Genomic DNA, 113,911 nt, shown 5'->3' on the forward strand with positions numbered 1-113,911 from the left:
CAGCCCCGGCTGCTCCTCTTCCACCACCTTGGCCAGCAGCTTGGCCGCGGCCAGCGACTCGACGCGCTCCTCGGTCTCGACATGAATCGCCCGGTCGGCGCCCAGCGCCAGCGCCGTGCGCAGCTGCTCCTGGGCGGCCTTGGGGCCGACGGTCACGGCAACCACCTCGCTGGCCACGCCTTTCTCCTTCAGCCGCACCGCCTCTTCCACGGCGATCTCGCAGAAGGGGTTCATGGCCATCTTGACGTTGGTGAGGTCGACGTCGGAGTGGTCCGCCTTGACGCGGATCTTGACGTTGTAGTCGATGACGCGTTTGACCGCGACGAGTACTTTCATGGTGTCCTCGCTTGGTTCGATGGGTGAACCGTCTGGTTTTGGACTCGCTGACGCCCGGCACCTTCAAGGAAGGTCAACGACTCCTTAGAATCTATTGGTATTCCTTTATGCGTTTCATGCAAGCGTTTGATAGGCGTCAAACCAAAAAACCTTGCCAATGTGCCACAGGCCGGCTGGTGGCAACAATCCCCTGATAGGGCAAGTCATCCTACATTGCCATCGTAGGGGTGTCCTGAGTCGTTTATTATGCCTATCATGGAGAATATCGAGAAGCAAACGACCGTTTTATTTTCTTTCGACGTTGGTGGCAGCAATTCCGACGCCGAAGCCGAGGGAGGAGCGAGTGGATGTCTGAGCAAGTAGAACGCGATTCGATGGACTTCGACGTGGTGATCGTTGGCGCCGGCCCCTCGGGGCTGTCGGCAGCCTGCCGCCTGATGCAACAGGCCAATGAGGCGGGCCAGGAGCTGACGGTATGCGTGGTGGAAAAGGGTTCCGAGGTGGGTGCCCATATCCTCTCCGGGGCCGTCTTCGAGCCTCGCGCGCTGGCCGAGCTGTTCCCTGACTGGGAAGAGCGTGGCGCCCCGCTGACTACCCCGGCGACCCGCGACGAGGTCTACCTGCTCAAGGACGCCCAGAAGGCCCAGAAGCTGCCCAACGCCCTGGTGCCGAAGAGCATGCACAATACCGGCGGCGACCTCACCCGCTACGTGATCAGCGCCGGCAACCTGTGCCGCTGGCTGGCCGAACAGGCCGAGGGGCTCGGCGTCGAGGTGTTCCCCGGCTTCGCCGCCCAGGAAGTGATTCACGACGAGGACGGCACCGTGCGCGGCATCCTCATCGGCGACATGGGCGTGGCCGCCGACGGCACGCCCAAGGACAGCTACATGCCGGGCATGGAGCTGCGCGCCAAGTACACCCTGTTCGCCGAGGGCGCCCGCGGCCACTTGGGCAAGGGGCTGATCTCGCGCTTCAAGCTCGACGCGGGCAAGGATCCCCAGCACTACGGCATCGGCCTCAAGGAGCTGTGGGACATTCCGGCCGAGAAGCACGAGCCGGGCCTGGTCCTGCACGGTTCGGGCTGGCCGCTGACCAAGGACACCCATGGCGGCTGGTTCCTCTACCACGCCGAAAACCATCAGGTGGTGGTCGGCCTGATCATGGACCTCTCCTATAAGAACCCTTGGCTCTCGCCCTTCGACGAGTTCCAGCGCATGAAGCACCACCCGGTGCTGGCCAAGCACCTCGAAGGTGGCAAGCGCGTGGCCTACGGGGCACGCGCCATCACCAAGGGCGGCCTCAACTGCCTGCCGAAGATGACCTTCCCCGGCGGGCTGCTGATCGGCTGCGATGCCGGCACGCTCAACTTCGCCAAGATCAAGGGCCTGCATACCGCCATGAAGTCGGGCCTGGTAGCCGCCGAAACGGTATTCGAGGCGCTTGCCGGCGGTGACGAGGGAGGGCAGGAGCTGACCGCCTTCAGCGCGAAGTGGGAGGCGAGCTGGGCCTACGCCGAACTCAAGGAGACCGCCAGCTTCGGCCCGGCGCTTCACAAGTACGGCACCGTGGGCGGCGGGGCCTACAACTTCGTCAACCAGTTGCTCGGCGGCAAGCTGCCCAACCTGCACGACACCACGCCGGACCACGCCGCTCTCGAGCCGGCCGACAAGTTCGAGAAGATCGACTACCCCAAGCCCGACGGCAAGCTCTCCTTCGACAAGCTCTCCTCGGTATTCCTGTCGAACACCAACCACGAGGAGGATCAGCCGAGCCATCTGCAGCTGTTGGATCCCGAGCTCCCCATCCGCGAGAACCTGCCCAAGTACGCCGAGCCGGCCCAGCGCTACTGCCCGGCCGGGGTCTACGAAGTGGTCGAGGACGACGACGGCAAGCCGCGCTTCCAGGTCAACTTCCAGAATTGCGTGCACTGCAAGACCTGCGACATCAAGGATCCGGCGCAGAACATCAGGTGGGTGGCACCGGAAGGCGGCGGCGGACCCAACTACCCGAACATGTAACGGCCCGGAGCGGACCCCAGAACGACAAGGGGCGTGCCACTGGCACGCCCCTTGTCGTTCCCGCAGAAGCGGTCAGGCCAGTGCCTTCACCAAGGCGTCGACCACGCGCTCCTGCTGCTCGGCCTCGAGATAGGGATGCATCGGCAGGCTGAGGATCTCCTGGCACACTGCCGCGGTGACCGGCAACCGACAGCCGGGATCGGCGACCGCAGGCTGATGGCTGAGCGGTAGCGGGTAGTGCACGGCAGTAGGCACACCGGCATCGGACAGGCGGGCCTGCACCTCCTCGCGGCGTGGCACGCGAATGCTGTACTGGGCATAGACGCTGGTATTGCCGGGAACGATGCGAGGCGTGTTGGCGAAGCCCGCTTCGCCCAGTAGCCGGTCATAACGCTCGGCCACCTGTTGGCGCAACGCCACCTCTTCGTTGAACAGCGAGAGCTTGGCCAACAGGATAGCCGCTTGCAGCGTATCCAGCCGGCTATTCATGCCGACTCGGATGTGGTGATAACGGCTCGCCTCGCCGTGGCGCGCCACCAGGCGAACCGCCTCGGCCAGGGTAGCGTCGTCGGTGAACAGCGCACCGCCGTCGCCATAGGCACCTAGCGGCTTGCTGGGGAAGAAGCTGGTGCAGGCAATGCGCGACAGGCTACAGGAACGGCGCCCATGCCGCGTGGCACCGAAGCTCTGGGCGGCATCCTCCACCACGGCCAGGTCGTGCTCGTGCGCCAGTGCATCGATCGCCTCCATGTCGGCGCACTGGCCGAACATCGACACCGGCATGATGGCACGGGTGCGCGGCGTGACGGCCGCCTCGACCCGAGCGGGATCGAGCAGGTAGGTATGCGGGTCGATATCGGCATAGACCGGCCTGGCACCGGCAAGCACCACGCTTTCGGCACTGGCAATGAAAGTAAAGCCAGGCACGATGACTTCGTCACCCGGACCGATATCGAGCGCCATCAGCGCGATCTGCAGTGCGTCGGTGCCATTGGCGCAGCCGATGCAGTGGGTAACGCCCACGTAGTCGGCCAAGCGACGCTCCAGTTCAGCCACCTCGGGCCCCATCACGTAGCGACCGTGCCTCAGCACGGTCTGGATGGCGGCGTCCAACTGTGGCTTGATCCGGGCCTGCTGGGCGGCAAGGTCGATGAAATGCATGCGCCTGCTCCGCTCAGCCACGCCCGGCCACCGCAACCGGGCGCGTCGGCGCAAGCCTGGTCAGCTGAGGGTGAGCCTGGCCTTCGCGCGGCGCCTCCGGGGTCGCCAGGCCCAGTTGATAGACCGTATCGAGGCAGTGTCGCACGGTCTCGATACCGAAGCCCCGGCCGGCGAGGATCTCGCGATAGCTGACGGTATGCAGGTCGGTGAAGCCGCTGGAGAACTCGAACTCCTCGCCGTCGCAGGTGATGCTGCGATAGGTGGAGTGCTGGCTACGTACGCGCTCGGGCAGGTCGTCGGCGTCAATGGAGAGGAACCAGCGCACCCGCGCCTTTTCGTACTCGAGATAGCCGGCGGCCTTGTGCTCGTCGTGGTAGTGCAGCACCTGCTCCTTCAGCTCACCGAAAATCACGTGCAGCATGTCGAAGAAATGTATGCCGATTTCCGCCATCACGCCGAACGACTTGCGCGGATCGCCCTTCCAACTGGCCAGGTACCAGGGGCCGCGCGCGGTGATATAGGTCAGTTCGACGTCGTACTGGCCGTCGCACTGCTCGGCCAGTACCTTGTCGCGCAGCTCGTGAATGGCCGGATGGTGGCGAAGTTGCATGATGCTGTAGACACGACGCCCGGTCTCCTTCTCGACCGAGCGCAACTCTTCGAGCTGGGCCGGCGTCGACACCAGCGGTTTCTCGCAGATCACGTCGCAACCCAAGTGCAGGCCGGCGGTGATATGGGCGCTATGCAAATGGTTGGGAGAGCACACTACCCAGTAGTCGATCGCCCTCTTCTTCTGTCGCCTGAGCCGCCAGGCGTGCTCCATGAAATATTCGAATTCGGTGAAGAAGGCGCAGTCGGTCGAAATGGAGTCGATGATGCCCACCGAATCGTTGATGTCGTAGGCCGCCACCAAGGTGTGGCCCGTGTCCCTGATGGCCTGCATATGACGCGGTGCGATGTACCCCGCTGCTCCGATGAGCGCAAAATTCATGTTGTTGACCCCTCAATTCCCTTTATGACATTTCCATGAAGCCCCGCGGCTGACGGTACAAGTCGTCCGCTGGGCGATTCAAGTCAGGCGCGCGCCACTGGCCGCGATGGATCGCGAATCCATTCGCTCCACGAGCCCGGATAGAGCCGGGGCAGGGGCCGGCCGGCGATGGCATAGGCCAGTATATTGTGGCAGGCGGTCACGCCGGAGCCACAGTAGGCCACGATGGCTTCGCCACGAGGGAGTTCGGCGTCCAGCGTCTCGGGTGCCTTGAAACGCCCTGCTTCGGTCAGGTTGGCGGCACTTGGCCGGCACACCGCACCGGGGATGTGCCCGGCCACGGGATCGATGGGCTCGGCCTCGCCGCGAAAGCGCTCCTCGCTACGGGCATCGACCTTGAGTTCCCGCCCGGAGAAGACCTGATCGGCATCCAAGCGTGCGCTGCCGTCGAACGCCGGCCGCCATTGGCTGGGCTCGGGCAGCGGCTCCCCTCCCAACACAAGCTCGCCGCCCTCTTCCTGCCAGGCACTCAGCCCGCCGTCGAGTACGCGAACGTCGGGGTGTCCCGCCCATACGGCCAGCATCCACCAGGCCCGCGCCGCAGCCAGTTGGCCACCCATATCGTCGAGCACCACGACAGGAACGGTGGGCGAGATGCCAAGCCGCTGCAGCGTGGCGACAAAAGCATGGGGGGACGGCAACGGGTGGCGGCCGCCTTCGCCGGGTTCTGCCGCCAGGTCGCGATCGAGGTCGAGATGTTGACTGGTGGGGATATGCCCGGCTTTCCATAGCCGGTGACCGGCGGCGCTATCACCCAGTCGCGCACGGCAATCGAGAACTCTCGGTGGATTTTGCCCCTTCAGCGATTCAGCCAGCTCTTCGGCGGTGATCAGCACGTGCTTCATGCGCGTTCTCCTTGGGCAGGTTTTGTCGGCGCCCCCTCGTTGACGAGCAACTCGATGGGAGCCCGGCAGGCCAGAAGGCGACGCCGGCCGGCCTGCTTGAAGTTTACCTCGATCACCGGGTCCGCGGGGTCCCCCTCCACCACCACGACCTCACCTTCACCGAACACCGCATGGCGCAGCCACTGTCCTGGGCGATATGACTGCGTTGCATAGCGTGCTCCCGGTTCAGCAACCGCATGCGCGCGTTGCACCAGTCTTACTCCATCATGGCCCACTGCAGCCAGGTAGCGCGAGACCAGCTCAGGCGAAGCCACCGCCAGGGAAGCATTGTCCTCCATCGGGTCCGACAGTCGAGCCGCGACTTGGCGGCAATCCTCCCATGCCGTCTCGGCAAGGAAACGGCTGGGACGATGATCGCCGCCGTCATGCAGCAACAACAAGCGCTCGCGTGCGCGGGTCACGGCGACGTAGAACAGCCGTCGTTCTTCTTCCAGGCGTTCGGGCGACAGCGGGTTATCGCGGCTGTAGTGGGGGAAGTCCTCTTCGTTGGTACCCGCGACCACCACCAGCGGCCACTCAAGCCCCTTGGCGCCATGCACGGTGGTGATCAACAGTCCATCGGCATGGTTCTCGACGGGGCGTTCGAGAAGCTCGATGAAGGCGTCAATGTGGCGTGTCTCGCCGGCCTGTTCGACGAGTACGTCGAGCAGGCGCACATCCTCTTCACCTTTCTCCCGGCGTGCAGCGGCTCGCTTGAGCACCTTTTCGGCGTCCAGTGTGTCGACGATGTGCGTCAGCAGCCGAGCCGGCGACCAATCGCCGAGCCGGGGCAGCTCGCACAGTAGCGCCCAGCGCCGCTTGAGGTTGCGGCGCTGCATGGGCTTGAGGCCGGCCAGCAAGGGATCGTCCCGCTCGGGATAGCGCTGCGTCTGTGCCAGGCGCTGGGCCAGGGCGACGAGACGCTCACGGGCGACGAATGGCGTTGGCTGCTCGAGCAGACGCAGGAGGTGACCCGGATCGTGCAGCAGGGCTGGGGTTCGCGCCAGGCGCAGGTAGCCGGCCAGGGCCTGCACCAGCGGCAGGCGGAAAACGAAGCGATCCTCGCGCGAGAGGCGAAACGGGATGCCGGCCTGCAGCAGCTGCAGCTGTACGGGTACCGACAGCGCCCAACTGCGCACCAGCAGGCAGGCCTCGCTCAGTGCCCTGCCGCCCTGCTGCCAGAGGTCCAGGGTCGCCAGCAGCGGCGCCCTGCCCGGCTCGACGGCCAGTTCGGTATGTGGATTGCCAGGTGCCGCCAGGCACAATTGATCGGGCCGCCGCTGGTTGGCGGCAATGGCATGGTTGGCCAGCAGTGCCAGCGAATGTCCGTGACGGAAGGTGGTCGAGAGCGGATAGTCGGTTGCCGTGCCGAAGGTGGCCGTGAAGTGCTCGCGCATGGTATCGGGATGGGCCCCGCGCCACTCGTAGATGCACTGGTTGGCATCCCCCACCGCCATCACGTCGGCGTCGCGTCCGGCGAGCAGCGCCAGCAACCGTAGCTGGGCCTGATTGATGTCCTGGTACTCGTCGACGATCGCCTGGTCGAGATAGCCCTGGACCCGCCGGACCAGGCCGACATCCGCCTCCAGCGCACGCAGGGGCCGATAGAGCAGGTCGGAATAAGTCATCAGGCCATGCTCGGCGAGCAGCGCCTCGAGCCGTTCGAAGGCCTCGGCAAAGTGCTCGCTGCCTTCGCCGTAATCGAGCCGCTCCAGGAGCGTGGCCGCTGGCAACATCTCGGCCTTTACCAGGCCGCAGAAGTGCGCCAGCGCCTCCAGTGTGTCAGCCTCCAATGCCATTTCGCGCCGGTCGTCGTCCTCCAGCACCTCGAAGGTCGCCTGGCGTAGCAGCCGTTCCACCTGCCAGTCGGCGGCAATCAGCCGGCGCGGCGTCAGCACCCCCCAGCGAGTCAGGCTTGCGGTCAGGCGATGTCCCAGCGAGTGGAAGGTGCGCACGTCCGGCAGACGTTGGCCGACATGCGCCATCTCGACGAGTCGGCGCTGGAAGTCCTCACGCGCCGAGCGGTTGAACATCAATACCAGGATCCGGTTCGCCGGGACTCCCCGCTCGAGCAGATGCAGCACCCGGGCGACCAAGGTGGTGGTCTTGCCGGCGCCAGCCACGGCGGCCACCCGTGCATGGCCGGCACCATGCTCGACGACGGCACGCTGTTCTTCGGTCAGCCTCACGAAGCCTCGGCCGGCAGCTCGCCCAGGGGCTGCCATACGCCGGCGCTGGTCAGGCCGAGTTCGATCCCCCCGTTCTTTCCCTGGCGCTGTTCGGCGCACTCCACCAGGCGGTAGAAGACATTGCGCCCCAGGCGGGCAGCGAGACCGAAGCGAACCGGTACCTCGGGCACCTGGACGCCATCCGGAGTGGCACTCAGCGTCAGCCGGCGCCTGTCATCCAGCCGCAGGCGATCGCCGGCATGAGTGGTCAGCCACCAGTCGCCGGCGGCTTCGTCGTATTCGGCTTCGACTACGACGAAGGGGCGGTCGACCACACGGATGCGCTGCTTCTCCACCGGAGTGACCAGGTAGTAATGTCCGTCGTGTTCACGTCGCAGCAGCGTCGAGAGCAGCCTGACCAGGCGGGGGCGTGTCATTTCACTGCCTTCGTGGAACCAGCGGCCATCGGCGGCGATTTCCAACTCCATCTCCCCGGCCTGGGTCGGCTGCCAGCGGTCGACAGGGGGAATGGCGCCGTCGGCGTCGACATGGTTGAGCAGTGGGTCCAGGTTCATGCTTGTCCCTTCGACATGAAATTCTCTCTCTGGCTACACCAGGCCGGCCCGGGCCAGGACCTCGCGGGTCTCGTCAGACACTTCCGGGGCGGCACCGCGAAACAGCCGGTAAAAATTTGCCGTGGTTTGCATGGCGACCTCGTCGACGCTGATGCCGCGCTCGCGAGCGATGCACTGGGCCACTTCCACCACCCAGGCCGGCTCATTGGGCTTGCCTCGGTGCGGCACCGGCGCCAGGTAGGGGCTGTCGGTCTCGATCAACAGCCGGTCGAGAGGCACGCGGCGCGCCACCTCGCGCAGGCTCTCGGCATTACGAAAAGTGACGATGCCGGAAAGCGATATGTAGAAGCCGTGACGAACCGCCTCCCGCGCCATCTCGAGGTCCTCGGTGAAACAGTGCAACACACCGCCGATGGCCGGGTCGCTGTGCTCGCGAATCAGCGCCAGGGTGTCCTCGCGCGCGTCGCGAGTATGCACGATCACCGGCAACTCGAGTTCGGTGGCGGCGACCAACTGGCGCCGGAAGCGCTCGCGCTGCACCTCCCGCGACGGCACGCGTTCGGGCGTCTTGTCGAGATAATGATAGTCCAGCCCGCACTCGCCGATGGCCACGGCACCGAAGCGCTCCGCCGTTTCCCTGATGGTCTCGAGGTCGGGTTCGCGCTCTAGCAGGTGCAGCGGGTGCACGCCGGCGGTGATCGCTACGTCATCGTGCTCGCGGGCGATCCCAGCCAGAGCCGGTACGTCGTCGAGGGTCACGGCGATGGCCAGGAACTGGCGTACATCGCGGGCACGGGCCGCCTCCAGGGCGGCGGTGAGACTGCCGTCGTGGGTAGCGGGATCGAGGCGGTCGAGGTGGCAATGCGAATCGACAAACATGCAGGGTGAAACTCGTCAGGTGTATGGTGCGGAACGCAGTGCTTTCCGCTCACAGGGTATAGGTCGGGGCACCCTTGTCCAGTTGGCCGGCCAGCAAGGTTTCGATGCGGTCTCTCACGGCATGGTCCTCGGGGCTGAAGTGGATACCGATACCCGGCACCCGCCGCCCCGCCACGCCATCGGGCGAGACCCAGACGACCTGGCCGGTCACCGGTACCCGCTCGTTCTCACCGGGCAGGGTCAGCAGCAGGTAGACCTCCTGGCCCAGTTCATAACGCTCGCGGGTGGGTACGAAGATGCCGCCCCGCTCCAGCAAGGGCATATAGGCGGAGAGCAGCGTCTGCTCGTCCTGGATCGTCAGCGACAGGGCCTTCTGCGGTGCCATGAGTTACCTCCCTTGCACCCTGCCTCAGGAACGCAGCAGGGTCGACCAGCGTACCAGCCAGGCCTCGAGGACCAACTGGGGATTCGGATTGCCTCCCGCGGCCAGCAAGCGGCGCTGCTCCCGCGCAAAATCCAGCAGCCGGAACCAGTCCTGCACCCGGGCGTTCTTGACCGCCTGACGATAGAGCGGCAGCAGGTCAGGGTTGCGTACCTCCGCAGTCTCCCCCGACAGGCCCAGGCGAATGAGATCCTCGAGCCAGGCAATACCGTACCACAGGATCGCCTCCAGGGACTGGCGGTCGAGGCGGGCCGCCTCCGCTACCGGCTCGGCGCCACGCACCAGGGCATCGAAGGTTTCATGCAGCTGTTTGCGCAGCGCCCTGGATTCGGGGCTGGCCAGCTCGGCCGCCAACAGCGGCAGGCCGCCCGAGACCTGATACCAGAACTCGGCCTCCTCACGGCCGCCCAGTTGCTTCGCCAGCCACTCCTGGCTCTGCTCAGGCTGCGGCAACGGTAGGCTCCAGTGCTGACAACGCGAACGAATGGTGGCCAGCATGCGCGACGGCACGTCCGCCAACAGCACGAACTGGGTGCGCTCCCCCGGCTCCTCCAGGCTCTTGAGCAGCGCATTGGCGGCGGCCACGTTCATCGCCTCCGCCGGAGACAACACGATCACGCGATGGCCGCCCTGCTGAGCGGTCTGGGCGACGAAGGCATTGACCTCGCGAATGGGATCGATACGAATCTGCCGCTTGCCTTCTTCCGGCGATACACGCAGCAGGTCGGGATGATAGCCGGACGCCAGCATGCGACAGCCGTGGCACTGGCCGCAAGCCACCTCGTCCGGAGAGGAGCACAGCAGGTGGCCGACCATAGCGTCGGCAAAGCGCTGCTTGCCGACGCCATGTGCCCCCGAGAGCAGCAGCGCATGAGGCAGACGAGCGCCACGGCGCAGCGCCAGGAACTGACGCCACAGCGGCTCCTGCCACGGCAGCGGAGTCGGCAGGGAGGGCTCGCTCACAGCCATGTCCCGACCCGCTCTTCCAGACACGCCGAAAGGCGCGCCTGTACGGTTTCCAAGGGGGCGTCGGCATCAATGACCGCCACCCGCCGGGGTGCCGCGCTGGCCCGCGCCAGGTAGGCCCGCCGCACGGCCTCGAAGAAGGTCGCGTGCTCCTGCTCGAAGCGATCGCGGGCATCACCGCTGGCTGCCAGGCGGCCCTGCAGGCGCCGCTGAGCCGCTTCCACCGGCATGTCGAACAGCAGCGTCAAGTCGGGCTCGAGCCCCTGCTGCACGAAGCGCTCCAGCTCGGCGATACGGCTTGCACCAATGCCACGCCCGCCGCCCTGGTAGGCGAAGGTGGCATCGGTGAAGCGGTCGCAGAGTACCCAGGCACCTCGCTCTAGCGCTGGGCGAATACGCTGCGCCAGGTGCTGGGCGCGAGCGGCGAACACCAGCAATAGCTCGGCATCGGCATCGAGCGGCTCGTCGGCCTGTGGCGAAAGCAGCAATTCACGGATGGCTTCGGCCCGTGGCGTGCCGCCCGGCTCCCGGGTGCGCACTACCTCGACACCGCGCGCCGCCAGCCATTGGGCCACCCACTCCAGGTTGGTCGACTTGCCGACCCCCTCCCCGCCTTCCAGGGTGATAAAGCGTCCACGCTGTTGCATCGGGGCTCCTGTCAGTCTGGCCGCTCAGCGGTTGCGGATGTAGCGGTTCACGGCATTGTTGTGTTCGCGCAGCGTACGCGAGAAGTGGTGCGTGCCGTCACCCCGCGAGACGAAGTATAGGGTCTCGCCAGGCAGCGGATCGACGGCAGCCTCGAGCGAGGCACGCCCCGGCATGGCGATGGGCGTCGGCGGCATGCCGGCAATCACGTAGGTGTTGTACGGCGTGGCTTCCTGCAGGTCGGCACGGGTGATGCGTCCCGTATAGCGCTCGCCCATGCCGTAGATCACGGTAGGGTCGGTCTGCAGGCGCATGCCGCGCTCCATGCGTCGCTTGAAGACACCGGCGATCTCGCGACGCTCCTCGGGGGCGCCGGTCTCACGCTCGATCAGCGAGGCCATGATCAACGCCTCATAGGGCGTCTCGATGGGCAGGTCGTCGCTGCGCGCCTCCCACACCTCGTCCAGCACCTGCTCCATGCGCGTAAGCGCCTGGCGCAGGATATCGACGTCGCTCATGCCCTTGTGGTAGCGATAGGTGTCGGGGAAGAACCAGCCTTCGGGGTAACGTCCCTCACGCTCCAGCAGCGCCATGACCTCCTCGTCGCTGAGCTCCGCAGTACGGTTCTCGAGCTTGGGTGCGGCGTCTAGACGGGCGCGCATCTGGCGGAAGGTCCAGCCTTCGGGAATGGTCAGCGGGTAGGTGACGACCCGGTCGCTGCCGAGCAGTTCGATCAGCTCGCGCCCGCTCATGCCCGGCTCGAGCATGTACTCGCCCGTACGCAGCTGCGGAATCGCCTCCGGTTCGATCCGCGTCAGCAGACGAAACGCCCATTCGTCCACGATCACGCCGCGGGCCGCCAGGTCCGCCACTACCCGGTTGTAGCCCGCCCCGCGCGGTACTTCGTAGAGCGTCTCCTCCTCCACCGCAATGGGAGCCTCGAGTCGGCTCTCCCAATAGCGATAGCCGGCGAAGGCCGCTACCGCTGCCACGATGACCAGCACCACCAGAAACTTCACCAAACGCAGCATGCGCCTTCCTCGTTGCCCACTCTTCATTGCCCACTATATGCAGTCCGCGAAACCAGCCCGGCAAAGTCGTCTCGCCAAACTCGGTCCACGCGACTCAGTTTCCGAATTCGGTCGGATAACCCAGCAGCTCATGAGCCTCGTGTTGCAGACGGCGGTGGAGAGCGCCCAGGGTCCAACGCCGCTGCAAGATGCCATCGGCGGCATCAAGGCGCACGATGGGCCAGAGACCCTGGATCGAGTTGCCGAGCCACACGGCCTCGGCGTCGACCAGTACCTCCGGCCCCATAGTGACTTCCATGATCGGCAGGCGTTCCATCAGGGCCGCTCGCAGGGTACCGGCCACACCGCAGCCGTCGAGTCGCGGCGTTTCCAGCCGCCCCTGACGCTGCCAGAACAGGTTCATGCAAGTGGCTTCGATCAGGCTCCCCTGGCTGTCACAGAGCAGCCCTTCGGCCACCTTGGGGTCGTCCCATTCACTGCGAGCCAGCACGTTCTCGAGGCGATTGAGGTGCTTGAGCCCGGCAAGCAGGGGCTGGATGCCCAGCCGCAACTCGCAATGGCGCACCCGCACGCCCGCCTCCCAGCGCCGCGCCTGTGGCATGAAGTCGGAGAGCTGCCACAGCAGCCGCGGCTCGGCCGCCAGCGGGGGAAGATAGCCACGACCGCCGCTACCGCGGGTCAGCACCAGCTTGAGCACCTTGAGACCCGCCCCTCCCAGGGCCGGCAGCCCATCGAGCTCGGCACTGGCCGGCATGGGGATCCCCAATACCCGGCAACCCCTGGCCAGCCGGGCCATGTGCTGCGGCCACAGCAGGGGTGCGCCATCGCGCACCAGCACGGTCTCGAACAATCCGTCGCCATAGGCCAGGCCGCGGTCGTCGACCGGAACCTGCGTGTGATCCAACGGCCAGGTCATGTCACACGCTCGCGACATCCCGGCTCAGCGCAGCCGGGAGAACACCAGGGTACCGTTGGTGCCGCCGAAGCCGAATGAATTGGACAGCGCCACGTCGATCTTCATCTCACGCGCGGTATGCGGCACGTAGTCCAGGTCGCACCCCTCCTGGGGGTTGTCCAGGTTGATCGTCGGCGGCGCCACCTGGTCACGGATCGCCAGGATGCAGAACACCGCCTCGACCGCGCCGGCAGCACCCAGCAGGTGACCGATCATCGACTTGGTGGAACTCACGGCCACGCCATTGGCAGCCTCGCCCATCACCTTCCTGACGGCCCGGCTCTCGGCCAGGTCACCCGCCGGGGTCGAGGTGCCATGGGCGTTGATGTAGTGTACCGCCGTGGGGTCGAGCCTGGCATCGCGAATGGCGTTGCGCATGGACAGCGCTGCGCCACTGCCATCCTCGGGTGGTGCGGTCATGTGATAGGCGTCGTCGCTCATGCCGAAACCGGTCAGCTCGGCGTAGATCCGCGCCCCACGCGCCTTGGCGTGCTCGTACTCCTCGAGCACCAGGATACCCGCGCCGTCCGACAGCACGAAGCCGTCGCGGTCGCGATCCCAGGGGCGACTGGCCGCCTGCGGGTCGTCGTTGCGGGTCGACAGCGCACGGGCTGCGGAGAACCCGCCCAGCCCCAGCGGCGTGGTGGCCATCTCGGCGCCGCCGCAGATCATCACGTCGGCATCGCCGTAGGCGATGGTACGTGCGCTGTAGCCGATGTTGTGGGTACCGGTGGTACAGGCGGTGGTGATGGCGATGTTGGGCCCCCGGAAGCCATGCTGGATGGCCAGGTTGCCGGAAATCATGTTGATGATCGAGCCGGGCACGAAGAACGGCGAAATGCGGCGCGCCCCCCCTTTCTGGAGTGCGTTGTGGTTGTGCTCGATCATCGGCAGCCCGCCGATGCCGGAACCGATGGCGACACCGATACGCTCGGCATTTTCCTCATTGCACTCGAGACCGGCATCCTTGATGGCCTGGGCTCCCGCTGCCACGCCGTACTGGATGAACAGGTCCATCTTGCGCGCATCTTTCGGGTTCAGGTACGGGCTGATATCGAAGTGCTTGACCGAACCGCCGAAGCGAGTGTTGAAGCCGGTGGCATCGAAATGTTCGATGGGAGCGATGCCGCTCTTGCCGGCCAGGATGTTCTCCCAGCTCTCCTCGACCGTGTTGCCCACCGGCGTGACCAGCCCCAGTCCGGTCACCACAACTCTACGAGCCATCAGAAATCCTCCAGACAACCTTGATGACACGACCCCTCTCCCGGGCCGTCATTGCGCGCATTATACCGGACATACTCCTCGCTTGGGCAGCCACGGCCTCGACACAAAGCAAAAAGCCGCCCTGGGACACAGGACGGCTTTTCCAGGGCCCTCACACGGAGCCCTTCACCTCAGCAAGCGGTGACGACCGCGCCCTTACTGATGGGCGTTGACGTAATCGATGGCTTCCTGAACGGTGGTGATCTTCTCGGCTTCTTCATCGGGAATTTCGGTATCGAATTCCTCTTCGAGCGCCATGACCAGCTCGACGGTATCCAGGGAATCAGCGCCAAGGTCCTCGGTGAAGGAGGAGCTGTTCTGGATATCCTCTTCCTTGACATTCAGGCGCTCGGCCACAACCTTCTTCACGCGCTCTTCGATGGTGCTCATTATACGTACTCCAGTCGTTCAAGTTAGCCGTTCGGATGACCAGCCGTTTGGTCCGCAAACTCAAGCTGCGGGGTAGTTTATAGACGCCCCCCCGTCGGCGCAACCGCCGACCCGCGGAGGCTTCAACGCATGTTCATGCCGCCGTTGACCTGCAGCGTCTCGCCGGTGATGTAGCCAGCGCTTTCGCTCGCCAGGAAACCGACGGCAGCCGCGATCTCCCCGGGCTCGCCAAGGCGCGCCAGCGGAATCTGGGTCAGCAGCGCCTGGTGCTGTTCCTCGGGTAGCGCACGCGTCATGTCGGTGGCGATGAAGCCCGGCGCCACGGCGTTGACGGTGATTGCCCTGGATGCCACCTCACGCGCCAGGGCGCGGGTAAAGCCTTCCATGCCCGCCTTGGCGGCAGCATAGTTGGTCTGGCCGAGATTGCCCATGGTCGCCACTACCGAACTGATACTGACGATACGGCCGAAGCGGGCCTTGGTCATGCCGCGCAGGCACGCCTTGGTGACGCGATAGACCGACTTGAGATTGGTGTCGAGCACCGAATCCCACTCGTCTTCCTTCATGCGCATCAGCAAATTGTCGCGCGTGATGCCGGCGTTGTTGATCAGGATGGTGGGCGCACCGAACTCCTCGGTGATGGCCTTGATCAGAGCATCGACACTGGCCTGGTCGGTCACGTCGAGTGCCCTGCCGGCGCCCTCGATGCCGTTGGCGCGCAGGTCTTCGTCGATCCTGGCGGCTCCCGACTCCGTCGTGGCGGTTCCGATCACTACGCGCCCCTGGCGGCCAAGCTCATGGGCAATGGCCTGGCCGATGCCGCGACTGGCGCCGGTCACCAGGGCGATTCTGCGTTCGCTGGACATAACCTGTTCCCGCTCCGAATGCTGTTTGGTCCTGGGGCTCGATGCCCCTACTTGTACGGGCTGGCCGTGCCTTACAAGCCGGCCGCCTCACGCGCCAGGCCAAGCGCCGCATCGAGGCTGTCGGGGTCGTTGACCGCCAGCCCCTTGCTGCCCTTGGCAATACGCTTGCCGAGGCCGGTCAGCACCTTACCCGGCCCACATTCGATGAAGACCGTGGCACCTGCCGCCTCCATCGCCTCGACACAGGACGTCCAGCGCACCGGTTGGTAGAGCTGCTCGATCAGGCGCGTGCGCAGGGTTTCGACATCGGCATGCGCCTGGGCATCGACGTTCTGATAAACGGTATAGCGCGGCGGACGCATGTCGAGATCGGCCATGGCGGCCTTGAGCCGCTCGGCGGCCGGCTGCATCAGGGCACAATGCGAAGGCACGGAAACCGGCAGCGGCATGGCGCGCTTGGCACCCGCTTCCTGGCACAGGGCAATGGCGCGCTCCACGGCGGCCTTGTCGCCCGCGATCACTACCTGCCCCGGGGCATTGTAGTTCACCGCCGCCACCACCTCATTCTGGGCCGCCTCGGCACAGGCCGTTTCAACGGTAGCATCCTCGAGCCCCAGAATGGCCGCCATGGCGCCCTGACCGACCGGAACCGCCTCCTGCATCGCCTCGCCACGCAGGCGCACCAGACGAACACCATCGGCGAAGCCCATGACGCCGGCACACACCATGGCGCTGTATTCGCCCAAGCTGTGTCCCGCCATGGCCCCGGGACGCGGCCCCTCCAGCTCCTGCCAAACCCGCCAGATGGCCACGCTGGCGGTCAACAGCGCCGGCTGGGTACGGGCAGTTGCGTTGAGAGCCTCGTCGGGCCCCTCCTGGACCACTTTCCACAGGTCGTAGCCCAACGCATCGGCGGCCTCCTCGAAGGTCGTCCGCACGACGCTGTAGCGTTCCGCCAGCTCCCGCAGCATGCCCACCTGCTGGGAGCCTTGCCCGGGGAAGACGAGGGCAAGGGGTTGAGTCATGTCGTTCACCATTACTCTTGTTGAGTGCTGTCACGCCGGACATCAAGCTCCACGGCGAGTCGCTCCGGCAAGCCGTGGCTGACCTCCTGCACGGCCCGCAACACAGCATAGGAAAAGCCAGTGGCATCGGCACTGCCATGGCTCTTGATCACGATGCCATCGAGCCCCAGCAAGCTGGCGCCATTGTAGCGCACCGGATCGAGTTCGTTCTTCAAGCGGCGCAGTGCCGGCCTTGCCAGCATGCCGACCAGGCGGCTGCTCCAGTGCGACTCGAAGGTCATCTGGACCCGCTCGATCAGCATCCGCGCCAAACCTTCACTGGCCTTGAGCACCGCATTGCCGACGAATCCATCGCACACCACCACATCCGCAGAGCCGGCGAAGATGCCGTCCCCCTCAATGAAGCCGATGTAGTTCAGCGAGCCAAGCGCCCCCAGCAGCGCATCCGCCTGGCGCACCGCCTCACTGCCCTTGGTGCCCTCGCTGCCCACATTGAGCAGCCCCACCCTGGGGGCGGCGAGCCCGTCCACGTGGCGTGCCATGACCTCACCCATGCGGGCGAAGTCCACCAGCCGCTCAGCGGCGACATCGACATTGGCACCCAGGTCGAGCAAGTAGCAGCGCCCGTCGCCACGGGTAGGGATGGCAGTACAGATGGCCGGGCGTGGAATGTCCGCCACGGTGCCTAGTGCACGCCTTGCCAGGGCCATCAGGGCACCGGTATTGCCGGCACTGACACCTGCCGCGGCATCGCGGTTGGCCACGTGGGCAAGCATCAGCGCCATGCTCGTATCGCCGCCACGCCTGAGCGCGTCGGAGGGTCGCTGGTTCTGGCGAATCAGGCTCGGCGCATGATGGACGGACAGATGCGAACCGGCCGCGGCGAGATGCCGCGGCAGGTTCTCGAGCTCGACTGACAACTGGTCACCCGGACCGAACAGGTCGATCGCCAGCCCCGGCCAAGCCTGGACGGCGGCGGCCGCGCCATGGACGGCGGCACCAGGGCCGGCGTCTCCGCCCATCGCATCGATGGCAATCCGCACGTTCAGGTGCCGACGGTCATCGGACGGTCATCGACAGTGGGTCGACTCAGGCGTCGACCACCTTGCGGCCACGGTAGAAACCGTCCGGGGAGACGTGATGGCGCAGGTGAGTGGTACCGGTTTCCTTGTCCTGGGACAGGGTCGGTGCGCTCAGGGCGTCGTGGCTGCGACGCATGCCGCGCTTGGAACGAGTCTTACGGTTCTGTTGAACTGCCATGGGTGTCACTCCGAAGTGAGACGATAAACAATCAGGATTTGCCCTTGAGGTGACGCAGCACCTCGAAAGGGCTAGCGGGAGCCGGCTCGTTCGTTTCGGCCTCCTCACCGCTGCTCAGCTGGTCGCGCGAGACACGGCAATGTGCCTCGTCGTGGTAAACCACCTGGGGCAGACTGAGGATCAGTTCATCCTCGACTACATCCAGCAGGTTCAGCTGTTCGTTTTCCACCAGCACCGGCTCGTGGGTGCTCGGCAGCTCTGCCGCCAGCGCATCGCTCGAGACCATACCCAGCAGGAACTCGCTCTCGACATGCTGCGCCATGGGCTCGAGGCAGCGCCGGCAAGGCAGCTGCAGCTCGGCTTCGAGGCGACCGCGAATCTCGCGGCGGCCCTGGGCATCGATACCGAAATCGAGCCATACCTGGCAGTCGCCTGTCTGCGCGCCCACCTGCTCGGCCAGACGCTCGAACTGGTCGAGCGCCATCAGGCCGGAGAGGCTTTCGGCACGGGCGGCGAGCCGATAGGGCTCGACCCTGTTGGGAAGTCGTGAGGTCAACATAGGCGCGCAATGATAGGCACTCCCCCTGCCTCTGTCAAAGACGCCCTCTCAACAAGTTACAATGCCCGCCTGACCGACCTCTGCGAAAGCCCGACCCAACTGCTGCAGGAGCACACCATGCCTCGACTCGTTCTCGCGTCCGGTTCACGCTGGCGCCGCCAGCTTCTCGACCGGCTGGGGCTGCCCTACGCCTGGGCCAGCCCCGACATCGACGAGACACCCCGCCCCGGCGAGGCGCCCGAAACGCTGGTGCACCGGCTGGCATTGGCCAAGGCCAGCCGCGTGGCCGAGGAGCACCCCGACCATCTGGTGATCGGCTCCGACCAGGTCGCCGTGTTCGACGGCGAGATTCTGGGCAAGCCGGGAGACACCGCCACGGCATGCGCCCAGCTCGCACGCTTCTCCGGCCGCCAGGTGACCTTTCTCACCGGACTGGCACTGATCGATACCCGCCATGCGCGCCATTGGGTCTGCCACGAGCGATACGACGTACGCTTTCGTCGGCTCAGCGATGACGAGATCGCCCGCTACGTGGAGCGCGAGCAGCCGCTGGACAGCGCCGGCAGCTTTCGCATGGAGGGGCTCGGCATCGCCCTGTTCGAACGACTCGAGGGCGACGACCCCAACACCTTGATCGGCCTGCCGTTGATTCGGCTGTGTGCGCTGCTGCGTGAAGCGGGCCTCGACCCGCTGGGCGATCAAGGCAATTGATAGCGGACCGGCGAACGGCTGGACGGCACCCCCATCCATTCGGCGGCAACCCGGCCGAACTGGCGACTCAACCGCTCAAAGGGGTCCAGCCGAGGTGTGTAGTCGTGCAACCGCACTTCGCCGAACAGCTCGCGACTCAGGGCATCGAGACTGCTGATCCCATCGATCAGCCCCAGCTCCAGGGCTTGCTGGCCGCTCCAGATCAGGCCGGTGAAGAGCCGTTCATCATCGGCCAGGCGATCGCCGCGCCCCTGACGTACGGCATCAATGAACTGGCCATGGGTGGTATCCATCACCGTCTGCCAGAATTCGCGCTCTTCCGGCGCCACCGGCGAGAAAGGATCCAGGAAGCCCTTGTTCTCACCGCTGACGTAGATACGCCGCTCGATGCCGAGACGATCGATCGCCTCCTCGAAGCCGAAGCTGGCGAAGATGACACCGATCGAACCCACCAGGCTCGCCGGCGCTGCAACGATCTCGTCGGCCGCCGCGGCCATGTAGTAGGCACCGCTGGCACCCACGTCCTCGATGACCGCGATGATGGGCTTGTCGCCCTCCTCACGCAGGCGCAGGATCTCGTGATAGACGCGCTGGGACTGCACCGGGCTCCCCCCGGGACTGTCGATGTGCAGCACCACGGCGGCGGTATTGGCCGCCTCCCAGGCACGGTTCAACCCTTCGATGATGCGCTCGGCGCTGGCCGGCGACTCGCTGTCGATCACGCCATGCACCGTGACCACGCCCAGGTGCTGGCGCTCCGGCTCACGGGAGGTGTCACCGAACAGGCCATAGAAGGTAGCGGCCAGCGAGGCCAGGATCAGTGCAGCGAAGAAAAAGCGGAAGAACAGCTTCCAGCGCCGCGAGCGACGCTGTTCGACCAGTACCCCGCCGATCCAGCGATCGAGCATCTCCTGCTGTGCCAGGCGCTGGCGCTCGCGCAGCGTTTCGGCGCTCTCCGCCGGCGGGGCAGGCTTCTCGCTCTTCGCCTGCCGCAGCTCGCTCGCCTGCTCGGGGGTCAGCTCCGGCCCCTCGGTCCAGCGGTCTTCACGCTTGTCGCGATCTTCTCGCTTATCATCGCTCATCAGGTCGTCTTCCTTTCGCCTCTATCGGTTCAGCCAGTCGAACAGCTCGGTTACCGCCTGGGCAGTATAGACAGGACGGCTCGCCGCCAGCCGCTCGGGGGCATGCACGCCCCAGGTCACGGCGACCCGATCCATGCCCAGGGCGCGCGCCATCTCCAGGTCGTACTCGGTATCGCCCACCATGACGGCCTCTTCGACCGGCACGTCCAGCTCGACCAGCAACTCCTCGAGCATCTGCGGATGCGGCTTGGAGCGGGTCTCGTCGGCGGTACGGCTGGCATGGAACCAGTCACCACTGCCGCTCTCGCGGAAGACCCTATCGAGCCCGCGCCGGCTCTTGCCGGTGGCCACGGCCAGGCGCCGCTCCGGTTGCTCGCGCAGCGTGGCAACGCCCGCCTCGACGCCGGCAAAGAAGGCCATCGGCGTGCTGTCGCCCTCGACGAAATGGTGCGCATAGCGGCTGCGCAGCAGCTCGTAGCGCTCGGCGTCGATGCCCGGACACAGACGGTCGATGGCCTCGGGTAACCCCAGGCCGATGATGTCGCGCACCGCGGCATCCTCGAGATGCCCCCAACCGGCATCGCGTGCCGCCGCCTGCATACAGGCGACGATACGCGCGGCGGAATCCATCAGGGTGCCATCCCAGTCGAAGATCACCAGTCGATAGCGCATAGCGGCTCCGGTCGAAATTCGGTGTCAGGTCGCGCCTCAGCGGCTCTCACGGGCACGCGCCAACACGGCCTCGAGTTCATCGGGAAGCGGTGCGCGGATCTGTACCGGGCGCCCGCTGCTCGGCTCGGGGAAGGTCAGCGACTCGGCATGCAGGAACAGACGCGACAGGCCCAGGTGGCGTGCCAACGACATCCCTTCCCGCGAGCCGTACTTGTCGTCACCGAGCAGGGAGTAGCCGGCATGGGCGGCATGCACGCGGATCTGGTGGGTACGCCCGGTCACCGGCTCGGCCTCGATCAGCGTGGCCTTGGGGAACGTCTCGCGTACGGCGAAGCGGGTTCTAGCCACCTTGCCGGCGGCATCCACGCGCACGCGGCGCTCGCCGTTGCCGGCGTCATAACGATCGAGGCGGGCGCTGACGAATTCACGCCGCGCCGGCCAGCGGCCGGCCACCAGCGCCAGGTAGCGCTTGTCCATCTTATGCCCCTTGAGCGCCTCGTTGAGCGCCAGCAGCGCCGGGCGCGACTTGGCCAGCAACAGGCAACCCGAGGTATCGCGATCGAGGCGATGGACGAGTTCGAGGAAGTCGAGGTCCTCGCGCACCTGGCGCAGCGCCTCGATGAGGCCGATCTTGACGCCGCTGCCGCCATGCACGGGAAGACCGGCAGGCTTGTTGAGCACCAGCCAGCCCGGCCCCTCCACCAGCACGCTGCCGGCCAGCAGGTTGCGCAACCCTTCGCTGACCTGCTTGACCGCCTCGCGCGGGGCCAGCTTGAGCGGCGGGATCCGCACCATGTCGCCCACCTGCAAGCGATAGTCGGCTTTCACCCGCTTCTTGTTCACGCGCACCTCGCCCTTGCGCACGATGCGGTAGACCAGCGTTCGCGGCACGCCTTTCAGGCGCGTTATCAGGAAGTTGTCGACCCGCTGGCCCGACTGGCCCTCACCCACTTCCACCCACTGTACGTCGCGCCCCTCGGCCATGACACTCCTGCTGAAAATCCGTTGTGAGGCCGCATTCTAACGCACTCGGCGACGCGCTGCGCCAATTGCTGCCGATTGCCAATACTGCTATATTGCCAGCTCGCTCGGATGGATCCCTTCGGTCCCATGGCGCCTGCACGACAGACACGCAGGCCGGAGCGACGAAATCGGGCAGCGACGACCCCTACAATGGGTCCCGACGCCAACGAGTGATAGACGCAAGAAAGTTGACAAGTAGTGACGCCACGCCCGGACCCGACTCGCGACAGTGACAAGCGAGCGGTGGCCACGGGAATCGTTCCACATCGTGCCGGTGGCCGGCGTTGGCGAATCGATGAATGCCAGGTGTCTGGCGGTGACAGCAGGGCCGGATGGGAGAAGCCCCACCGAGACATGTCCTGCCTCCGCCACGTACTCAACATGATCATGTCGTGCTGGTCCCGTTTCGGTTCCGGCACGATCGGGCGCCACTGCGCATCCGCGACATGCGCTGAGCACAAGCACGCAGCACCCAGAGGTTCGCCTTCTTCGAAGCCTACCGGCGCGTCCAGTTTGCGAGACAACATGAAACGGATGCTCATCAATGCGACCCAGCCCGAAGAGCTGCGCGTCGCGCTGGTAGATGGACAACGCCTGTATGACCTGGACATCGAATCGGGTGCCAGGGAACAAAAGAAAGCCAATATCTATCGCGGCAAGATCACCCGCGTCGAGCCCTCCCTCGAAGCCGCCTTCGTCGACTTCGGGGCCGATCGTCATGGTTTTCTTCCCCTCAAGGAAATTTCCCGCGAATACTTCCTGAAGGATTCTTCGGGGCGCCCCAGCATCAAGGAGGTGCTCAAGGAGGGCCAGGAAGTCATCGTCCAGGTCGACAAGGAGGAGCGCGGCAACAAGGGGGCGGCGCTGACCACCTTCATCAGCCTGGCCGGCCGCTTCCTCGTGCTGATGCCCAACAACCCGCGTGCCGGCGGCATCTCGCGGCGCATCGAGGGCGACGAGCGCACCCAGCTCAAGGAAGCCATGGGCCAGCTCACCGTACCGGAGAAGATGGGCGTGATCGTGCGCACCGCCGGTATCGGCCGCAGCAGCGAGGAACTCCAGTGGGACCTCAACTACCTGGTCCAGGTATGGGAGTCGATCACCGAGGAGGCCGGCAAGCGCCCAGCGCCGTTCCTGATCTATCGCGAATCCGACGTCATCATTCGCGCCATGCGCGACTATCTGCGGCAGGATATCGGTGAGGTCCTCATCGATGACCCGACGGTGCATGAGCGCGCCCTGGCCTTCATTCGCCAGGTCATGCCTTCGTACCAGCAGAAGATCAAGCTCTACGCCGATGAAGTCCCGCTGTTCTCGCGCTTCCAGATCGAATCCCAGATCGAGACCGCCTACGAGCGCGAAGTGAAGCTGCCTTCCGGTGGTTCCATCGTCATCGACCACACCGAGGCACTGGTCTCCATCGACATCAACTCGGCGCGCGCCACCCGTGGCAGCGACATCGAGGAGACGGCGCTGCAGACCAACCTCGAGGCGGCCGACGAGATCGCCCGCCAGCTGCGCCTGCGCGACATCGGCGGCCTGGTGGTGATCGACTTCATCGACATGAGCCCGGCGCGCAACCAGCGCGAAGTCGAGAACCGCATGCGCGACGCGCTCAAGCTCGATCGTGCAAGGGTACAGATCGGCCGCATCTCGCGTTTCGGCCTGATGGAAATGTCGCGCCAGCGTTTGCGCCCGTCGCTGGGCGAGACCAGCGGTGTGGTCTGCCCGCGTTGCAACGGCCAGGGCACCATCCGTGACGTGCGCTCGCTGTCGCTCTCGATCATGCGCCTGATCGAGGAAGAGGCGATGAAGGAGCGCAGCGCCCAGATCCGCGCCATCCTGCCGGTACCGGTGGCGACCTACCTGCTCAACGAGAAGCGTGCGGTACTGGCCGACATCGAGAAGCGCCAGGACGTGCGCGTGCTGGTGCTGCCCAACCCCGATATGGATACGCCGCACTACGACGTGCAGCGCCTGCGTGACGACCATATCGAAGAGGAAGGCGACCAGGACAAGTCCAGCTTCGAACTCTCGGTACATACCGAGATCGGCAAGGAGCCGGACACCAGCATCGCCAAACCGGTTGCCCGCACGGAGGCGGCCGTGAAGACGGTGATCCATAACGAGCCGGCGCCTGCCTCCCTGCAACAGGAACCGGCCCCGCAAGCGCCTGCCCCTCGGGCCACTACTCCTGCTCCTGCAGCTCCAGCAGCCCCCGCCGCCGGCGTGCTCGGTCGCCTGTTGAAAGGCGTCAGCAAGTTGCTCGGCGGTACCGAGAGCGATACGGCCACGCCGGCGGAACCCCGCAAGCCTGCCACTCCCCCGCCGGCCCGCGGCGGCGAGGATGAGCGTGGCGAGCGCAACGGCCGACAGCGGCGTCGTTCGCGCGGCGACTCCCAGGACGACGGTCGCAGCCAGCGCGGCCAGGCACGCCAGCAGGAGAGTGCTCGCAGTGACTCCCGCCAGGAGGCGCGCCAGGACAGCACAGCTGGCCGCAGTGAGGGACGCAATGAAGGACGCGGTGGACGCGGTCGCGGCCAGCCACGTGCCGACAAGCCCCAGACCACCGAAGAAGGCCGTCAGGCCAAGCCACGCAGCCGTGACGAGACCCCTCGCCGCCAGAAGGCCGAGCCTCAGGAAAAGCCCGTCGAGCAGAAGGCCGAACCGGCCGGAGCCGATGATGGCAAGCCCAAGCGTACGCGTAACAACCCGCGCAACCGCTCGCGCCAGCACGCCATCAATCCGCAGGCCGAAGCCGAGCAGAAGCGCCTGCAGGCCGAAGCACCCGAGCAGGTAGAAGCAGGTTCGGAGCAGCCCAAGGCGGATGCGCCCAAGCCGACGGAGAAGCCTGCCGAGCAGCCCAAGGCGGAGGCACCCAAGCCGACAGAGAAGCCTGCTGAGCCGACCAAGGCCGAGCAGCCCAAGGCGGATACACCCAAGCCGACGGAGAAGCCTGCCGAGCCGGTGAAGCCCGAGCAGCCCAAGGCGGATACACCCAAGCCGACGGAGAAGCCAGTCGAGGCCGAGGCGAAAGCCGAACAGCCCAAGGCGGAGGCACCCAAGCCGACAGAGAAGCCAGTCGAGGCCGAGGCGAAAGCCGAACAGCCCAAGGCGGAGGCACCCAAGCCGGCGGAGAAGCCAGTCGAGCCGGAGAAGGCAGAACAGCCCAAAGCGGAGGCACCCAAGCCGGCGGAGAAGCCAGTCGAGGCCGAGCAGGCGACAGCCGAACAGCCCAAGGCGGAGGCACCCAAGCCGGCTGAGAAGCCAGTCGAGGCCGAGCAGGTGACAGCCGAACAGCCCAAGGCGGAGGCACCCAAGCCGGCTGAGAAGCCAGTCGAGGCCGAGGCGAAAGCCGAACAGCCCAAGGCGGAGGCACCCAAGCCGGCGGAGAAGCCAGTCGAGGCCGAGCAGGCGAAAGCCGAACAGCCCAAGGCGGAGGCACCCAAGCCGGCGGAGAAGCCAGTCGAGGCCGAGGCGAAAGCCGAACAGCCCAAGGCACCCGATTCGGCGGAAAAACCTGCCGCCGAGGAGACGCCTGCAGCCGCACGTCGACGTCGCCGCGCGCACAATGACCCGCGAGAGATCCGTCGACGCGAGCAGGAAGCGCACAAAGGCAACCAGGGCTGACAAGCCCCTGCCGTCAACGAATGGCCCGCGCACTGCGCGGGCCATTTTCGTTAATGGAACAGGCGTTGACGGTGCGGCTTCGCTTGCGATAGATCAAGCCAACCTGGGTTCGCGCTCCAATACTACGCCGAAGCGTGCCTGAACCTGCGCGACCACGCGATCGGCAAAGGCCAGCAACTCTGCCGCGCTGCCTCCCCCAAAGTGAACCAGTACCAAAGCCTGGCGGTCGTGCACGCCGAAATGGCCCGATCGCCACCCCTTGAGCCCACAGCGGTCGATCAGCCAGCCGGCTGCCAGCTTGACACGCCCATCCGTCAGTTCGAAATACGGCATAGCGGGCCATGACGACAGCATTTCTTCAGCCTGCTTCCGCTCGACGATGGGATTCTTGAAGAAGCTGCCGGCATTGCCAAGCTCTGCCGGGTCAGGCAGCTTCTCGCGACGAATGGCGCATACCGCCTCGGCCACCTCGAGTGGGCTCGGGCGCGGCCCGACCCGCTGGGCCAGGTCGCCATACGCCAGGCGCGGGGAAGCCACCCGAGACAGACGCAAGGTCAAGCCGGTAATGACCACCCTGCCCTCCAGCTCTCCCTTGAAGATGCTGTCACGATAGCCGAAGGCACACTCTTCGGGAGTGAGTACGGCGCTGCGGCCATCCTCCACGAACAGCACCTGGACCGCCTCGAGCACTTCGCCCAGCTCGACGCCATAGGCACCGACGTTCTGGATCGGTGCGGCACCACACAAGCCCGGTATCAGCGCCAGGTTCTCCGTGCCCCACAGCCCACGGCCGGCCAGGGCCATGACCAGCGAATGCCATTCGACCCCCGCCCCGACGTGTACCAACACGCCGCTACCCTGCCGTTCCAGCCACCAATGACGCAGCATCGGCTGAAGCACCAGCCCCGGCAGATACTCGGGCAGAATCAGGTTACTGCCACCGCCCAGCACGGTCAGTGGCCAGTTCTGCTCGGCCGTCAGACACAGCAACCGGCGCAGCGACCCAATGGTGGCTGGTGCGGCGAAACGCTCGGCACGACAGGGCAATCCCAAGGTATTGGCCGGGCTCAGATCATGATCGGCCAGAATGGAATCGCTCAATGCCGCTGCCCCTCGAGCCGCCGGGAAATATCCTCGACCAGGCCACGGGAAGCGGACTCGATCAGGTCCAGCACCTCCTCGAAGCCCCGCTCCCCGCCGTAGTAGGGATCGGGCACCGGGCGGTCGACATGACCGGCAAAATCGAGGAAAAGACTAATGTGGGCTCGGCAGCCATCAGGGCACTGCTGCCGCAGAGCCGCCAGGTTGTCGTGATCCATGGCCAGGAGATAATCGAAGCGCTGGAAATCCTCGGCCGCCAGTTGGCGTGCACGCAGCCCGCTCAGGTCGATGCCGCGCCGGCGGGCGGCCGCCGCGGAGCGCGGGTCGGGTGACTTGCCCACGTGCCAGTCGCCGATACCGCACGAGTCGACCTCCACACGATGCGTCAACCCTGCCGACTCGAGCTCCCGACGAAACACACCTTCGGCGGTGGGCGAACGGCAGATGTTACCGAGACAGACGAATAGAACGCGCATCGGCACTCCTTATGTATTCGCGGTCAGCAAGGCCCTGACACGCTCCAGGTCCTCGAGCGTGTCGACACCGGCCGGATTGGGCTCGGCGGCCAGCGCCACCTGGATCGCATGGCCGTGGTGCAGCGCCCGGAGCTGCTCCAGCTGCTCCAGTTGTTCCAGCGCCGAGGGACTCCAGTCGCGATACTCGGCCAGAAAAGCGGCACGATAGGCGTAGAGTCCGATATGGCGGAGCCAGGCATCGGTCTCGAGCCGCTCGGGGCGCGCAGCGAACGACTCGCGATCCCATGGGATGGGAGCCCGAGAGAAATATAACGCACGCCCCGAGAGAGCCCGCACCACCTTGACCACGTTGGGATTGAATAGCGTCTCGACGTCGGCGATCGGCTCGGCAAGGGTAGCGATGGAGGCGCCCGGGTCATCATGCAACCGCATGGCAACCTGGTCGATCAGGCGCGGCGGGATCAGCGGTTCGTCACCCTGGACGTTGACCAGCACGGCATCGTCGGCGAGCCCCAGATGATCGGCGACCTCGCTCAGCCGGTCGGTACCGGTGGGATGGTCGGCCCGAGTCATCACCACCTCGGCGCCCAGCGGCAACAGGGCATCGCGTATGCGGGCATCGTCGGTGGCCACCACCACGCGACTGGCTGCGCTCTCGCTGGCACGGCGCCAGACATGGGTCACCATGGGCTCGCCGGCAATGTCGAGCAAGGGCTTGCCCGGCAGGCGCGAGGAGCCGAAGCGTGCCGGAATCACTGCAATGAAGGCGTTGTCCTGCCTCATCACGCCTCCCCGGTGCGACCGGGAGAAGGCGGTAGCTTCTCGTCGACCTCCATCCGCCGCGCCTCCTCGGGCAACATGACCGGAATACCGTCGCGCACCGGATAGGCCAGGCCGTCATAGTGGCACAGCAGCTCCTGGGCCTCGCGGTCGTACTTGAGTTTGCCCTTGCACAGCGGGCAGACCAGCATGGCCAGCAGTTCCTTGTCCATCGTTTCACCTCTATCGTCTACGAATTCCGTCCACGAGTTGCATGCTCTCACCCATTCGACCCTACGGTTATCGCAGCCCTGCCAGCCGCCTGTCCAGCCAGGCCACGAAGTCCGCCGGCGGCGCGGCTTCGACCTCGAGCACCCAACCCTGCTCCAGGGTCATGGCGTCGCACTTCTCGGCATCTTTGGCCGTCATCACTACCGGCAGACCATCGTCGAAGGTCAGGTCCTGCAGCGTGAAGCGATGATGATCGGCAAAGGCATGCGGCTTGGCCTCTACGCCCAGCGCCGCCAGGGTGTCGAAGAAGCGCCCGGGATTGCCGATGCCCGCCACGGCATGCACCGCCCCCCGGAAAGGCGCCGGCTCCAGAGGCCACGCCATGCCATCCGCCAACGAACGCCAGCGCGACGGAGCCAGGTGAAAGGTCCAGGCTCCGGCGGGAGGCGCAAAGGCCGGCGCTCCGTTGATCAACACCGCATCCACTTCGGCCAGGCGCGTCAGCGGCTCGCGCAGGGGCCCTGCCGGCAGGCAATGCCCGTTGCCGAAGCCACGACGGCCGTCCACCACCACCAGCTCGAGGTCACGCCCCAGCGCCAGGTGTTGCAGGCCATCGTCACTGAGCAGGATGTCGCAGCCCAGTTCGAGCAGCGCCCGGGCCCCGCGCGGGCGGTCGGGGTCGACCACCACCGGCAGGCCGGTCTGGCGCGCCAGCATACGCGGCTCGTCGCCGCTCTGGGCGATGGGCGTCTGGGTCGTGACATGTAAAGGATAGCCTGCGCCCTGCCCCGCCTCGCCCCCATAGCCCCGCGACACGATGCCCGGCCGCCAGCCATGCTCGGTCAGGTAGCGCGCCAGCCAGGCCACCAGGGGCGACTTGCCCGTGCCGCCCAGGGTCACGTTGCCGACCACGATCACCGGCACTTCGGCTCGCCATACCTTGCGCCGCCCATCACGATAGGCCGCAGCACGACGCGCCATCGCCCAGCGATACACCGCCTCGAGCGGCCGCAGCGTCCCGAGCCAGGCGGCATCACCATAGGCCGCCTGCAGCCAGCGCTCGCCCAGGCCATGGTTCATGACACCGAGACTTCCTGGAACTGCAGCCGGTGCAGCGCGGCATAGGCGCCGTCACGCGCCAGCAGTTCGGCATGGTTGCCCTGCTCGACGATCTGGCCCTGCTCCATCACCAGGATGCGGTCGGCACGCTCGATGGTGGAGAGCCGATGGGCGATGACCAGCGTGGTACGCCCGCGGCAGACCACCTCGAGCGCTTGCTGGATATAGCGTTCCGACTCGCTGTCCAGCGCCGATGTGGCCTCGTCGAGCACCAACAGGGGCGAGTCCTTGAAGATCGCCCGGGCAATGGCGAGGCGCTGGCGCTGCCCGCCGGAGAGCATCACGCCGTTGTCGCCGACGATGGTGTCGTAGCCGTCAGGCAGCCGCTCGATGAATTCATGGGCATAGGCCGCCTTCGCCGCCGCCTCGATGCTGCTGGGCTCGGCTTGAGGTACGCCATAGGCGATATTGTCGGCCACGCTGGCGTTGAACAGGGTGACCTGCTGCGACACCAGCGCAATCTGGCGGCGCAACGGCGCCAGGCGGTATTCGTCGATGGGCACGTCGTCGATCAGCACCTGGCCGGCGGTGGGACGATAGAAACGTGGCAACAACCCGGCCAGGGTCGACTTGCCGCTTCCGGAGCGCCCCACGATGGCAATCATCTCGCCCGGCTCGATGACGACGTTGATGTCCTTGAGGACCTCGGGCTGATCGTCGCTGTAGCGGAAGCGTACCCCGCGCAGCTCGACCCGGCCCTTGAGGCGCTCGGGCTCGCGGGTTCCCTCATCGGGCTCGAGCGGTACTTGCATCAGGCCGAACAGTTCATCGGCGGCGGCGATGCCCTTCTGGATCTCGCTGTTGATCTCGGTGAGCTGACGCACCGGCTTGGCCATCAGCGAGGCGGCGGTGATGAAGGCGACGAACTCGCCGGGGGTCATGTCGGCCAATAGCGCCGGCGACATCGCCAGCCACACCAATACGGCCAGCGACACCGCGATCATGAGCTGGATCACCGGCGTGCTGATCGCCTTGGTCAGGGCTTCCTTCATCTTCTGCTGGCGGTTGTAGTCGCTGGCCCGGGCAAAGCGCGCCTTCTCATACGCCTCGGCACCATGGGTGCGCACCACGCGATACCCCGTGATGGCCTCGGAGGCCACGTGGGTCACATCGCCCATCGAGTCCTGGATACGCTGGGAAATGCGACGGAAACGCTTGCTGGCATAGCTCACCACCCCGCCGATCAGCGGTGTCACCGCCAGGAACAGCAGGGTCAGCATCCAGTTAGTCCACAGCAGGTAGGCCAGCAGGCCGATCACGAACAACCCTTCCCGCAGCAGGATGGTGATGGCGTTGGTCGCCGCCCCGGTGACCTGCTCCACGTGGTAGGTGACCCGCGAGATCAAATGCCCGCTGGAGTGGGCATCGAAGAAGCGCCCCGGCAGATGCAGCATGTGATTGAACACGTTGCAGCGCAGGGCATGCACCACGTTGCGCGCCACGTTGCTCATGAAGTAAGTGCCGAGGAAGGTACCCAATCCCCGGGCGGCGAACATGAACACCACGAACAGCGGCAGAAAAAGACGAAAGGTGGCATCCGGGTCCTGAATGCCATCGATCAGCCGCTTCATCATCTCGGCCAGGGCCGTGCTGGAAGCCGCATAGATCGCGTAGCCGACGATCGCCAGGGAAAAGGAGATCCAGTGGGGCTTCACGTAAGCCAGCAGCTGCTTGTAGAGGGTCCAGCCCGAGTGTTGGGTCCGGTCTTGAGTCACGGTGTCTCCGCTTGCGTGGAAGTAGCCTGTGTTTCCCGCGTGGCGATGCGAACTTGGCGAATGCCAAGCATTCCCGCCTGGTCGAGCGCCCGCACCACGTCGGCATGCATCGCCCGGGCATCGGCCTCGACCACCATTCCGTGCAGCCTGGCCTGGTCGGCCTCCGCGGCGAGCGCCTCGCCAAGCTCAGCGGCGGAGAGTTCACGCTCGCCCAGCCGGTAGTGCCCCTGTTCGGTCACCACCAGCGTGACCGGCGAAATCTCGAGTTCAACCCCGGCAGCACTCTCGGGAAGCGTGAGTTCGAGCGCCTGACGGGTTTCGAAGGTGGTCGATACCATGAAGAAAATCAGCAGCAGGAAGACCACGTCGATGAGCGGCGTGAGGTTGACCTCCACCGGGTCGCGACGACGACGCGTAAACCTCACGAGCCGCGGGTCTCCGTGCTTGGAAGCTCGCCCTCGTGCTGTTCCTGGAAACCCACCTCTCCACGGTAGTGGGCGAGAAACTCGACCACCTGTCCGGCCTGCTCCTCCATACGCACGGTAATCTCCTCGACCCGGCGCAGGAAATAGCGATGAAACATCAGCGCCGGAATCGCCACGGTGAGGCCCGCCGCGGTGGTGACCAGGGCACGTGAGATACCGCCGGCCAGTTCCGCGGTGCGCCCGGCACCATCGGCGGAAACGATCACCGCGAACACCTCGATCATGCCCACGACAGTGCCCAGTAGCCCGATCAATGGGGTGATGGCGGCAATGGTGCCCAGGGGGCTCAGGAAGCGCTCCATGTCGTGGATGACGGCCGTCGCCGCCTCCTGTAGCCGCGCCCTGACCTGTTCGTGCCCCAGCCGCGCATTGCGCAGCCCGGCAGCCAGAACACCGCCCAGCGGCGAATGGCTCTCCAGCCAGTAGAGGTTGACCTGGCCGCGCGCCACCAGTGAGCAGACCTCCTGACCCAGGCCATACGGCGCGATACGCTTGGCACGCAGGGTCCAGAGGCGCTCGATGATGATCACCGTCGCCAGCAGTGAACATCCCAGCAGCGGGATCATCAGCCAGCCACCGGCAATGAGCGCATCCATCATGTCCATCGGTTTCCCCTTTCACGCAACGACCGCCGCGATCAATGGCGCGATTCTACCGCATGGCACCTGCCTTCGACACCGCCGCGACGCCAGGGCATGCCACGCACAGCACGCGGCGAGACCTCCTCCTCGCGGCCGAGCCAGAAGGTCACGGCGCCATCCAGGGCGGTGCTCCACTGGCAGCTCCCGGCACGCCGAAAGCGTCGCACCACTTCGTCGTGGGGGTGGCCGAAGGCGCCATGACGTGCAGCGCTATAGATCACGTGCCGCGGTGTTACCCACTGCACCAGCTGCGGCCCCGAGCTGGTGCGGCTGCCGTGGTGCCCCGCCACCAGCAGGGTCACCGGAAGCGTGACGTCCAACAGGAATTGACGCTCGATCTCTCTCCCGACATCACCGGTGATCAGCAAGCGATCGCTGCCAGCCGTCACTTCCAGCACGCAAGAGCGATCGTTGCTGGCAAGAGGCTCCGTCTCCTCGGGCGGCCAGAGCACCCGATAGGACACCCCATCCCGCTGCCAGGCCTGCCCTCGCAAGCAGGTCTCGAAAGGCACGCCGATCGACTCGCCGGGCGGTGCCAGGAACCTCCCCACCGTATGCTGCTCGGCCAGGACGGCAACACCACCGGCATGATCGAGATCGTCGTGGCTGACCATCACATCGTCGAAATGCTGACCCGACGACCACAGCGAACTCAGTGGAGCAAAACCCGATGCGAAGCGGGGCCCGGTATCGTAGAGCAGGCGATAGTTGGCGCTGCGCAGCTCGATCAGCTGGCCCTGGCCGACGTCCTGGACCCTTACCCGCAGAGCGCCTGGCTCGGGCACCGACGCCGTCAGTCCCAGCATGGCCGGCACCAGCAGCAGCGAGGCCCCCAGGCGCAGCGCCCTGGCCAGGCCGGGAAGTACCCACACCAACGCCACGAGACCAAGCATCAGCGCCAGCGGCTGGACCTGCTCGGGGGAAGGCCACCACAGCGGCAAGCGCTCCACGGCCAGCTCGAGCAGCCCTACCAGAAATCGTGCAGTACGTTCGAACAGCCACCAACACAAGCTGCCGAGGTAAGGCATGGGCGCGAATAGCCAGCCCAGCAAGCCGAGCGGCACCAGCAGGAGACTCACCAGCGGCACCGCCACCAGGTTGACCAGCGGCGCCGCCGGGGCCAGTCGGGCGAACGCCAGTAGCACGGCAGCGGCCATCAGCGGAGCCAGCAGTAGCTGCGTGCGCACCAGCCCCCAGCCCCAGCCGGACACGCCCCGCGGTCGCGGTCGCCCCTGCCAGATCAGGATCAGCAGCGCCGCGGCCAGGAACGACAGCCACAGCCCGGGGCGCCAGGCCGACAGCGGGTCGAGCACTACCACCAGGCCCAAGGCCAGCCACCACGCCTGCCATGGGCCAGGCGCGTGCCGCCCGCTGGCCACCCACAGCCCCACCAGGGTCATGATCATGGCACGCATGGCCGGCGGCTGCAGCCCCGCCAGCCAGGCATAGCCGACGGCCGCGGCGCCAGCCAGCCACCACGGCCAGATTGCCATTCGCCATCGGCGCGGCACGGCCAGCCGGGCCAGGCCGCGCGCCACCAACAACGTGAAGGTTGCCACCAACCCCACATGCAGGCCGGAAATCACTACCAGATGGGTCGTACCGCTGGCATTGAGCAGATCCCAGTCGTCACGCTCGAGCCGTTCCCCCGCCCCCAGGGTCAGGGCGGCCAGCCAGCGCAGGGTTGGCGGGGAAAGCGCCTGTTCGTCGAGGTAGTCAAGCGCTCGTTGTCGCAACGACGTCGGCGCCGCCGCCAGCCGCTCGGCGGCAGGCTCGCTGCGTACATAGCCGGTGGCCTGGATACCCTCGCGCCATAGCCAGGCGCCGTAGTCGAAGGTAGCGGGATTGGCGAAACCCGCCGGCGGCCTCAGCCGCACGGTCATGGCCCAACGCTCTCCCGATCGCATCTCGGGCGCCTGGTAGAAGCTGAGCCGCACTCGACGCAAGGTATCGCACGGCAGCCTGCCGGTATCCAATGGCCGGCATGCATCGACCCGCACCATCAAGCGGCTGAGGCGCTCTTCATCCTCGACGGACTCGATGCGCCCCTCCAGAGCAAGATCGGCTCGCAATAGCCCATCGGGCAGTACGGCGCCCTTGGCCAGCATGACCTGGGTCGCCGTAGCGGCAACCACAACCCCCAACCCGACGACGCGCCAATGACCGCGACCGAGCCATAGCAACAGGCACAACGCCCAGGCTTCGAACAGCCCTGGCGGTGCCCAGTGCCCCAACACCACGCCAATCAGTGCCGCCAGCGCCAGCGGCAACGCCATGCCCAGTCGCACTCCCTCGCCCCTTTCCTTCCCACCCCGGCTCCGGCTCATTCCGTTGGGGCATATTCCGCACCCAGCATGGCGGCCCGCCACCCATACATGGATAATACCCGGGTCCCGAAGCAGCGAGCCAATCCGACATGCCGCGCCGATTCCTGCAGCGCTACATGCCCAATCCCGAAACGCTCAGGCGTCAGCGTTCGCTGCGCTTCATGAGTCGTATGATCGGCGACCCCGGGCTGTGGGCGCTCTCCCGGCGCACCGTGGCCAACGCCTTTTCGGTGGGCCTGTTCAGCGCCATGCTGCCGATCCCTTTCCAGATGGTGGTCGCCGCCTTCGGCGCCTGGATCCTGCGCTGCAACCTGCCGCTCTCCGTAGGCCTGGTGTGGATCACCAACCCCCTGACCATGCCGCTGATCTTCTATGGCAACTACCGTATCGGTGCCTGGCTGATGGATACCCCGGCGCGGGAGGCGCCCGCCCGCATCTCGACCCGCTGGATCGCCGAACGCATGGCCGACATCCTGCCTGCCCTGGCACTGGGTTCAGTAGTGACGGCTATCGTACTGGCCATCGTGGGCAACCTGCTGGTGCGCCTGGTGTGGCGCTGGCACATCTCGCGCAGCTGGAAGCAGCGTGCCACGAAGCGCCGGCTGCGCCGGCTCGAGATGGAGGATTGAGCCCCCGCTGAAGCGAGGGCTCGGAAGGAGACTCAAATCGACCTGGCTCAATGCTGCTCGGCCAGACGCCCTCCATCGAGCTTCATCACCCGATCCTGATGAGCGGCAAGCGAGAGATCATGGGTCACCACCACGAATGCACATTCCGTGGTACGCGCCAGCTCATCCATCAGTGCCAGGATGCTGGCCGCGGTACTCTGATCCAGGTTGCCGGTGGGCTCGTCCATCAGCACCAGGCTAGGGTCGGTGACCAATGCCCGGGCGATGGCCACGCGCTGGCGCTCGCCACCCGAGAGCTCGCCCGGCTTGTGGTCGGCCCGGTGCTCGATGCCCACCTTGACCAGCAATTCGCGAGCCCGCGCCTCGGCGACCTTCTTGCGCTGGCCGCGAATGATCAGCGGCAGCGCAGCGTTCTCCAGGGCAGTGAATTCAGCCAACAGGTGATGGAACTGATAGACGAAGCCGATGTGGCGATTGCGAAAGCGCCCCAGCGCCGCCTCGCCCAAGTCGAGCAAGGATTCGCCTGCGATCGCCACCTCGCCACGCGTGGGGCGATCCAACCCACCCAGAAGATTGAGCAGCGTGGTCTTGCCCGACCCTGAGCTACCCACTACGGCAACCCGCTCGCCGGCACACACCTCGAGCGACAGACCGTCGAGCACGGTAACGTCCTGGGGGCCCTCGCGGTAGATCCGGGTCAGGTCGCGGCAGGCCAGCATCACCTTGCCACTGGCCGTGCGTTGTACGAGATTTTCCTTGTTCACGATGGCTGAATCACTCATAGCGCAGTACCTCCGCGGGCTGCACACGCGAGGCGCGCCAGGCTGGATAGAGGGTGGACAGGAAAGTCAGGCCAAAAGCGGCGGCAACGATGTCGCGCACGTCGGCCCAGTGCAGGCGTGACGGCAGGTCGCTGATGAAATAGACGCCAGCATCGAGGAACTGGATACCGAGCGCCGACTCCACCCAGCCGATGAGATCGGAGACGGTCAGCGCCAGCAGGATGCCGAGCCCCACGCCGATGGCGATGCCGATCACCCCGATTGCCATTCCCTGCACCACGAAGATGCCCATGATCGAGCGTGGCGTGGCGCCAATGGTGCGCAGGATGGCGATATCTGCATGCTTGTCGGTCACCACCATGACCAGGGTCGAGACGATGTTGAAGGCCGCCACGGCGATGATCACCGTGAGCAGCAGCGCAATCATGCGCTTCTCCATCTGGATCGCCTGGAACAGGTTGCCGTGGGAGAAGGTCCAGTCGATACCACGATAGCCAGTACCCAGCTCGTTGACGATGGCCCGGGTCTCACTACCGGCGACGAACAGGTCATCCAGTTCCAGGCGCAGCCCTCCCACGGCATCACCCAGGCGCGCCAGGGTCTGCATGTCCTCGAGGTTGGCGTAGGCCAGGTTGGCATCGAGATCGGCGCCGACGCTGAAGATGCCACTCACCGTGAAGCGCTTGAGGCGTGGGAAGACGCCGGCTGGGGTAATCGACGCCTCAGGCACCAGCAGCGTGACACGATCCCCCACGCCCACGCCCAGATGGCGCGCCAGCAACGACCCCAACACGATGTTCCACTCACCCGGCTGCAGGTCGTCGAGGCTGCCCTGGCGCATGTGGCGGCCGATGATCGAGACGCGATCCTCCCACTCGGGATGGATGCCGTTGACCATGGCGCCCTCGTTGCGCCCGCTCACCGAGAACATGCCCTGCTGCTGCACATAGGGCGCGGCGCCGATTACCCGCTCGCGCTGCATCAGCTGCTCGGCCAAGGCTTCCCACTCGACCAGGCCGCTGCGCGCCTCGATCTTTGTGTGCGGCACCATGCCGAGAATACGGGTGCGCAGCTCGTGATCGAAACCGTTCATCACCGAGAGCACCAGGATCAGCACCGCCACGCCCAGCATCAGGCCCAGCATGGAGGTAAGGGATATGAAGGAAATGAAGTGGTTGCGGCGCTTGGCGCGCACATAGCGCAACCCGATCAGCAGTGGCAGGCGGTCGAGCATCATCGCGTTCCTTGTCAGAGGGGGCCATGGTACGGTTTTTTGCGCTGCGCTGCATCGGGTGCGTGCGGATTGCCCAATGCTTGCAACATTGCCGGCGCACGCCTACATTGCGCCGACTCGGTATCCGGCACCGTCTTAAGACGCGACTCAAGAGGCTTCGTTCATGGCCAATCGCCTACTCCCCGAATGGCATCCCCAGGATGCCGTCCAGCTCACCTGGCCCACCCCCACCAGCGACTGGGCACCAATGCTCGAACGCATCGAGGCCACCATGGAAGCCATGGTGGTCGCCATCACGCGCTATCAGCACGTGTTGATTGCGGTGCCCGACGCTGCCACTCGCGCTCACCTTGCCCAGCGCTTCGCCAACCTGGGGGTTACCGTCTCGCGTCTGCATCTGATCGTGGCCGGGGCCGACGATACCTGGGCCCGCGACCATGGCCCCATCGCCATCGAGCGCGACGGCAGGCCCGTGCTGCTCGACTATGTCTTCACCGGCTGGGGCGGCAAGTTCGAAGCCGGACGCGACAACCGGCTGACCCGATGCCTGGCCGAGGCCGGCGTCTACGACTGCCCGGTCGAGAGCAGGAACATCATTCTCGAAGGCGGCGCCATCGACACCGACGGCGCAGGCACCCTGCTCACCACCGAAGCCTGCCTGCTCAACCCCAACCGCAATCCTGAACTGGACCGTGCCGCAGTGGAAGCGCTGCTGAAGGCCGATTTCGGCGTCGAGCGGGTACTGTGGCTGGCCAATGGCCACCTGGAAGGCGACGACACCGACAGCCACGTGGATACCCTGGCACGCTTCTGCGATCCGCAGACCATCGCCTACGTGCGCTGCGACGATGAAACCGACCCGCACTACCCGGCCCTGGCCGCCATGGAAGCCGAACTCGAGGCGCTGCGCCGCGCCGATGGCCAGCCCTATCGCCTGGTGCCGCTGCCCTGGCCGCAGCCCTGCTTCGACCCTGTGGATGGCCACCGCCTGCCGGCCACTTACGCCAACTTCCTGATAGTGAACTCGGCGGTATTGGTGCCTGTCTATGGCGATGCCGCCGACAGCCGGGCGCTGGCCGCCCTGGCCGAGGCCTTTCCAGGCCGCGACATCGTGCCGATCGACTGCCTGAGCGTGATCCGCCAGCACGGCAGCCTGCACTGCCTGACCATGCAGCTCCCCCGGGGCAGCCTGAACGTCGCTACACAGCAAGGAGAAACCTCATGACCCGCACTCTCAAGGTCGGCCTGGTCCAACAGCCCGCCTGGCCCGACAAGAGCCGCAGCCTGGCCGAGAGCGAGGCCGGCGTACGCGAGCTGGCGGCTGCCGGTGCCGAACTGGTGCTGCTCCAGGAGCTGCATGCCACCCATTATTTCTGCCAATACGAGGCGACCGAGCTGTTCGACCTGGCCGAGCCGCTGGACGGCCCCACCGGCCAGCGCCTCGCCGCGCTGGCGGCCGAACTCGGCATCGTGCTGGTGGGCTCGCTGTTCGAGCGCCGCGCCCCGGGGCTCTACCACAACACCGCCATCGTCTATGATCGCGACCGCGGCCAGGTGGGCGTCTACCGCAAGATGCACATTCCCGACGACCCGGGCTTCTACGAGAAGTTCTACTTCGCCCCGGGCGACCAGGACGACAGCCGCAAGCAGGGCTTCCAGCCCATCGACACCTCGGTGGGTCGGCTGGGGCTATTGGTGTGCTGGGATCAGTGGTACCCGGAAGCGGCGCGCCTGATGGCACTGGCCGGAGCCGAAGTGCTGCTCTACCCCACCGCCATCGGCTGGAGCCCCTCCGACGATGCCGCCGAGAAGGCGCGCCAGAAGGAGGCCTGGACGCTGATCCAGCGCAGTCATGCGGTGGCCAACGGGCTGCCGGTAATCGTGGCCAATCGCGTCGGCCACGAGCCGGATCATTCAGGCGTCGGCGAAGGTATCGACTTCTGGGGCGGTAGCTTCGTCGCCGGCCCCCAGGGCGAGCTGCTGGCCCATGGCGGCACCAAGGCCGAGCGTTTGCTGGTGACCCTCGACATGAGCCGCGGCGAGGACGTACGGCGCATCTGGCCCTACCTCCGCGATCGTCGCATCGACGCCTATGGCGACCTGACCCGGCGGTATAGAGACTGACGCATCGCGGGTAGTGGCCGGGGAGAGGCATGCGAGCGATTTAGCCAGAGCGCCGATGCAAACGAGCCGGGCAGCGGCGATCGACAGGGATGTCGATCGAGGGGAAGCAAGAGGGACCTTGTTCTTCCCCGACGCGTCGCCCGGCTCGTGAAGCATTGGGGTTTCGGTCTGGCGCAAGCGAGCCATGCCCGCACGGCCCACGGCTAGCCGGTTTCCGCGGCCGTTCCGGACTCACGTTCCGAGCAAGATAGCTAGAAGCTCAGGCCTCCGGCGCCTTCCAGAAGTCGCGAATCGAGGCGATGCCCTGGGCGCCCACGGCACGGGCGTGGTTGGCATCGAAGCGGGTCATGCCACCCAGCGCGAACACCGGCATGGCGGCGCGCTCCACCAGTTGCTGGAAATCGTGCCAGCCCATCGGTGCCACCTCGGGATGCGACGGGGTGGTGCGCAGCGGTGACAGGGTGACGAAGTCGCAGCCGATGCGGGCCGCCTGGTCGAGCTGCTTGCGATCGTGGGTCGATGCCGCCAGCCATTTGTTTTCAGCGATGGGTCGGCGCTCGAGACTCATCAGTCGCTCGCTGGTGAGGTGGACACCGTCGGCATCGACCTTCTCCAGCAAGGCGGGATCGCCATTGAGCAACAGCCGCGCGCCGTGCTGGCGGCAGAGACCCAGTGCCCTCTCGGCGCGCGCCAGGTAGACGGCCTCATCGAGCGACTTGGCGCGCAGCTGCACCAGCCGCACGCGATCTTCCACCAGCGCCCGCTCGAGGCAGGCGTCGAACACTTCCTCGTCGGCCTCTTCTTCGGTGATCAGATATTCGGTCGGCAGCATCACGGCCTGCAGGATCGGCAGGTTGGCCGCCGGGAACGGGTAGTTGACCAGCTCGTCGAGTGGCACCCAGCGTACCGCCTGCCCTTCACGCCCGAACGGTTCGCCGCTAAATTCATGCACCTGCCAGACATCGAGCAGAATATGCTTGTCGGGATACTCGTGGTGCACGCGGATCAGCGGCTGAGCGCGCCTGATCTCCACCCCGAGTTCCTCGTGGAGTTCACGTTTGAGACCTTCCAATCCAGTCTCGTAGGGCGCCAGCTTGCCCCCCGGGAACTCCCACAGGCCACCGTGATCGACATTCGAGGGGCGACGGGCAATCAGAGCCTTCTGGCCATCGCTACTGATGATCGCGGCAGCCGCCACGTGCACCCTTCTCTTCACCATTACGTTCATTGACTCCTACCCGCTTGTCCCACGCCGTCATGAGCGGCGCAGGGGTGATGTTCTTGCGTCGCGGCCCTATCGAGCCGCGATAGTCTAGCTGCGATAATCGGCGTTGATGCTGACGTAATCGTGGGACAGGTCCGACGTCCATACCGTGGCGCTCTCCTCGCCTCGCCCCAGCGCGATACGGATGGTGATCTCCTCTTCGCGCATCACTCGGCTACCCTGCTCCTCGGTATAGCCGGCGGCCCGGCCACCGCTCTCCACCAGCCTCACGTCGCCCAGGTCGATGACCACTCGTTCGACATCGAAATCACTCACCGGGGCGCGCCCCACCGCTGCCAGGATGCGCCCCCAGTTGGCGTCGGAGGCGAACAGTGCCGTCTTGACCAGCGGTGAATGTGCCACGGTAAAGGCGACTTCCAACGCCTCCTCGCGGCTCGCTGCCTCCAACACCTGCAGCGTGACGAACTTGGTGGCGCCCTCGCCATCACGAATGATCGCCTGTGCCAACTCGGTCATGACCCGCTGCAGGCCGTTGCGGAACACGGCGATTTGATCGTCGCTGGCCACCTCGGCGCCACGCCCGGTGGCAATCAGCATGCAAGCGTCGTTGGTCGAGGTGTCGCCATCCACGGTGATGCAGTTGAACGAGCGATCCACCGTCTCACGCAGCAGCGAGTCGAGCAGAGGCTGTGCGATGGCAGCATCGGTTGCCACGAAGGCGAGCATGGTAGCCATGTTGGGCTTGATCATGCCCGAGCCCTTGCTGATACCGTTGATGGTCACCGTTCGTTCGCCCATCTCCAGGGTCACGCTGGCTCCCTTGGCACGGGTATCGGTGGTCAGAATGCCCTCGCCGGCCTGCTGCCACGCCTCGCCGTCCGCCCCCAGCGACTCCAGCGCCGTCGGCAGGCCAGCCAACAGTCGCTCCATGGGCAGCGGCTCACCGATGACACCGGTGGAGAATGGCAGCACGCTGTCTTCCGCCACCCCGGTGAGCCTGGCGAGTTCCGCACAGGTCGCCCTGGCGTCACGCAGGCCGATCTCACCGGTACCGGCATTGGCATTGCCGGTATTGATCACCAGCAGGCGAGCGCCCTCGCCACGCGCCTGGCAGGCGGCCAGATTCTCCTTGGCCACCGTAACGGGCGCGGCACAGAAGGCATTGCGGGTGAAACTGCCCGCCACCCGGGCACCTTCGGGAATCTCTATCACCACCAGGTCGCGCCGCCCGGGCTTCTTGATGCCAGCCATGGCGGTACCCAGGCGCAGCCCCTCGATAACCGGCATGGCCGGAAAACGCGTCTCACCCACTGCCATGGAATATTCACTCCTCAAACGTTAGGGCGACCAAAGTGCCGAGCGGACCCGGCATTCCAATCAGCTCAGCTGGCCACAGCACTGCTTGTACTTCTTTCCCGACCCACACGGGCAAGGGTCGTTACGCCCCACCTTGGGCCCTTCGCGACGAACCGGACGAGCGTCCGCTGCCGGCGCCGCAGTGGACATCGGCTCCCCTTCCCCATCGAGTTCAGGGGCATCATGGCGGCTGGCAGCTGCCGACTTCTCGCGCTCCAGCGCCTCGCGGCGTTGACGCTCGAGCTCGTCGACTTCCTCGGGCCGGCGCACCTGCACGTGGCTGGTGATCCGGGTGATGTCGGCCTTGATGTTGGTCAGCAGGGTCTGGAACAGTTCGAAGGACTCGCGCTTGTACTCCTGCTTGGGGTTCTTCTGAGCATAGCCGCGAAGGTGGATGCCACGGCGCAAGTGGTCCATCGACTGCAGGTGTTCCTTCCAGCGCGTGTCGAGCACCTGCAGCATGATCTGCTTCTCGAAGCGGCGCATCAGCTCGGCACCCGCCGTGTCGATCTTCTCCTGGTAGATCTTGCGATGCATCTCGTGCAGGCGCTCGCGCAGTTGCTCCTCGTGGAACCGCTCGTCCGCCTCGGACCACTCGACCACCGGGGCGTCGAGGTTGAACTCGGTCTTGAGGTGCTCCTGCAAGCCGACCAGGTCCCACTGTTCCGGCAGGCTCTGCGGCGGCACGAACTCACTGACGGCGAGGTCGAGCACTTCGTCGCGAATCCCCAGCACGTTTTCGGAGACATCCTCAGCGGCCAGGATCTCGTTGCGCTGCTCGTAGATCACACGACGCTGGTCGTTGGCCACGTCGTCATATTCGAGCAGTTGCTTACGGATGTCGAAGTTGCGGCTCTCGACCTTCTTCTGCGCGCGCTCCACGGCATTGGTGACCATCTTGTGCTCGATGGCCTCGCCGCGCTCGAGCCCCAGCGCCTTCATCATGCGCTGCACGCGGTCGGAGCCGAACAGGCGCATCAGGCTGTCTTCCATGGAGAGGAAGAAGCGCGTCGAGCCGGGATCACCCTGGCGGCCGGCACGACCGCGAAGCTGGTTGTCGATACGGCGGGATTCATGGCGTTCGGAGCCGATCACGTGCAGGCCACCGGCCTCCAGCACCGCGTCGTGACGCACCCGCCACTCCTCGCGCAGTTTCTCGATCTGCTCCGCAGTGGGATTCTCCAGCTTGGCCGCCTCGGCCTCCCAATTGCCACCCAGCACGATGTCGGTACCACGGCCGGCCATGTTGGTAGCGATAGTGACGGCGCCGGGACGCCCGGCCTGGGCAATGATCTCGGCCTCGCTCTGGTGCTGCTTGGCGTTGAGCACGTTGAAACTGAGCCCAGCCTGCTTCATCAGCCCCGCCAGGTATTCGGAGGTTTCGATGGACGCGGTACCCACCAACACCGGGCGCCCGGCCTCGGTCTCGGCCTTGACGTCGTTGATGATGGCCTCGAACTTCTCCTCCGCCGTGAGGTAGACGAGGTCGTTGAGGTCACGGCGAACCAGCGGACGGTTGGTAGGGATGACCACCACGTCCAGGCCGTAGATCTGACGGAACTCGAAGGCCTCGGTATCGGCGGTGCCGGTCATACCTGCCAGTTTGTCGTAGAGGCGGAAGTAGTTCTGGAAAGTGGTTGATGCCAGCGTCTGGCTCTCGCGCTGCACCGGCACGCCCTCCTTGGCCTCCACCGCCTGGTGCAAGCCCTCGGACCAGCGCCGCCCCGGCATGGTACGGCCGGTATGCTCGTCGACGATCACCACCTGGTTGTTGGCAACGATGTAGTCGACGTCACGGTGGTAGAGGTGGCGTGCACGCAGTGCCGAGTGCATGTGGTGGAGCAAGTTGAGGTTCTGGGCAGCGTAGAGCGAATCGTCCTCGCCCAGCAGCCCTTCGGCGCGCATCAGTTCCTCGACCTTGTTGTGGCCGGCCTCGGTGATCTCGACCTGCTTGTGCTTTTCCTCGAGCAGGAAATCGCCATTGACCGGGGCGTCGTCATCCTCGGAGACCTCGCCCTTCTCCAGGTGAGCCGCCAGGCGGTCCACCACCTTGTAGAGCTCGGTGTTCTCATCCACGGCGCCGGAGATGATCAGCGGCGTACGCGCCTCGTCGATCAGGATCGAGTCCACCTCGTCGACGATGGCGAAGCTAAGGCCACGCTGGACCTTGTCCTCCAGCGAGAAAGCCATGTTGTCGCGCAGGTAGTCGAAGCCGTACTCGTTGTTGGTGCCGTAGGTGATGTCGCAGGTGTAGGCGGCTCGCTTCTCTTCGGCGGTCTGGCCGGCATAGATGGTGCCCACGGTGAGCCCCAGGAATTCGTACAGCGGGCGCATCCACTCGGCGTCGCGCCGCGCCAGGTAGTCGTTCACCGTCACCACATGAACGCCGTTGCCCGGCAAGGCATTGAGATAGACCGCAAGAGTCGCCACCAGGGTCTTGCCCTCGCCGGTCTTCATCTCGGCGATGCGCCCGCGGTGCAGGGTCATGCCCCCGACCATCTGCACGTCGAAGTGGCGCATGCCCATGACACGCTTGCTGGCCTCGCGCACCGTAGCGAAGGCCTCTGGCAGCAGTGTATCGAGGCTCTCGCCAGCTTTCAGGCGCTCGCGGAACTCCTCGGTACGCGCCTGGAGCGCGGCGTCGTCGAGCGCTTCGAACTGCGGTTCCAGCGCATTGATCTGCACCACTTGGCGCTGCATGCGCTTGACTTCACGGTCGTTCTTGGAGCCAACGACCTTGCGTAACAATGAATTGATCATGAAATGTCCGTTTCTGCGTATCGCGGTCAGCCGGCACTAAGCAAGGCTGGCAGGAGGCCAGCCGTCACCGGCAGCATTCGAGGGTAACGAGTGAGCGATACGCGTGCGGCGGGCCACGGCGAGTCTGCACGTCATGGGCGGCAACCCAGCGGCGTTGCGGCGCCGGGCGCGGTGGAGCGGTGTGCCGCGCCGGGCACGTCGGCCGGCGAGGCGGCCAATGGGGCAGGGCACGCCGGCGGGCCACGTAGCGACAACGGGCACGCATCAGGGTTGGGGCGAGGATGCAGGTCTGCACCACTCGCTCGGCCAGGCGTAGCGTCTCCGCCTGGGTCAAGCCGGCGGGCAACAGGCAGCTCACCAACAGCCCTGCCAGCCACCAGCGCGATCGCTGTCGACAGCGCATCACCGCAGCCGATGGGCTGGCGGCGCTACGATCCTGTGGCTGGGCGGCGGTCATGCTGTCGATGGTCTCCGAGCGTGCTAGGCTTGGCGTGTTGGTACGGACGAGAACAAGCCCATGAGTATAAAGGTTAAGCGCTCACGAGCACAGCCCATGTCTCGCCTGCTGGGCGGCAAGGGAGAACTGGCGCCGCTGATGCGCACGGCAAGGCTGATCGCACAGGCTCAACAGCACCTGCGCGATCACCTGCCGGAAGAGGTGCGCGAGCATCTCTTCGTCGGCGGTTTTCGCGCCGGCAAGCTGACCCTGCTCACCGACCGTGCCGTGTGGCTGACCTGGCTGCGCTATGAGCAGCCGCGGCTACTCGAACTGCTTCACCGTCTGCCCGAATTCGCCGCGGTCACCGGCTTCAGCCTCAAGGTACGCCCCGTGCGCCCGCTCAAGGTACCGCTGCGCCAGGTACGAACGCTACCGGCACCGGCCGCCGACGAGATCTCCGCCTGCGCTGCCGACGTCGACGACCCGCGGCTCAAGCGCGCCCTGGAGCGGCTTGCCTCGCATGCCGAACGAGGCAAGGAATAGCTCGCCATGCCTAGCCCCTATACCAATCGCCGGGGAACGGTGTAATCCCAGGTATGCGAAAAGACACGCTGCTCGCCTTCGTAGGCGTCCAGGGTGGCGTGGACCAGAAAGTTATCCCGATCAGAGCGTTGTACCGTGCGGGTCACGGTGCTCACCTGCCAATCGCCGCGCCGTAGTTTTCGCTCCCAGTACGTCTCGCCACGGATCGAGTCGAAATCGTCGTCCCGCGAGCTGTAGCGTTCGATGGCCCGCGTGGTCACCTCCAGGTTGCTATCCTCCAGCCTGACCGTGCCATTGTCGTTCACGACTTCCAGCGTCGAGACGTCTTCTGCCAGATCGCGGTGCACGTACCAGTTGTGGTGTTCCGGCTCGATCAGCGTCGCCGTAATCGTTGGCGCCACCTCGGGTTCATCAAAAGGCGTCAACTGCTCGTCAGCCTCGCGTGGTTGGCGAAGCGGCAGATAGAGCGTGCAATCGTTCGGATAAATGCTCAGGCGAACATGCTCGGGTGGTGGCCAGGCAAGCGGCCAGTATGAAGTCGACAGCGAGAGCCGCAGTCGATGCCCTCGAGGGAAGACCTGGGCCACGTCGTTGAGCTGCACCCGGACTCGATAGCGCCTACCTGGCACCAGCGGCGAGGGAGACGCATGGCCGTTGCGGTGTGTCAGGTTCAACAATCCATAAGTGACGCGAGTCGCTTTGTCGTCGGGCGCAACATCGGAGAGCCGCACCGCCACCATGGCGACAGGGCGATCGGCGGCGAACTCGAGGTCGAGCTCGACGGCTCCCATGATCTCGATCGTCTCTTCCAGTGGCAGCGAATCGAAGGTCAGGGCACCGCCATCCTCCTCGCGCTGGTCATGCGCGAGGTCGGGGCCGGCCGCGTAGGAGCACCACTTGCCGGCGAAAAGCCCGCAGGTAAGAGGCGATTGCACCGACATCGGCCGCGCTGCGGGCTCCCGCTGGCCATCCAGACACAGCCGCCCTTCCGCCAATGGCAAGCCCCTTTCGACGACATTGGGCGAAGGCCAACTCGGCTCGGCCACCCAACGCCCCGGACGATGGCCGTAGCTCGTGGTCGGGGGCATGCTGTCCTGCATCCACACTCGAATGGCAGGATCCTGCTCGACACCGGTAGCCTCCCCCTTGAGCCAGCGGCCCCACCAGCGCAGGCACTCCTGCAGGAAACCGATGGCCGGCCCAGGTTCGCCTAGATGAGGGTACTTGTGGCTCCAAGGTCCGATCAGGCCCTTGCACAGGTGAGGTAGATGGCGTACGAGACGCTTCACCGCATTCGAGTAGCCGTCGGCCCAGCCACTGGCTGCGAGTATGGGCACTTCGACGCGAGAGAAGTCCTCGCAGATCGAACCGTGTTGCCAGTAATCGTCGCGATGGGGGTGCTCGAGCCACTTGGCAAGCCACAGCCCGCTACCCTCCAGGCGCTGGTGCCACATGCGTCGCCACTGTTGCCCTACGATCTGCGGATCGGGCGGCAGGGAATTGTAGGCGAACATGGTGGATGCCCAGGAGAGGTTGTCACCCAGCAGACAGCCGCCCATGTAGTGCACGTCATCGCTGTAGCGGTCATCTGTGGAACAGACGCTGACCACTGCCTTGAGTTCGGGAGGGCGGCGCGCAGCAAGCTGCAGGCCATTAAACCCGCCCCAGGAAATGCCGATCATACCGACATTGCCATCGCACCAGGGTTGCTCGGCTATCCAGTGCAGCACGGCCTCGCCGTCCTCCAGCTCCCGCTCCAGGTACTCGTCCTCGAGCACACCCTCGGAATCGCCGCTACCGCGCAGGTCGACACGCAGCGAGGCATAGCCATGTCCGGCAAAATAATGGTGGTGCATGGCGTCGCGTCGGGCGGAGCCATCGCGCAACCGATAAGGAATGTATTCGAGAATGGCGGGAACGGGCTGCTCCCGGGCCGACTCGGGTAACCAAAGACGCCCATTGAGGCGCACGCCATCCGGCATCGGAATCCACACAGAATCCCGGCGCTCCACTCGATGAGGAAAATCGCTGACGACTCTCATATCGACTCTTCCTGCTGGCATTGGCTCTAACCGGCAGCTTCGATCGGCATTCACGCTCCGGCGGAAAGCGGTTCGATCTCGAAGGGCAGCATGTCGCGACAGCGCTCGATGCGTGACACCAGGTCCTCGTGCGATTCACCCCCGATGAAGAGCACGCCTAGCTCAAAGGAGAAAGAGTCCTGATTTTGGAGGTCCGCGAGACGCATGCCCTCCTCCACGTTGAGTTCCACCTTGGCGCCGGGAAAGGTAGCTTCTACCCTGGCGATCTCGTCCCGCGTCGGGATGCGGTGCACCATGCCATCCTCGAATATACGCAACATCTGCTTGGCGGCCACCGGGTAGCGTCCCTGGCGCTTGGGCATGCGCGGCTCGATGCCAAGCGCGGTGTCGACCATGACCTGGAAATGCGGCGTGCCGTCGACCAATCCATAGATGGCGGCATGCGAACGAGAAAGGCGAGGATTGACCTCCAGCACCCAGATGCGGCCACTCTTCTCCTCATAGTAGAACTCGATGTTGAAGGGGCCATTGTCGAAAACTATATGGCGCATGAAACGGCGCGCATACTCCGCCATGCGCTTCTGGACCGCCTCGGGTAGTCGCGAGGGATACTCGTAGCGCAGCAGTACCGAGCGGTGTTTCTCGTCGCGCACGCTGTCGATCATGCCGCTACCGGTCAACTGGACCTCGCCATTCTGAACGTAGCCTTCCAGCGTGCATTGCTGCCCAGCCGAAATGATCGACTCGGCTATACAGTGGTGGCCGGTGACGGCAGCCACCTCCTCGGGAAGGTCGGCATGGGCGCAGACATCGTCGAACGGCTTGCCGAAGCGACCGATTCCGCGGCGAATTCTAGGTAGGGTCTCGCGTAGCTGCTCTTTAGATTCAATGAGGAAGCCGAGGTGTGAGGAGTGCGCCTTGATCGGCTTGATCCAGAAAGGGAAGTCGATCTCGAGCTTGTCAGGCGCGCTGTCGTCGAACGGATCGATGGCCTGGAAGGACGGTACGCACTCCGACATGATTCGACGCTGCTCGACACGACTCCAGTACTTGTGCTCACAGGTCAGCACGGCTTCGAGACTGGGCCCTGGCAACCCGAGCCTGCTGCGCAGTACCGGGACAAGCGCGCTGGTCGGAAAATCCCAGTAGCCGACGATGGCATCGACCTTGCCGGAGAACTCCTCCAGCTCCTTCAGCGCATCCGATACCAGGCGATCGAAGGGGTATTCCTCTGCGTGTACGACCTCTTGTAGCGACAGCAGTCCGTGGAACTCATAGTCCTGTGCCCGATTCAGCTTCGACAGCAGATAACGGCCCAGATCATCGTAGCCGATGACGAAGATGTTCCAGCTCATTTCGCCTCCTTGCCGTCATGTCTTCTGTAGCTGATAGGTGATGCCATCCACCTCGACTTCCTTGATATCGCCAAAGGAGACGGTGACACCGTTGATGTCGCCGGGCGCTCCCTCGTTTTCCAGCAGTGTCGTTTCGGGGACGACCTTCACGCCCGTGGCACCCACATGCTGTACACGCGCCGAGAAGCGCTTGCCTTCGTGTTCGATCACCAAGCGCTCGCCGAACATGCAGCGCCCCACCTGAGCCAGCAGCTCCGCTTCGTCTACCTGCTTGACGGTCATGGCCTCCTCCCTGAACTGGAACCGGTACGTTCCGGCGAAGCATGAGCTTCCCGGTTTCCCTTCACTGTAGGAGATCACCGCCGGCTACGACATCCCCCACCACGGCTGGAGAGAAGCCATCCTCCAGCGCTATGCTAACGAGCAACACTGTCCCTTCACCGACATGCGGGAAATCCATGGCGCTCAGCAAGACCCAGTCCAGTTTCTATCGTCGTCTCTATCTCGCCCACCTGATCGAATGCGGCATCGCCAGCGTACCAGCGATCGTCGCGGCCACCGGCATGCCCCGGCGTACCGCCCAGGACACGCTCAAGGCGCTCGAGGAACTGGACGTATGCTGCGAGTTCCGCCCCGTCCCAGGCGAGCGTCACAATAACGGGCGATATGAAATACTCGACTGGGGACCCATAAACCGGACGTGGGTCGCACAGCACGCCGAGCATCTCCGTTGCGCACTGGATTATCCTGAGCCGACATGATGCGGCGTGGCTGGGCCCTGCGGTTATTGGCAGCACTGGCGCCCTTGCTGGCCGGCTGCGCCGGCCCGGTGCTGCAAACGCCGGGGCCTATCGACAGCGTGCCCCAGTTAACGGCTTACCAGGTCATTGCCGACGACGGCTATCGCCTGCCACTGCGTCACTGGCCCGCCACTGACGGCACCGAGGTCGTGGTATTGGCAGTACACGGCTTCAATGACCATGCCGGCAGCTTCGAGATCGTGGCCCAGGCCCTTACCGAACACGGCATCGAGGTCTACGCCCATGACCAGCGCGGCTTCGGCACCACCAACCAGCGTCGGCTATGGCCCGGCCACGAGCGGCTGCGTGACGACGTCATCCTGCTCACCGGGCTGCTGCGCGAGCGTCACCCCGACACTCCGCTCTATCTCATCGGCAAGAGCATGGGTGCCGCAGTGGCCCTACTCGCCATGACCGCCGACGAACCGCCTCCGGTGGACGGTAGCGTGCTGATATCCCCCGCGGTGTGGGGCAAACAGACAATGCCCTGGTATCAGCGGCTCGGGCTGTGGCTCGGCGTACGCCTGATGCCCCAGGCCACCTTCTCGGTACGCACCACCCGTCGACTTGGGATCGAGCCGACCGACGATCCAGAGATCAAGCGCCAACTGGCCAGCGATCCCTTGATCCTGCGCAGCGCCCGGATCGACACCCTGGATGGCCTGACCCGTGCCATGGGGCTGGCGCTCGAGGCTGCAGAAGAGCTTTCCCCGCCCGCCCTGGTGCTCTACGGCGACGAGGATCAGGTCATTCCCAAGGAAGCCTACTGCACCCTGCTGGAGCGCCTGCCGGACGACGAGGCCATCCGCCTGGCGTTCTACCCCGACGGCTATCACATGCTCACCCGCTACAGCCAGCGCGAGCGCACCGAGCAGGATCTGGTGGCCTGGCTACGCGACCCTACCGCCGAGTTACCCTCCGGTTTCGAGATGGCACGCGAGATTCCGCTGGCAAGACACTGCGATCGATGACTCGAGCGATTGCCCGAGGCTGTGCAACCGGTATGGCTGAAATAAAAAACGGCGGGCAATGCCCGCCGCAAGACACCGATCAGTCGCCCTGATCGAGAGAGAGATGCCTGGTGCGCTCAGATTTCGAAACCGAGGCCGAACTCCTCCGGCGACAGCGCCATCAGCGGCTCGGCGCCGGCCTGAACGCACTGCGCATGGGCCAGGGTACGCGGCAGCAGGCGCTGGAAGTAGAAGCGCGCCGTCTTGACCTTGGCCTCGTAGAAGGTCGCTTCGTCACTGCCTGCCGCCAGCGCTTGCTGGGCCTGCTTGGCTGCCTTGGCGAAAAGATAGGCGAGCGTCACATAGCCGGAGTACATCAGGTAGTCCACGCTGGCCGCCCCCACTTCCTCACGGTCGTTCATCGCCTTCATGCCGATGCCCATGGTCAGCTCACCCCACTCGGCGTTGAGCTTGGCCAGCGGTGCGACGAACTCGGCAAGCTCGGCGTTACCCTCCTCGGCCTTGCAGAACTTATGAATTTCCTTGGTGAAGACCTTGAGGCTCTCGCCCTGGCTCATCAATACTTTGCGGCCCAGCAGGTCGAGGGCCTGGATGCCAGTGGTACCTTCATAGAGGCGCGTGATGCGGGAGTCGCGCACAAGCTGCTCCATGCCCCACTCCTGGATGAAGCCATGCCCACCGAAGACCTGCACGCCCTCGTTGGTGGCTTCGAAGCCTACCTCGGTGAGGAACGCCTTGACGATCGGGGTCAGCAGGCTCAGCAGGGTCTCGGCATGCTCACGCTCGGCGGCGTCCTGGCCATGCTCGACGATATCGAGCATCTGCGCGGTGTAGAGCACCAGCATCCGACCGCCCTCGGCAAAGGCCTTCTGGGTCAGCAGCATGCGCCGCACGTCGGGATGCACGATGATCGGGTCGGCCGGCTTCTCGGGCGCCTGGGGGCCGGAAAGGGCACGCATCTGCAGACGGTCGCGGGCATAGGCCAGCGCGTTCTGGAAGCTCGCCTCGGTCAGCCCCAGGCCCTGGATGCCTACGCCCAGGCGCGCGGCGTTCATCATGGTGAACATGCAGGCCAGCCCCTTGTTGGGCGGGCCAACGAGGTAACCGCGGGCAGCATCGAAGTTCATCACGCAGGTGGCATTGCCGTGGATACCCATCTTGTGCTCGAGGGAACCGCAGGCCACGCCGTTGCGCTCGCCGGGGTTTCCTTCGGCGTCGGGCAGGAACTTGGGCACCACGAACAGCGAGATGCCCTTGGAGCCTTCCGGCGCGTCCGGCAGCTTGGCCAGCACCAGATGAACGATGTTCTCGGCCAGATCGTGCTCGCCGGCCGAGATGAAGATCTTGGTGCCGGTGATCTCATAGGCGCCGTCGACGGTGGGCACCGCACGGGTCTTGATCAGGCCCAGGTCGGTGCCGCAGTGCGGTTCGGTCAGGCACATGGTGCCGGTCCACACGCCTTCAACCAGCTTGGTGAGATAGGTGGCCTGCTGCTCCTCGGTGCCATGGTGGCGCAGGGCATCGGCAGCGCCATGGGACAGGCCGGGATACATCCCCCAGGCCAGGTTGGTAGAGCAGATCATCTCGTTGAGCGCCATGGCCAGCGAATGGGGCAGCCCCTGCCCGCCGTGAACCGGATCGGCGGCGAGGCTCGGCCAGCCGCCCTCGACGAACTGCTGGTAGGCCTCCCTGAAGCCCTTGGGCGCCTTCACTTCGCCGCCTTCCAGCAGGCACCCCTCCTGATCGCCGCTCTGGTTGAGCGGCAGCAGCACCTCGCGAGCGAAGCGGGCGCCCTCCTCGAGGATGGCGGCCACCACGTCGGGCGTGGCCTCTTCACCGCCCGGCAGGCGGGCGTAGTGAGCGGGATAGTCCAGCATCTCGTCCATCACGAAGCGAAGGTCGCGCAGGGGGGCCTGATAGTCGGGCATCTCTACTCTCCACAGAAGGTCGCCATTAAGGGTCGCCTGAAGTCGGGCGCGAGAAAGCAGCGACAGCCGCTTTCAAACATGTGTTTGAAACTAGCTCGCTGAAGGCTTGGAGTCAAGCGCCCGTTTTAATTCTTGTGTGGCTTAGCTCGTTACGCCGTCGACCCTACCGGGCTAGCCATCAAGTGCGGTCAGAGAGGGCTGGGTTAACGGCGGCGCACCATCAAGCAGCAAGCAAGTAACAGGCAAACAAAATAATGGCGCGCCAGCAAAAAGGGCGAATTCACCTGTGCGTACGGGAGCACGCGTACGTTAGCGGACGCAGCCTAGGGCATGGCCTCCTGCAGTCTCTCCCGCAACGTCTCCAGGCGCGCCTTGAGTTCGACGAGTTCCGCAGGTGGCTGGCCGCTGGCCATGACTACACAGTCAGGTATCTCCTGGGCCTGCGCCTGCAGCGCCCTGCCCCGCTCGGTGAGAAACAGCTCGACGACACGTTCGTCACGACGGCTGCGCACCCGCCGAAGCAGGCCATCGGCCTCCAGGCGCTTGAATACGGGAGTCAGCGAGCCGGTATCGGTCATCAGGCGCCGGCTGATGGCACCGGCACTCTGACCATCCTCCTGCCACAGGGCGAGCAGCACCAGGTATTGGGGATAGGTGAGGCCAAGCCCCTTGAGCAGGGGCTTGTAGAACTTGGTCATCAGCAGCGACGTCGTGTAGAGCGTAAAGCAGAGCTGGTTGTCGAGCTGAAGGTCGGAGCCGGTCTCCTGGCTGGCCATGCGGATGCTCCCCTGTGCTGTCGTGCGTCTCGTTGAGCGCCCTACGCTAGCGTGCCAGCCAGTACCCTGCCAAGTGCCGCCCACCAACGCTCACTGCATGCGAATGCCACCGTCCAGGCGAATCACCTCGCCGTTGAGCATGGCATTGGTGATGATCTGCTCGGCCAGGCGGGCAAACTCGTCGGGATGGCCCAACCGCTTGGGGAACGGCACTGATGCCGCCAGGGCCTTGGCCGCCTCGTCGGGAATCTCGCTCATCATCGGCGTCTGGAACACGCCGGGCGCTATCGCCATCACGCGAATGCCGTGCCGCGACAGCTCACGCGCCGCCGGCAGGCTCATGCCCACCACGCCGGCCTTGGAGGCGCTGTAGGCGCACTGGCCCACCTGGCCGTCGAAGGCGGCGATGGAGGCAGTATTGACGATCACCCCGCGCTCGCCATCTTCGCTCGGCACATTCTTTGCCATGGCGGCGGCAGCCAGCCGCATCACGTTGAAGGTGCCGACCAGGTTGATCTGCACGGTGCGCGCATAGGCATCGAGATCGGCGGGATTGCCTTCGCGGTCGACCAGCTTGGCCACGCTGACCACCCCGGCACAGTGCACCACGCCGGCCAGGCCGCCTTCACCGCCCAGCGCTACGGCAGCATCCACCGCCGCCTGCATGTCAGCGGCCGAAGTCACGTCGCCACGCACCGCACGGGCAGCCTCGCCGAGCTTTTCGGCATGGATCTCGACGGCCTCGCTGAGGTCGCATAGCACCACCCGGCCGCCGCCGGCGACCAGGCGCTCGGCGGTGGCCGCCCCCAGTCCGGAGGCGGCACCGGTGATCAGAAAGGTACGGTCCTTCACTTGCATTCAAGGTTCTCCCGGTTCATTTCGCTTCCGCCTTCTCGGCGGCATCGGCGCGCAGCTTGAAGCGCTGGATCTTGCCGCTGGGTGTCTTGGGCAGGGTGTCGACGAACTCGATCACCCGTGGGAAGGCATGGGTGGAAAGACGCTCGCGCACGCGCTGGCGGATCTCCTCGGCCAGCTCGTCGCTCGCTTCGAAGCCGTCCCGCAGCACGACATAGGACTTGATGATCTCGCCGCGGATCTCGTCAGGCTGGCCCACCGCCGCGGACTCCGCCACCGCCGGATGGGTCATGACGGTATTTTCCACGTCGGTGGGCCCAACGCGGTAACCGGCGGTGGTGATGATGTCGTCATCGCGGCCGGCGAACTGGAAGGTGCCGTCCTCGTTGCGAATCACCACGTCACCCGTCAGGTAGTAACCCTTGGCGAAGGGGTGCTTTTCCTGCCAGGTGTAGCCGGCGAAGAAGTGGGCCGGCGAACGTTCGATGTCCACCGCCAGCACGCCCGGCTCGCCCGGCGGCAGCTCGTTGTACTCAGCGTCGAGGATGGCCAGGCGGTAGCCAGGCATGGGCACGCCCATGGCCCCGATGTGCTTGGGGTGCTCCAGCGCATGATGGTTGCAGCAGGTCATGCCGGTCTCGGTCTGACCGTAGTGATCCATCACTGGGCAGCCCAGCGAACGCTCGACCCAGGTCACCACCTCGGTATTGAGCGGTTCGCCGGCGGAGCTGGCCACGCGCAGTTCGAGGCTATCGTGTGCGGTATCGAACAGCCCCGAAGCCTTCATGAGACGATAAGCAGTGGGTGCAGCAGCGAAGTTGGTGATGCGATGCCGCTGCATGAACGCCAGCGCCCCTTCCGCGCTGAAGCCCGCCTCGCAGAAATGCGTGGTCACACCCAGCAGCAGCGGCCCGGCGATGGCGTAGTAGAGACCATAGGCCCAACCGGGGTCAGCCATGTTCCAGAAGCGGTCGCTCTCGCGCAGGTCGATGGCCAGCTCCATGTAAAGCGCGAAGGCCGGCATGCCGGAGAGCGGCACCGCCACGCCTTTGGGCTTGCCCACGGTGCCGGAGGTGAACATCTGCAGGAAGGGCGCCTCCGGCGAGAGCCGCGGCGGATTGGCCTCGATGGGTGAATGCGCCAGTGCCTCGCTCCAGTCGAGATCGGCATCGCGCCCTTCGCTCGCCCCACCCACCGCCAGTACCGGCGGACATTGGGAGAGGCCGTCGAACTTGAAGCGGTTGGCGTGATCGGTGATCACCAGCTTGGTGTCGGCACGGCCCAGGCGGTAGTCGACGGCGTCGGGGCCGAAGGCGGTGAACAAAGGCTGATAGACCGCACCGATACGCCAGGTGGCAAGCACCGCCACCAGCAGCTCGGGTGAGCGCGGCAGCATGCAGGCGATGCGATCGCCGACACCGAGCCCGCGCTCGGCGAACCAGCCGGCAAGCCTGGCACTCTCGGCCTCTAGCTCGGCATAGGTGAGCCGGTTGACGTTACCCTGGGTATCTTCGTGAATCAGCGCCAGCACCTCGCCACGGCCGGCGCGCAAGTGGCGGCCACAGCAGGACTCGAAGGCGTTGAACTTGCCGTCGTCATGATCATCGAGCCGGGCAATGACTTCATCGATGGAGAAAGCCTGGTAATAGGCGGAGTACTCAGGAAGGGGTTGCGTGCTCATTGACTGCCCTCTCGTGCCGGATTGTGCTTGTTGTTGAAGCGCCGCCTCGGCTCTGGCGCACACCGAGGCTGGTTCGCGATCAGTTCGAATCTCTTTTGCATAGATGCCGTTGACGTAAGCGTCAACCTAGCAAGCGCTTGGTACAAGCTAGAAGCAAAGCCGGGGCGGGGCAACCCCTGAGGCTACACTCCTGGGCTATACCTTGGTCGACTACCCAGGCAGGGAGTGGGTTGAAGGGGCGATCATGGCAACCAGCTCGTGGGCCAGGTCCTCTGGTTTGCGCGGCCCCTCGGGATCGTACCAGCGCACCGTCCAGTTCAGCGCGCCCATGACAAAGCGCGAGACGAGAAAGCGATCGCCATGGATGAGGCCGGCTGCCAGGGCCTCGTCGATGACCCGTTCCCACAGCTCCTCGTAAGCGTCGCGCAGATGGCTCAGGTGATCCCGCGCTGCCGCATCCAGCCGCCGCCACTCGTAGAGGGCGACGACATGCGCATTGCGGTCGGTCAGCAGTGTTTCCAGGTGTGCCCTGGCCATGGCATGCAGGCGTTCGCTGGCCGAATCGCCGCAATCTTCCAGGGCCTGGCGAGCCAACGTCAGGGCATTCTGGGTGCCCTCCTCGATGACCGCCGCGAGAATTTCCTGCTTGTCGCGAAAATGATGGAACAGGCTGCCGGACTTGATGCCCATCTCCTGGGCGAGCATGCGCACCGTCGTGCGGTCGAACCCTTCCTGGACGAACAATTGGGCGGCCAGGCGGGTCAATTCCTTGCGGCGTGGGGACTCGTTAACGACATTCATCGGGTTTACACTAGCGCTTGCTTGGTTGATCTTGAGAAAACCACAGCGGCGCAGACAGGTCAACGCGATATAGCGTCGAGAAATTGTCGAGCGAGCGCTGAGAATGCCGCGAGAGACGGCTGCAAGGTATCGAACCGGCTCTCGACAACGACAAACATATCGTATGAATCATCAGGAGACCGCCACCATGAGCAGCCCCAACGATATCGTCTTTCTTTCTGCCGCGCGTACGCCCATGGGCGGCATGCTCGGTAGCCTGGCAAGCCGCACGGCCCCTGAGCTGGCCGCCACCGCCATTCGTGCCGCTATCGAGCGTGCCGGTATCGAGGCCAGTGCCATTGATGAAGGCATCATGGGCTGCGTGCTGCCGGGCGGTGTCAAGCAGGGCCCGGCCCGACAGGCGATGCGCCAGGCCGGCATTCCCGACGGCATCGGCGCCACCACCATCAACAAGCTGTGTGGTTCGGGCATGAAGGCCGCCATGCTGGCCCACGACCTGATCCGTGCCGGCAGCGGCGAGGTGATCCTGGCCGGCGGCATGGAGTCGATGTCCAACGCCCCCCACGTGCTGACCAAGGCGCGCACCGGCTATCGCCTGGGCCATGGCGAGCTGAAGGATCACATGTTCCTCGACGGCCTCGAGGACGCCGAGACCGGCAAGCTGATGGGGGTGTTCGCCCAGGATATCGCCAGCGAACGCGGCTATTCGCGCGAGCGCCTGGATGACTTCGCCATCGCCTCGCTGGAGCGTGCCATGGAGGCCACCAATGCCGGTCACCTGGCGGCCGAAATGGCCCCGGTCACCGTCACCAGCCGCCAGGGCGAAAGCGTGGTCGAGCACGACGAACAGCCGTTCCAGGCCAAGCTCGACAAGATCCGCCAGTTGCGCCCCGCCTTCGCCAAGGATGGGACCATCACCGCGGCCAACTCCAGCTCGATCTCCGACGGTGCCTCGGCACTGATCCTGGCCAGCCAGGCGGCCGCCGACAGGCTCGGCGCCAAGCCGCTGGCCCGCATGCTGGGACACAGCACCCACTCCCAGCACCCCAGCGAGTTCACCATCGCCCCCGTCGGGGCCATCGACAAGCTGTTGAAGAAGCTCGACTGGAGCGTGAGCGACGTCGACCTGTTCGAGATCAACGAAGCCTTCGCCGTGGTCACCCTGCTGGCCATGGACGGGCTCGACATTCCCCACGACAAGGTCAACGTCTTCGGCGGCGCCTGCGCCCAGGGGCATCCGATCGGCTCCACCGGCTCGCGCATCATCGCGACCCTGATCCACGCCTTGCGCACCAAGGGCGGCAAGCGCGGCATCGCCAGCCTGTGCATTGGCGGCGGCGAGGCCACTGCGGTGGCCATCGAGCTTGTGGATTAGAAACCGATCGCCTGAGCGAGTCACTCCCTGCACGACGCCCGCTTCGGCAACGAAGCGGGCGTTTTCATGAGCGGGGAATGGCAAGCCGATCGAGACGCAGCCTTTCACGCCCATCGAACAAGCGGCGGCTGCCCGCCGCCACCGCGGCCAGGGTGCCGAAGCCGGTACCCAGCGTGATCGCGAACATGATCAGGACCTGGTACTTCACCGCCAGGCCAGGCGCGGTGCCGGCGAGGATCTGGCCGGTCATCATTCCCGGCAGGCTGACCACCCCGGCGGCGGCCATGGCATTGATCATCGGCATCAAGCCGCTGCGCATCGCCTCACGGCGGATGTCGCCGATCGCCACCTGCCACGGCTCGCCGAGCATCAGACGATTCTCGATCACGCCACGCTGACGCCAGGCAGTATCGGTCAGCCGATCCAGCGCCAGGGCCACGCCGGTCATGGTGTTGCCGAGCAGCATGCCCAGCAGCGGAATGGCGTACTGGGGGCGATACCACGGTTCGGGGCCGATGATCACCGTCAGCGTCAGCACGGCGACGGTGAACGAGGAGAGAAACATCGACAGCGTGCCGATGCCGAAGGCCCAGCCGCCCAGCAGCCGGCGCTTCTGCCGCGCCATCACCTCGCGCCCGGCAATCAGCAGCATGACCAGCGCCATCAGCACGACCCACACCAATCTCTCGGCGGCGAACAGCGCCTCCAGTACCAGGCCAACCAGCGCCAACTGAATGACGGTACGCAGCGCGGCAACCAGCAGGCTGCGGCTCATGCCCAGCCGCATGGCGGCGGTGCAGCCGGCAAGGGCCACGACCATCGTTGCCGCCAGTGCCAACTGCCACCAGGAGAGTTCGATCACGCCCATGCGACCTCCGTCTCTTCCAACCGCCCGCTCACGATCCGCCAATGGCGGCTGGCCACCCGGGCGATCTGCCTCCGGTCATGGGCGACCCACAGCGTCGGCCAGCCTCGCGAACGAATGCGCGCCGTCAGCCAGGCTTCAAGCCGCTCGCTAGTCGCGTCATCCAGGTTGGCGGTCGGTTCATCGAGCAGCAGCACGCGGGGTTCGCGGCTCACGGCCCGCAGTAGCCCCAGGCGCTGCTTCTCACCCGTGGAGAGCCGCCCTATCTGCCAGGCCGGAGCCTCGGGTTCCAGCCCCAGAGCCTCCAGTTCCGCTGCTTCCGGCGCCTGGGCGAAGTGCTCACCCACCGTCTCCGCCCACCAGTGGCTCTCTGCCGGCACCAGCATTACCTGGCGACGCCAAGCGTGGCCCGGAGTCTGCGCCTGGGCCTGCTCGCCCAACCAGACCTCGCCTTCGTGGGGCTCGAGATCGGCCACGGCACGCAGCAGCCGGCTCTTGCCGGAACCACTGGCACCGGAAAGGCAGCAGATTTCGCCGGGCCCGACGGAGAAGCTGACCTCGGCAAGATCGCCTACGGCAACCCGGTCGAGTCGCAGATACTCGCGAGACAAGGGCTCCTCCCTGCTGCGTGGAAAAGACGCTACAGTGGCGCGAACCCGTCAGGTTGGCAAGCACCTGGCCGGCTAATAGCCAGTGTTTCGACGGCGGCCGCTCCGATTGAGGATATATGGAAATCCATATACAGTAGTTCAACTGCTCCAGCTTCGTTCCCGGCAGGACCCGCTTTCTGGTGTTTTCTCTCTTCTCCTTCGGTACAGCATAATGACTGCACATCAGGACACCCAGGCACCCAGCTCCACCGAGGACATGGGCCTGTTCGGACGTTATCTCTCGGTGTGGGTGGCACTAGCCATCGTGGCCGGCGTGCTCCTCGGCCAGTTCGCACCGGCCGTACCCGAGACGCTGTCGCGCTTCGAGTATGCCCAGGTATCGATACCGGTGGCGATCCTGATCTGGGCGATGATCTTCCCGATGATGGCGCAGATCGATTTCGCCGCCGTGCTCGGCGTACGCCGCCAGCCCAAGGGCTTGATCATCACCACCACGGTGAACTGGCTGATCAAGCCCTTCACCATGTTCGCCATCGCCTGGTTCTTCCTGATGGTGCTGTTTCGCCCCCTCATTCCCGAACCGCTGGCAAGCCAGTACCTGGCCGGCGCCATCCTGCTCGGTGCCGCGCCATGCACCGCCATGGTCTTCGTATGGAGCACCCTGACCCGAGGGGATGCCGCCTACACCCTGGTGCAGGTTTCGCTCAACGACTTGATCATGCTGTTCGCCTTTGCCCCCATCGTCGTGCTCCTGCTTGGCATCTCCAACATCCAGGTGCCCTGGGATACCGTGGCGCTGTCGGTTTTCCTGTACATCGTCATTCCGCTCAGCGCCGGCTATCTGACCCGGCGCACCCTGATCGCCCGCCGCGGCATCGAGTGGTACGACAATGTCTTCATGAAGAAGGTGGGGCCGATCACGCCCATCGGCCTGATCATCACCCTGGTGCTGCTGTTCGCCTTCCAGGGGGATGTGATCATCGCCAATCCACTGCATATCGTGCTGATCGCCATCCCGCTGATCGTGCAGACATTCCTGATCTTCTCCATCGCCTACGGCTGGGCCAAGGCCTGGAAGGTGCCGCACAACGTGGCCGCCCCCGGCGCCATGATCGGCGCCAGCAACTTCTTCGAGCTGGCGGTAGCCGTGGCCATCGCGCTGTTCGGCCTGCAATCCGGCGCCGCACTGGCTACCGTGGTGGGCGTGCTGGTGGAGGTGCCACTGATGCTCGCCCTGGTACGCATCGCCAACAATACCCGTCACCACTTCCCGGCTTCCAGCGAGACCAGGGGCTGAATCATGGCTATTGAACGCAGGAGCAACTAGCCGAAGCGCCCACTTGCCTTGTCGCCCCCCCGGGGCGACGATCAGGCAATGAATGACAATACCTTCTGGCAGCGCCATCCGCTGGCCATCATCGTGCTGGCCCAGCTCTGCGGCACGTCACTCTGGTTCAGCGTCAATGGCGTTGGCCTGTCGCTTGCGCATGATCTCGGTTTCTCCGAGGTCGACCTGGGGCGGCTGACACTCGCCGTTCAGGCAGGCTTCATCAGCGGTACCCTGTTCATCGCCACCACCGGCCTGGCCGACCGCTTCCGTGCCAGCCGCATCTTCGCGGCCTCGTGTCTGCTGGGGGCGCTGGTCAATGCCGGCTTCATACTGACCGCGGCTCACTTTCCCCTGGCGGTGCTGCTGCGCTTCGTCACCGGGCTGTGCCTGGCAGGCATCTATCCACTGGGAATGAAGCTGGTGATCGGCTGGACGCCCAGGCATACCGGGGCCGCGCTCTCCTGGCTGGTGGGCATGCTGACCCTGGGCACCGCCCTGCCGCACCTGTTGCGCGGGAGCACCCTGGGCATGCCATGGGAATGGCCGCTGCTTGGTGCCTCGCTGCTGGCCCTGCTGGGTGGCGCCATGGTCCACGCCCTGGGCGACGGCCCCCACCTGCCGCCGCCGGCTGGCAGGGTCCGCCTGAGCGAAGGCCTGGCAGCCCTGGGAGAGGGGCGGTTTCGTGCCGTGGCCGGCGGCTATTTCGGCCACTGCTGGGAACTCTACGCCTTCTGGATGCTGACGCCCTTCCTGGTGCATCGCGAGATAGAGCGGCTCTTGGCTTCCTCCGACCTGGTGGCCTGGCTCTCGTTCAGCATCATCGCGCTGGGGCTGGTGGGCTGTGTCGGCGGTGGCCTGGTGAGCCGGCGCCTGGGTAGCCTGTGGGTGGCCCGCTGGGCGCTGACGGCTTCCGGCGCAATTTGCCTGGCCTACCCGCTGCTGACCTGGGCATCACCTGGCTTCCTGCTGGTGCTGCTGTTCCTGTGGGGCCTCACGGTGATTGCCGATTCGCCCCAGTTCTCTGCCCTGGCTGCTGCCACGGCACCGCGTGAGCGCGTCGGCTCGACCCTGGCGGTGATGAACGCGGTGGGCTTCGCCCTGACCATCCCCGCCATTTGGCTGACGACATCACTGTGGGCCATGCAGGGCACCTGGGTGCTGTGGTGGCTACTGCCGGGGCCGATCCTCGGCTTGTGGGCACTGCGCAGGCTAGCCGACCCCGCCAGCCCGACGCCCGCACCGCTGCGCCAGGAATGAGCGGCTATGCCGGCTCGAGCTCCCGTTCGATCCGGCACGGCCCGGCAGCCTGCGGTTCTTCTACCATGCGCCACTCCTCACCAACGCCCAATGGCACGCGCAACAGCTCGACTCCCGCCTGATCGACCCGGTCAGCGGTTAGCACGAAGCGCTTGGCTTGCTCCTGCATGAGCAACGACTGCGATTCAAGCTCCCTGGCACCGTCCGCGGCCTGCTCCACCAGCAGGCTGCTTTCGCGCGTGGCCCCCTCGATCTGTCCCATGGCCCGGTTCACCTCCTCGATGCCGAGCCGCTGCTCGCCGGAAGCATGCACGACCTGTTCCATCAACTTGTCGACCCGTTCGATGGCCTCGATGATGCCGCGGGTGTGTTCGGCAGCCCGCACCGAGAGAGAATTGCCTTCAGCCACGCTCGCCTGGGAGTCCTGTATCCGCTGTCGAATGTCCCGTGCTGCATCGGCGCTGCGCGACGCCAGGGTGCGGACCTCATTGGCCACCACCGCAAAGCCCCTGCCCTGCTCGCCGGCACGCGCCGCCTCCACGGAGGCATTGAGGGCCAGGATATTGGTCTGGAAGGCGATCGACTCGATGACGCCCACGATACTGGCGATCTCGTCGGATCGGCCGTGGATCTCGTTCATCGTGGCGACGAAACGCGTGATGACCGCCTCCCCCTCCCGGGCACGCTGCGCCGCTGCAACGGCGGACTCGCCCACCTGCCGGGCGCTGTCAGCGTTACTGGCCACGGTGGCCGTCAGTTGCTCCAGGCTGGCAGCGGTCTGCTCGAGCGACATGGCTTGCTGGCGGGTCTGTGCCGCCAGCGCCTGGTTGTGCACGGCCATCTCGCGGCTGCCGGTGTGGACGTTGTCGCTGCCGCTACGCAAAAAGCCCACGGTCTCGATGAGCGAGCGCTGCATGGTGGCGAGTTCGGCATACAGCTGGCCGATCTCGTTGCGCCCCCGCGCTTCGATCGGAGCGGCCAGATCGCCCCTGGCAATGCGCTGGAAGTGCTCGACGATGCGACGCAACGGCCGAATGACGTTGACCGTGACGCCCCAGATGACCCCCGCCACGATCATGCCGGCAATGAGCAGCGCCGCCAGGATGGCCCAGGTCATCCAGTCCGCCAGGCGCTCGAAACGCAGCGACAAGGCTTCGCCCTGAGCGGTCGAATCGGCAAGGAAGGCATCGGCCGCCTCGATGAATTCCTGACTACTGTCGTTGACGCGGGACTGCCCGGATCGGTAGCCGGCATGATCGCTATCTTCGAGCAGTAGCATCTGCAGCTTCAGGTTGCTGTTCACCAAGGATTGGTAACGGCCTGCAAGCGCCTCGATATCCCCCTGACGCTGCTCGGTCATGGGGATGTCGAGAAACGCCTGGAAGGCAAGCTCGGCCTCGGCAAGTTTATTCTTGGCACGCTCCATTACCGGCCCCGGCAGCTCGAAGGCCGGCGCACGCATCAGCTCGGCGGCACGATCCATCTCGAGCCGCGCCTGAAGCAGGTGGGTATAGGTGCGATTCAGCGCGCCGGCCTGTTCCACGTTGAGCCGATTGAGCGTGCCGAAGGCATCACGGCTCATGTGATTGGAGATCAGACCCAGCCCGCCGGCTCCCAGAATCAGCACGCTGAATGCCACCAGTACCAGCGACCAACTGAGCCGCACCGTCATGTCCTGGAATCGATTCATACGCCCCCCGCGCATTGGTTATCATTCGACACGGCCACAGCAGACCGCCCCGCGGGGTACATTAGTAACAGGGGAAAATGACAGTTCGGGGAAGGCGGGTGGCAAAGGATGCCACGGAAGCATCAGCAGAGCGCGGCACGTCGCTCCGGGCGGTTGCCCATGCCTTGCAGGCGCGCCTGCAGGGTATCCAGGCGAGAGGCCTCGCCCGCCTCGGCGGCTCCGAGCGCGGCCAGCACCCAGGGTGCCACATCTCCTGCCAGGCGATAATAGACCCACTGCCCATCGCGGCGATCCTGCAACAGCCCGCATTCACGCAGTTGGGCCAGGTGCCGCGACACCTTGGGTTGGGATTGCTCGAGGGCATGGGTCATCTCGCACACACAGAGCTCTCCTTCGCGCAGGATGAGCAAGGTCACGAGAAGACGAGTCTCGTCACCGAGACACTTGAAGAACCGGGTCGGGGTCAGGGAGGGCAAGCCATCTCTCGCAGTCGTTGAGCCTGCCCCCATCTTACCGCAGTACGGCCGGCTTGACTCAGCCGTAGCGTCCGGTGATGTAGTCCTCGGCCTTCTTGGTGGCCGGGTTGGAGAACATCGTCTTGGTGTCGTTGTATTCGATGATCTCGCCGAGGTGGAAGAAGGCGGTGTAGTCTGCCACCCGCGCCGCCTGCTGCATGTTGTGGGTCACCGTGACGATGGTGAACTGCTTCTTCAGCTTGTCCATCAGGTCTTCGATGGTGGCAGTGGAGATGGGGTCGAGTGCCGAGGTCGGCTCGTCCATCAGGATCACGTCGGGCTGCACGGCGATGGCCCGTGCGATGCACAGGCGCTGCTGCTGGCCGCCCGACAGCGAGGTGCCCGGCTGGTGCAGCTTGTCCTTGACCTCCTCCCACAGCCCGGCATCGCGCAGGGCGCGCTCGACCAGCTCGTCCTGCTCGGCCTTGCGACCCACCAGGTCATGCATGCGCGGCGCGTAGGCGATGTTCTCGTAAATCGACTTGGGGAAGGGGTTGGGCTTCTGGAACACCATGCCCACACGGCGCCTGAGCGCCACTTCGTCCATCTTTCGCGCATTGACGTCACGACCGTCCATCTCGACCAGCCCCTCGACACGCACGCCGGGAATCAGGTCGTTCATGCGATTGAGGCAGCGCAGGAAGGTCGACTTGCCACATCCCGAGGGTCCGATCAACGCGGTAACGTTCTTCTGGTACAGGTCGATGCTGAGGTTCTTCAACGCCTGTGCGTCGCCATACCAGAGACTGAGGTCACGCACGCGTATGCTCAATTCGTGGTTGGCATCAGGGTTACGTGTCACCGGCTGGCCGGTCTGGGGTCGAGACATGGGGGGACTACTCCGCTCGGAAACTTGGATATTCATCGATTCGTGACCTCCCTTGGCCTACCAGCGGCGCTCGAACTTCTTGCGCAGGATGACCGCACTGGCATTGAGGAAAATTAGGATAGACAGCAGCACCAGGATGCCGCCCGCGGTCTTTTCGACGAAAGCGCGCTCCGGTTCTCCGGCCCAGGTGAAGATCTGCGCAGGCAACACGGTGGCAGCCTGGGTGAACGAGGCCGAAACGTCGGGGATGAAGGCGACCATACCGACGATGATCAGCGGTGCCGTTTCACCCATGGCCTGGGCCAGGCCAATGATCGAGCCGGTCATGATGCCGGGCATCGCCAGCGGCAGCACGTGGTCGCGCACCACTTGCCAGCGCGAGCAGCCGACGCCAAACGCGGCATGGCGGATCGAATCGGGAACGCTGCGCAGCGCCGTACGCGTGGCAATGATGATGACCGGCAGGGTCATCAGCGCCAGCGTCATGCCGCCCACCAGCGGCGACGAGCGGGGCACGCCGAAAAAGCTGATGAAGATCGCCAGGCCCAGCAGGCCGAACAGAATCGAGGGAATGGCCGCCAGGTTATTGATATTGATCTCGATGAACTGGGTCAGTCGGTTATCAGGCGCGAACTCCTCGAGATAGATCGCGGTCATCACACCGATCGGAAAGGCAATGGCGAGGGTTACCAACATGGTCATCACCGTCCCCACCGCGGCGGAGAGGATACCCGCGCTTTCGGCCATCTTGGAGTCACCGCGCGAGAAGAAGGTGGTGTTGAAGCGCAGCTCCAGGCGACCGGCCTCGACCAGTTGGTCGACTTCCGCCCGCTCGTTTTCCCTCAGCTTGCTGGCGTGCCCCTTGAGGTACTGGTCGACCTGGCTGTTAGCCAGCACCCAGCGGGTCTCGCTGGTCCCCAGCAAATCCGGATCGTTGCGCAGCATGCCGGGAATGAGACGCTCGAAGGTACGGCTCACCAGCCTGGCCACTTCCGGGTCCATGGCGGCTCGTCCCATGCGGGTCGCATCCTCGTTGTACTCCAGCTCGACCTGGATATAGGCCTGCTGGAAGGCCGGCAGCCCCTTGCTCAGCATGTCGGCGAAGAACAGCACCAGGAACAGGCCGGCCAGCCCCAGCGCACTCATGGAGATCCACTTCAACCGCGCCGAACGGCGGTGCCGCTTCTTCAGCTGGGCGCTGATGACGTCGAAGGATTGGCTCATCAGGTCGTTTCCTCGGCGTTACAGGTTGTTGACGCGATACTTGGCGCGGAAGCGACGAATCATCAGCACCGACACCAGGTTAAGGCTCAGGGTGACGGCAAACAGCACCAGCCCCAGGGCGAAGGCGGACAGCGTCTCGGCGCTCTCGAACTCCAGGTCGCCGGTCAGGGCCGCCACGATGCGCACCGTCACCGTGGTCATGTCCTCGAGCGGGTTAGCCGTAAGGTTGGGCCGCATGCCGGCCGCCATGACCACGATCATGGTCTCGCCCAGGGCTCGCGATACCGCCAGCAGCGAGGCCGAAATGATGCCGGGCAGCGCCGCGGGTATGACCACGTCGCGAATGGTTTCACCTTTGGTCATTCCCAAGGCCAGCGAGCCCTGGCGCATGCTGTCGGGTACCGAGTTGATCACGTCATCGGAAAGCGACGAGATGAACGGAATGATCATGATCCCCATCACCACGCCCGGCGCCACGGCATTGTTGTAAGAGGCATCTAGGCCGAAGAAACCGGCGATGCTGACAATGATCGGCGCCACCGTGATGGCAGCAAAGAAGCCGTAGACCACGGTGGGTATGCCAGCCAGCACCTCGAGCGTCGGCTTGGCCAGGGTGCGGACTCGCTGCGGGGCGAATTCCGACATGTAGATCGCCGAGAGCAGGCCGACAGGGATGGCCACCAGCATGGCAATGGCGGTGATCATGAAGGTGCCGGCGAACAGCGGCACCGAGCCGAACTGAGCGGCGCTTCTGGCATCGTCGGCGCGGCCGGCCGCGGCCAGGAAACTGGCCCCCGGGTTCCATACGGTGCCGGTGATGAACTCCCAGAAGCTGTGCATCTGGAAGAAGCGCAGTGCCTCGAAGACGATCGAGAACAGGATGCCGAAGGTAGTGAAGATCGAGATAAATGCGGCACCCACCAGCAGCCAGCGAATCACCCGTTCGATCGCCTGGCGGGCATGGAAGTCGGGCTTGATGCAAACAAGCCCGACGATGGCGCCCACCGCAGCCACCGCCAGGCTGCCGGCCAGCAGCAGGAAAGTGGGAATATCGGCGCCCAGCAGCAGCATGACGAAGGCACCGACGCCGCTGATCAGCAGTGCCGGGCCGGCGGTAGCGACCACCGTGAACCAGGCGTACTGGTCGGGCTGAGCATACATGGCCTGGCCCGAAGCCCGAACCTTGGCGGCCTTGGTTCGGCCCAGGACGAAGGCGATCAGCCCCAGTAGCAGCAAGCCGACGATGAAAAATATCAGAAGGTGATTGGTCTGCATGTCTCTCTCTCGGATGACTGACGACGGCAGGTTGCCGGAACGCGCGATGGCCGGCACCCCGAGGGTTGCCGGCCAATCAGGCCTCCTTGCCCACTACCTGCCTTATTCCAGATCGGAAGCCTGCAGACTGGCGCGCTCCTCGACCTTCTGACGGGCCGCATCACGCTCGCCCTCCGGCAGCGGAATCAGACCGATATCGGCCAGGTAGCCGCCTTCGCCGATCATCTCCTCGGAGACGAACATTTCAACGTAGTCGTACAGCGGCGGAACTTCCTCGGCGTGCTGGTTCTTGACGTAGAAGAACAGCGAGCGGGCGATAGGGTAGTCGCCGGCGCTGATGGCTTCGGACTCAGCCTCGACGCCATCGATGCTAGCGGCGATCAGGGCATCCGGGTTCTCGACCAGGAACGAGTAACCGAAGATGCCGAAGGCCTTGGTGTCCTCGGAAAGGCGCTGAACGATCAGGTTGTCGTTTTCGCCGGCATCGATATAGGCGCCGTCAGAACGAATCTCGGTATAGGTCTCGTCACCGTACTCATCGAACTCCTCGGAAGCGGCTTCCATGACCAGTTCCTCGAAGGCGTCACGGGTACCGGAGGTGCTGGGCGGGCCGTAGATGGAGATTTCGCGATCCGGCAGCGAGTCATCAATGTCGCTCCACTTCGAGTAAGGGTTGTCGACCAGTTCGCCATCGACCGGCACTTTGGCGGCCACGGCGAGGAACAGTTGCTGGAGGGTCAGATCGAGCGCATCGTTGGTGCTGGACTGAGCGAAGACGATGCCGTCGGAACCGATCTTGACCTCGGTGACGTCGGTCACGCCGTTCTCTTCACAGCGCGCCAGTTCGGAAGCCTTGATGCGGCGCGAGGCGTTGGAAATGTCCGGGGTGCCCTCTCCCACACCGTTGCAGAACAGACGAATGCCACCACCAGAACCGGTCGATTCGATCACCGGGGTCGGGTAGTCGGTGACGGCACCGAACTCTTCCGTCACGTAGCTGGCGAACGGGTAGACGGTGCTGGAGCCAACGATGCGGATCTGATCGCGAGCCTGTGCCACGCCCACCACGCCCATGACGGCGGCGGCAACGATCGTGGTCTTGAAAGCACGGCTCTTGAAGGTGCGGTTCATGCGAGTCACTCCTGTCGATGAGAAAGGTGTCTAACCTCTGCACGGCATACGATGCCGCGTCTCGATGACAGCTTCATGACAATGTGACCGTTCTTTATCGAGGGCTCAGAGCACCAGCGCGCAGCCGAACCAGGCCATCGGCGCCATGTCGAGCCCATGCAGGAAGGTGTCAGGCATGCACGGGGCGTCCGGTCAGGCGTGAAAGCATGACGTTGCCGAACAGTGCGGCTACCAGCATGGTCATCACCATCGGCCACAGGCTCTCGACCTCGAAGGCTCCGACCATGACGCCGGCCAGCGCCGCCGAACCGAACTTGGCCGCTCCCATCAGCGCCGTGGCCGTGGCACTCATATGGCCGAAGCGATCCAGCAGCAGGGCCATCGCATTGGGCGTGATCAGGCCGATCATGCCCGAATAGAGCATCACCAGCACCACCACCACGGGCAGCGACGCCAGTCCGGCCAGCACCACGGCCGCCAGAACCATCACTGCCACCAGTTGAACGGCAAGCCCCAGATAGAGGTTCTGCAGCGGCGTACGCCTATGCAGCAGGTGAATGTTGAGACGGTTCGAGAGTGCGATGAAGATGACGTTGGCGCCCAGCACGAAGGGATAGATGGCCGGCGTTAGGCCAAAATACTCCATGTAGACGTAGGGCGAGGCGGTGACGAAAGCGAACAGTCCGCCGAAGGAAGCCGCCACTGCGCAGATGTAGCCCAACCCCTCGCGGTGGCGCAGTACGCTGGCATAGTTGATCAACACCTGAGGAAACGATGCCGTGGGCTGGCTCGGGTCACGGGTCTCGGGCAGCCGGGTGGACATCAACCACAGCAGGAACAGCGCATAGCCGGCCAGGAAGACGAAAATCGATCGCCAGTCGGCCAGGTGCAGTAGCCCGCTGCCCACGATAGGCGCCACTAGCGGCGCCAGCATCATGATCATGGCCATGGTGGACATGACGCTTGCCGCCTGCCTGCCGCTGAAGCAATCGCGCACGATGGCTGCCGAGTTGACCACACAGGCCCCTCCCCCCAGCGCCTGTACGAAGCGCCAGGCCAGCAATTCCGTGAGCGAACCGACCGTGGCCAGCATCAGGCTGGCGAGCAGGAACACCACCAGTCCGGAAAGCAGGACCGGCTTGCGTCCCAGCCGGTCGGATACCGGCCCGAACAGCAGTTGACCGATGGCGAAACCGGCCATGAATACGCTGATGGAGAGTTCGGTATGGTGAATGCTGGCACTGATACTGTCGGCCAGCGCCGCCATGGCGGGTAGATAGGCATCGATGGCAAAGGGGGCCAGAGCCGTATTGATGGCTACCAGCAGCGCCACGCGTCGAGGGGAAAGGGTCAAGTCAGCTCCCATGCCGGATGAACGAGAAAGCTAGGAGGCTAATCATAGCGCAACTGTTTTCCTCCTGCTTCGCCACGCATCTGTTCCCGCTCCCGCCCAATTGCTAAAGTGGCCCGATACCGACACTCAGGAGAGACTGCAATGGCAGAGGACCTGCTTAGCCAACTCAAGACGATGAGCACCGTGGTAGCCGACACCGGTGACATTGACGCCATCCGCCGCTTCCAGCCCACCGACGCGACCACCAACCCCTCGCTGATCCTGCAGGCCGCCCAGCACGAAGGCCGCCGGGAGCGGCTGGCGGAAATCGCCCGGCAGGCCACCGATATCGACGATGCCCTGGACGCCGTGGCCGTGGAGATCGGCAGCGAGATCAGCGGCCTGGTGCCCGGTTTCGTCTCTACCGAGGTCAGCGCACGCCTCTCCTTCGATACCGAGGCGACCCTGGCCCGGGCGCGCTCACTGATCGAGCGCTACGACCGCCACGGCATCGGCCCCGACCGCATCCTGATCAAGATCGCCTCCACCTGGGAGGGCATTCGCGCCGCCCGCCAGTTGGAGCGCGAGGGCATCCACTGCAATCTGACCCTGCTGTTCAGCTTCGCCCAGGCACAGGCCTGTGCCGATGCCGGCGTGACCCTGGTCTCGCCCTTCGTCGGCCGCATTCTCGACTGGTACCGGCAGGAGTGGCCGGATGCCGACTTCAGCGGCGACAACGATCCCGGCGTCAAATCAGTCAGACGCATCTACGAGCACTACAAGGGGCACGGCTACAAGACCGTCGTGATGGGCGCCAGCTTCCGTAATGTCGGTGAGATCCTGTCGCTGGCTGGCTGCGACCGCCTGACCATCTCCCCTGCCCTGCTTGGTGAGCTGGCCGAGAGCCATGAGCGGCTCGAACGCCGGCTGAGCCCGGTCGACGCCGAGACATCGCCGCCCGAACCCCAGGACGAGGCGGAATTCCGCTGGGAGATGAACGAGGATGCGATGGCCACGGAGAAACTGGCGGAAGGGATCCGCAAGTTCACCGCCGACCAGCGCAAGCTGGAGAAACTGCTGGGTGAATTGCGTCAGTAACGACAAGCGGTAGAGCTGGCAGGCAGGCGTGGCATCACGCCTGCCGCAACAGAAAACCAAGCGAGCTAGGTCTTGTCGATGTGGGTGGCCTCCTGCGCCTCCAGCATCTCGACCAGCGGCTGGAACTCTTCCCGATTGTGTTCGCTCATGCGCATCAGGATGCGATGCGCTTCGAGGATGCGCTTGCGCATCTCCTCCATGTCGGCCGGGATCTCTGGCAGGTCGCTGAGTTCGCAGGTTTCGGTAAGCGGCGCTTCCACCATGGCGAAGTATTGGGCAAAGCCCATGACCTCGAGCATGCGCTGCACGTCGGGATTGTCGACCACGATGGTGGGCTTGTAGAGGATTCTGTCCTTGACCGCCATGGCGACCTTGGCCAGAAATCCCAAGGCGGTGGAGTCCACGTTGGTGGCTTCGCGCAGATCGATGATCAGGGATTGCAGCCCCGGTGTGCGGGCAAGCTGCTGGGCCTGGGTATCCAACGTCGCGCATAGCGTCAAGCGTACGTCACCGCACAGCTTGAGCACGAAGACACCGGAGTCGAACGCCGCCTGGACGCGGCCTTCATTCGTGATCATTGCCAAATCCGCTCAACACCATGATCGTCAGGTCATCGGGCAGTTCCTGACCGCTGCCATCCCCCTCGCCATCGATGTCGTGGGGAGTGTCCAGCACCAGGCTGTCACGAAGTCGTTCCAACGTCGTACAGGTCAGAACACGTTGCTCGAGTTCCCTGAGCCGCGAGTCGAGCGTGTCGCCCGGCAGGCACTCCAATATTCCATCCGAACACAACCATAACCGGAAGTTCGGCGGTAACCTATACCTCAAACGTGGATACTCCACATCGGGAAACAGGCCCACCGGCATCCCCTCGCCAGGCAGCTCGACGATCTTGCCATCGGCGACCAGCAGCGGCTTCGGCAATTGGGCACCGAGGGAATAGTGAAGCTCCTGGGTCTGCTGGTCAATGACCCCGACGAACAGGGTGGCATGCTTGCCGATGCCGGTATCCAACAGCTCCCGGTTGAGTGCCGATAGCCAGCGAGTCGGCAACGCTTCCGGCTGACAGGCATCCCAGTCGCCAAGCCAACGGTTGAACAGGTATTTGAGCAGCACCGTGACGAATGCGGACGACGCCCCATGGCCGGACACATCGGCAAAGTAGAACAGCGTGTAGCGGTCGTCAAAGCGCTGGAAATCGAGGAAATCCCCCGATAGGTAGAGCGAGGGAATCAGCCAGTAGTCGCAGGTCACGCGGCCGATGGTCTGGGGGTGAGGCGGCAGCAGCTTGCGCTGGATCTGCCCGCCCGCCTGCTGGTCGAGTCGCAGCAGCGCCAGGTGCGTCTCGAGACTCTCGTTGAGCTCCTCGAGATGCGCATTGAGCTGAGCGAGACGCTTGCGGTCATGCTCGCGCTCATCCTCCAGTTGCCGCAGCTCGATCGCCTTGCGGATCATTCGCCGCAGCAGTTGGCCATGGCGCATGGGTTCGACGACGTAATCCACCAGCCCCACATCGACCGCCGTCAGCAGGTCGGCATCGAGGCGTGAGTCGCTGACCACGACGGTCGGCAAGCGCTCCGTCAGGCTCGACCATGCCAGGCTGGGAATCGCCTGGGCATGGGCGACCACCAGCAGCGTTTCCGCGGGCAGGTCCTCGAGGCGCTCCGCGGCGTACACGGCCAGGCCGTCGCGGGCGATGGTATCGGCCAGGGCATCACGATAGGCGCCGGGCTCGTCGAGTAAGCCGATCAACGGCTTGGGTGCATCCATCGGCTCAGGCCTCAATCGGCGAAGTCGGCATCGTCGAAGTCGAAATCGAATTCGTCGCTGGCAAAGGGATCGTCTCCCAGTTCGCCGTCTGTGACTTCGAAGCGTCGGCGCTGCAGGTAGGCATCGCGAATGAAGACATAGCGGTCTCCGCGGATCAACTCTTCCTGTTCGAGAAAGCCTGCACGCACGTCGACGATACGCAGCGCGGTCAGGCCATAACGCACCTTGTCATCCTCGACATAGGTGAGCGGATAGGTGTACATGTCCAGCGGCAGGCCGGAGGTGTCCCTTACCGTGCTCGGTCCAAGCAACGGCAGTACCATGTAGGGCCCCTCGCCCATGCCCCAGACGCCCAGGGTCTGGCCGAAGTCCTCCTTATCGGCCGTGATGCCCATGTGGGTGGCAAAATCCCACAGGCCGGCAATGCCCACCGTCGAATTGATCAGGAAACGTGAGGTGGAAAGCCCGGCATTGGCGGGTTTGCCCTGCAGCAGGCTGTTGAGCGTGGTGCGAATCTCGCCGAGATTGGAAAAGAAATTGCCGACGCCGGTCTGCACCGGCTGGGGCGTCACGCTGCGGTAACCGCGCGCCACCGGCTTGAGCACGGTCCGGTCGATCGCCTCGTTGAAGGCGAAGACCCGGCGGTTGAAGCCCTCCCAGGGATCATCGGGGTGGCGATCCTCCACCACCACCCGGCCGGCACAGCCCGCCAGCATGGCCATGGCCGCCAGGGCGATCAGGGCGCGGGTAAAAAAGCCGGTCTGCTTCAAGACCATCGGATGTGTCTCCTCATGGTATTAGCGTGAGGCAATGCGTCATACCCGACGCACCACCACGCAGCCGGCACTGTACCCGGCACCGAACGAGCAGACCACCCCCAATGCCCCTGGCGCCAGGTCGGCACGATGCAGGTGAAAGGCAATGATCGAACCCGCCGAGCTGGTGTTGGCGTAGCGATCGAGGATGATCGGCGCCTGTCCGGACTCGGGATCATGGCCCAGGACCCGCCGGGCAATCAGGTCGTTCATATGATGATTGGCCTGGTGCAACCACAGGCGCGAGAGATCGTCACCGGACAGATCGAGGCTGGCCAGGTGGTCGCTGATCAGCGCCGCCACCATGGGGCAGACTTCCTTGAAGACACGCCGCCCTTCCTGGACGAACAGCTTGTCGCTGGCCATGGGGTCGCTGTCGGTGACCCGATTGAGGAAGCCGGCATTGTTGCGAATGGCATTGGAAAAGCGCGTGGCCAGGCGCGTGCCGAGGATCTCGAAACGGCTCTCGGCGGTGGCCAGCGCGGCGTCTTCCAGCACGATGGCGGTACAGGCATCGCCGAAGATGAAGTGGCTGTCACGGTCGCGGAAATTGAGGTGGGCCGAGCAGATCTCGGGACTCACGACCAAGGCGCGCCTGACGTTGCCGCCACGAATGGCACCGGCGGCCAGGTCGATGGCGAAGGTAGCCGAACTGCACGCCACGTTCATGTCGAAGGCGTGTCCCTGGGTACCCAGGGCAGCCTGCAATTCAACCGCCACCGCCGGGTAGGGGCGCTCCAGGTTGGAGCAGGCGACGATCACCATGTCGATGTCACTGGCAGCGACCCCGGCGGCCTCGAGCGCCTGGTGCGCAGCTGCAAGGCCCATTTCGCACTGGATCGAGGGCTCGTCGTTGCCGCGCTGCGGTAGCCGCGGGCGCATGCGCTCGGGGTCGAGGATGCCCGCCGCATCCATGACGAAGCGGCTGTGGATACCGGATGCCTTGACGATGAACTCGCTGCTCGAGTGCAGCAGCGGTTCGCGCTCGCCGGCCTCGATGGCGGCGGCATGCCGGGCATTCTCGGCGTCCACCCAGGCATTGAACGAGGCTACCAGGGCATCGTTATCGATGGCGTGCTCCGGCGTGAAGAGTCCCGTACCGGTAATCACGACGTCTGTCATCATCATCTCCCTCGTGCGGCCATCTCGCCGCTGGCTGTACATCGGCTAGCCGATGCCTCATGTCTCGTATATCGACACGCCAAGGTCAGCCTTGACCGTGCCCTACCAGCTCCGCCCAGCGTCGCTCGAGACGCTTGACGGAAACCGGCATGCGGGTGCCGAGCTGCTGGGCGAACAACGACACCCGCAACTCCTCGATCCACCAGCCGAACTCCACCAGTTCGGGGTCCTCGTGACCACCGCGCCGCTGGCTCTCGCGTCGGGCCGCCAGGCGCGCTTCGAAATCCTGGACTTCCTGCATGTGCATCTGGTCGCGCATGCGCTCGCGTGGCGCCTTCTCCAGGCGGATCAGTGCCGCTTCCATGTAGCGTGGGTACTCGTCGAGCCAGTCGCCCGCCTTACTCACGAAGCCGGGATGAACCAGCCGCTGCATCTGTGCCTTCAGGTCACTGTATACCAGCGCTAATGCCAGGTTCAGGTTGCCCTTCAATGCCTTGGTCACGGCCAGGTGCCCTTCGAGCGCCGACTTGAGCGTAGCGACCAGCGCTTCGGCAGTGGGCACCAGCTCGGCCCGGCTCGCCTCGAGCCGGGCATCGAGTTCGGCAGTCGAACGCGGCAGCGGTGCCTGGGCGACGGTACGGGCGAATACCGCCTCGATCACGTCATCGAACAGTTCACGCTTGCTGCCCACCTTGGCAAACAGCAGGGCGCAGGACTCGAGTTGCTTGAGTCGCTGGATGCTGCGCACCGGGTCCGGCAGGCGGGCCATCGCCAGCCTGACCACACCGCGGCGATGAGCCTGCTCGGCCTTGCCGGGATGGTCGAACAACTCGATGCGGAAGGCCTCTCCCTCCGGTACCAGCGCCGGGTAGGCCTCGACCCGGATGCCCGCCTGGGTGGTGACCCGTGACTGCGGCAGCGGTGACTCGGGCAGGCCCGCGACATCGGGCGCGGCGCTGACCTCGGCAGCCAATGCCCGGGCGCCCTCGCCCGCCGCGGCTTCGAAACGTCGCTCGAGTTCGCGTACGTCACGGCCCTGGCCCAGCGTCCTGCCCTCATGATCGACCACGCGCACGTTCATGATCAGGTGCGGTTCGAGCTGATCGTAGCGCCAGTCGTCGGGGTGTACCCGAACCCCGGTACGCCGGCGCAGGAACTCGCCCAGCGCCTCGCTGAGCGGCACATCGTCGGGCGTCAGCGTTTCCAGTGCGGCATCGACCCAATCGGGAATCGGCACCACCTGTCGGCGGATCGCCTTGGGCAGCGACTTGAGCAGGGCAATGCACTTCTCGCGCAGCAGCCCCGGTACCAGCCACTCGAGCCGTGCCCGGGGCAGTTGCGGCAGCATCGCCGCCGGTACCGTCAGGGTCACGCCATCGTTCGGTGCGCCGGGCTCGAAGCGGTAGTCGAGCGGGTAGCGCACGCCGCCCAGCACCAGCTCATCGGGATACTGGGCCTCGGTGACCTCCTTCGCCTCCCGCGCCAGCAGTGCGGCACGGTCGAACTTGAGCACGTCCGGATTCTCGGCCTCGGCCTTCCTGCGCCATGCCTCGAAGCCCTTGCCGTTGACGATGTCCTCGGGAACCCGCTCGTCGTAGAAGGCAAACAGGGTCTCCTCATCGACCAGGATGTCGCGCTTGCGGACCCGGTCCTCGAGATCCACGACCTCCTCCACCAGAGCGCGATTGTAGTCGAAGAACTCGCCCTTGGTGCGAAAATCGCCCTCCACCAGGGCACGGCGGATGAACAGTTCGCGGGCTTCGCGTGGTGCAATGGGTCCATAGTGCACACTGCGGCCGGCCACGATGGGCAGGCCGAACAGCGTGACCTGCTCCTTGGCCACCACCTGGGCGCGCTTCATCTCCCAGTGCGGCTCGCTGTAGCTGCGCTTGGCCAGGTGGCCCGCCACCGGCTCGATCCACTGCGGCTCGATCTTCGCCACGGTACGTGCGAACAGCCGGGTGGTCTCCACCAGCTCGAAGGCCATCAGCCACTTGGGTGACTTCTTGGCCAGCCCCGAGCCGGGGTGGATGACGAACTTGCGATTGCGCGCCCCCAGGTACTCGCGGTTCTCGGTGAGCATGCCCAGGTGTGAGAGCAGCCCCGGCAGCAGCGCCTTGTGCAGCTGCACGGCACTCTGCCGGCGCGCCTGCTGACGGGCCTGGTCCTGCGCTTCACCTCCTGCCGGAAGCTGGGGCAGCGGTGCCGGCGGCGGCACTTCGATCTCCATCTCGCGCAGCAGCTGGCGCAGCTGGCGGAAGGTGTCGTGCCACTCGCGCAGGCGCAGGTAGTTGAGGTAGTGCTCCTTGCACCAGCGGCGCAGGCGATTGCCGGAGAGTTCCTCGCGGGCCGCCTCGAAACCCTGCCACAGGTTGAGCAGAGCGACGAAATCGGAGTCCGGGTCGTGCCAGCGGCGGTGCGCCTGGTCGGCGGCCTCGCGCTTGTCCGCCGGGCGGTCGCGTGGGTCCTGCACGGCCAGCGCCGACACCACCACCAGCACATCGCGCAGCCCGCCCTGCTCGGCCCCGGCCAGCACCATACGCGCCAGGCGCGGGTCGATGGGCAGTCGTGCGAGCTTGTGCCCCACCGGTGTCAGCCGGTTGCCTTCGTCCACCGCCCCCAACTCGAAGAGCAGGCGAAAGCCGTCCTTGATGAAGCGCGAGTCGGGCGGATCGACAAAGGGAAAGCGTTCGATATCGCCGAGCTTGAGGGACAGCATCGACAGGATCACCGAGGCCAGGTTGGTGCGCCGGATCTCGGGGTCGGTAAATTCGGGGCGGGAGAGAAAATCCTCCTCGTCATACAGACGAATACAGACACCTTCGGCCACGCGCCCACAGCGTCCCTTGCGCTGGTCGGCGCTGGCCTGGCTGACCGGCTCCACCGGCAGGCGCTGGATCTTGGATCGATAGCTGTAGCGGCTGATGCGCACCAGCCCCGGGTCGATCACGTAACGAATACCGGGCACCGTGAGCGAGGTCTCGGCAACGTTGGTGGCCAACACGATGCGCCGCCCTGCATGTGGGGCGAAGACGCGGTTCTGCTCGGCGTTGGAGAGCCGCGCATAGAGCGGCAGGATCTCGGTAGCCTTGAGATCGGCACGCCGCAGGGTATCGGCGGCCTCGCGGATTTCGCGCTCGCCGGGCAGAAATACCAGGATGTCGCGCGGCCCGTGGAACCAGCGCTTGTCGCGCTCGACCTGCTCGATCTCCTCCACGGCGTGAAGGATACCCTCCTGCAGGGTGCGGTCGGCCTCGTCGTCGCTCTCGCGTACCAGCGGGCGGTAGCGCACCTCCACCGGATAGGTACGCCCGGAAACTTCCACCACCGGGGCAGGAACCGGCTTGCCATCGTCGCCTGGCAGAGCGAAGTGCTCGGCGAAGCGTGCCACGTCGATGGTCGCCGAAGTGATGATCAGCTTGAGTTCGGGCCGGCGCGCCAGCAGGCGCTTGAGGTAACCGAGCAGGAAATCGATGTTGAGGCTGCGTTCGTGGGCCTCGTCGATAATGATCGCCTCGTAGCGGCTGAGATCCGGGTCGTGGCGAGTCTCGGCCAGCAGGATGCCGTCGGTCATCAGCTTGACTAGGGTATCGTCGCCGCTCTGGTCGGTGAAGCGCACCTGGTAGCCCACCTGCTCCCCAAGCGGCACCTCGAGCTCCTCGGCCAGTCGCGTGGCCACAGAGCGCGCCGCCAGGCGCCGTGGCTGGGTGTGGCCAATCAGGCCCCGGCGTCCCAGGCCCAGCTCCAGGCACAGCTTGGGCAGCTGGGTGGTCTTGCCCGAACCGGTCTCGCCAGCTACCACCACCACCTGATGCTCGCGCAACGCGGCGAGGATATCGTCACGGCGCTCGGCCACCGGCAGCTCGGGCGGGTAGTTGAGTGTCACCGGCTGCGCACGGCGCCTGGCCGCCAGCGCCGCGGAGCGCTCGATGCCGCGCACCATCTCGGCCAGGCCGCGATCCACCGGCCTACCCTCGCGCAGACGCCGCGCGAGGCCGCTTAGCCGACGCGCCAGCGTCTCACGATCGCGCAGCATGACCTCGTCCAGCGCACGTTCGAGGCGTTCGAGCTCGGCCTTGTCAGAGGCGGCGGTGGAACCAGTATGGGTTGCGGTACTCACGAAACTCCTCTCGCCAAGGAAAAACCTGCCCGCTCCGGAAAACCGGAGCGGGCAGGTCATTGTAACGCTGCTAGTCGGACTTCGGCCAATGGCGCCCCTGGCTACCTACGCCTGGTCGCCGTTCTGCTCGTCGCGCAGCTGGCGACGCAGCACCTTGCCGACGTTTGTCTTTGGCAGCTCGTCGCGGAATTCGACGAACTTGGGTACCTTGTAGGCGGCCAGCTCCTTCCTGCACCATTCGCGCAGGCTCTTCTCGTCGAGGCTATCGTCTTTCCTGACCACGAACAGCTTGACCGCCTCGCCGCTGTCTTCATCCTTCACACCGACAGCCGCCGATTCGACCACCCCGGGATGACCCGCCACGACGTCCTCGATCTCGTTGGGATAGACGTTGAAGCCCGACACCAGGATCATGTCCTTCTTGCGATCGACGATCCTGATGTAGCCGTCCTCCTGCAGCACGGCGATGTCGCCGGTATGGAACCAGCCATCGTCGGTCAGCACCTTGGCGGTCTCCTCGTCGAGATTCCAGTAGCCCTTCATGACCTGGGGTCCCTTGACGCAGAGTTCGCCGGCTTCGCCGAGCGGCAGGGTATTGCCGTCGTGATCCACGACCTTGACCGAAGTGCCCGCCACCGGCTTGCCGATGGTACCGAGCTGGATGGCGTCGATGGGATTGAAGCTGACTACCGGCGCGGTCTCGGTAAGGCCATAACCTTCAGCGATGGAACAACCGGTCACCTCCTCCCAGCGCTTTGCCGAGGCCTTGGTCAGCGCCATGCCGCCGGAAATCGTCAGGTGCAGCCGGGAGAAGTCGAGCTTGCGGAAATCCTCACGGTTGCACAGCGCATTGAACAGCGTGTTGAGTCCGATGAAGGCGGTGAACTTGATCTTCTGCAGCTCCTTGACGAAGTTGTCCAGGTCGCGCGGGTTGGTGATCAGGATCGAGTGATTGCCGGTCTTCATCAGGAACAGGCAGTTCACGGTGAAGGTATAGATGTGGTAGACCGGCAGCGGCGCGATCACCACCTCCTTGCCTTCATCCAGGCCCGGGCCGATGGCCGCCTCCGCCTGGAGCATGTTGGCCACCAGGTTGCAGTGGGTGAGCATGGTGCCCTTGGGCAGACCGGTGGTACCACCGGTGTACTGCAGCGCGGCGATGTCGTCGAGACCGCGCTCGACTTCGCGATGCTGACGCGAGGCGCCATCCTTCAGCGCCTTGCGGAACGGCACTGCCATCGGCAGCGAGTACGCCGGGACCATCTTCTTGACGTGCTTGACCACGGCATTGATCAGGAAGCGCTTGGGGAAGCCGTGCAGGTCGCCGAGTTCGGTCACCAGTACGTGCTCGATGTCGGTGCGGTCGAGCACCTTCTCGAGCTTGCTGGCCATGTTGGCCAGGATAAGGATCGCCCGGGCACCGGAATCCTTGAACTGGTGGGCCATCTCACGCTCGGTGTAGAGCGGGTTGGTATTGACCACCACCAAACCGGCACGCAGGGCGCCGAACACGGCCACCGGGAACTGCAGCACGTTGGGTAGCTGGATGGCGATTCGATCGCCCGGCTGCAGCCCGGTTTCGTGCTGCAGCCAGGCCGCAAAATCGGACGAAAGACGATCGAGTTCGGTGAAGGTGAGTGTCTGTCCCATGCAGGTGAATGCCGGGTTGTCGGCAAAGCGTTTCACCGCGCCGTGGAAGACGTCCATCAGCGATCGGTACTCGTCCATGCCTTTCAGCTCGGGACCGTTGAGAATATCGGCGTTGGCTTGCTCACTCATGGCGCTATCTCCGTAGCATCGTCGATGAGGTCACTCACCCCACGACCTCGACCGTTGTTATTTTGGCTAAACCATTACGATATACCAGGCACCACGCGACTGTAAAACGATCGATTCAAACATTCGTTCAAACCCTGTCGCCTCAGAAAGAAAAGGGCATTGACTATCAAGCTGGGCAACAATAGGCAGAAAGGCAAGTCGGCCTGAGGAAGAACCTCAGTCCTGGGACGCAGAAGTCTCGGCAACGAAACGCGCCACGATGCAGCCATGACGCCATACCAAAAGCTCACCCGGGACCATGCGAACCCACGCCTCGTTGCAGGTCAGCGGCTCGGTCGCCACCACCGAGACGATGTCGTTGGGGGTGGTGTGCTCGGCGAAGTTCACCGTCAGCTCGGCATCGGAGAGTTCCGCCTTGCCGAACGGTGCGCGGCGGGTGATATGGGCCAGCTTGGTCGAACAGAAGGTGTAGAAGAACTCGCCGTCGGCCAGCAGCAGGTTGAACACGCCCTTGGCCCGCAGCGTCTCGCACAGGCGATGGAGCAGATGCCAGAACGCCTGGTGTCGCTCGCTCATGGCCTCGTCGCACGCCCCTAGCACCGGCGCCTCGGGATAGTGCTCGCGCAGGGTGGCAAGCAGCCAGCAGAAAGCATGCTCGCTGTCGGTATCACCCACCGGCCGGTAGAAACTCAGCGGCAGCTCCTGCCAATTCTCGAGCTGGCCGTTATGCGCATAGCACCAGGTTCGACCCCACATCTCGCGGGTGAACGGATGGGTATTGGCCAGGCGCACTTCGCCGACGTTGGCCTGGCGGATATGGCTGATGGCGATATGCGACTTGATCGGATAGTCGGTGATCAGCCGTGCAATGGGGGAGCGTACCGAGGGGTGCGGGTCACGAAAATCGCGATAGCCACCCGCCTCGTAGAAGGCAATGCCCCAGCCGTCACGGTGCGGCCCGGTGCCACCGCCGCGATGCAGGAAACCGGTGAAGCTGAAGCAGATATCGGTGGGCACGTTGGCGCTCATGCCCAACAATTCACACATGTGGTTCCTCCCGGGGCGCTGCGCGATGCCGCCGCAATATGCGCCATAGTAGCAGCAACACCACGAGAGCAAGCAGTATGCCGCCCAGCAGCCAGCGCTGGTGCGGGTCGGCCTCCTCAAGCGGCTTGGCCAGCGCGGGGCGCCACTCCCGCCAACGCTCCCGGGCGGCCTGGGGCAGCTCCTGGATTTGCCGTATGACGCGCTCGACCGGCTCGGGTAGCGCCGACCCCGGCGTTGCGCGGGGCTCGCGTACGGGCGACAGCTCCTCGTGGAAGCGTGTCACCTCCAGCGCCGGGCTGGCATCCACCTGGTCGATCGCCGTGGCCACCGAGGGGAACAGCATCAGGCGCGGCAAGTGCAGCTCGCGCGTCTCGCCCTCGAGGGTGACTTCGCCGCGCAGTATCAGCGGCACGCTAAGCGCGCCATCCAACTCGGGCAAGGCAATGCTCCAGCGCCGCTCGGCCGAGGGTTCCGCCTCGAGGCGAGCGCCCTGGAGCTGGCCGTACAGGCGGGTGTTGTCACGATCGAGCGCAGGATGCTCGGCCATGAGGAGGACCTGCTGGCCGGCCTCATCGTGCTGGGCGGCAATCGCCGGCAGTACGTTGACCGCCTGTGCCCGCTGGCGTCGGAAGCCCTGCCCTTCGGCACGCACGACGAACTGGGCGTTGCCGCCCAGGGCCGGCGCCGGCAATCGCCCGACGAAGCGCTCCTCCTGCTGCCTGAGCACCACGGCCGACTGGACCGCCCCCGAGGCATCGTGCAATTCCGCCGTCAGCCGCAAATGCGCTGGCAGTTCCTCGGCGCCCACCGCCTCTCCCTCGCGCGCGAGCCAGGCTTCCACCGGCACGTCGAAGCCCAGGTAGAACGTATTCGGCACACCGGACGTCTGCAGGCTGAGCGGCGACTCGACGGTGATCCGGCTGTCCTGTCCCGGCGCGCCTTCCAGGCGCCATTGCCCCGGCTGGGGATCGGGTACCTGAATGAGGTCATAGCGAGATTCGCGACGCCACTCGGCACCTTCGGGCGGAGACTCGGCGGAGTAGCGCCGGCCATCCGGCCCCACCAGCTCCAGTGCTTCCTCACCGCGGAACAGCAGCGCGGTGAAGCCACGCAGGCCTGGCTCGATGAGAAAGCGCTGGTCGGTAACCGGCACCCGGTCGCTGGGAAAGATGCGATCGACAATGGCGAGGAAAGCGCCCAGCAGGGCGTCGGGCGTTGCCACCGGCGCCGAAAGCCCTCCGGTCATCTGTGCCAGGCGCTCCACCAGGTCCAGGTCGGCCTCGTCGGAGAAGGCGATGGAATGTACGACCACGCCCTCCTCCGCCAGCCTTGGTCCGAGCTCATCCAGCAGCGCCTCCCGCGAGGCACTGTCGATGGCCGGCTTGCTACCGCGCCAGGTGGGCAGGTCGATCATGCCATCGGTAAGCAGCACCAGATGCGGCTGCCCTGCGGCCGCCTCGACCGAGGCCGCCTGGAAGATGGCAGACTCGATGTCGGTATACTGCTGGTAGTCGACCAACAAGCCGGCCAACGCCCTGGCACGATCGCGCCATTCGAGGTTGACCGGTCCGGGCTGTAATGGGTTGGCCACTCGCTCGCCGAAGGTCCAGATTCCGGCCCTGGCACCACTGGGCACCAGCGTTACCAGCAATTCCAGCGCCTCGGCGGCGAGCTGGTCGGGATCGTTGTGACGCATGCTGCCGGAGACATCGACGATGACCCGCACTTCCGGATGTTCTTCGAGCGTTGCAGCGGACAGGCAGCTCGACACGACCAGGCACCCGGCCAGACCGACCAGCCAGCGCCATACCTTGTTGCACTCCCTCCCCATCGGGGCTCCCTAGCCGATTTTCGGCTCCCGGCGCTTGGGCAGCTGACGCGGCTTCTCGCCACGCAGGCCATTGCGCCTGCTGTTATTTTGCTGCGTCTTGTCGTCCTGCTTTGTCTTTTCCCGCGTGCCTTCGCTGGGCATGGCGGGCGCGCGGAACCACCAAGCCTGGAGGATGCCCACGGCGATACCCAGCATGGCACCAGCCACCACCAGCAGGCCCGAAGACATCAGTACCGAGCCGTTACGCTCGAGGAACGCAACGGCCGCCACCACTACCGCCGGTGCCATGCCGGTATAGAACTCCCCTTCCACCAACGGCAACCGAAAGCGGGTCGGCATCCAGAGTATGCCGGCCACCGCCCAGGTAATCGGCAGGCGCAGCAGGCGTGGCAGAAAGGCCAACCCCAGGTAGCCGGCCAGCAGCACGACCAGCGACAAACCCAGATAGGTCAGCCATAGTAGGGACATCGAATCGGATGTCAGCATCGATACCTCATTTTACGCGTCACGAGCCGCCCCTTGACGGATCGTACAGGATGGAAAGTCACCTTGAGTATGGTACACGCGACCCAATGAAAGCACAGCCGCCACATCGTTCGTTTCCCACTGCGACCCTCACCGAGCCCCTTCCTTCGCCGGTCGACCGGTTTCGACGCGCCGACGATCCCGAGTGGCACTGGCTGGAAGAGCGCGATGATGCACGTGTCCAGGCCTTTCTCGAAGCCGCCAACGAGGAGTGCCAGGCCTGGATGGCACCGCTCGACAGCCTGGTCGAGCGGCTCTACCACGGCCATCTGGCACGCCGTGAGCTGGCGGTTCATGGGCTGCCCACCGCGCTCGATCACTACACCTACTGGAGCGAGACGGCAACCGATGCGGACTATCCGGTGTGGTGGCGCCATCCCAATGGCCGCGCGGAGGAGGCGAGCGTCTTTCTCGATCTGCAAGCACGTGCTGGAGCAGAACACTACCTGGAGCTGGGCGACATGGCGCTGTCGCCCGACGAGCGCTGGTTGGCCTGGACCGAGGACACCAGTGGCGACGAGCGTTTTTCACTCTATCTCAAGGCACTGCCCGACGGCGAGCCACACCTCTTGCTGGAGGAGATAGGCCCCGAGCTGACCTGGGCCGAAGACAACCTCACCCTGCTGTTCACCCGTTACGACGCCACGCAGCGCCCCGACAGCATCTGGCGCCTGCCGCTCAGAGAGGGTCAGGCCGGCGAACCCTCTCTGATACTGCGCGAGGACGACCCCGAGTTCTGGCTCGGGCTGGGCAAGACCCGCTCTCGCCAGTGGCTGGTACTGGAGAGCGCCTCCAAGGACACCAGCGAGTGCCACCTGCTGCCGGCCCTGGCGCCGGAGCAGGCGCCGCGCTGCTTTCGACCGCGGGAAAAGGGCGTGGAATACGGCTTGGAGCACCGTCCCGGCCACTTCTACGTCCTGCATAATCGCAACGCACCGCACTTTTGCCTGGACGCGGTCGGCGAACACGATCTGGAAGCTCACTGGCAGCCACTGATCGGGCATCGCGACGACACCACGCTCGAGGACGTCGAGGCCTTCGACTGGGGCCTGGCCATTACCGAGCGCGATCATCACGAGGCCCAGGTCCGTATCCGCATCGTCGAGTTCGAGGCAGGTCACGTCGCCCGGCGAGACGAACGCCTGCCACTGCCGGAATCCCCCTGCAGCGTGATGCTCGGTGACGTGCCGCACTTCGATAGTCGTCGCCTGCGCCTGCGCGAAGAGTCGTTCGTCATGCCGGTACGCTGGCTCGAGTACGACCTCGACAGCGGGGAGCGCCACGTGCTGAAGTCACAGCCGATCCACGGCAACCTGCAACCGGCCGATCTCTGCTGCGAGCGGATCTGGGCGCGTGCCCACGATGGCGAGCGCATACCGGTATCGGTGGTGATGCGCGCTGACCTGGCCGGACACCCGCTGCCCACCCTGCTTTACGGCTACGGTGCCTATGGCGAAGTGCTCGATCCCTGGTTCTCTGTCGCCAGGCTCGAGCTGCTCGCCCGTGGCGTGGCCTTTGCCGTTGCTCATGTACGCGGCGGCGGCGACCGGGGCGAGCCCTGGTACCTGGCCGGCAAGCTCAAGCACAAGGAGAACAGCTTCCGCGACTTCCTCGCGGCGCGCAATGCGCTGGTCGAAAAGGGTTTCAGCGACGGAGAACGTATTGCCGCCTATGGTGCCAGCGCAGGAGGACTGCTGGTCGGTGCCAGCCTCAATCTGTCGCCCGAAGCCTTCTGCGCCGCCGTGCTCGACGTGCCTTTCGTCGACGTGCTGCGTACCATGGAGAACCCCGACCTGCCGCTTACCACCGCCGAGTATACCGAGTGGGGCAACCCGGACGAGCCGGATGCGCGCAAGCGCATCCGCGCCTACTCGCCGCTGGACAATCTCTCTCCCCAGCCCTACCCCACGCTATTTCTCCAGGGCAGTTGGCACGACTCCCGGGTCCCTTACTGGGAGCCTGCCAAGCTCTATGCCCGGCTTATCGAGATGGGCACCGCACGCGGCCCGGTGCTGTTGCGCACCGACATGGCCGCCGGGCATGGTGGCGCCTCGGGCCGATTCAAGGCATGGCACGACAACGCGCGCCAGGACGCCTTCATCCTCTGGGCCCTGGGGCTCGCCGACAAGGAACCTTGAATGCAGGAAGAAGAAGACCCGGCCTCTGTGAACTGACCGGGTCTTCTCCATCATGGTTATGGTGGGATCAGGCGCCACCGCCCCCTGCGCCGCCGCCGCTACCACCACCAGCGCCGCCGCCGGAGCCGCCGCTACCACCACCAGCGCCGCCGCCGGAGCCGCCGCTGTCACCGCCGCCGGAGCCACCGCTGTCACCGCCACCGGAGCCGCCGCTGTCACCGCCACCGGAGCCACCGCTGTCACCGCCACCGGAGCCGCCGCTGTCACCGCCACCGGAGCCGCCGCTGTCACCGCCACCGGAGCCGCCGCTGTCACCGCCACCGGAGCCACCGCTGTCGCCGCCGCCGTTGTCGATGCCGCCGTTGTCGCCGCCGCCGTTGTCGCCGCCGCCGTTGTCGTCGCCGCCGTTGTCGTCGCCGCCGTTGTCGCCGCCGCCGTTGTCGTCGCCGCCGTTGTCGTCGCCGCCGTTATCGCCGCCGCCGTCGTCACCGCCGCCGTTGTCGCCGCCGCCGTTATCGCCGCCGCCGTTATCGCCGCCGTTATCGCCGCCGTCGTCACCGCCGCCGCCGTCGTCACCGCTGCCGACATTGGGTGGCGAGGTGCGCCCGGTACGAACAAAACCTCCGCCCTCACCACCCATGGAACCATCCAGCCCTGCCCCCAGGCCTAAGCCAGCACCAGTGGGCGGCAGCCATTCGAGCAATGCATCGAGTTCCTCGTCGCTCAGTACAACCCCATCGTTGAATAGCGCGTTCCAGCGCGCGGCCATTTCCTCGTCGCTGAGCGGCTCGCTCCAGATCTGTGACTGCGCCAGAGCGCTCGTCGTCATCATGGCGCCAAACGCCAGCCCTGCCGTCGTCATCCATACCCGTTTCATGATCCCCTCCTTTCAGCTTGAACTGGCAGCCAAGCCTTTCGCATCGTCTCGTCTCGTCTCCGCAACAGAAAGTTACAGAGAGCAACACTCAGCATCATAGGGAACGGAAAAAATCACCATCAGCCGCCAGGATGAAAATGGCGCATCAGGCGACTGATGAGAAACGAAAGGCAGCGGCTCAAGCCGAGGCTGAAACGGCACCAGGCACGCTCAGCCTTTGGAGGGGTCAACCATCGATCGGCAGTATGGCGATGATGTAGTCTTCCAACTCATCCTCGGGCACATCCCGCTGGGAAACGGCAAAGCTCCGTACGCTGATGCCCTTGCGGTGAACCCGCTCGGGGTCGCCGGAAATCAGCGGATGCCAACCGGCCAGCCGGCGCCCTTCCGCGATGCGACGGTAGGCGCAGGATTTCGGCAGCCAGCGGAACTCATCGACGCGTTGAGGCGTGAGCCGGGCACAGTCAGGCACGCGGGCCTGTCGGTTGGGATAATCGCTGCAGCGGCAGCTGTGAATGTCCAGCAGCTCACAGGCCACGCCGAGCACGGCAAGATCGCCGCTCGCGTCATCCTGGAACTTGAGCAGGCAGCACTGGCCGCAACCGTCGCACAGCGCTTCCCACTCCTCGGCGGTGAGTTCCTCGAGATCGAAGCGCTCCCAGAAACGCTCGCGCATGATCAGTAGCGCGCCTCGGTGGGAGTCCGATACAGATCGAGCAAATACTCCTCCTTGGCCGGCGGCATCTGCAGGTAGTACCCCTTGTCGCGGATGGCGGTCATGACATCGCTCACCTTGGCGCGCGCCAGCGTTTTTTCCGGCGTCAGGATCATCGTCATGGTCAAGACGGGCTTGCCGAATCGTTCGAGCAACGCTTCGGGTACCTCGGCCAGCCCCTGCCGCTTGTCAACGTAGAGATACATTTCCTCTTTGCGCGAACTCCTGTAGATCTCGCACAGCAGCTTGTCGCCTTTCATGCGGTCGTCCGTCATTCGGCCTTAACCTCGTCCAGTGCTTGTTTCAGGGGCGCCGCGAGGCGTTCGCCGCGCCAACCTTCGGGCAGGGGCAGCGGCTCGGATACCAGGTCGGCGGCAATCAGGGCTTCCAGGTCGCGCCGGCGCATGAGCACCTCAGGTGCCAAACCCAGGTGCTCGGCGCTTACGTTCACGACCCGCTTGAGGGCCTTCATGCGGCGCTTGTACTCCGCCCCCATGGGCGAAGGCAATGCAGCAGGCAGCGCCACCGCCTCGCACTGTCGCGCCTGTTTCACCAACCCCAGCAGGGTATCGCCATCGCGCTTGACCTGGCTTGGCTTGATGTCGTCGATCTCGGCGAGCTGGTAGCGGTTCTCGGGCATGCGCTCGGCGATACCGTAGAGCACCCGGTCGTTGAACAGCCAACCCCGCGGCAGGTTGCGCCGCCGGGCCTCCCCTTCGCGCCAGGTAGTCAGCAGTCGATAGGCCTCGATCTGGCGCGGCGAAAGCCGCCACAATTGGCGATGACGACGAAACCACTGCCCATCCGCCTCGTCGCTGCGTAGCGCCTGGGCCATCAGCTCACGACAGTCGGCCTCGAGCCATTCACGCCGCCCCTGCCGTTCCAGCGCCTCGCGCTGATGCTCCCAGACCTCGAGCAGGAACACCACGTCGAGAGCTGCATAGAGCCGCTGGGACTCACTCAGGGGGCGCTGCAGCCAGTCGGAACGGGTCTCGTCCTTGGGCAGGGTCTCCCCGGTCCAGTGCTGAACCAGACGCTGGTAGCCCATGGCGGGGTCCTCCCCCAGCAGCGCCTGGGCGATCTGGGTATCGACCAGCGGGGCGACCGTCACACCGGCCCAGTGCGCCAGCACTTCGAGATCCTCGCTGCTGGCATGCAGCAGCTTCAGCGGCCCTTCGCCGAGCAGCCGGCGGAAGGAGTCGGTGCAATCGACCACCAGCGGATCGACCAGCCAGGCCGGGCCACCGGCAGAGAACTGGATCAGGGCCGGCACCGGGTGAAAGGTCTTCTCGCGAAAGAACTCGGTATCCAACGCGATCACTTCGGCCTGGGCCACCTCGGCGCAAGCGGTATCCAGCGCCTCGGGCGTGTCGATCCAACGTATCTCGGGGGTCAAGGTCATGCGGTCATCCAGCAGGGTGAGGACAATGAATCGGTATCAATCGCCACGAAATGGCAAGCGCCCGTTGAAAGCACGACTGAGAGTACCGCCATCGACGTATTCGAGTTCGCCGCCCATGGGTACACCGTAGGCCAGGCGCGAAAGCGTCACGCCGTGAGGCGCGAGCTGAGCGGCGATGTAATGCGCCGTGGCCTCGCCCTCCACCGTCGGATTGGTGGCCAGGATCACCTCACTGACGCCGCCCTCGGCAATGCGCGCCTCGAGCTGGTCGAGACCGATGTCCTCGGGGCCGATGCCATCCAACGGCGAAAGATGGCCATGGAGAACGAAATAGCGGCCGCGATAACCGCCCGCATCCTCGATGGCCAACTGGTCGGCTGGCGACTCTACCACGCACAGCAGGGCATCGTCGCGCCGGCTGCTGGTGCATAGCCCGCAGATATCCTCCTCGGTGAGGGTGCGGCAACGCCGACAGTAGCCCACCTGCTCGATGGCCTGCTCGAGCACGGCGGCCAGGCGACGCCCGCCGTCGCGTTCGCGTTCGAGCAGGTGCATCGCCATGCGCTGCGCGGTCTTGGGGCCCACACCCGGCAGTACCCGCAGCGACTCCATCAACCTCTCGACGAGGGGGGAAAAACTCATTCGGTACCTCTAGAGGATGGTTAACGCCGCATGGTCGAGCGCCGCCGGTTTCAGCCGAGTCAGAAGGGCATCTTGAAGCCGGGTGGCAGATTGAGCCCCGCCGTGGCTTCTTCCATCTTCTCCCGCGAGCTGGCTTCGACCTTGCGCACGGCATCGTTGACCGCCGCGGCCAGCAGGTCCTCGAGCAGCTCCTTGTCTTCCTCCATGACGCTGGGATCGATATCGACCTTGCTCACGTCATGGCGACCGTTCATGGTCACCTTGACCATGCCGGCGCCGGCTTCGCCGGTCACCTCGGCCTTGGCGACTTCTTCCTGAACGCGCTGCATCTTCTGCTGCATTTCCTGGGCCTGCTTCATCAGGTTGCCCATTCCACCTTTCATCATGATCGTTCCTCTCGCTTGGCAAAATGAAACTGTCGGTCTCAGGCCCTTGACGCCATCTCCGCCGGCTTGACGGTCGATTCGATCAAGCGCGCACCAAAGGTTTCCTGCAGTTGCTTGACATGGGGGTCACGCTGCAGGGCCGCCACGGCCTCGGCGTGGCGCTCGGCGGCGATCCGGTCGGCGCGCTGCCGGGGCGTTTCCACCTGTGCCGGCAATGATCCCGGCTCGATCACGAGCTGACGCGACACGCCAATGGTGGCCAGTGCCTCCTGCACGCGACGTACGTGGATCTCGGCGTTCATGGCCTCCTGCGACGGGTCCAGGCGCAGCGTCAGCCGATTGCCGTCATCGGTTTCGACCACGCAGTGGGCAGCAAGATTGCGCGTCAGCCCTCCCAGGCCCAGGCTGTCGAAACTTTCCAGCCAGCGGTCATGGTCGAGCAACGCATCGCTGGCAGCATTGGCTGCAACGGCCTGCGACTGCGGCACCTCGGCGTCCGGCCGCTCTAAGGATAGCGCTTCGACCACCGGCTCAGGTGTTTCGGGAGCGGGTCCGGGCGCCTCCAGTACGGCAGTGTCGCCCTCTTCCGCCCTTGGCGCCATTTCTTGTCTGGTCGCGTAGGGCTGCACCGACGGCTGTTCGATCGCTGCCATCGATGTGGCGTGTTCTTCTGAATCTGAGGCCACGGCTCCCCCTTGCATGGGCTCGGCCGGGGCACGGGAGACCTCGCCCAGCGGCGGTGCCATAACCTCATCGACCGTCTCCTCCCAGGGTGGAGGCGGCTCGAGGGTGCTTTCGTCCTCGGCATCCGGCTGCGGCGCGCTTTGCGTTGGTGGTGGCCCGAGCGGAGACTCGGTGGGCTGACTCGGTGTCGCGGAAGCCGAGCTATCGGTGGGCTGGGTATCGCTCGGCGGCTCACCCACTCCGCCCGCCGGTGCGACCGGAGTGCTGCCGCTGCTTGCACTGCGCAGGGGCAATGGCGTCTTAGCCGGCTGGGGCACACCCTGGGGGCGGAAGGCGAGCATGCGCAGCAGGGTCATCTCGAGTGCCGTACGCAGATCGGGGGCGTGGGCCATGTCGCCACGCCCCTGGATACCGATCTGGTAGTAAAGCTGCACGTCTTCGGCGGTGAAGCGCGAAGCCAGCGCCAGCACCGTTTCCCTGTCGCCGTGGCCGTTGTCCACGGCATCCGGCACCATCTGGGCTACCGCCAGGCGGTGCAGCACGGCCGTCATGTCGTCCAGCACCGCGGCGAAATCCGGCCCCTGTTCGGCCAATTGGGCAATCTCGCTCAGCAGCCGGGGCGCGTCGGTGTCGGCCAAGGCCTCGACCAGCGCCAGCACGTGGCGATGATCGAGCGTCCCCAGCATGGCGGCGACGTCGGCATGGCGGACCTGGCCCTGGCCGAAGGCGATGGCCTGGTCGGTCAGGCTCATGGCATCGCGCATGGAGCCGTCGGCGGCACGCCCCAACAGCCACAGGGCGCTCTCCTCGAAGCCGATGTTCTCGGCCTCGAGGACCTTGGCCAGGTGGGTGACGATGCGCTCCGGCGGCATGTTCTTGAGCGTGAACTGCAGGCAGCGCGACAGCACCGTAGCGGGCAGCTTCTGCGGATCGGTAGTGGCGAGCAGGAACTTGACGTGGGGCGGCGGCTCTTCCAGCGTCTTGAGCAGTGCGTTGAAACTGCTGGTGGAAAGCATGTGCACCTCGTCGATGAGGTACACCTTGTAGCGCCCCTGGGTGGGTGCGTACTGCACGTTGTCGAGCAGCTCGCGGGTATCTTCCACCTTGGTACGCGAGGCGGCATCGACCTCGATCAGGTCGACGAAGCGCCCCTCGTCGATGGCACGGCAGCTGTCGCACTCGCCACAGGGGGTGGAGGTGACGCCGTCATCGCCATGGCCCTTGGCGGTACAGTTGAGACATTTGGCAAGTATTCTTGCCAGGGTCGTCTTGCCGACGCCGCGCGTGCCGGTGAACAGGTAGGCATGGTGCAGGCGCCCCTGGTCGAGGGCGTTGACCAACGCACGCTGGACGTGTTCCTGGCCGACCAGTTCGTGGAACGTACGCGGCCGCCACTTGCGGGCCAGAACCTGATAGCTCATTGCAGCACGAATTCCTTGCAGCGGGGCTGGCTAGCAGCCGGTCGGAGCAGGGCCTGCTTCGCCCCGGCGAGTAGTCCGGTGACGAGCCGAACGCGGATATTCCCATTCTACCGGCTGATGCCGGAGGCGCAAAGTTCGCCCCTTCGTGGGGCAAGCCATCGCCGGGGGTTGCGACACGTGACGGGCGTGCCGGGTCTCCAGACTGTGCTAGCATGTGTTGAGTATTTTCGACACTACCGGAGCCCCACATGGCCGAGCCTCGCTGCGCCTCCTACTATACCGCGTCGATCCATCGGGAGTCGGACTATCCTCAGCTACAAGGTGAGGTGACGGTCGACGTGGCCATCGTCGGCGGCGGCTTCACCGGCGTGGCCACGGCGGTGGAGCTGGCCGAGCGCGGCTATCGGGTGGCCATCGTCGAGGCCAACAAGATCGGCTGGGGCGCCAGCGGGCGCAACGGCGGCCAGGTGACCGGCAGCCTCTCCGGCGAAGCCGCCATGCGCAAGCAGATGCGCCGCACCCTGGGCGCGGCCGCCGACGATTTCGTCTGGAACCTGCGCTGGCGCGGCCAGCGCATCATTCGCGCGCGGGTGGAGCAATACGCCATTCCCTGCGACCTCAAGCAGGGCCACCTGCAGGCGGCCTGGAAGCCTTCGCACATGGCAGCACTCGAGGCCGACTTCGAGGCCTGCCAAGCCCGCGGCATGGGCGAGCACGTCGAACTGCTCGATGCCCGCCAGGTGCGCGATGTGGTACGCACGCAGCGCTACCACGGTGGGCTGCTCAATCGCTACAACCTGCACCTGCATCCGCTCAACCTGTGCCTGGGCGAGGCGCGGGCGGCCCACGAGCTGGGCGCGATGGTTTTCGAGCACTCGCCGGTGGTGCGCATCGAACATGGCCCCTCCCCTAGGGTCGTTACCGCCAACGGTGCGGTACGTGCCGAGCGGGTGCTGCTGGCGGGCAACGCTTACCACCGCCTGGAGCGGCGCCGGCTCGGCGGCAAGCTGTTTCCGGCCTCGCTGGGCATCGTCACCACCGCACCGCTGGGCGGGTTGGCCGAAGCCATCAATCCGCAGGACCTGGCCGTCTACGACTGCCGCTTCGTACTCGACTATTACCGACTCACCGCCGACGGCCGGCTCCTCTTCGGTGGCGGGGCCAACTATTCGGGCAAGGACTCCCCCGACATCGCCGCCGAGCTACGCCCGCGCCTGGAGGCCACCTTCCCTCAGCTCAGGGGAACCCCGATCGACTACGCCTGGCAGGGCATGGCCGGCATCGTGGTCAATCGCATTCCCATGCTGGGGCGGCTATCCGACACCGTCTACTATGCCCAGGGCTACTCGGGGCATGGCGTGGCCACTTCGCATATCGTCGGCGAGATCATGGCCAAGGCGATTTCCGGCCATATGGAAGAGTTCGACACCTTCGCCGCCTGCCGCCACCTCAAGGTGCCGTTCGGCGATGCTCTGGGCAACCCGCTGCTGGCCGCGGGGATGTGGTATTACCAACTTCTCGAGCGCTGGCGTTAGGGACACGCTATACAACTGGCTGCGCACAGCCCTGCCGTTGGCCAAGCCACTGAGACGATGCTTATAGTGGACGTCGTTTCCCAAGTTGCGAGTGCCGCCCCATGCCAGCTTCCTTTCCCGAGCGCATCGACGCCTTCCGTATCGCCCGCCTGCCCGATATCCGCTTCGGCGATGGCAGCATCGCACTCTTGCCGACGCTGATCGCCGACTACGGCGAAAGGGCATTGGTCGTGACCGGCAGGCGCTCCTTCGTCGAATCGCCGCGCTGGAGCGAACTGATCACGGCCCTCGAAGCGCAGGGTACGACCTGGCTGCACGTCACCATCGAGGGCGAACCCTCGCCGCAGCGGGTGGATGCCATCGTAGGCGAGCATCGGGAGAACGATATCGACGTGGTGGTCGCCATCGGCGGCGGCAGCGTACTGGATGCCGCCAAGGCCGTCGCCGGCCTGCTGCGTCCCGGCAATTCGGTGATGGACCATCTCGAGGGCGTGGGTCGCGGCCTTGCCTATTCCGGCCCGGCGGTGCCGCTGATCGCCGTGCCGACCACTGCCGGCACTGGCAGCGAGGCAACCAAGAACGCCGTGCTCAGCATGCAGGGCCCGGAGGGTTTCAAGAAGTCGTTTCGCGACGAGCGGCTGGTCGCCGCCGTGGCGCTGGTCGACCCTGAACTGCTGGCGGGCTGCCCCAAGGCGCAGATCGCCGCCAACGGCATGGACGCCTTCACCCAGCTACTCGAATCCTACGTCTCGCTCAATGCCAGCCCCGCCACCGATGCCCTCGCCTGGTCCGGCATGCAGGCGTTCTGTCGTGGCTTCTGGCCGGCCTGGGAGATGGACCACCCCGAGGCTGGCCGCGGTTATAGCCAGATCGCCTACGCCTCGCTGATGTCGGGAATCACCCTGGCCCAGGCGGGCCTGGGCTCGGTACACGGGCTGGCCTCGCCGCTGGGCGCCTTCTTCCCGATCCCCCACGGCACGGTGTGCGGCACCCTGTTGGCCGAAGCCACCGCCATCAATGTCGCCGCGCTGCGAGAGCGCGAGCCGGGCGGTGCGGCACTGGCCAAATACGCCGAGGTCGGCCGCCTGGTCAGCGGCGAGCGCAAACGTAACGACCGCGACGCCTGCGATGCCCTGGTGGCGACGCTGCGCGACTGGACCCAGCGACTCGACATACCGAAGCTGGGCGCCTACGGCATGAACCAGGACGACTTCGATCGCGTGGTCGCCGGGGCTCGGGGCGGCAGCATGAAGACCAACCCGCTGGTGCTGACCGACGCCGAGCTGGTCACGCTGCTGGCGAGGCGGCTGTAGCTCGTCATTCGCTCAGGAATTCGTCCAGCGCCACGCAGGGATAGCCTGCCAGCTGCGCCCCGCCCTTCCCGCGCAGGAAATCGAGCACCCTGGCCTGCTTCCAGTCGTTGCGATAGACCAGCCCGAAGCTGAACGTCATGGCCGGCGAGAAGGGCCGCATCACCACGCCATCGCGCGGGGCGAGCTGGTCCTGGGCGGTGATCGGATTCATTACCGTGATGCCGACATGGTTGGCCACCAGCGCCGTGATGGTGCCGATGTTGGCCTCGGTCTTGCCGGCGATCTGCACCCGGTGCCGGCTGGCCAGTTCGAGTAGTGGATTGGTGCGGATACTTGGCTGGTTGCTGATTACCAGATGCTGGTCACGTAGGTCCTGCACGTCGACGCGCTCCTGTGCAGCCAAGGGGTGCTCCTGCGGTACCAGGCACACCGCTTCGGTGGTAAACCAGGGCTCTACCCTCAGTACTCGCGATGTGATGGGCAGGGTGACGAAACCGATGTCGGCATGGCTCGACTCCACCGCCAGCTGTACCTCATGGCTCGACATCATGTCGAGGCTGACGCTGAACTGCCGATTCTCTTCCAACAGCGCCGCCACCAGCCGGGGCACGAAGCCGAACGACAAGCCTGGCACCGCAGCGATGCGCAGCCGCGAGGTGCCGAACTCCTTGAGCGCCAGCACACTGTGGCGCAGCTCCTCGATATTGCCCATCAGGCGCAGGATTTCATCGTAGAGTTCGCGCGCCTCGGGCGTGGCCACCAAGCGGTTCTTCTCGCGCAGGAACAGCTGTATCCCCAGGTTCTCCTCGAGCTGGGCCAGCGAGCGACTCACCCCCGACTGGGTGATACCCAGGGTGCGCGCAGCCTGGGAAGCAGTACCCGCCTCGAACAGCGTCTTGAAGATGGCCAGCGCCTTTAGCGAGTGAATATTGACATCTGCCATGACTTTCACTCATTGAATTCGGTAAAAAGATCATATATTGAAATACCTAACGCTCGCTACCTACACTGCTGACAGCCGTTCACCAATACATAACGATAACGAGCGTTACATGGACTCATCACCTCTCTTCTACCAGGCCGGCCCCGCCCTGCCCGAAGTCAGTCACGCCCAAGGGGTTTATCTGTGGGACGAAGCCGGTCGGAACTACCTCGACGGCTGTTCCGGCGCGATCTCTTGCAACCTCGGCCACGGCCGCGGCGATATTCGAGACGCCATGCTTGCCCAGCTCGACCGCGTCGCATTCACTTACCGTACGCAGTTCGAGAATGCTCCCGCGGTAGCCCTGGGCCAGGCCCTGGTCGACCTCACCGATGGTGAACTCGAGAAAGTCTTCTTCGTTTCCAGCGGCTCCGAGGCGGTGGAATCGGCGCTGAAGCTGGCGCGCCAGTACTTCGTCGCCAAGAGCGAGCCCCGGCGGCGGCGCTTCGTCTCGCTGCGCCCCTCTTATCACGGCAGCACGCTGGGTGCGCTGGGCGTCACCGGCTATCACCCCCTGGAAGCCCCCTTCGCCGCCATTACCCTCGGCTCGCTCAAGGTGCCGGGTCCCGACCTCTATCGCCACACCGACGCCGACGACACCCGGCACGTGGAACGCGTACTGGCCGAGACTCGCGCGACCATGGAGGCGGCCGGTCCTGAGACGATCATCGCCTTCGTGCTGGAGCCGGTGGGTGGCGCCAGTACCGGTGCGCGCATGCTAGATCGCCGTTATCTCGAGGGTATTCGCAAGCTGTGCGATGAGTTCGGCTGCCTGCTGATTCTCGATGAGGTACTCACGGGAATCGGCCGCACCGGCGCCTGGTTCGCCTACCAGCACTACGGCGTGACGCCAGACCTGCTGGCCACCGCCAAGGGGCTGGGTGCCGGCTACTACCCGGTGGGAGCGGTCCTCGCCCGCGGCGATATCGTCGAGACGGTAATGGCCTCGGGCGGCTTCCAGCACGGCCACACCTACGCCGGCAATCCGCTGGCCTGCGCCACCGGGCTGGCAGTGATCGAGGCCATACGGCGTGAGCGCGTGCTCGACAACGTGGCAGCACGCGGCAGGGAGCTGAATGAGGGCCTGCTGGCACTCAAGGCCCGCTACCCCTGGATCGGCGACGTCCGCGGCCTGGGGCTGCTGTGGGGCGTGGAACTGGTCGCCGATGGCGACGCCAAGACCCCCTTCCCAGCCGAGCAGAACCGCTTCGCCCGGATCACTGCGCTGGCCAAGGAGGAGGGCCTGCTGATCTATCCGCGACGCACCCTGGACGGGGTAGCCGGCGACCACTTCCTGGTCACCCCGCCACTGACCATCGATGCCGCCGACACCGCCGAGCTGATCCTGCGACTCGAGCGCGCCATGGCGCGCTTCGACCTTGAGGTGACGGCTTCGACGCCCACGAATGCGCTGACATCCTGAACGCCGGAGGGAAAAGGCACTGACATGACGCTTCTCAACAAGAAATATCGCGCTATCGAGGAGGCCATTGCCGCCATCCCGAATGGTGCCTCGATCATGGTCGGCGGCTTCGGCTCCCCAGGCACGCCCTTTGCCCTGATCGATGAACTCCTGGCCCAGGGCCAGCACGACCTCACCCTGATCAAGAACGATGCCAATGAACCGGGCATCGGCATCGGCAAGCTGATCGAAGCCGGCCGTGTCAGCCGCCTGATCACGTCGCACATTGGGCTCAACCGCGCTGCCATCGCCGCAATGAACCGCGGCGAACTCGAGGTCGAACTTTTCCCCCAGGGGATTCTGGCCGAGAAGATCCGCAGCGCCGGTGCCGGCCATTACGGCTTTCTCACCGACATCGGCCAGGGCACCGAGATCGCCGCAGGTCGGCGCGAGATCGAACTGGGCGGTCGCACCTGGGGCATCGAGCCGGCGCTCTACGCCGACTTCGCCCTGGTTCACGCCGAGCGCGCCGACCGCTACGGCAACCTGATCTATCGCGCCACCGCCAGCAACTTCAACCCGCTGATGGCGATGGCCGCCGACACCGTCATCGCCCAGGCCTACCGGGTCGACGCGCCCGGCAGCCTGGCACTCGAGGCGATCCACACCCCCTGCGCCTTCGTCAGCCAGGTGGTAGAGGTCGCACCCGCCAGCAGTGAACAAGGGAGGCGTACCCATGTCGGCTGACCCGCAGCGCATTCTCGCCCGCGCGGCCCGCGAGGTGATCCCGGGGCAGATCGTCAACCTGGGGATTGGCTTGCCCACCCAACTGTTCCACTACTTGCCGGATGACCTGGAGGTGCTGGTTCACTCGGAGAATGGCGTGCTGGGCTGCCGCCCACGAGCCGAGGGCGAGGCGCCGGACTGGGACATGATCGACTCCGGCGGCGCCTACATCGCGACTCGTCCTGGCGCCAGCGTGTTCGACAGTGCCATGTCCTTCGCCATGATCCGTCGCAGTCGGGTCGACCTCACCTTCATGGGCGCCTTCGAAGTCGACGAACTGGGTAACCTCGCCAACTGGAAGATCCCCGGCAAGTTCTCGCCAGGCATCGGTGGCGCCATGGAGCTGGCCCAGAAGGTCAAGCGCCTGGTGATCCTGTGCTCGCACAACGATAAGCACGGTAACCCCAAGATCCTCTCACGCTGCCGCCTACCGCTGACCGCCGAGCACTGCGTGTCGCGCATCATCACCGACAAAGCCGTGATGGACGTGACGCATGACGGGCTCACATTGGTGGATATCGCCGAGGGGATCAGCGTTGCCGAGCTGCGCGAAGCCACCGAAGCCGACTTGATCGTCGACGACACTCGACTGGGAAGGTTCTGATGCTGACCGTCACCGAGAAGCGCATCGTCGAGCGCTGTGAGGCGCTGATGGAGGATACCTTGGCCCTCACCTGCGACCTGGTGCGCGGCTACAGCGTGCTGAGCGAGGAGCACGGCGCGCTGGAGACGATAGAGCGCTGGTTCGAGCGCCTCGACCTGCCGATCAGCCGAGTACCGCTGGATGCTCCCGGCTTCATCGAGCATCCCCACCGCGCCCCCACCGACTGGCCCTGCGAGGGACGCTACAACCTGGTGGCCCAGCTCAATGCAGGCGCACCGGGGCCGCACCTGGTATTCAACGGCCACCTCGATGTGGTGCCCGCCGAGCCCACCGATATGTGGACACGGCCGCCCTGGGAGCCATGGGAAAAAGACGGTTGGCTCTACGGCCGCGGCGCCGGCGACATGAAGGCCGGCATTGCCGCCATGGTCATGGCCGTTCAGGCGGTACGCGAGGCCGGCGTGGCCATCGACTTCCCGCTGACCCTGCAAACGGTGATCGAGGAGGAGTGCACCGGTAACGGCGCGCTGGCCTGCCTTCACCAGGGTTACAGCGGCGACTTCGTATTGATTCCCGAGCCCTTCGGCGCGCAGATCTATGCCGGCCAGGTGGGCGTGCTGTGGTTCCGCATGCGCCTGGATGGCGTGCCGGCCCACGTGCTCGACACCCGCGCCGGCAGCAACGCCATCGAGGCCCTGGTCGAGTACCTGCCCGCCTTCAAGGCGCTGGAGGCCGAAATCAACGGTCTGCCGCGCCAGGCACCCTACGATACGCTCGCCAGCCCCTTCAACCTGAGCATCGGCAAGATCGAGGGCGGCAACTGGGCCTCCAGCGTACCGGCCCACGCCATCCTCGAGGGCCGCGTCGGCTTCCCGCCGGGCATGTCGCCCAATGTGGTCATGAACCGCGTGCGACACTGCATCGCGGCGCGCCATGCCGAGCTTGGCGATGGCAGCCCAGCACCGCGGGTGGAGTTTCACGGTTTTCGCGCCGAGGGCTTTGTGGTCGACCTCGAAACGCCGGGCATCGCGCTGCTCTCGCGCTGCCACCAGGACCTGCACGGCGAGCCGCCGCAGCACTATCTCTCCACCTGCACCACCGACCTGCGCGCCTTCCACGTCAGCGGCGAGATCAACGGCACCTGCTACGGCCCGGTGGCCCAGCGCATCCACGGCGTCGACGAGTGCGTCGAGATCGACTCGATCCGCCACGTGCTGACCACCTACGCGCTGTTCATCCATCGCTGGGCGGAAATGGCCAAATCGGAGGGACAGGCGTGATGAAGGATGTCTTTCTGGTCGACTATGCCCGCAGCGCTTTCACCCGTGCCCACCCGCGCAAGCCGGAGGTGGACGGCTGGGCCGACACCCGCGGCGATGCCCTGCTCGCTAAAGTGATCGACGGTATGCTCGCCCGTACCGACCTCGCCCCCGAAGCGGTGGCGGATCTCAGCATCGGCTGCGCGCTGCCGGTCAAGGAGCAGTGGAGCTTCGGCGGACGCTATCCGCTGTGGCTCTCTCAACTGGGCCCGAACGGCCGCCGTTGCGCCAGCCGCCAGATCGACCAGCAGTGCGGCTCGGGGCTTGCCGCCCTGCGCAGCGCCGCCCGCGAGATCCAGGCCGGCGCCGTGGAAGTCGCCATTGCCGGTGGCTTTGAAAACATGACCCGCGTGCCAATGGGACCCGCGCTGTTCAAGGAGGGCGTGCTGACCTCGCCTGATACCCTGCGCGATGCCGCCTGGCTCGAGTTCGATGTGGCGCTGAACATGGGCCTCACCGCCGAACGTCTGGCCCAGGCAGCCGGCATTGGACGCGGTGAGATGGACGCATTCGCGCGGGAATCTCACCGCCGTGCCACCCGAGCCGACGCCGCGGGCCACTTCGACCGCGAACGCCTGGCACTGGTCAATGGCGCAGGCGAGACACTCGAGCGCGACGCCAATATTCGCCCCGATACCAGCCTCGAGCGCCTTGCCGGGCTCGATCCGGTTTTCCTCGAAGGCGGCCGGGTCACCGCCGGCAACAGTTCGCCGCTGACTTCCGGCGCTGCCGCGACGCTGCTGATGTCATCCGCTGCCGCTGAACGCCACGGCGCTACGCCGCTGGCTCGCATCGTTGCCTTCACCGACGTCGGGGTGGCCCCGGAGCGCATGGGCGAAGGCGCTGCCGCAGCGGCCGAGCAGGCACTGGAACAGGCTGGACTGGTGGCCACACAGATCGACGCCTGGGAGATCAACGAAGCGTTCGCCGCCGTGCCGCTGCATGCCATGTACAAGCTCGGGCTCGATCCCGAGCGGGTCAACGTCTGGGGCGGTGCCCTGGCGCTGGGCCATCCGCTGGGAGCCACCGGCATACGCCTGGCTGGCACCCTGGCACGGATTCTCACTCATCGCGGCGACCGCTACGGCTGTGCCACGGCCTGTGTAGGCGGCGGCCAGGGCATCGCCGTGATCCTCGAAAGGGTATGACCACCATGTTTGAAAGGAGGTGTACATCAGCAAGGCCCGCTCCGCTTGGCAGGGCGAGCATCAACCAGGCATATCGCGATACCGATCGCTTGGTAGATCCACAAATCACATAACAATGGCAGGAATCGACATGACAACTTACATGACAACCTATAAGAAAGCGTTTCATCGTCCTCTTATTGGCGCCATGGCACTGCTTGGCATCATCTCCTTCGCCAGCTTGTCGGCCCAGGCGCGAGATCTCCCCGAGATTCAGGATGACGTCTTTCAAGTGGCCAATTCTGGCGCCTACCCTCCCTTCAGCTATGTCGACACGTCCGGCAACCTGGTCGGTTTCGATGTGGATATCGCCGAGGCCCTGGCCGACAAGATGGGCGTCGAGGTCAATATCCAGACCTCTCCGTGGAATGGCATCGTCGCCGCCCTGGCCGGTGGCCGCTTCGATGCCTGTATCTGCAGCATGAGCGTCACGGAAGAGCGCGAACAGGCGGTCGACTTCACCGACAGCTATTACAGTTCGGGACTCTCCATATGGGTTCAGGAGGGCACCGATGACGTCAACAGCATCGATGATTTCGCAGGCAAGCGAGTCGGCTCCACCCTGGGAGAAACAGGCAACCAGTGGGCCACCGAAAATGGCAACGGAAAATGGCGCAACCAGACCTTCCAGGGCTTGCCCGACATGCTCAACGGGCTCACCACGGGACGCATCGATGTCATGATCGCCGACGATATCCCCGTTTACGTGGCACTCAATGACGGCAACATGGCCATCAAGCAGGTGGATGTCGGCGAGCTGCCCAGCTGGCCTGCCGCCATTGCCATTCAAAAGAACAAGCCAGAACTCAGGGAAGCCCTCAATACGGCGCTGGCCGAGATCAAGGCAGATGGCACCTATCAACAGATAGTCGACAAGTGGATCGGCGAAGGGGTCGAGTTCGACTAGTCACCCCAGGGCAGCAGGGCGCGAGCCCTGCTGACCCTAATCAGTATTCTTATTTCTTATTACAACAACAGAGTAAAGGGGCTCATGGACATCAACCTGATGATCGAAATATCGCCGCTGCTGGTAAAGGCGGCCTGGGTAACCATCGATATATCGGCTCGTGCCCTATTCTTCGGCTTCTTTATCGCCTCAACGCTAGTGTCGCTTCGAACCTCACGGCTCCCCCCCGTTCGCTGGCTGGCACGCGCCTACATCAGCGTCGTTCGCGGCACTCCCTATTTCGTGCAGCTGTTGCTGGTCTTCTATGGAGGGCCCGCCGTCGGGCTGCGCCTGGACCCTTTCACCTGCGGCGTGGTGGTCGGTGCCTTCAACATCGGCGCCTACATGAGCGAGGCCATTCGTGGCGCCATCGAATCGGTCGACAGTGGGCAGAACGAGGCGTCGCGGTCGCTGGGATTTGGGCGCTTCGCGACGCTTCAGCACATTATCCTGCCTCAGGCGGCCGGTTTGATGATTCGCTCGATCGGGGTACTCGCCATCATCCTGGTCAAGAACTCATCGCTAGTGTCCATCATTTCGGTGGTCGAGCTGACCTACCAGGCTCAGCGCCTGACCGGCTCCACCTACAAGCCCCTGGAAGTCTTTTCGCTGAGCGCCTTGATGTACATCGTCATCATCTATGCGGTCATGGGCATCGTTGAGCTTCTCTACCGTCGCGCCACGCGATACACCTATTTATAGTGACTATTTATAGCGACGATGAACCGATGAACCCGTACCGCCGGCCATAGAGCAATCAGGGTAAGCCACCATGGAATTCGACTTCAGCCCCGTCATCACCTACTTTCCAACCCTCATCAAGGGCATAGGCGCCACGCTTGTGATTGGCCTGGTGGTCGCCATCATGTCAATCATCGGCGGTCAGATCGTCGCCGTGATAACACTCTATACGAAGAAAGTCGTAAATTGGCCGCTGCGCTTCCTCATCTGGCTATTCATGACGACACCGCTGCTTCTGCAGCTCTACTTCCTGTACTTCGGCATTGGGCAGTGGATACTGATACCGGCCATCGTGGTCGGCGTTCTGGGGCTTGGTTTCCACTACATGGCCTATAACGCCGATATCTTCATCGCCACCATCAAGTCAGTCTCGAGCGGCCAATATGAAGCCTCACGATCGCTGGGCTTCGGTCATCTCGCCACTCTCTTTTATATTATCCTTCCGCAGGCCTTCTATCGCGCCATTCCCCAACTCGGCAACAACATGATCATCATGGTAAAGGACATTGCGGTCCTCTCCGCCATCGGCATCGCCGAGCTGGTCTATCTCTCGCAGTATGCCATCAGCGTGACGTTTCGCCCTTTCGAGTTCTATATCACGATTGCCTTCATCTATTACCTGATCAATATCCTGATGGAAACCGGCCAAGCCTGGGTGGAGCGCCGTGCCGCCGCCCGCCGCTAGGAATCGCTAGCCGATTTGTTCAGCATTTCCTAACAAGGACCTAACATGACAACAGCAACAACAGACATTCCCATGGTCGAGCTCAAGGGCGTCAAGAAACGATTCGGCGACCTCGAAGTACTGAAGGGTATCGACCTCAAGGTCGAACGCGGCAAGATCATCTCCATCATCGGCCCGTCGGGATCGGGAAAGAGCACGCTGCTGCGCTCCATCAACAACCTGGAGGTGATCGACGAGGGCAGCATCCTGCTGGATGGCGTGCAGGTCAACCGACCGGACCTGAAGGGTCTAGCCTTCGAACGCCATATCAACCATATCCGCCAGAACATGGGCATGGTGTTTCAGCACTTCAATCTGTTTCCCCACCTTTCGACGCTGGAGAACGTGACGCTGGCGCCGAGAAAGCTGAAGGGTATGGGGGCGAGCAGCGCCCGTGAACTGGGCATGGAACTGCTGGAGCGAGTCGGGCTGGCGGACAAGGCCTCGGTCTACCCCAGCGCTCTCTCGGGCGGCCAGAAGCAGCGTGTCGCCATTGCTCGCGCCCTGGCCATGCGCCCCAAGGTCATGCTCTTCGACGAGGCGACCTCAGCCCTGGACCCCGAGCTGGTGGAAGAAGTGAACCTGGTCATGAAGGGCCTCGCCGAGGAGCACATGACCATGCTCATCGTCACCCACGAGATGGCTTTCGCACGCGACGTGTCCGACTGGGCCATGTTCATGGACGGCGGTGTAGTGGTGGAGGAGAACACTCCCGATCACCTGTTCAGCCATCCTGACCAGGAGCGCACGCGTCACTTCTTGCGCAAACACCTGGGGAGCCAGACATAAGGACACCCTTGACCAGTAGGCAGGAGTCGATATCGCCCCGCGTGACGATCGAGCTTATCCGAAGCAGCCTCTGAATCGCAGCGGGGAGGCCAATTGGCCTCCCCGCTCGTTTGTCTCTTGGCCGCCTGGGCTCAGGCGCAGTCCGCCGCGCCTTCACCGAACATGTCGAACAGCAGCTCGCGACCCATGGCAGTCAACACGAAACGGCCCTGATCGTTGTAGACGGCTGCCTCACTGCTCTCCAGCACGCGCTGGCAGGCACTCCACTCCCGGGAGGCTTCGCGCAGCTGGTGCAGGGCGCGGCTGTCGAGCCCGCGGAAGGGAATCGTGATGGTTTCCAGCACATGGCCCTGCTGGTAGAGCAGAAAGGCAGCGTTCGACAGACACTGGCGCAGGCTGCGCTGGATGGCGGCATTGGGCGTGGTGTCGATCGGCATGTGCGCATCCTCTCCCATGGGTTTTGCTGCGCTGCATATTAACACCAAAGTCTAACGCTACCAAGGTCGAATAATTTTAGGACAGCTCCTGGCTGAGAGATGAGGCGCAACTAAACGGCAAAGCGCAACGAAGCGTCGTTGAAAGGGTCAATGGAAAGAAGCAGGATCGCCACGGCCCAGCAAGAGGGAAACCTGAATTCAGGAATAGGGGGCCGAAATGGAGGCAGCCCCGACAGCCACATCCCGGCACACGCGGCCACCACTACCGTTGCTCCCTTCCGGGCCTGGCGGGGTTTGCGGTTTAGCGTTGCGGGAGGACCGACGGGGCCACCACGACATGATACCTCAAGGGGCATCGAACCCGGTCTGCATCAATGGCTTGCCGAGTGCGCGTGCACTATACCAGCGGGCGCGCAGGCCAGCAAGGGCGCTCGGCAAGCGATGGGGAACCCACCATGTGAAACGTTGATATTTCGTGTAGGGTGAAGTGAAAGCGAGACACAAGCTCGACCACCAAACGCTCAGGAGGGACCTCCCATGAACAAAGATCCCAATAAGGGCTATATCGCGCTGCTTGGTTGGAGTCTCAACGCCATCGAGGCCGCCGAGAATTTCGACCGCCGCTATATCGTAGTGGCACCGGAATGGGCGGAAGAGTACTGCCAAAAACATGATATTCCTCACGTTTCATGGAATTTCGAACGCTTGAACGACCGTTCCATGGAGATCGCCGAAACCTTGCAGGAAATGGGTGTGGACGTGGCGATTCCATTGTTCGAGGAGACCGTCGAATGGGCAGGTGCCATCAATTCGCTTCTGCTCGACAAACCGCGCCTTTATGGTCAGTCGTTGTTGCTGCGCGACAAGGCGCTGATGAAGCGTCGCGCCCAGCTCGGCGGCATTCGCGTCGGTATCTTCGAGGAGGCTCACGACAAGGGTGACGTGATCCGCTTCCTCAAGCGCGTCAACCAGACCCTGCTCAAGCTCGACGGTGACCCCAACGACCCCATTCACCTGAAGGCCTTCGACAAGGCCGGTTGCCTGGGGCATCGCGTGATCCGCACACCCGACGAGGTCGATACCATTCCCGACGAGGAGTTTCCGGTGCTGATGGAGTCGCACCTGGACGGCTGGGAATTCGCCGTCGAGGCGTGGATCCACGACGGCAAGATCGCCTTCCTCAACATTTCGGAATACGTCACCCTGGGCTACTCCGTGTTCGTTCCCGCTTCGCCGGAGCTCGAACAGTACCGCCCGCAGATCACCGCTCAGATCGAGAAACTGATCAAGGCGTTCGATATCGATTTCGGTCTGATTCACCCCGAGTACTTCGTGACCAGTGACGGCGAGATGTACTTCGGCGAAGTCGCCTATCGCCCCCCGGGCTTCAAGGTGTTCGAGCTGCTCGAGCGGGTCTACGGTTTCAACGCCTATCAGGCCAGCATGCTGGTGTTCGATCCCAAGAGTACCGCCGAGGAGGTCAAGGCTTTCTTCCCCAGGGAAGTGGAAGACGCCAAGTGCTACGCCGGCTGCTTCGGCGTCTACCCGCGACGCCGCGTGGTCAGCCGCCTGGAGATCCCCGAAGAGGTCGAGGACGACCCCTACTTCGAATCCCACGAACTCACGCCGCCCATGGAAGAAACCGTGACCAAGCGCACTGCCTTCGGCACGCATTGGGGGCTGATCTACTTCAAGGGGGAAGACCCTCATCGTCTGAGAGACTTGCTCAAGCATCAGGAAGAACTTGATTTCTATGTCTGATCAAGGCGTCATGGCACCACAGCCTGATCACAAGGAGTCGGCGTGACCACGAACCGGCACACGCATGAGCCCAACCCGCCAGCGGAAGATGACAAGCTCCGCGGGTTGCTGGCAAACCTCGACGAGGCGACCACCCTGCTCGGCGAGGCGCCCGACTTCGCCAAGCCGGGCAAGGTCTCCCGCGTGCTGGATACGGCGCGCCGCGTGCTGCTCCAACCCGGAGGCGCCGCTGCCCTGGAGACCCGCGCCAAGGCATTCGAGGAAGCCGGCGTGTTCCTGGGCTCCGACTGGGCCACGCCGCAGTACCTGCTGCCTTCGCTGACCACCCATGCGCTCAAGAGTCCGGATGCCAACACCGTGGTGATCGAGGCCATGAGCGAGCTGCGGCTGCTGGCGGTGGCCAAGGGCGAATACCTGCACGCGCTGATTTCTGCCGAGCAGGCCCACCACTATCTGACCCAGGTCCTGGCAATCAACCTCTGGCTGCTGTTCAGCGCTCCCAGCGAGGCGGAGCGAGAGACCCAAGGGCGGCTGGCGCAGATTCCCCGCTATCTGTTCCACCACCTGGCCGAACGCATCGGCTACGAGCACATCATCGACAAGCTGATCGAAGAGATCTGGCGCATCCTCCAGCAGCGCCCGATCCAGGTGGAAGCGGTCAAGCAGATGATCACTCAGATCGCCATCTGCCAGGCCGACCCCAACATCGATCTTGGGTCCAGCGGCCAGGGTGCCGATCGCCTGGTGAGTTCACTCTATGGCCCCACCCGCGCCTCCCGGGAAGACCCCGGGCTCGAGATCTATCGCGAACGCCTGGGGAGCATGGACAACACCGCCCTTCAGGGTGAAGCCACCGGCTTTGCCCGCGCCATGCACGACACGGGGCTGGTATCGCCCTACCACCCGGTGCTGCTGCGCCACTTGCTGGACCACAGCGACCACCTGCTGTCCGAGGCCCTGGGCCTCTCCTCCACCGGTCGTGACTGCTTGCTGTGTTATCGCGAGCTTGCCCACGCACTGATTCGAGGCGCGGTGCATCCCGCCACGCCCCAGGCGGTATATGGCCTATCGTTGATGCTGGAGCGTGGCATTCTCTACCAACCCCCGGTTGCCCCGGCGATGTGGCGACAGCTGGGCCTGCCACTCTCCGAGTGGTCCCAGGCGCGCCTCAACCTCGCCTTCGGCGAAGCGGTTTCCCCGCGCGCCAGGCTTCTTGAAGGCGTGCTATGCATGCTCGGTCTGCCGCTCGGCGTTGGCCAAGGCAACAACCCGACCTGTCAGTCGGCGAGGGCACTCTCCATGTGGGCCTACAACGACCCCGACTATCTCTTGCAGATGGTGGCCTGGGCAGCCCGCGACGACGATATCATCATGCATTTCGAGGGGATGCCGCTCTCTTCGATGGCGAGCGAGTCCGGCGTAGCCGACACACTGCCCATGGATCTCGATCCGGTGTCACTGATCGTGGTACCGCACCTGGACCGCATCTATGCCGAGATGGGCCGTCGCTGCATCGGCCGCGAAGGCGACCCGCACCGCTGGGTCAACCCGGAATTCCATGGCTGGTGGGCGGGCCGCGGCTTTCGCATCAATGTAGATGTCGCCACCGGCCAGCTTCACGAACTCGACACGTTCCTGCGCCACTTCTATGCCAGCTACCACCCCTACTACAACGGCAACCAGCCACTCATCCACCCGCAGCCGGCCGGCATCGCCGTGACCGACAATGCAGCCCGCTTCATCGGCTGGCACGCCATCACCATACTGCGGGTCTCGCTCGACCCGGACGATGTAATGCGGGTCTATTTCTTCAACCCCAACAACGACAGCGGCCAGGACTGGGGCGATGGCGTGCTCGTCAATACCGCCGGCAAGGGCGAGCGCTTCGGCGAGGCGTCCCTGCCCTTCGAACAGTTCGCTTCACGTCTGTACATCTTCCACTACGACCCCCTGGAACGTGGCGAGCTGGCCCAGGTCAGCCAGGAAGAACTCGACCAGGTAACGCAATACATTCATCGCAGTTGGGGCATCGACCGAGTGCCGGCGGCGGATCTCCAAGCGGATGCCGGCCCACGGTCTCCGGATCAGTGAACACCTCGCTGACGCTGCCCTTGGCGATGCTGTAGCCAGCGCACCCAGAACGGGGCGAACAGCATCAGCGCCACCATGCGCAGCAGGTGGTGGAAAGCGACGAAGACGGGGTCGAGGTCAAGCGCCACGGCAAGTATCGCCATTTCGCCGATGCCGCCGGGGGCCAGCGCCAACAGGGCTACGTCGCGAGGCACATCGAGCAGACGATGAATCAGCTCGGCAAATCCGGCCAGCACCGCTAGAGCCAGCAGCGTAGCGATGAAGGCTTCGAACAGGTAGCGGCCAAGCCTTGCCGAAGAGAGCCCACGAAAGCGCGAGCCAATCGCGCAGCCGAGCACCCACAGCATCACGTTCATGCCCCAATCCGGCAGGCTCAGGCTGGCGACACCAAAGCCGGAGAGCAGGCCGGCGAAGAGCAGTGGTGTGAGCAGCGTATGGCTGGGCAGCCGCAGCCACCGCCCCAGGGGAAACAATAGCGGCAAGGCCAGCAGCATCCAGGCGGCTTCGAAGCCGTTTTCGATCTCGCCCGCTTGCTGCGCCGCCCCGCCCTCGTAGGCCCAGAACAGCGGTGGCAGGATCATCACCACCAGGATGATCCGCAGCGACTGGGCGATGGCAATGCGCCGCGGGTCGCCGCCGCCCTTCTCTCCCATCAGGATCATGGCCGTCATGGCACCGGGTGCCGAGGCGAACCAGGCGCTCACCGAATCGAAGCCGCAGCGGCGATACCAGGCCGCCGCCACTGCAGTGGAAACCGCCACGCCGAGCAGCAGCAGCATCGCCGAAACCGGCCAGTCGAGCACCCGCTCGGCGAGCTGGGGGGTCACTTGGCTCCCCAGCACCAGGCCGAGCACGCCGAGAAAGGACTCGCGCAGCGGTTCGGGGATGCGCACGTCGATACCCTTTGCCGACACGATCAGGTTGGCAGCCAGCGGCCCCAGCATCCATGCCAGCGGCATACCGATGAAGTGGAAAATCAGCCCACCCAGTACTCCGACGGCCAGCGATCTGACCAGTGCCGTTCCCTCGCTTCGCTCCACGCGGCCCCCTTCTGTGAAGGAAGCACTGAACAAATCGGCGAGCGAGATGAAGCGCAAGGCGCACGGAGCACAGGAACCGGAGCATATGGGGTATATGTGAGGATTCCGCGCACCGCGCAACGCAGTGCTTCGCTCGCGCAGGCATTTGTGCAGTGTTTCCTTAACTGGCTAACGAAATGATTATGCCATAATGCCTGCCTCGCTTCTGGCTGCCGGAGTCCCTGCCATGCCCCGCCTCGATCAGTTGCTCGTTTCCAAGGGCCTGGCCCGCTCGCGCACCCGTGCCCAGCGGCTGATTCGCCATGGGCGGGTGAGTCTGATGGATACGGGCCGCGTGCTGGGCAAGCCGGGCGAAAAGCTGCCCGAGGAGACGCGCCTTGTCGTGACGGAAGACCCCGAAGAGCGCTACGTCTCGCGGGCAGGGCTGAAGCTCGAGGCACTGATCGAGGCGCTGGAGTTCGAGCTGAAGGAAAACCTGGTACTCGACGTAGGGCAATCTACCGGCGGCTTCACCGACTGTGCCTTGGCCTTCGGCGCGCGCCACGTGATCGGTGTCGAGGTGGGCCATGGCCAGCTCGATGCCGAGTTGCGCGGCGACCCCCGCGTGACCTGCCTGGAGGGGCTCAACGCCCGAGCCATGGTCGACGAGCCTCGCCTGCATGAGGCGCTGGCAACGCAGGGAGCCGAGGCGCCCGATACTGCAGTGATGGACGTCTCCTTCATCTCGCAGACGCTGATCCTGCCGCAAATTGCCGCCCTGCTGCGCCCCGGCGGCGAGCTGCTGAGCCTGGTAAAGCCCCAGTTCGAGGTAGGGCCGGGCGGCGTCAATTCACGCGGCATCGTGAGCGACCCAGCCCAATATGCCAAAGTGGAAACCGCCATTCGTGCGTGTTGCAGCGAGCAGGGGCTCGACATTCGGCACTGGCAGGAGAGCCCGATCGCCGGAGGCGACGGCAATCGGGAGTTTTTGCTATACGCAGTGAAGCGCTGACGATGCCTCAGCGCCCGCCATCGCCCCCATCGCTGCCGCCATCTCCAATCTCTATATCGCCCGGATCGCCACCTGCACCCGGTGGCGGGTGGTCGAGCTTGCGCTCACCGCCCGGTGTCACACTCTGCACTTTTTTTGTTGGCCCTCCGCTACGGTGCAGCCAGACGTCGAGCTGGTTGAAGGCGATATCGATACCGTGTTCGGCGAACAGCTCGCCGACCCGGCAGTTGATCTCATCGGTGGCGAAGAGCCGGTCCCCCAAGGCGTTGACGAAAATACGCAGCTCGAAGTTGAGGGTGCTCTCGCCATAGTCCATGAAGAATACCTGCGGCTCGGGGTCGCCGAGCACCCGCGGGTTCTCGTCTGCCGCCTGTCGTAGCAGCCGATGTACCAGCCGCTGGTCCGAGCCATAGGAAACACCGAAGGCCAGTACCACCCGAGTAATCGTATCCGACAGCGACCAGTTGATCAGTTGGTCGGTGACGAAGGTCTTGTTGGGAATGATGATTTCCTTGCGGTCGAAATCGGTCACCGTGGTGGCCCGGATACGAATTTTGCTCACCGTGCCGGTGAGGTTGCCCAGGGTGATGGTATCGCCGATGCGCACCGGCCGCTCGAACAGGATGATCAGGCCCGAGACGAAGTTGGCGAAGATCTCCTGCAGGCCGAAGCCCAGGCCCACGCCCAGCGCCGCCACCAGCCACTGCAGTTGGCTCCAGGCCACGCCCAGGGTAGCCAGCGCCACCACCAGTCCGGTACCGACGATGGTGTAGGAGAGCAGCGTCGAGATGGCGTAGGCGCTACCCTGCTTGAGCTCCAGCCGCGACAGCACCACGACCTCGAGAAGCCCTGGCAGGTTGCGCGCCATGACCAGCGTCAGCACGACGATCAGCGCCGCGGTGAAGATATCGGCAACCGACAGGGCACTGGTGACGAGTTCGGCGGCCGTGCCTTCTCCCGCTTCCCAGATCGCCACATCGTCCAGATAGCCCAGCACGGTGAGCAGGTCGGACCACACCAGATAGAGCAGGAGCGCAAAGCCGATCAGCAGGATCAACTTGGAGAGACGCAGAGACTGCTGGTTGATCTGCTCCATGTCCAGCGGCGGTTCTTCCACCACTTCGAGGCCGCCCTCGGCACCCTCCTGTGCCTGGGTTCGCCGCCGCATCAGCGCCCGCCTGAACGCCAACCGGCGGGCCGCCACGGCCAGGCCGCGCACCACCGACGCTTCGACCAGGATCCACATCGCCAACAGGTAGAGCGTGATGACGAAACGGCCGATCAGGCTCAGCGCGGTATATTCGAAGCCAGAAACGATCAGGCCCGCCAGTACCAGCGGTACGGCGGCCATGATCAACCCCAGTATCAGGCGGAACAGCTTGACACCAAAGAATGGCGTGTGGGCCAGGATCAAGCGGGCCAGCAGGACGCTCATGGCCACCATCCCGGCCAGCAGCAGCGTCAGTGCAATGGGCCGTGTGGTCAGGCTGATTTCGCCATCGCGAGCCAAGGCGGAGATCAACAGCACCGGTATCAGTGCCACGCCAAGCCAGCCAAGCAGCCAGCGCAGCCTCGAAACATAGCCAGAGGGCCAGTAGAAGTGCTTGGTCGCCACCCCATCGCGCACCAGCAGGCGTCGCGACCAGGCGATGAAGGCCCAGGCCAGGGCCAGGTGCAGGAAGGCCTGCCCCAGGCCCGAGGCGATACCGGCCTCGATACCGATCAGCGAAGTGCCGATGCCGGCCAGGGTCAGCGGCCCCGGCAAGGCCAGCAGGGCGTTGAGACCAACCGCAATAGGTGTATGGGCCTGGGAATCGCTGCGCAACCGACCGATCTGCTCGTGCAATGCGGCCAGCCGGCGTTGGATGCGACGGCGCAGTCCCAACAGTAGCCCCGCCACCAGCACGAAGGGAGCACCCGCCAGGGCCTCGGCCCCGGGGATACGCCAGTGTACCGGCAGCACCTCGCGCCACTCGCCCTGTTGCCACTCGGTGGTCAGGTTGGCGGGAAGGTGGCGGAACCAGGTCAGGTCCAGCGGACGGGTATTGGCGATCCAGAACAACTGCTCGTCGATGGTGGTGCGTAGCTCGCGCGAGGTTTCCAGCAGCTGCTGCTGGTTGAGCTGCAGCTCGATGGCCGCACTCAGCAGGCTGCCGTAGGTCTGCTCGAGCTGATCCACCAGTTGACGGCGCGAATGATAGAGCCCCTGCAGGGAGTCGACCAGCGCCTGACTGACCTCGACCCCGGCCTCCTCGAGGCGCTGGTTGGCCAGGCGTTCGCCCTGGCGAAGGGCATCGCGCTGGCGTACCAGATCGAACTGGCGCAGGCGCAGGTCGGCGATCTCGTCCTGCAAATTGCCCCTGGCATCGACCTGAGGCAGAGAACGGCGCTGCTCGCGCAAGATGCGCGACAACAGCAGGCTGCCGCGAATCGCCTCGATCTGCTCGTTGAGGCTACGCTGCAGTTGACGCACGTGATCGAGCTGGCTGCGAATGGCCAGGCTCTCACGCACCAACCCATTGTGGCGATCGTTCGCCCGCAGCAGTTCGAGACTGAGTTCGCGGTTGACCTGCTGGGCGCGTTCTAGCACCGGATGGCCGGCCTCGAGCAGCGGATCGTCACGCGCGGCATCGGCAATCGCCTGCTCCGAGGCCATGCGGCGCTGACGGTCGATCACGCTCTGCAGCAACGCCAGCTCGGCTTCCTGAC

General features: G+C 65.0%; 102 protein-coding genes and 1 other RNA gene (1 of these 103 cut by a window edge). 28 read left to right on the forward strand and 75 right to left on the reverse strand.

What is annotated here, in order from left to right; all coding sequences use genetic code 11:
• Positions 1–336, reverse strand: a 336-nt coding sequence (locus ACUY1T_RS10250) for an electron transfer flavoprotein subunit beta/FixA family protein (RefSeq protein WP_446022452.1), incomplete at its 3' end; no start/stop codon positions are given.
• Between the two features lie 347 nt (positions 337–683).
• Here ACUY1T_RS10250 and ACUY1T_RS10255 point away from each other — a divergent pair.
• Entirely contained in the window at positions 684–2,354 is a 1,671-nt protein-coding gene (locus tag ACUY1T_RS10255) for an electron transfer flavoprotein-ubiquinone oxidoreductase (RefSeq protein ID WP_446022454.1), read from the forward strand.
• 72 nt (positions 2,355–2,426) lie between these two features.
• Here the strand turns inward: ACUY1T_RS10255 and ACUY1T_RS10260 are convergent, their stop codons facing one another.
• The 18 genes from ACUY1T_RS10260 to ACUY1T_RS10345 all read right to left on the reverse strand — a co-directional run bounded on the left by ACUY1T_RS10260 (position 2,427) and on the right by ACUY1T_RS10345 (position 18,474).
• Complete coding sequence (locus tag ACUY1T_RS10260; RefSeq protein WP_446022456.1) at positions 2,427–3,515, reverse strand: DegT/DnrJ/EryC1/StrS family aminotransferase; 1,089 nt, start codon at positions 3,513–3,515, stop codon at positions 2,427–2,429.
• Positions 3,516–3,528: 13 nt separating this feature from the next.
• Positions 3,529–4,506 carry a Gfo/Idh/MocA family oxidoreductase gene (locus ACUY1T_RS10265; protein WP_446022458.1) on the reverse strand — a complete coding sequence of 326 codons (978 nt, stop codon included), beginning with the start codon at positions 4,504–4,506 and terminating at the stop codon, positions 3,529–3,531.
• Positions 4,507–4,589: 83 nt separating this feature from the next.
• The gene (locus ACUY1T_RS10270) at positions 4,590–5,411 is read right to left on the reverse strand and encodes a sulfurtransferase (RefSeq protein ID WP_446022459.1); all 822 of its coding nucleotides are present in this window, start codon (positions 5,409–5,411) and stop codon (positions 4,590–4,592) included.
• A complete protein-coding gene (locus ACUY1T_RS10275) occupies positions 5,408–7,639 on the reverse strand; it encodes an ATP-dependent helicase (protein ID WP_446022461.1) in 2,232 nt (743 codons plus the stop codon). Before ACUY1T_RS10275 ends, ACUY1T_RS10270 begins: the two co-directional genes overlap by 4 nt.
• Complete coding sequence (locus tag ACUY1T_RS10280) at positions 7,636–8,193, reverse strand: DUF1285 domain-containing protein (protein WP_446022463.1); 558 nt, start codon at positions 8,191–8,193, stop codon at positions 7,636–7,638. The genes ACUY1T_RS10275 and ACUY1T_RS10280 overlap by 4 nt, the downstream gene beginning before the upstream one ends.
• Positions 8,194–8,226: 33 nt before the next feature.
• Positions 8,227–9,072 carry a TatD family hydrolase gene (locus tag ACUY1T_RS10285; protein ID WP_446022465.1) on the reverse strand — a complete coding sequence of 282 codons (846 nt, stop codon included), beginning with the start codon at positions 9,070–9,072 and terminating at the stop codon, positions 8,227–8,229.
• A 49-nt stretch (positions 9,073–9,121) separates the two neighbouring features.
• Positions 9,122–9,457, reverse strand: a complete 336-nt coding sequence (locus ACUY1T_RS10290; protein ID WP_446022467.1) for a PilZ domain-containing protein — start codon at positions 9,455–9,457, stop codon at positions 9,122–9,124.
• Positions 9,458–9,481: 24 nt separating this feature from the next.
• Entirely contained in the window at positions 9,482–10,483 is a 1,002-nt protein-coding gene (locus ACUY1T_RS10295; RefSeq protein WP_446022469.1) for a DNA polymerase III subunit delta', read from the reverse strand.
• Positions 10,474–11,127, reverse strand: a complete 654-nt coding sequence (gene tmk, locus ACUY1T_RS10300) for a dTMP kinase (RefSeq protein ID WP_446022471.1) — start codon at positions 11,125–11,127, stop codon at positions 10,474–10,476. The genes ACUY1T_RS10295 and tmk overlap by 10 nt, the downstream gene beginning before the upstream one ends.
• Positions 11,128–11,151: 24 nt before the next feature.
• Entirely contained in the window at positions 11,152–12,156 is a 1,005-nt protein-coding gene (gene mltG / locus ACUY1T_RS10305) for an endolytic transglycosylase MltG (protein ID WP_446022473.1), read from the reverse strand.
• A 94-nt stretch (positions 12,157–12,250) separates the two neighbouring features.
• Positions 12,251–13,072 carry an aminodeoxychorismate lyase gene (gene pabC, locus ACUY1T_RS10310; protein WP_446022475.1) on the reverse strand — a complete coding sequence of 274 codons (822 nt, stop codon included), beginning with the start codon at positions 13,070–13,072 and terminating at the stop codon, positions 12,251–12,253.
• 24 nt (positions 13,073–13,096) lie between these two features.
• On the reverse strand, positions 13,097–14,338 hold the full coding sequence (fabF, locus tag ACUY1T_RS10315; RefSeq protein ID WP_446022984.1) for a beta-ketoacyl-ACP synthase II: 1,242 nt from the start codon (positions 14,336–14,338) through the stop codon (positions 13,097–13,099).
• A 192-nt stretch (positions 14,339–14,530) separates the two neighbouring features.
• Positions 14,531–14,764: an acyl carrier protein gene (gene acpP, locus ACUY1T_RS10320; RefSeq protein ID WP_008956801.1), complete on the reverse strand. Its 234-nt coding sequence runs from the start codon at positions 14,762–14,764 to the stop codon at positions 14,531–14,533.
• Positions 14,765–14,886: 122 nt separating this feature from the next.
• Positions 14,887–15,630 (reverse strand): 3-oxoacyl-ACP reductase FabG, encoded by a 744-nt coding sequence (gene fabG, locus ACUY1T_RS10325; protein WP_446022479.1) that lies wholly within the window; start codon positions 15,628–15,630, stop codon positions 14,887–14,889.
• 71 nt (positions 15,631–15,701) lie between these two features.
• On the reverse strand, positions 15,702–16,655 hold the full coding sequence (gene fabD / locus ACUY1T_RS10330) for an ACP S-malonyltransferase (protein WP_446022481.1): 954 nt from the start codon (positions 16,653–16,655) through the stop codon (positions 15,702–15,704).
• Between the two features lie 11 nt (positions 16,656–16,666).
• Positions 16,667–17,698, reverse strand: a complete 1,032-nt coding sequence (plsX, locus tag ACUY1T_RS10335; protein WP_446022483.1) for a phosphate acyltransferase PlsX — start codon at positions 17,696–17,698, stop codon at positions 16,667–16,669.
• A gap of 46 nt (positions 17,699–17,744) precedes the next feature.
• Complete coding sequence (rpmF, locus tag ACUY1T_RS10340; protein ID WP_021820795.1) at positions 17,745–17,915, reverse strand: 50S ribosomal protein L32; 171 nt, start codon at positions 17,913–17,915, stop codon at positions 17,745–17,747.
• A gap of 31 nt (positions 17,916–17,946) precedes the next feature.
• On the reverse strand, positions 17,947–18,474 hold the full coding sequence (locus tag ACUY1T_RS10345; RefSeq protein ID WP_446022485.1) for a YceD family protein: 528 nt from the start codon (positions 18,472–18,474) through the stop codon (positions 17,947–17,949).
• Between the two features lie 117 nt (positions 18,475–18,591).
• Here ACUY1T_RS10345 and ACUY1T_RS10350 point away from each other — a divergent pair, with 117 nt between their 5' ends.
• Entirely contained in the window at positions 18,592–19,185 is a 594-nt protein-coding gene (locus ACUY1T_RS10350) for a Maf family protein (RefSeq protein ID WP_446022487.1), read from the forward strand.
• Here ACUY1T_RS10350 and sppA read toward each other — a convergent pair.
• From sppA to ACUY1T_RS10365, 3 genes are read right to left on the reverse strand one after another with little or no spacing between them, the layout of a single operon-like run.
• Positions 19,173–20,267 carry a signal peptide peptidase SppA gene (sppA, locus tag ACUY1T_RS10355; RefSeq protein ID WP_446022489.1) on the reverse strand — a complete coding sequence of 365 codons (1,095 nt, stop codon included), beginning with the start codon at positions 20,265–20,267 and terminating at the stop codon, positions 19,173–19,175. The two genes, ACUY1T_RS10350 and sppA, sit on opposite strands and share 13 nt — an antisense overlap.
• A gap of 21 nt (positions 20,268–20,288) precedes the next feature.
• Entirely contained in the window at positions 20,289–20,939 is a 651-nt protein-coding gene (locus ACUY1T_RS10360) for an HAD family hydrolase (protein WP_446022491.1), read from the reverse strand.
• A gap of 36 nt (positions 20,940–20,975) precedes the next feature.
• Positions 20,976–21,923: an RluA family pseudouridine synthase gene (locus ACUY1T_RS10365; RefSeq protein ID WP_446022493.1), complete on the reverse strand. Its 948-nt coding sequence runs from the start codon at positions 21,921–21,923 to the stop codon at positions 20,976–20,978.
• A gap of 564 nt (positions 21,924–22,487) precedes the next feature.
• On the opposite strand from ACUY1T_RS10365, the gene rne reads away from it, so the two are divergent.
• Positions 22,488–25,592 carry a ribonuclease E gene (gene rne / locus ACUY1T_RS10370; RefSeq protein ID WP_446022494.1) on the forward strand — a complete coding sequence of 1,035 codons (3,105 nt, stop codon included), beginning with the start codon at positions 22,488–22,490 and terminating at the stop codon, positions 25,590–25,592.
• Positions 25,593–25,685: 93 nt separating this feature from the next.
• Here rne and murB read toward each other — a convergent pair whose 3' ends face one another.
• From murB to ACUY1T_RS10415, 9 genes are all read right to left on the reverse strand, one after another.
• Positions 25,686–26,693, reverse strand: coding sequence for a UDP-N-acetylmuramate dehydrogenase (gene murB / locus ACUY1T_RS10375; protein WP_446022497.1), 1,008 nt, complete (start codon positions 26,691–26,693; stop codon positions 25,686–25,688).
• Entirely contained in the window at positions 26,690–27,169 is a 480-nt protein-coding gene (locus ACUY1T_RS10380; RefSeq protein WP_446022499.1) for a low molecular weight protein-tyrosine-phosphatase, read from the reverse strand. The genes murB and ACUY1T_RS10380 overlap by 4 nt, the downstream gene beginning before the upstream one ends.
• Before the next feature lie 9 nt (positions 27,170–27,178).
• Entirely contained in the window at positions 27,179–27,952 is a 774-nt protein-coding gene (gene kdsB, locus ACUY1T_RS10385) for a 3-deoxy-manno-octulosonate cytidylyltransferase (RefSeq protein ID WP_446022500.1), read from the reverse strand.
• Entirely contained in the window at positions 27,952–28,161 is a 210-nt protein-coding gene (locus tag ACUY1T_RS10390; protein ID WP_263583404.1) for a Trm112 family protein, read from the reverse strand. The genes kdsB and ACUY1T_RS10390 overlap by 1 nt, the downstream gene beginning before the upstream one ends.
• Before the next feature lie 67 nt (positions 28,162–28,228).
• Positions 28,229–29,239 (reverse strand): tetraacyldisaccharide 4'-kinase, encoded by a 1,011-nt coding sequence (gene lpxK, locus ACUY1T_RS10395; RefSeq protein ID WP_446022502.1) that lies wholly within the window; start codon positions 29,237–29,239, stop codon positions 28,229–28,231.
• Positions 29,236–30,993 (reverse strand): lipid A export permease/ATP-binding protein MsbA, encoded by a 1,758-nt coding sequence (gene msbA / locus ACUY1T_RS10400; protein WP_446022504.1) that lies wholly within the window; start codon positions 30,991–30,993, stop codon positions 29,236–29,238. Before msbA ends, lpxK begins: the two co-directional genes overlap by 4 nt.
• The gene (locus ACUY1T_RS10405) at positions 30,990–31,418 is read right to left on the reverse strand and encodes an ExbD/TolR family protein (protein WP_446022506.1); all 429 of its coding nucleotides are present in this window, start codon (positions 31,416–31,418) and stop codon (positions 30,990–30,992) included. The genes msbA and ACUY1T_RS10405 overlap by 4 nt, the downstream gene beginning before the upstream one ends.
• Positions 31,415–32,083: a MotA/TolQ/ExbB proton channel family protein gene (locus tag ACUY1T_RS10410; protein WP_446022508.1), complete on the reverse strand. Its 669-nt coding sequence runs from the start codon at positions 32,081–32,083 to the stop codon at positions 31,415–31,417. The genes ACUY1T_RS10405 and ACUY1T_RS10410 overlap by 4 nt, the downstream gene beginning before the upstream one ends.
• Positions 32,084–32,115: 32 nt before the next feature.
• Complete coding sequence (locus ACUY1T_RS10415; RefSeq protein WP_446022510.1) at positions 32,116–34,395, reverse strand: DNA internalization-related competence protein ComEC/Rec2; 2,280 nt, start codon at positions 34,393–34,395, stop codon at positions 32,116–32,118.
• Between the two features lie 140 nt (positions 34,396–34,535).
• Here ACUY1T_RS10415 and ACUY1T_RS10420 point away from each other — a divergent pair, with 140 nt between their 5' ends.
• On the forward strand, positions 34,536–35,075 hold the full coding sequence (locus tag ACUY1T_RS10420) for a DUF2062 domain-containing protein (protein WP_446022512.1): 540 nt from the start codon (positions 34,536–34,538) through the stop codon (positions 35,073–35,075).
• A 47-nt stretch (positions 35,076–35,122) separates the two neighbouring features.
• Here the strand turns inward: ACUY1T_RS10420 and ACUY1T_RS10425 are convergent, their stop codons facing one another.
• Entirely contained in the window at positions 35,123–35,857 is a 735-nt protein-coding gene (locus ACUY1T_RS10425; protein ID WP_446022514.1) for an ABC transporter ATP-binding protein, read from the reverse strand.
• On the reverse strand, positions 35,850–37,091 hold the full coding sequence (locus tag ACUY1T_RS10430; protein WP_446022516.1) for a lipoprotein-releasing ABC transporter permease subunit: 1,242 nt from the start codon (positions 37,089–37,091) through the stop codon (positions 35,850–35,852). Before ACUY1T_RS10430 ends, ACUY1T_RS10425 begins: the two co-directional genes overlap by 8 nt.
• Before the next feature lie 163 nt (positions 37,092–37,254).
• Between ACUY1T_RS10430 and ACUY1T_RS10435 the strand changes: the two genes are divergently transcribed.
• Positions 37,255–38,316, forward strand: a complete 1,062-nt coding sequence (locus ACUY1T_RS10435; RefSeq protein ID WP_446022518.1) for an agmatine deiminase family protein — start codon at positions 37,255–37,257, stop codon at positions 38,314–38,316.
• Complete coding sequence (locus ACUY1T_RS10440) at positions 38,313–39,215, forward strand: carbon-nitrogen hydrolase (protein ID WP_446022519.1); 903 nt, start codon at positions 38,313–38,315, stop codon at positions 39,213–39,215. Before ACUY1T_RS10435 ends, ACUY1T_RS10440 begins: the two co-directional genes overlap by 4 nt.
• Before the next feature lie 259 nt (positions 39,216–39,474).
• On the opposite strand, the gene ACUY1T_RS10445 is transcribed toward ACUY1T_RS10440, so the two are convergent.
• The 4 genes from ACUY1T_RS10445 to ACUY1T_RS10460 form a co-directional block, all read right to left on the reverse strand.
• Complete coding sequence (locus ACUY1T_RS10445; RefSeq protein WP_446022521.1) at positions 39,475–40,434, reverse strand: Nudix family hydrolase; 960 nt, start codon at positions 40,432–40,434, stop codon at positions 39,475–39,477.
• A gap of 93 nt (positions 40,435–40,527) precedes the next feature.
• Entirely contained in the window at positions 40,528–41,757 is a 1,230-nt protein-coding gene (argJ, locus tag ACUY1T_RS10450) for a bifunctional glutamate N-acetyltransferase/amino-acid acetyltransferase ArgJ (RefSeq protein ID WP_446022523.1), read from the reverse strand.
• Positions 41,758–41,817: 60 nt separating this feature from the next.
• A complete protein-coding gene (secA, locus tag ACUY1T_RS10455) occupies positions 41,818–44,556 on the reverse strand; it encodes a preprotein translocase subunit SecA (RefSeq protein ID WP_446022525.1) in 2,739 nt (912 codons plus the stop codon).
• A 64-nt stretch (positions 44,557–44,620) separates the two neighbouring features.
• Positions 44,621–45,013 (reverse strand): hypothetical protein, encoded by a 393-nt coding sequence (locus ACUY1T_RS10460; protein WP_446022527.1) that lies wholly within the window; start codon positions 45,011–45,013, stop codon positions 44,621–44,623.
• A gap of 96 nt (positions 45,014–45,109) precedes the next feature.
• Here ACUY1T_RS10460 and ACUY1T_RS10465 point away from each other — a divergent pair, with 96 nt between their 5' ends.
• Positions 45,110–45,538: a DUF721 domain-containing protein gene (locus ACUY1T_RS10465; protein WP_446022529.1), complete on the forward strand. Its 429-nt coding sequence runs from the start codon at positions 45,110–45,112 to the stop codon at positions 45,536–45,538.
• 17 nt (positions 45,539–45,555) lie between these two features.
• Here the strand turns inward: ACUY1T_RS10465 and ACUY1T_RS10470 are convergent, their stop codons facing one another.
• Genes ACUY1T_RS10470 through ACUY1T_RS10480 form a run of 3 tightly spaced genes read right to left on the reverse strand, consistent with a single transcriptional unit; the run spans position 45,556 to position 49,217 of the window.
• Complete coding sequence (locus tag ACUY1T_RS10470; protein WP_446022531.1) at positions 45,556–47,580, reverse strand: CocE/NonD family hydrolase; 2,025 nt, start codon at positions 47,578–47,580, stop codon at positions 45,556–45,558.
• Positions 47,581–47,630: 50 nt separating this feature from the next.
• Complete coding sequence (locus tag ACUY1T_RS10475) at positions 47,631–48,935, reverse strand: ATP-grasp domain-containing protein (protein WP_446022532.1); 1,305 nt, start codon at positions 48,933–48,935, stop codon at positions 47,631–47,633.
• A 15-nt stretch (positions 48,936–48,950) separates the two neighbouring features.
• A complete protein-coding gene (locus ACUY1T_RS10480; RefSeq protein WP_446022534.1) occupies positions 48,951–49,217 on the reverse strand; it encodes a hypothetical protein in 267 nt (88 codons plus the stop codon).
• Positions 49,218–49,393: 176 nt separating this feature from the next.
• Between ACUY1T_RS10480 and ACUY1T_RS10485 the strand changes: the two genes are divergently transcribed.
• Both ACUY1T_RS10485 and ACUY1T_RS10490 read left to right on the forward strand, forming a co-directional pair.
• On the forward strand, positions 49,394–49,696 hold the full coding sequence (locus tag ACUY1T_RS10485; protein ID WP_446022536.1) for a winged helix-turn-helix domain-containing protein: 303 nt from the start codon (positions 49,394–49,396) through the stop codon (positions 49,694–49,696).
• On the forward strand, positions 49,693–50,706 hold the full coding sequence (locus ACUY1T_RS10490; RefSeq protein ID WP_446022538.1) for an alpha/beta hydrolase: 1,014 nt from the start codon (positions 49,693–49,695) through the stop codon (positions 50,704–50,706). The genes ACUY1T_RS10485 and ACUY1T_RS10490 overlap by 4 nt, the downstream gene beginning before the upstream one ends.
• Before the next feature lie 116 nt (positions 50,707–50,822).
• Here ACUY1T_RS10490 and ACUY1T_RS10495 read toward each other — a convergent pair whose 3' ends face one another.
• The 5 genes from ACUY1T_RS10495 to ACUY1T_RS10515 all read right to left on the reverse strand — a co-directional run bounded on the left by ACUY1T_RS10495 (position 50,823) and on the right by ACUY1T_RS10515 (position 56,747).
• A complete protein-coding gene (locus tag ACUY1T_RS10495; RefSeq protein ID WP_446022540.1) occupies positions 50,823–52,634 on the reverse strand; it encodes an acyl-CoA dehydrogenase C-terminal domain-containing protein in 1,812 nt (603 codons plus the stop codon).
• 323 nt (positions 52,635–52,957) lie between these two features.
• Entirely contained in the window at positions 52,958–53,410 is a 453-nt protein-coding gene (locus ACUY1T_RS10500) for a MarR family winged helix-turn-helix transcriptional regulator (RefSeq protein WP_446022542.1), read from the reverse strand.
• A gap of 90 nt (positions 53,411–53,500) precedes the next feature.
• Positions 53,501–54,268, reverse strand: coding sequence for an SDR family NAD(P)-dependent oxidoreductase (locus ACUY1T_RS10505; RefSeq protein WP_446022544.1), 768 nt, complete (start codon positions 54,266–54,268; stop codon positions 53,501–53,503).
• Positions 54,269–54,284: 16 nt separating this feature from the next.
• The gene (locus tag ACUY1T_RS10510) at positions 54,285–55,946 is read right to left on the reverse strand and encodes an AMP-binding protein (RefSeq protein WP_446022545.1); all 1,662 of its coding nucleotides are present in this window, start codon (positions 55,944–55,946) and stop codon (positions 54,285–54,287) included.
• 210 nt (positions 55,947–56,156) lie between these two features.
• A complete protein-coding gene (locus tag ACUY1T_RS10515) occupies positions 56,157–56,747 on the reverse strand; it encodes a TetR/AcrR family transcriptional regulator (RefSeq protein WP_446022547.1) in 591 nt (196 codons plus the stop codon).
• A 187-nt stretch (positions 56,748–56,934) separates the two neighbouring features.
• Here ACUY1T_RS10515 and ACUY1T_RS10520 point away from each other — a divergent pair, with 187 nt between their 5' ends.
• On the forward strand, positions 56,935–58,122 hold the full coding sequence (locus tag ACUY1T_RS10520) for an acetyl-CoA C-acyltransferase (RefSeq protein WP_446022549.1): 1,188 nt from the start codon (positions 56,935–56,937) through the stop codon (positions 58,120–58,122).
• Between the two features lie 64 nt (positions 58,123–58,186).
• Here the strand turns inward: ACUY1T_RS10520 and ACUY1T_RS10525 are convergent, their stop codons facing one another.
• Both ACUY1T_RS10525 and ACUY1T_RS10530 read right to left on the reverse strand, forming a co-directional pair.
• Complete coding sequence (locus ACUY1T_RS10525) at positions 58,187–58,990, reverse strand: ABC transporter permease (protein WP_446022550.1); 804 nt, start codon at positions 58,988–58,990, stop codon at positions 58,187–58,189.
• Positions 58,981–59,598: an ABC transporter ATP-binding protein gene (locus tag ACUY1T_RS10530; protein ID WP_446022552.1), complete on the reverse strand. Its 618-nt coding sequence runs from the start codon at positions 59,596–59,598 to the stop codon at positions 58,981–58,983. The genes ACUY1T_RS10525 and ACUY1T_RS10530 overlap by 10 nt, the downstream gene beginning before the upstream one ends.
• Positions 59,599–59,809: 211 nt before the next feature.
• Here ACUY1T_RS10530 and arsB point away from each other — a divergent pair, with 211 nt between their 5' ends.
• Together arsB and ACUY1T_RS10540 are read left to right on the forward strand one after the other, a co-directional pair.
• Entirely contained in the window at positions 59,810–60,895 is a 1,086-nt protein-coding gene (gene arsB / locus ACUY1T_RS10535; RefSeq protein ID WP_446022554.1) for an ACR3 family arsenite efflux transporter, read from the forward strand.
• Positions 60,896–60,973: 78 nt separating this feature from the next.
• Complete coding sequence (locus tag ACUY1T_RS10540) at positions 60,974–62,185, forward strand: MFS transporter (RefSeq protein ID WP_446022556.1); 1,212 nt, start codon at positions 60,974–60,976, stop codon at positions 62,183–62,185.
• Between the two features lie 4 nt (positions 62,186–62,189).
• Here the strand turns inward: ACUY1T_RS10540 and ACUY1T_RS10545 are convergent, their stop codons facing one another.
• From ACUY1T_RS10545 to ACUY1T_RS10575, 7 genes are all read right to left on the reverse strand, one after another.
• The gene (locus ACUY1T_RS10545; RefSeq protein ID WP_446022557.1) at positions 62,190–63,875 is read right to left on the reverse strand and encodes a methyl-accepting chemotaxis protein; all 1,686 of its coding nucleotides are present in this window, start codon (positions 63,873–63,875) and stop codon (positions 62,190–62,192) included.
• A gap of 122 nt (positions 63,876–63,997) precedes the next feature.
• Positions 63,998–64,384 (reverse strand): metalloregulator ArsR/SmtB family transcription factor, encoded by a 387-nt coding sequence (locus ACUY1T_RS10550; RefSeq protein WP_446022559.1) that lies wholly within the window; start codon positions 64,382–64,384, stop codon positions 63,998–64,000.
• A gap of 25 nt (positions 64,385–64,409) precedes the next feature.
• Positions 64,410–65,219 carry a phosphate ABC transporter ATP-binding protein PstB gene (pstB, locus tag ACUY1T_RS10555; RefSeq protein WP_446022561.1) on the reverse strand — a complete coding sequence of 270 codons (810 nt, stop codon included), beginning with the start codon at positions 65,217–65,219 and terminating at the stop codon, positions 64,410–64,412.
• Between the two features lie 57 nt (positions 65,220–65,276).
• A complete protein-coding gene (gene pstA / locus ACUY1T_RS10560; protein WP_446022562.1) occupies positions 65,277–66,443 on the reverse strand; it encodes a phosphate ABC transporter permease PstA in 1,167 nt (388 codons plus the stop codon).
• 18 nt (positions 66,444–66,461) lie between these two features.
• Complete coding sequence (gene pstC, locus ACUY1T_RS10565; RefSeq protein ID WP_446022564.1) at positions 66,462–67,718, reverse strand: phosphate ABC transporter permease subunit PstC; 1,257 nt, start codon at positions 67,716–67,718, stop codon at positions 66,462–66,464.
• Positions 67,719–67,820: 102 nt separating this feature from the next.
• Positions 67,821–68,849: a substrate-binding domain-containing protein gene (locus tag ACUY1T_RS10570; RefSeq protein WP_446022566.1), complete on the reverse strand. Its 1,029-nt coding sequence runs from the start codon at positions 68,847–68,849 to the stop codon at positions 67,821–67,823.
• A 169-nt stretch (positions 68,850–69,018) separates the two neighbouring features.
• Positions 69,019–70,203, reverse strand: coding sequence for a multidrug effflux MFS transporter (locus ACUY1T_RS10575; RefSeq protein ID WP_446022568.1), 1,185 nt, complete (start codon positions 70,201–70,203; stop codon positions 69,019–69,021).
• Between the two features lie 141 nt (positions 70,204–70,344).
• Between ACUY1T_RS10575 and tal the strand changes: the two genes are divergently transcribed.
• Positions 70,345–71,280, forward strand: coding sequence for a transaldolase (gene tal, locus ACUY1T_RS10580; protein WP_446022570.1), 936 nt, complete (start codon positions 70,345–70,347; stop codon positions 71,278–71,280).
• Between the two features lie 65 nt (positions 71,281–71,345).
• On the opposite strand, the gene ACUY1T_RS10585 is transcribed toward tal, so the two are convergent.
• The 9 genes from ACUY1T_RS10585 to ACUY1T_RS10625 all read right to left on the reverse strand — a co-directional run bounded on the left by ACUY1T_RS10585 (position 71,346) and on the right by ACUY1T_RS10625 (position 84,250).
• Complete coding sequence (locus tag ACUY1T_RS10585; protein ID WP_446022572.1) at positions 71,346–71,858, reverse strand: STAS domain-containing protein; 513 nt, start codon at positions 71,856–71,858, stop codon at positions 71,346–71,348.
• Positions 71,845–73,050 (reverse strand): PP2C family protein-serine/threonine phosphatase, encoded by a 1,206-nt coding sequence (locus tag ACUY1T_RS10590; RefSeq protein ID WP_446022574.1) that lies wholly within the window; start codon positions 73,048–73,050, stop codon positions 71,845–71,847. Before ACUY1T_RS10590 ends, ACUY1T_RS10585 begins: the two co-directional genes overlap by 14 nt.
• Positions 73,051–73,061: 11 nt before the next feature.
• The gene (locus ACUY1T_RS10595) at positions 73,062–73,826 is read right to left on the reverse strand and encodes an MlaA family lipoprotein (RefSeq protein ID WP_446022576.1); all 765 of its coding nucleotides are present in this window, start codon (positions 73,824–73,826) and stop codon (positions 73,062–73,064) included.
• Between the two features lie 39 nt (positions 73,827–73,865).
• Complete coding sequence (locus tag ACUY1T_RS10600) at positions 73,866–74,987, reverse strand: beta-ketoacyl-ACP synthase III (protein WP_446022577.1); 1,122 nt, start codon at positions 74,985–74,987, stop codon at positions 73,866–73,868.
• Between the two features lie 85 nt (positions 74,988–75,072).
• Positions 75,073–79,167 (reverse strand): ATP-dependent RNA helicase HrpA, encoded by a 4,095-nt coding sequence (hrpA, locus tag ACUY1T_RS10605; protein ID WP_446022579.1) that lies wholly within the window; start codon positions 79,165–79,167, stop codon positions 75,073–75,075.
• Positions 79,168–79,212: 45 nt separating this feature from the next.
• A complete protein-coding gene (locus tag ACUY1T_RS10610; protein WP_446022581.1) occupies positions 79,213–80,886 on the reverse strand; it encodes an AMP-binding protein in 1,674 nt (557 codons plus the stop codon).
• Positions 80,887–81,102: 216 nt separating this feature from the next.
• Positions 81,103–81,933, reverse strand: coding sequence for a class II glutamine amidotransferase (locus tag ACUY1T_RS10615; protein ID WP_446022583.1), 831 nt, complete (start codon positions 81,931–81,933; stop codon positions 81,103–81,105).
• Positions 81,926–83,764, reverse strand: a complete 1,839-nt coding sequence (locus tag ACUY1T_RS10620; RefSeq protein ID WP_446022585.1) for a VWA domain-containing protein — start codon at positions 83,762–83,764, stop codon at positions 81,926–81,928. Before ACUY1T_RS10620 ends, ACUY1T_RS10615 begins: the two co-directional genes overlap by 8 nt.
• A gap of 9 nt (positions 83,765–83,773) precedes the next feature.
• Entirely contained in the window at positions 83,774–84,250 is a 477-nt protein-coding gene (locus tag ACUY1T_RS10625) for a hypothetical protein (RefSeq protein ID WP_446022587.1), read from the reverse strand.
• An 86-nt stretch (positions 84,251–84,336) separates the two neighbouring features.
• Here ACUY1T_RS10625 and ACUY1T_RS10630 point away from each other — a divergent pair, with 86 nt between their 5' ends.
• Positions 84,337–86,427 carry a S9 family peptidase gene (locus ACUY1T_RS10630; protein WP_446022589.1) on the forward strand — a complete coding sequence of 697 codons (2,091 nt, stop codon included), beginning with the start codon at positions 84,337–84,339 and terminating at the stop codon, positions 86,425–86,427.
• A gap of 67 nt (positions 86,428–86,494) precedes the next feature.
• On the opposite strand, the gene ACUY1T_RS10635 is transcribed toward ACUY1T_RS10630, so the two are convergent.
• The 7 genes from ACUY1T_RS10635 to dnaX all read right to left on the reverse strand — a co-directional run bounded on the left by ACUY1T_RS10635 (position 86,495) and on the right by dnaX (position 92,554).
• Positions 86,495–87,304: a hypothetical protein gene (locus ACUY1T_RS10635; RefSeq protein ID WP_446022591.1), complete on the reverse strand. Its 810-nt coding sequence runs from the start codon at positions 87,302–87,304 to the stop codon at positions 86,495–86,497.
• 226 nt (positions 87,305–87,530) lie between these two features.
• Entirely contained in the window at positions 87,531–87,980 is a 450-nt protein-coding gene (locus tag ACUY1T_RS10640; RefSeq protein ID WP_446022593.1) for a YcgN family cysteine cluster protein, read from the reverse strand.
• Between the two features lie 2 nt (positions 87,981–87,982).
• Complete coding sequence (locus ACUY1T_RS10645) at positions 87,983–88,279, reverse strand: YcgL domain-containing protein (protein ID WP_446022595.1); 297 nt, start codon at positions 88,277–88,279, stop codon at positions 87,983–87,985.
• An 11-nt stretch (positions 88,280–88,290) separates the two neighbouring features.
• A complete protein-coding gene (gene rnd / locus ACUY1T_RS10650; RefSeq protein WP_446022597.1) occupies positions 88,291–89,421 on the reverse strand; it encodes a ribonuclease D in 1,131 nt (376 codons plus the stop codon).
• A 36-nt stretch (positions 89,422–89,457) separates the two neighbouring features.
• Positions 89,458–90,063, reverse strand: coding sequence for a recombination mediator RecR (gene recR, locus ACUY1T_RS10655; RefSeq protein ID WP_446022599.1), 606 nt, complete (start codon positions 90,061–90,063; stop codon positions 89,458–89,460).
• Between the two features lie 59 nt (positions 90,064–90,122).
• Positions 90,123–90,449 carry a YbaB/EbfC family nucleoid-associated protein gene (locus ACUY1T_RS10660; RefSeq protein WP_167118942.1) on the reverse strand — a complete coding sequence of 109 codons (327 nt, stop codon included), beginning with the start codon at positions 90,447–90,449 and terminating at the stop codon, positions 90,123–90,125.
• Between the two features lie 38 nt (positions 90,450–90,487).
• Positions 90,488–92,554: a DNA polymerase III subunit gamma/tau gene (dnaX, locus tag ACUY1T_RS10665; protein WP_446022601.1), complete on the reverse strand. Its 2,067-nt coding sequence runs from the start codon at positions 92,552–92,554 to the stop codon at positions 90,488–90,490.
• Between the two features lie 248 nt (positions 92,555–92,802).
• Here dnaX and ACUY1T_RS10670 point away from each other — a divergent pair, with 248 nt between their 5' ends.
• Both ACUY1T_RS10670 and ACUY1T_RS10675 read left to right on the forward strand, forming a co-directional pair.
• The gene (locus ACUY1T_RS10670; protein ID WP_446022603.1) at positions 92,803–94,089 is read left to right on the forward strand and encodes an NAD(P)/FAD-dependent oxidoreductase; all 1,287 of its coding nucleotides are present in this window, start codon (positions 92,803–92,805) and stop codon (positions 94,087–94,089) included.
• Positions 94,090–94,190: 101 nt separating this feature from the next.
• The gene (locus ACUY1T_RS10675; RefSeq protein ID WP_446022605.1) at positions 94,191–95,402 is read left to right on the forward strand and encodes an iron-containing alcohol dehydrogenase; all 1,212 of its coding nucleotides are present in this window, start codon (positions 94,191–94,193) and stop codon (positions 95,400–95,402) included.
• 4 nt (positions 95,403–95,406) lie between these two features.
• Here the strand turns inward: ACUY1T_RS10675 and ACUY1T_RS10680 are convergent, their stop codons facing one another.
• On the reverse strand, positions 95,407–96,345 hold the full coding sequence (locus tag ACUY1T_RS10680; protein ID WP_446022606.1) for a LysR family transcriptional regulator: 939 nt from the start codon (positions 96,343–96,345) through the stop codon (positions 95,407–95,409).
• A 109-nt stretch (positions 96,346–96,454) separates the two neighbouring features.
• On the opposite strand from ACUY1T_RS10680, the gene ACUY1T_RS10685 reads away from it, so the two are divergent.
• The 9 genes from ACUY1T_RS10685 (at position 96,455) to ACUY1T_RS10725 (ending at position 104,882) form a co-directional block, all read left to right on the forward strand.
• Positions 96,455–97,807 (forward strand): aminotransferase family protein, encoded by a 1,353-nt coding sequence (locus ACUY1T_RS10685; protein ID WP_446022608.1) that lies wholly within the window; start codon positions 96,455–96,457, stop codon positions 97,805–97,807.
• A 24-nt stretch (positions 97,808–97,831) separates the two neighbouring features.
• Positions 97,832–98,533: a CoA transferase subunit A gene (locus ACUY1T_RS10690; protein ID WP_446022610.1), complete on the forward strand. Its 702-nt coding sequence runs from the start codon at positions 97,832–97,834 to the stop codon at positions 98,531–98,533.
• On the forward strand, positions 98,523–99,176 hold the full coding sequence (locus tag ACUY1T_RS10695) for a 3-oxoacid CoA-transferase subunit B (RefSeq protein WP_446022612.1): 654 nt from the start codon (positions 98,523–98,525) through the stop codon (positions 99,174–99,176). Before ACUY1T_RS10690 ends, ACUY1T_RS10695 begins: the two co-directional genes overlap by 11 nt.
• A complete protein-coding gene (locus ACUY1T_RS10700; protein WP_446022614.1) occupies positions 99,176–100,456 on the forward strand; it encodes an ArgE/DapE family deacylase in 1,281 nt (426 codons plus the stop codon). The genes ACUY1T_RS10695 and ACUY1T_RS10700 overlap by 1 nt, the downstream gene beginning before the upstream one ends.
• On the forward strand, positions 100,456–101,643 hold the full coding sequence (locus ACUY1T_RS10705) for an acetyl-CoA C-acyltransferase (RefSeq protein ID WP_446022616.1): 1,188 nt from the start codon (positions 100,456–100,458) through the stop codon (positions 101,641–101,643). The genes ACUY1T_RS10700 and ACUY1T_RS10705 overlap by 1 nt, the downstream gene beginning before the upstream one ends.
• A gap of 142 nt (positions 101,644–101,785) precedes the next feature.
• Positions 101,786–102,589, forward strand: a complete 804-nt coding sequence (locus tag ACUY1T_RS10710; RefSeq protein ID WP_446022618.1) for a transporter substrate-binding domain-containing protein — start codon at positions 101,786–101,788, stop codon at positions 102,587–102,589.
• A gap of 84 nt (positions 102,590–102,673) precedes the next feature.
• Positions 102,674–103,330, forward strand: coding sequence for an amino acid ABC transporter permease (locus ACUY1T_RS10715; RefSeq protein WP_446022620.1), 657 nt, complete (start codon positions 102,674–102,676; stop codon positions 103,328–103,330).
• A gap of 70 nt (positions 103,331–103,400) precedes the next feature.
• The gene (locus tag ACUY1T_RS10720) at positions 103,401–104,054 is read left to right on the forward strand and encodes an amino acid ABC transporter permease (RefSeq protein WP_446022622.1); all 654 of its coding nucleotides are present in this window, start codon (positions 103,401–103,403) and stop codon (positions 104,052–104,054) included.
• 72 nt (positions 104,055–104,126) lie between these two features.
• A complete protein-coding gene (locus ACUY1T_RS10725) occupies positions 104,127–104,882 on the forward strand; it encodes an amino acid ABC transporter ATP-binding protein (RefSeq protein ID WP_446022985.1) in 756 nt (251 codons plus the stop codon).
• A gap of 131 nt (positions 104,883–105,013) precedes the next feature.
• Here the strand turns inward: ACUY1T_RS10725 and ACUY1T_RS10730 are convergent, their stop codons facing one another.
• Positions 105,014–105,319 (reverse strand): hypothetical protein, encoded by a 306-nt coding sequence (locus tag ACUY1T_RS10730; RefSeq protein ID WP_446022624.1) that lies wholly within the window; start codon positions 105,317–105,319, stop codon positions 105,014–105,016.
• 227 nt (positions 105,320–105,546) lie between these two features.
• An RNA gene (gene ffs / locus ACUY1T_RS10735) (signal recognition particle sRNA small type) lies at positions 105,547–105,643 on the reverse strand.
• 213 nt (positions 105,644–105,856) lie between these two features.
• Between ffs and ACUY1T_RS10740 the strand changes: the two genes are divergently transcribed.
• Both ACUY1T_RS10740 and ACUY1T_RS10745 read left to right on the forward strand, forming a co-directional pair.
• Positions 105,857–107,080 (forward strand): ATP-grasp domain-containing protein, encoded by a 1,224-nt coding sequence (locus ACUY1T_RS10740; protein ID WP_446022625.1) that lies wholly within the window; start codon positions 105,857–105,859, stop codon positions 107,078–107,080.
• 42 nt (positions 107,081–107,122) lie between these two features.
• The gene (locus ACUY1T_RS10745) at positions 107,123–109,171 is read left to right on the forward strand and encodes a hypothetical protein (protein WP_446022627.1); all 2,049 of its coding nucleotides are present in this window, start codon (positions 107,123–107,125) and stop codon (positions 109,169–109,171) included.
• Here the strand turns inward: ACUY1T_RS10745 and ACUY1T_RS10750 are convergent.
• Positions 109,165–110,211, reverse strand: coding sequence for an AbrB family transcriptional regulator (locus ACUY1T_RS10750; protein WP_446022629.1), 1,047 nt, complete (start codon positions 110,209–110,211; stop codon positions 109,165–109,167). The two genes, ACUY1T_RS10745 and ACUY1T_RS10750, sit on opposite strands and share 7 nt — an antisense overlap.
• 226 nt (positions 110,212–110,437) lie before the next feature.
• On the opposite strand from ACUY1T_RS10750, the gene ACUY1T_RS10755 reads away from it, so the two are divergent.
• On the forward strand, positions 110,438–111,202 hold the full coding sequence (locus tag ACUY1T_RS10755; RefSeq protein ID WP_446022631.1) for a TlyA family RNA methyltransferase: 765 nt from the start codon (positions 110,438–110,440) through the stop codon (positions 111,200–111,202).
• Positions 111,203–111,209: 7 nt separating this feature from the next.
• Here ACUY1T_RS10755 and mscK read toward each other — a convergent pair whose 3' ends face one another.
• Positions 111,210–113,911, reverse strand: partial view of a mechanosensitive channel MscK gene (gene mscK / locus ACUY1T_RS10760; RefSeq protein WP_446022987.1) — the 3' portion only. It continues 661 nt past the right edge of the window; 2,702 of the gene's 3,363 nt are visible here — the last part of the coding sequence; the start codon falls outside the window, past its right edge; its stop codon occupies positions 111,210–111,212.

Source organism: Billgrantia sp. Q4P2, assembly GCF_052806135.1.

What these genes read in the sequence shown, in the direction of transcription:
- ACUY1T_RS10255 (WP_446022454.1), top strand. Translation starts at nt 684, where the DNA reads ATGTCTGAGCAAGTAGAACGCGATTCGATGGACTTCGACGTGGTGATC.
- ACUY1T_RS10260 (WP_446022456.1), bottom strand. Translation starts at nt 3,515, where the DNA reads ATGCATTTCATCGACCTTGCCGCCCAGCAGGCCCGGATCAAGCCACAG.
- ACUY1T_RS10265 (WP_446022458.1), bottom strand. Translation starts at nt 4,506, where the DNA reads ATGAATTTTGCGCTCATCGGAGCAGCGGGGTACATCGCACCGCGTCAT.
- ACUY1T_RS10270 (WP_446022459.1), bottom strand. Translation starts at nt 5,411, where the DNA reads ATGAAGCACGTGCTGATCACCGCCGAAGAGCTGGCTGAATCGCTGAAG.
- ACUY1T_RS10280 (WP_446022463.1), bottom strand. Translation starts at nt 8,193, where the DNA reads ATGAACCTGGACCCACTGCTCAACCATGTCGACGCCGACGGCGCCATT.
- ACUY1T_RS10285 (WP_446022465.1), bottom strand. Translation starts at nt 9,072, where the DNA reads ATGTTTGTCGATTCGCATTGCCACCTCGACCGCCTCGATCCCGCTACC.
- ACUY1T_RS10290 (WP_446022467.1), bottom strand. Translation starts at nt 9,457, where the DNA reads ATGGCACCGCAGAAGGCCCTGTCGCTGACGATCCAGGACGAGCAGACG.
- ACUY1T_RS10295 (WP_446022469.1), bottom strand. Translation starts at nt 10,483, where the DNA reads ATGGCTGTGAGCGAGCCCTCCCTGCCGACTCCGCTGCCGTGGCAGGAG.
- tmk (WP_446022471.1), bottom strand. Translation starts at nt 11,127, where the DNA reads ATGCAACAGCGTGGACGCTTTATCACCCTGGAAGGCGGGGAGGGGGTC.
- mltG (WP_446022473.1), bottom strand. Translation starts at nt 12,156, where the DNA reads ATGCTGCGTTTGGTGAAGTTTCTGGTGGTGCTGGTCATCGTGGCAGCG.
- pabC (WP_446022475.1), bottom strand. Translation starts at nt 13,072, where the DNA reads ATGACCTGGCCGTTGGATCACACGCAGGTTCCGGTCGACGACCGCGGC.
- acpP (WP_008956801.1), bottom strand. Translation starts at nt 14,764, where the DNA reads ATGAGCACCATCGAAGAGCGCGTGAAGAAGGTTGTGGCCGAGCGCCTG.
- fabG (WP_446022479.1), bottom strand. Translation starts at nt 15,630, where the DNA reads ATGTCCAGCGAACGCAGAATCGCCCTGGTGACCGGCGCCAGTCGCGGC.
- fabD (WP_446022481.1), bottom strand. Translation starts at nt 16,655, where the DNA reads ATGACTCAACCCCTTGCCCTCGTCTTCCCCGGGCAAGGCTCCCAGCAG.
- rpmF (WP_021820795.1), bottom strand. Translation starts at nt 17,915, where the DNA reads ATGGCAGTTCAACAGAACCGTAAGACTCGTTCCAAGCGCGGCATGCGT.
- ACUY1T_RS10345 (WP_446022485.1), bottom strand. Translation starts at nt 18,474, where the DNA reads ATGTTGACCTCACGACTTCCCAACAGGGTCGAGCCCTATCGGCTCGCC.
- ACUY1T_RS10350 (WP_446022487.1), top strand. Translation starts at nt 18,592, where the DNA reads ATGCCTCGACTCGTTCTCGCGTCCGGTTCACGCTGGCGCCGCCAGCTT.
- sppA (WP_446022489.1), bottom strand. Translation starts at nt 20,267, where the DNA reads ATGAGCGATGATAAGCGAGAAGATCGCGACAAGCGTGAAGACCGCTGG.
- ACUY1T_RS10360 (WP_446022491.1), bottom strand. Translation starts at nt 20,939, where the DNA reads ATGCGCTATCGACTGGTGATCTTCGACTGGGATGGCACCCTGATGGAT.
- ACUY1T_RS10365 (WP_446022493.1), bottom strand. Translation starts at nt 21,923, where the DNA reads ATGGCCGAGGGGCGCGACGTACAGTGGGTGGAAGTGGGTGAGGGCCAG.
- rne (WP_446022494.1), top strand. Translation starts at nt 22,488, where the DNA reads ATGAAACGGATGCTCATCAATGCGACCCAGCCCGAAGAGCTGCGCGTC.
- ACUY1T_RS10380 (WP_446022499.1), bottom strand. Translation starts at nt 27,169, where the DNA reads ATGCGCGTTCTATTCGTCTGTCTCGGTAACATCTGCCGTTCGCCCACC.
- kdsB (WP_446022500.1), bottom strand. Translation starts at nt 27,952, where the DNA reads ATGAGGCAGGACAACGCCTTCATTGCAGTGATTCCGGCACGCTTCGGC.
- ACUY1T_RS10390 (WP_263583404.1), bottom strand. Translation starts at nt 28,161, where the DNA reads ATGGACAAGGAACTGCTGGCCATGCTGGTCTGCCCGCTGTGCAAGGGC.
- lpxK (WP_446022502.1), bottom strand. Translation starts at nt 29,239, where the DNA reads ATGAACCATGGCCTGGGCGAGCGCTGGCTGCAGGCGGCCTATGGTGAT.
- ACUY1T_RS10410 (WP_446022508.1), bottom strand. Translation starts at nt 32,083, where the DNA reads ATGGACATGATGGATGCGCTCATTGCCGGTGGCTGGCTGATGATCCCG.
- ACUY1T_RS10415 (WP_446022510.1), bottom strand. Translation starts at nt 34,395, where the DNA reads ATGGCGTTGCCGCTGGCGCTGGCGGCACTGATTGGCGTGGTGTTGGGG.
- ACUY1T_RS10420 (WP_446022512.1), top strand. Translation starts at nt 34,536, where the DNA reads ATGCCGCGCCGATTCCTGCAGCGCTACATGCCCAATCCCGAAACGCTC.
- ACUY1T_RS10425 (WP_446022514.1), bottom strand. Translation starts at nt 35,857, where the DNA reads ATGAGTGATTCAGCCATCGTGAACAAGGAAAATCTCGTACAACGCACG.
- ACUY1T_RS10430 (WP_446022516.1), bottom strand. Translation starts at nt 37,091, where the DNA reads ATGCTCGACCGCCTGCCACTGCTGATCGGGTTGCGCTATGTGCGCGCC.
- ACUY1T_RS10435 (WP_446022518.1), top strand. Translation starts at nt 37,255, where the DNA reads ATGGCCAATCGCCTACTCCCCGAATGGCATCCCCAGGATGCCGTCCAG.
- ACUY1T_RS10440 (WP_446022519.1), top strand. Translation starts at nt 38,313, where the DNA reads ATGACCCGCACTCTCAAGGTCGGCCTGGTCCAACAGCCCGCCTGGCCC.
- ACUY1T_RS10445 (WP_446022521.1), bottom strand. Translation starts at nt 40,434, where the DNA reads ATGGTGAAGAGAAGGGTGCACGTGGCGGCTGCCGCGATCATCAGTAGC.
- argJ (WP_446022523.1), bottom strand. Translation starts at nt 41,757, where the DNA reads ATGGCAGTGGGTGAGACGCGTTTTCCGGCCATGCCGGTTATCGAGGGG.
- secA (WP_446022525.1), bottom strand. Translation starts at nt 44,556, where the DNA reads ATGATCAATTCATTGTTACGCAAGGTCGTTGGCTCCAAGAACGACCGT.
- ACUY1T_RS10460 (WP_446022527.1), bottom strand. Translation starts at nt 45,013, where the DNA reads ATGACCGCCGCCCAGCCACAGGATCGTAGCGCCGCCAGCCCATCGGCT.
- ACUY1T_RS10465 (WP_446022529.1), top strand. Translation starts at nt 45,110, where the DNA reads ATGTCTCGCCTGCTGGGCGGCAAGGGAGAACTGGCGCCGCTGATGCGC.
- ACUY1T_RS10470 (WP_446022531.1), bottom strand. Translation starts at nt 47,580, where the DNA reads ATGAGAGTCGTCAGCGATTTTCCTCATCGAGTGGAGCGCCGGGATTCT.
- ACUY1T_RS10475 (WP_446022532.1), bottom strand. Translation starts at nt 48,935, where the DNA reads ATGAGCTGGAACATCTTCGTCATCGGCTACGATGATCTGGGCCGTTAT.
- ACUY1T_RS10480 (WP_446022534.1), bottom strand. Translation starts at nt 49,217, where the DNA reads ATGACCGTCAAGCAGGTAGACGAAGCGGAGCTGCTGGCTCAGGTGGGG.
- ACUY1T_RS10485 (WP_446022536.1), top strand. Translation starts at nt 49,394, where the DNA reads ATGGCGCTCAGCAAGACCCAGTCCAGTTTCTATCGTCGTCTCTATCTC.
- ACUY1T_RS10490 (WP_446022538.1), top strand. Translation starts at nt 49,693, where the DNA reads ATGATGCGGCGTGGCTGGGCCCTGCGGTTATTGGCAGCACTGGCGCCC.
- ACUY1T_RS10495 (WP_446022540.1), bottom strand. Translation starts at nt 52,634, where the DNA reads ATGCCCGACTATCAGGCCCCCCTGCGCGACCTTCGCTTCGTGATGGAC.
- ACUY1T_RS10500 (WP_446022542.1), bottom strand. Translation starts at nt 53,410, where the DNA reads ATGGCCAGCCAGGAGACCGGCTCCGACCTTCAGCTCGACAACCAGCTC.
- ACUY1T_RS10505 (WP_446022544.1), bottom strand. Translation starts at nt 54,268, where the DNA reads ATGCAAGTGAAGGACCGTACCTTTCTGATCACCGGTGCCGCCTCCGGA.
- ACUY1T_RS10510 (WP_446022545.1), bottom strand. Translation starts at nt 55,946, where the DNA reads ATGAGCACGCAACCCCTTCCTGAGTACTCCGCCTATTACCAGGCTTTC.
- ACUY1T_RS10515 (WP_446022547.1), bottom strand. Translation starts at nt 56,747, where the DNA reads ATGAATGTCGTTAACGAGTCCCCACGCCGCAAGGAATTGACCCGCCTG.
- ACUY1T_RS10520 (WP_446022549.1), top strand. Translation starts at nt 56,935, where the DNA reads ATGAGCAGCCCCAACGATATCGTCTTTCTTTCTGCCGCGCGTACGCCC.
- ACUY1T_RS10525 (WP_446022550.1), bottom strand. Translation starts at nt 58,990, where the DNA reads ATGGGCGTGATCGAACTCTCCTGGTGGCAGTTGGCACTGGCGGCAACG.
- arsB (WP_446022554.1), top strand. Translation starts at nt 59,810, where the DNA reads ATGACTGCACATCAGGACACCCAGGCACCCAGCTCCACCGAGGACATG.
- ACUY1T_RS10540 (WP_446022556.1), top strand. Translation starts at nt 60,974, where the DNA reads ATGAATGACAATACCTTCTGGCAGCGCCATCCGCTGGCCATCATCGTG.
- ACUY1T_RS10545 (WP_446022557.1), bottom strand. Translation starts at nt 63,875, where the DNA reads ATGAATCGATTCCAGGACATGACGGTGCGGCTCAGTTGGTCGCTGGTA.
- ACUY1T_RS10550 (WP_446022559.1), bottom strand. Translation starts at nt 64,384, where the DNA reads ATGGGGGCAGGCTCAACGACTGCGAGAGATGGCTTGCCCTCCCTGACC.
- pstB (WP_446022561.1), bottom strand. Translation starts at nt 65,219, where the DNA reads ATGTCTCGACCCCAGACCGGCCAGCCGGTGACACGTAACCCTGATGCC.
- pstA (WP_446022562.1), bottom strand. Translation starts at nt 66,443, where the DNA reads ATGAGCCAATCCTTCGACGTCATCAGCGCCCAGCTGAAGAAGCGGCAC.
- pstC (WP_446022564.1), bottom strand. Translation starts at nt 67,718, where the DNA reads ATGCAGACCAATCACCTTCTGATATTTTTCATCGTCGGCTTGCTGCTA.
- ACUY1T_RS10570 (WP_446022566.1), bottom strand. Translation starts at nt 68,849, where the DNA reads ATGAACCGCACCTTCAAGAGCCGTGCTTTCAAGACCACGATCGTTGCC.
- tal (WP_446022570.1), top strand. Translation starts at nt 70,345, where the DNA reads ATGGCAGAGGACCTGCTTAGCCAACTCAAGACGATGAGCACCGTGGTA.
- ACUY1T_RS10585 (WP_446022572.1), bottom strand. Translation starts at nt 71,858, where the DNA reads ATGATCACGAATGAAGGCCGCGTCCAGGCGGCGTTCGACTCCGGTGTC.
- ACUY1T_RS10590 (WP_446022574.1), bottom strand. Translation starts at nt 73,050, where the DNA reads ATGGATGCACCCAAGCCGTTGATCGGCTTACTCGACGAGCCCGGCGCC.
- ACUY1T_RS10595 (WP_446022576.1), bottom strand. Translation starts at nt 73,826, where the DNA reads ATGGTCTTGAAGCAGACCGGCTTTTTTACCCGCGCCCTGATCGCCCTG.
- ACUY1T_RS10600 (WP_446022577.1), bottom strand. Translation starts at nt 74,987, where the DNA reads ATGACAGACGTCGTGATTACCGGTACGGGACTCTTCACGCCGGAGCAC.
- hrpA (WP_446022579.1), bottom strand. Translation starts at nt 79,167, where the DNA reads ATGACCTGCCCGCTCCGGTTTTCCGGAGCGGGCAGGTTTTTCCTTGGC.
- ACUY1T_RS10610 (WP_446022581.1), bottom strand. Translation starts at nt 80,886, where the DNA reads ATGAGTGAGCAAGCCAACGCCGATATTCTCAACGGTCCCGAGCTGAAA.
- ACUY1T_RS10615 (WP_446022583.1), bottom strand. Translation starts at nt 81,933, where the DNA reads ATGTGTGAATTGTTGGGCATGAGCGCCAACGTGCCCACCGATATCTGC.
- ACUY1T_RS10620 (WP_446022585.1), bottom strand. Translation starts at nt 83,764, where the DNA reads ATGGGGAGGGAGTGCAACAAGGTATGGCGCTGGCTGGTCGGTCTGGCC.
- ACUY1T_RS10625 (WP_446022587.1), bottom strand. Translation starts at nt 84,250, where the DNA reads ATGCTGACATCCGATTCGATGTCCCTACTATGGCTGACCTATCTGGGT.
- ACUY1T_RS10630 (WP_446022589.1), top strand. Translation starts at nt 84,337, where the DNA reads ATGAAAGCACAGCCGCCACATCGTTCGTTTCCCACTGCGACCCTCACC.
- ACUY1T_RS10635 (WP_446022591.1), bottom strand. Translation starts at nt 87,304, where the DNA reads ATGAAACGGGTATGGATGACGACGGCAGGGCTGGCGTTTGGCGCCATG.
- ACUY1T_RS10640 (WP_446022593.1), bottom strand. Translation starts at nt 87,980, where the DNA reads ATGCGCGAGCGTTTCTGGGAGCGCTTCGATCTCGAGGAACTCACCGCC.
- ACUY1T_RS10645 (WP_446022595.1), bottom strand. Translation starts at nt 88,279, where the DNA reads ATGAAAGGCGACAAGCTGCTGTGCGAGATCTACAGGAGTTCGCGCAAA.
- rnd (WP_446022597.1), bottom strand. Translation starts at nt 89,421, where the DNA reads ATGACCTTGACCCCCGAGATACGTTGGATCGACACGCCCGAGGCGCTG.
- recR (WP_446022599.1), bottom strand. Translation starts at nt 90,063, where the DNA reads ATGAGTTTTTCCCCCCTCGTCGAGAGGTTGATGGAGTCGCTGCGGGTA.
- ACUY1T_RS10660 (WP_167118942.1), bottom strand. Translation starts at nt 90,449, where the DNA reads ATGATGAAAGGTGGAATGGGCAACCTGATGAAGCAGGCCCAGGAAATG.
- dnaX (WP_446022601.1), bottom strand. Translation starts at nt 92,554, where the DNA reads ATGAGCTATCAGGTTCTGGCCCGCAAGTGGCGGCCGCGTACGTTCCAC.
- ACUY1T_RS10670 (WP_446022603.1), top strand. Translation starts at nt 92,803, where the DNA reads ATGGCCGAGCCTCGCTGCGCCTCCTACTATACCGCGTCGATCCATCGG.
- ACUY1T_RS10675 (WP_446022605.1), top strand. Translation starts at nt 94,191, where the DNA reads ATGCCAGCTTCCTTTCCCGAGCGCATCGACGCCTTCCGTATCGCCCGC.
- ACUY1T_RS10680 (WP_446022606.1), bottom strand. Translation starts at nt 96,345, where the DNA reads ATGGCAGATGTCAATATTCACTCGCTAAAGGCGCTGGCCATCTTCAAG.
- ACUY1T_RS10685 (WP_446022608.1), top strand. Translation starts at nt 96,455, where the DNA reads ATGGACTCATCACCTCTCTTCTACCAGGCCGGCCCCGCCCTGCCCGAA.
- ACUY1T_RS10690 (WP_446022610.1), top strand. Translation starts at nt 97,832, where the DNA reads ATGACGCTTCTCAACAAGAAATATCGCGCTATCGAGGAGGCCATTGCC.
- ACUY1T_RS10695 (WP_446022612.1), top strand. Translation starts at nt 98,523, where the DNA reads ATGTCGGCTGACCCGCAGCGCATTCTCGCCCGCGCGGCCCGCGAGGTG.
- ACUY1T_RS10700 (WP_446022614.1), top strand. Translation starts at nt 99,176, where the DNA reads ATGCTGACCGTCACCGAGAAGCGCATCGTCGAGCGCTGTGAGGCGCTG.
- ACUY1T_RS10705 (WP_446022616.1), top strand. Translation starts at nt 100,456, where the DNA reads ATGAAGGATGTCTTTCTGGTCGACTATGCCCGCAGCGCTTTCACCCGT.
- ACUY1T_RS10710 (WP_446022618.1), top strand. Translation starts at nt 101,786, where the DNA reads ATGACAACCTATAAGAAAGCGTTTCATCGTCCTCTTATTGGCGCCATG.
- ACUY1T_RS10715 (WP_446022620.1), top strand. Translation starts at nt 102,674, where the DNA reads ATGGACATCAACCTGATGATCGAAATATCGCCGCTGCTGGTAAAGGCG.
- ACUY1T_RS10720 (WP_446022622.1), top strand. Translation starts at nt 103,401, where the DNA reads ATGGAATTCGACTTCAGCCCCGTCATCACCTACTTTCCAACCCTCATC.
- ACUY1T_RS10725 (WP_446022985.1), top strand. Translation starts at nt 104,127, where the DNA reads ATGGTCGAGCTCAAGGGCGTCAAGAAACGATTCGGCGACCTCGAAGTA.
- ACUY1T_RS10730 (WP_446022624.1), bottom strand. Translation starts at nt 105,319, where the DNA reads ATGCCGATCGACACCACGCCCAATGCCGCCATCCAGCGCAGCCTGCGC.
- ACUY1T_RS10740 (WP_446022625.1), top strand. Translation starts at nt 105,857, where the DNA reads ATGAACAAAGATCCCAATAAGGGCTATATCGCGCTGCTTGGTTGGAGT.
- ACUY1T_RS10755 (WP_446022631.1), top strand. Translation starts at nt 110,438, where the DNA reads ATGCCCCGCCTCGATCAGTTGCTCGTTTCCAAGGGCCTGGCCCGCTCG.